Annotated in this window: 90 protein-coding genes and 1 pseudogene (2 of these 91 only partly in view); 64 read left to right on the top strand and 27 right to left on the bottom strand. The window is 47.4% G+C overall.

The window, feature by feature from the left end:
• From S2091_RS01925 to S2091_RS01880, 10 genes and pseudogenes are all read left to right on the top strand, one after another.
• Positions 1–8, top strand: a pseudogene (locus S2091_RS01925) (IS4 family transposase); it begins 1163 nt to the left of the window's first position.
• Between the two features lie 883 nt (positions 9–891).
• Entirely contained in the window at positions 892–3627 is a 2736-nt protein-coding gene (locus tag S2091_RS01920; RefSeq protein ID WP_105530069.1) for a TonB-dependent receptor, read from the top strand.
• 163 nt (positions 3628–3790) lie between these two features.
• Entirely contained in the window at positions 3791–5146 is a 1356-nt protein-coding gene (locus tag S2091_RS01915) for an MFS transporter (protein WP_243405279.1), read from the top strand.
• Positions 5147–5169: 23 nt separating this feature from the next.
• Positions 5170–7029, top strand: a complete 1860-nt coding sequence (locus tag S2091_RS01910; RefSeq protein WP_243405278.1) for a glycoside hydrolase family 13 protein — start codon at positions 5170–5172, stop codon at positions 7027–7029.
• Positions 7030–7094: 65 nt separating this feature from the next.
• Positions 7095–9515: a glycoside hydrolase family 31 protein gene (locus S2091_RS01905; protein WP_105530068.1), complete on the top strand. Its 2421-nt coding sequence runs from the start codon at positions 7095–7097 to the stop codon at positions 9513–9515.
• Between the two features lie 28 nt (positions 9516–9543).
• On the top strand, positions 9544–10551 hold the full coding sequence (locus S2091_RS01900) for a substrate-binding domain-containing protein (RefSeq protein WP_105530199.1): 1008 nt from the start codon (positions 9544–9546) through the stop codon (positions 10549–10551).
• 48 nt (positions 10552–10599) lie between these two features.
• Positions 10600–12282, top strand: coding sequence for an alpha-amylase family glycosyl hydrolase (locus S2091_RS01895; RefSeq protein ID WP_105530067.1), 1683 nt, complete (start codon positions 10600–10602; stop codon positions 12280–12282).
• 57 nt (positions 12283–12339) lie between these two features.
• On the top strand, positions 12340–15099 hold the full coding sequence (locus S2091_RS01890; RefSeq protein ID WP_243405277.1) for an alpha-1,6-glucosidase domain-containing protein: 2760 nt from the start codon (positions 12340–12342) through the stop codon (positions 15097–15099).
• A 72-nt stretch (positions 15100–15171) separates the two neighbouring features.
• Positions 15172–17100 (top strand): glucokinase, encoded by a 1929-nt coding sequence (locus S2091_RS01885; protein ID WP_105530066.1) that lies wholly within the window; start codon positions 15172–15174, stop codon positions 17098–17100.
• A 70-nt stretch (positions 17101–17170) separates the two neighbouring features.
• Positions 17171–18145 carry a glucokinase gene (locus S2091_RS01880; RefSeq protein ID WP_105530065.1) on the top strand — a complete coding sequence of 325 codons (975 nt, stop codon included), beginning with the start codon at positions 17171–17173 and terminating at the stop codon, positions 18143–18145.
• A 20-nt stretch (positions 18146–18165) separates the two neighbouring features.
• On the opposite strand, the gene S2091_RS01875 is transcribed toward S2091_RS01880, so the two are convergent.
• Positions 18166–19212 (bottom strand): GSU2403 family nucleotidyltransferase fold protein, encoded by a 1047-nt coding sequence (locus S2091_RS01875; RefSeq protein ID WP_105530064.1) that lies wholly within the window; start codon positions 19210–19212, stop codon positions 18166–18168.
• A gap of 609 nt (positions 19213–19821) precedes the next feature.
• On the bottom strand, positions 19822–20127 hold the full coding sequence (locus S2091_RS01870) for a hypothetical protein (protein ID WP_105530063.1): 306 nt from the start codon (positions 20125–20127) through the stop codon (positions 19822–19824).
• Between the two features lie 685 nt (positions 20128–20812).
• On the opposite strand from S2091_RS01870, the gene S2091_RS01865 reads away from it, so the two are divergent.
• From S2091_RS01865 to S2091_RS01830, 8 genes are all read left to right on the top strand, one after another.
• Positions 20813–23449, top strand: coding sequence for an EAL domain-containing protein (locus S2091_RS01865; protein WP_341476982.1), 2637 nt, complete (start codon positions 20813–20815; stop codon positions 23447–23449).
• Positions 23450–23533: 84 nt separating this feature from the next.
• A complete protein-coding gene (locus S2091_RS01860; protein WP_105530061.1) occupies positions 23534–24004 on the top strand; it encodes a chemotaxis protein CheW in 471 nt (156 codons plus the stop codon).
• A complete protein-coding gene (locus tag S2091_RS01855; RefSeq protein ID WP_105530060.1) occupies positions 24001–25515 on the top strand; it encodes a CheR family methyltransferase in 1515 nt (504 codons plus the stop codon). The genes S2091_RS01860 and S2091_RS01855 overlap by 4 nt, the downstream gene beginning before the upstream one ends.
• Positions 25512–26099 (top strand): chemotaxis protein CheW, encoded by a 588-nt coding sequence (locus S2091_RS01850; RefSeq protein ID WP_105530059.1) that lies wholly within the window; start codon positions 25512–25514, stop codon positions 26097–26099. The genes S2091_RS01855 and S2091_RS01850 overlap by 4 nt, the downstream gene beginning before the upstream one ends.
• Positions 26096–27565 carry a CHASE3 domain-containing protein gene (locus S2091_RS01845; protein ID WP_105530058.1) on the top strand — a complete coding sequence of 490 codons (1470 nt, stop codon included), beginning with the start codon at positions 26096–26098 and terminating at the stop codon, positions 27563–27565. The genes S2091_RS01850 and S2091_RS01845 overlap by 4 nt, the downstream gene beginning before the upstream one ends.
• A gap of 11 nt (positions 27566–27576) precedes the next feature.
• Positions 27577–29649: a hybrid sensor histidine kinase/response regulator gene (locus tag S2091_RS01840; protein WP_105530057.1), complete on the top strand. Its 2073-nt coding sequence runs from the start codon at positions 27577–27579 to the stop codon at positions 29647–29649.
• The gene (cheB, locus tag S2091_RS01835; protein WP_105530056.1) at positions 29646–30722 is read left to right on the top strand and encodes a chemotaxis-specific protein-glutamate methyltransferase CheB; all 1077 of its coding nucleotides are present in this window, start codon (positions 29646–29648) and stop codon (positions 30720–30722) included. Before S2091_RS01840 ends, cheB begins: the two co-directional genes overlap by 4 nt.
• Positions 30719–34276 carry a response regulator gene (locus S2091_RS01830; RefSeq protein WP_105530055.1) on the top strand — a complete coding sequence of 1186 codons (3558 nt, stop codon included), beginning with the start codon at positions 30719–30721 and terminating at the stop codon, positions 34274–34276. The genes cheB and S2091_RS01830 overlap by 4 nt, the downstream gene beginning before the upstream one ends.
• A 158-nt stretch (positions 34277–34434) precedes the next feature.
• Here S2091_RS01830 and S2091_RS01825 read toward each other — a convergent pair whose 3' ends face one another.
• From S2091_RS01825 to S2091_RS01800, 6 genes are all read right to left on the bottom strand, one after another.
• Positions 34435–35388 (bottom strand): alpha/beta hydrolase family protein, encoded by a 954-nt coding sequence (locus tag S2091_RS01825; protein WP_105530054.1) that lies wholly within the window; start codon positions 35386–35388, stop codon positions 34435–34437.
• A gap of 303 nt (positions 35389–35691) precedes the next feature.
• The gene (locus S2091_RS01820; RefSeq protein WP_105530053.1) at positions 35692–36288 is read right to left on the bottom strand and encodes a chalcone isomerase family protein; all 597 of its coding nucleotides are present in this window, start codon (positions 36286–36288) and stop codon (positions 35692–35694) included.
• Positions 36289–36409: 121 nt separating this feature from the next.
• Complete coding sequence (locus S2091_RS01815; protein WP_105530052.1) at positions 36410–38188, bottom strand: DUF1302 domain-containing protein; 1779 nt, start codon at positions 38186–38188, stop codon at positions 36410–36412.
• A gap of 442 nt (positions 38189–38630) precedes the next feature.
• Entirely contained in the window at positions 38631–40067 is a 1437-nt protein-coding gene (locus S2091_RS01810; protein WP_105530051.1) for a coniferyl aldehyde dehydrogenase, read from the bottom strand.
• Between the two features lie 182 nt (positions 40068–40249).
• Positions 40250–41485, bottom strand: coding sequence for a porin (locus S2091_RS01805; RefSeq protein WP_105530050.1), 1236 nt, complete (start codon positions 41483–41485; stop codon positions 40250–40252).
• Between the two features lie 228 nt (positions 41486–41713).
• Positions 41714–42670, bottom strand: a complete 957-nt coding sequence (locus tag S2091_RS01800; RefSeq protein ID WP_105530049.1) for a LysR family transcriptional regulator — start codon at positions 42668–42670, stop codon at positions 41714–41716.
• 162 nt (positions 42671–42832) lie between these two features.
• On the opposite strand from S2091_RS01800, the gene S2091_RS01795 reads away from it, so the two are divergent.
• Both S2091_RS01795 and S2091_RS01790 read left to right on the top strand, forming a co-directional pair.
• Positions 42833–44452, top strand: coding sequence for a GMC family oxidoreductase (locus tag S2091_RS01795; RefSeq protein ID WP_105530048.1), 1620 nt, complete (start codon positions 42833–42835; stop codon positions 44450–44452).
• 7 nt (positions 44453–44459) lie between these two features.
• Entirely contained in the window at positions 44460–46442 is a 1983-nt protein-coding gene (locus S2091_RS01790) for an alkyl/aryl-sulfatase (RefSeq protein WP_207769582.1), read from the top strand.
• 164 nt (positions 46443–46606) lie between these two features.
• On the opposite strand, the gene S2091_RS01785 is transcribed toward S2091_RS01790, so the two are convergent.
• Positions 46607–48727, bottom strand: a complete 2121-nt coding sequence (locus S2091_RS01785) for a carboxy terminal-processing peptidase (RefSeq protein ID WP_105530047.1) — start codon at positions 48725–48727, stop codon at positions 46607–46609.
• A 539-nt stretch (positions 48728–49266) separates the two neighbouring features.
• Between S2091_RS01785 and S2091_RS01780 the strand changes: the two genes are divergently transcribed.
• The 21 genes from S2091_RS01780 to S2091_RS01680 all read left to right on the top strand — a co-directional run bounded on the left by S2091_RS01780 (position 49267) and on the right by S2091_RS01680 (position 67997).
• Positions 49267–50034 (top strand): beta-ketoacyl synthase chain length factor, encoded by a 768-nt coding sequence (locus S2091_RS01780; protein ID WP_105530046.1) that lies wholly within the window; start codon positions 49267–49269, stop codon positions 50032–50034.
• Positions 49994–50800 carry a lysophospholipid acyltransferase family protein gene (locus S2091_RS01775; protein WP_243405291.1) on the top strand — a complete coding sequence of 269 codons (807 nt, stop codon included), beginning with the start codon at positions 49994–49996 and terminating at the stop codon, positions 50798–50800. Before S2091_RS01780 ends, S2091_RS01775 begins: the two co-directional genes overlap by 41 nt.
• Complete coding sequence (locus S2091_RS01770) at positions 50793–51047, top strand: phosphopantetheine-binding protein (RefSeq protein ID WP_105530044.1); 255 nt, start codon at positions 50793–50795, stop codon at positions 51045–51047. Before S2091_RS01775 ends, S2091_RS01770 begins: the two co-directional genes overlap by 8 nt.
• A 13-nt stretch (positions 51048–51060) precedes the next feature.
• Positions 51061–51333: an acyl carrier protein gene (locus S2091_RS01765; protein ID WP_243405276.1), complete on the top strand. Its 273-nt coding sequence runs from the start codon at positions 51061–51063 to the stop codon at positions 51331–51333.
• Positions 51334–51437: 104 nt separating this feature from the next.
• Complete coding sequence (locus S2091_RS01760; RefSeq protein ID WP_341476981.1) at positions 51438–51881, top strand: COG4648 family protein; 444 nt, start codon at positions 51438–51440, stop codon at positions 51879–51881.
• Positions 51874–53670, top strand: coding sequence for an ApeI family dehydratase (locus tag S2091_RS01755; protein ID WP_105530042.1), 1797 nt, complete (start codon positions 51874–51876; stop codon positions 53668–53670). Before S2091_RS01760 ends, S2091_RS01755 begins: the two co-directional genes overlap by 8 nt.
• Positions 53671–53678: 8 nt before the next feature.
• Positions 53679–54758: a class I SAM-dependent methyltransferase gene (locus S2091_RS01750; RefSeq protein WP_105530041.1), complete on the top strand. Its 1080-nt coding sequence runs from the start codon at positions 53679–53681 to the stop codon at positions 54756–54758.
• Positions 54751–55500: a glycosyltransferase family 2 protein gene (locus tag S2091_RS01745; protein WP_243405275.1), complete on the top strand. Its 750-nt coding sequence runs from the start codon at positions 54751–54753 to the stop codon at positions 55498–55500. Before S2091_RS01750 ends, S2091_RS01745 begins: the two co-directional genes overlap by 8 nt.
• Positions 55497–56480, top strand: coding sequence for an LpxL/LpxP family acyltransferase (locus S2091_RS01740; protein WP_105530039.1), 984 nt, complete (start codon positions 55497–55499; stop codon positions 56478–56480). The genes S2091_RS01745 and S2091_RS01740 overlap by 4 nt, the downstream gene beginning before the upstream one ends.
• Complete coding sequence (locus S2091_RS01735; RefSeq protein ID WP_105530038.1) at positions 56467–58023, top strand: HAL/PAL/TAL family ammonia-lyase; 1557 nt, start codon at positions 56467–56469, stop codon at positions 58021–58023. Before S2091_RS01740 ends, S2091_RS01735 begins: the two co-directional genes overlap by 14 nt.
• Positions 58016–58450 carry an acyl-CoA thioesterase gene (locus tag S2091_RS01730; protein WP_105530037.1) on the top strand — a complete coding sequence of 145 codons (435 nt, stop codon included), beginning with the start codon at positions 58016–58018 and terminating at the stop codon, positions 58448–58450. The genes S2091_RS01735 and S2091_RS01730 overlap by 8 nt, the downstream gene beginning before the upstream one ends.
• On the top strand, positions 58444–59058 hold the full coding sequence (locus S2091_RS01725; protein ID WP_105530036.1) for an outer membrane lipoprotein carrier protein LolA: 615 nt from the start codon (positions 58444–58446) through the stop codon (positions 59056–59058). The genes S2091_RS01730 and S2091_RS01725 overlap by 7 nt, the downstream gene beginning before the upstream one ends.
• Entirely contained in the window at positions 59058–61406 is a 2349-nt protein-coding gene (locus S2091_RS01720) for an MMPL family transporter (RefSeq protein WP_105530035.1), read from the top strand. The genes S2091_RS01725 and S2091_RS01720 overlap by 1 nt, the downstream gene beginning before the upstream one ends.
• Positions 61396–62661: an NAD(P)/FAD-dependent oxidoreductase gene (locus S2091_RS01715; protein ID WP_243405274.1), complete on the top strand. Its 1266-nt coding sequence runs from the start codon at positions 61396–61398 to the stop codon at positions 62659–62661. Before S2091_RS01720 ends, S2091_RS01715 begins: the two co-directional genes overlap by 11 nt.
• Positions 62646–63206, top strand: coding sequence for a DUF3261 domain-containing protein (locus S2091_RS01710; RefSeq protein ID WP_105530034.1), 561 nt, complete (start codon positions 62646–62648; stop codon positions 63204–63206). Before S2091_RS01715 ends, S2091_RS01710 begins: the two co-directional genes overlap by 16 nt.
• Before the next feature lie 29 nt (positions 63207–63235).
• Positions 63236–64438: a beta-ketoacyl-ACP synthase gene (locus S2091_RS01705; RefSeq protein WP_105530033.1), complete on the top strand. Its 1203-nt coding sequence runs from the start codon at positions 63236–63238 to the stop codon at positions 64436–64438.
• Positions 64438–64908: a hotdog family protein gene (locus tag S2091_RS01700; RefSeq protein ID WP_105530032.1), complete on the top strand. Its 471-nt coding sequence runs from the start codon at positions 64438–64440 to the stop codon at positions 64906–64908. The genes S2091_RS01705 and S2091_RS01700 overlap by 1 nt, the downstream gene beginning before the upstream one ends.
• 2 nt (positions 64909–64910) lie before the next feature.
• Complete coding sequence (locus S2091_RS01695) at positions 64911–65636, top strand: 3-ketoacyl-ACP reductase FabG2 (RefSeq protein ID WP_105530031.1); 726 nt, start codon at positions 64911–64913, stop codon at positions 65634–65636.
• Complete coding sequence (locus tag S2091_RS01690; protein ID WP_105530030.1) at positions 65633–66877, top strand: beta-ketoacyl-ACP synthase; 1245 nt, start codon at positions 65633–65635, stop codon at positions 66875–66877. The genes S2091_RS01695 and S2091_RS01690 overlap by 4 nt, the downstream gene beginning before the upstream one ends.
• Before the next feature lie 39 nt (positions 66878–66916).
• Complete coding sequence (locus S2091_RS01685; RefSeq protein WP_341476980.1) at positions 66917–67360, top strand: excinuclease ATPase subunit; 444 nt, start codon at positions 66917–66919, stop codon at positions 67358–67360.
• Positions 67296–67997: a 4'-phosphopantetheinyl transferase family protein gene (locus S2091_RS01680; protein ID WP_105530028.1), complete on the top strand. Its 702-nt coding sequence runs from the start codon at positions 67296–67298 to the stop codon at positions 67995–67997. Before S2091_RS01685 ends, S2091_RS01680 begins: the two co-directional genes overlap by 65 nt.
• Here the strand turns inward: S2091_RS01680 and S2091_RS01675 are convergent.
• Complete coding sequence (locus S2091_RS01675) at positions 67986–68855, bottom strand: polysaccharide deacetylase family protein (protein WP_243405273.1); 870 nt, start codon at positions 68853–68855, stop codon at positions 67986–67988. The genes S2091_RS01680 and S2091_RS01675 overlap by 12 nt on opposite strands.
• Positions 68856–69147: 292 nt before the next feature.
• Between S2091_RS01675 and pcaF the strand changes: the two genes are divergently transcribed.
• A complete protein-coding gene (pcaF, locus tag S2091_RS01670; RefSeq protein ID WP_105530027.1) occupies positions 69148–70350 on the top strand; it encodes a 3-oxoadipyl-CoA thiolase in 1203 nt (400 codons plus the stop codon).
• A 21-nt stretch (positions 70351–70371) separates the two neighbouring features.
• Here the strand turns inward: pcaF and S2091_RS01665 are convergent, their stop codons facing one another.
• From S2091_RS01665 to S2091_RS01655, 3 genes are all read right to left on the bottom strand, one after another.
• Positions 70372–71268, bottom strand: a complete 897-nt coding sequence (locus tag S2091_RS01665) for a 5'-nucleotidase (RefSeq protein ID WP_105530026.1) — start codon at positions 71266–71268, stop codon at positions 70372–70374.
• Positions 71269–71318: 50 nt separating this feature from the next.
• Positions 71319–72131 carry a TOBE domain-containing protein gene (locus tag S2091_RS01660; RefSeq protein WP_105530025.1) on the bottom strand — a complete coding sequence of 271 codons (813 nt, stop codon included), beginning with the start codon at positions 72129–72131 and terminating at the stop codon, positions 71319–71321.
• A 111-nt stretch (positions 72132–72242) separates the two neighbouring features.
• Positions 72243–73535, bottom strand: coding sequence for a porin (locus S2091_RS01655; protein ID WP_165794882.1), 1293 nt, complete (start codon positions 73533–73535; stop codon positions 72243–72245).
• 709 nt (positions 73536–74244) lie between these two features.
• Here S2091_RS01655 and S2091_RS01650 point away from each other — a divergent pair.
• The 5 genes from S2091_RS01650 (at position 74245) to S2091_RS01635 (ending at position 77360) form a co-directional block, all read left to right on the top strand.
• On the top strand, positions 74245–74733 hold the full coding sequence (locus tag S2091_RS01650; protein WP_243405272.1) for a VOC family protein: 489 nt from the start codon (positions 74245–74247) through the stop codon (positions 74731–74733).
• A gap of 469 nt (positions 74734–75202) precedes the next feature.
• Positions 75203–75379 carry a hypothetical protein gene (locus S2091_RS23925; RefSeq protein WP_165794881.1) on the top strand — a complete coding sequence of 59 codons (177 nt, stop codon included), beginning with the start codon at positions 75203–75205 and terminating at the stop codon, positions 75377–75379.
• A 441-nt stretch (positions 75380–75820) separates the two neighbouring features.
• Complete coding sequence (locus S2091_RS01645) at positions 75821–76207, top strand: GFA family protein (protein WP_207769581.1); 387 nt, start codon at positions 75821–75823, stop codon at positions 76205–76207.
• 107 nt (positions 76208–76314) lie between these two features.
• Complete coding sequence (locus S2091_RS01640; protein WP_105530023.1) at positions 76315–76572, top strand: hypothetical protein; 258 nt, start codon at positions 76315–76317, stop codon at positions 76570–76572.
• A 77-nt stretch (positions 76573–76649) separates the two neighbouring features.
• Positions 76650–77360, top strand: a complete 711-nt coding sequence (locus S2091_RS01635) for an SEL1-like repeat protein (RefSeq protein WP_133166839.1) — start codon at positions 76650–76652, stop codon at positions 77358–77360.
• Between the two features lie 298 nt (positions 77361–77658).
• On the opposite strand, the gene S2091_RS01630 is transcribed toward S2091_RS01635, so the two are convergent.
• The 4 genes from S2091_RS01630 to S2091_RS01615 all read right to left on the bottom strand — a co-directional run bounded on the left by S2091_RS01630 (position 77659) and on the right by S2091_RS01615 (position 83284).
• Entirely contained in the window at positions 77659–78600 is a 942-nt protein-coding gene (locus tag S2091_RS01630; protein WP_243405271.1) for a hypothetical protein, read from the bottom strand.
• A 275-nt stretch (positions 78601–78875) separates the two neighbouring features.
• Entirely contained in the window at positions 78876–80486 is a 1611-nt protein-coding gene (locus S2091_RS01625) for a hypothetical protein (RefSeq protein WP_105530021.1), read from the bottom strand.
• Positions 80487–81338: 852 nt separating this feature from the next.
• Positions 81339–82586 (bottom strand): MFS transporter, encoded by a 1248-nt coding sequence (locus S2091_RS01620; RefSeq protein WP_105530020.1) that lies wholly within the window; start codon positions 82584–82586, stop codon positions 81339–81341.
• 26 nt (positions 82587–82612) lie between these two features.
• Positions 82613–83284, bottom strand: a complete 672-nt coding sequence (locus S2091_RS01615) for a PadR family transcriptional regulator (RefSeq protein WP_105530019.1) — start codon at positions 83282–83284, stop codon at positions 82613–82615.
• A gap of 268 nt (positions 83285–83552) precedes the next feature.
• Here S2091_RS01615 and S2091_RS24210 point away from each other — a divergent pair, with 268 nt between their 5' ends.
• The 3 genes from S2091_RS24210 (at position 83553) to S2091_RS01600 (ending at position 86602) form a co-directional block, all read left to right on the top strand.
• Complete coding sequence (locus S2091_RS24210) at positions 83553–85175, top strand: choice-of-anchor Q domain-containing protein (protein ID WP_105530018.1); 1623 nt, start codon at positions 83553–83555, stop codon at positions 85173–85175.
• A gap of 175 nt (positions 85176–85350) precedes the next feature.
• Entirely contained in the window at positions 85351–86031 is a 681-nt protein-coding gene (locus S2091_RS01605; protein WP_165794880.1) for a DUF2987 domain-containing protein, read from the top strand.
• 46 nt (positions 86032–86077) lie between these two features.
• Positions 86078–86602, top strand: a complete 525-nt coding sequence (locus S2091_RS01600; RefSeq protein WP_105530016.1) for an NADPH-dependent FMN reductase — start codon at positions 86078–86080, stop codon at positions 86600–86602.
• Positions 86603–86624: 22 nt separating this feature from the next.
• Here the strand turns inward: S2091_RS01600 and S2091_RS01595 are convergent, their stop codons facing one another.
• Together S2091_RS01595 and S2091_RS01590 are read right to left on the bottom strand one after the other, a co-directional pair.
• Positions 86625–87890, bottom strand: a complete 1266-nt coding sequence (locus S2091_RS01595; protein WP_165794879.1) for an HD-GYP domain-containing protein — start codon at positions 87888–87890, stop codon at positions 86625–86627.
• Between the two features lie 412 nt (positions 87891–88302).
• The gene (locus S2091_RS01590) at positions 88303–89091 is read right to left on the bottom strand and encodes a type 2 periplasmic-binding domain-containing protein (RefSeq protein WP_105530014.1); all 789 of its coding nucleotides are present in this window, start codon (positions 89089–89091) and stop codon (positions 88303–88305) included.
• 359 nt (positions 89092–89450) lie between these two features.
• On the opposite strand from S2091_RS01590, the gene S2091_RS01585 reads away from it, so the two are divergent.
• Positions 89451–89906, top strand: coding sequence for a MarR family winged helix-turn-helix transcriptional regulator (locus tag S2091_RS01585; RefSeq protein ID WP_105530013.1), 456 nt, complete (start codon positions 89451–89453; stop codon positions 89904–89906).
• Between the two features lie 48 nt (positions 89907–89954).
• On the opposite strand, the gene S2091_RS01580 is transcribed toward S2091_RS01585, so the two are convergent.
• The 5 genes from S2091_RS01580 to S2091_RS01560 form a co-directional block, all read right to left on the bottom strand.
• Positions 89955–92135 (bottom strand): TonB-dependent receptor domain-containing protein, encoded by a 2181-nt coding sequence (locus S2091_RS01580; RefSeq protein ID WP_243405270.1) that lies wholly within the window; start codon positions 92133–92135, stop codon positions 89955–89957.
• A 103-nt stretch (positions 92136–92238) separates the two neighbouring features.
• Positions 92239–92583 (bottom strand): hypothetical protein, encoded by a 345-nt coding sequence (locus S2091_RS01575; RefSeq protein WP_105530012.1) that lies wholly within the window; start codon positions 92581–92583, stop codon positions 92239–92241.
• A 110-nt stretch (positions 92584–92693) separates the two neighbouring features.
• Positions 92694–93989: an acetyl-CoA hydrolase/transferase family protein gene (locus S2091_RS01570; RefSeq protein ID WP_105530011.1), complete on the bottom strand. Its 1296-nt coding sequence runs from the start codon at positions 93987–93989 to the stop codon at positions 92694–92696.
• A 45-nt stretch (positions 93990–94034) separates the two neighbouring features.
• Entirely contained in the window at positions 94035–94949 is a 915-nt protein-coding gene (locus S2091_RS01565) for a type 2 periplasmic-binding domain-containing protein (RefSeq protein ID WP_207769580.1), read from the bottom strand.
• Between the two features lie 4 nt (positions 94950–94953).
• Positions 94954–96804 (bottom strand): ATP-binding response regulator, encoded by a 1851-nt coding sequence (locus S2091_RS01560; protein ID WP_165794878.1) that lies wholly within the window; start codon positions 96802–96804, stop codon positions 94954–94956.
• Positions 96805–97087: 283 nt separating this feature from the next.
• Here S2091_RS01560 and S2091_RS01555 point away from each other — a divergent pair, with 283 nt between their 5' ends.
• The 3 genes from S2091_RS01555 (at position 97088) to S2091_RS01545 (ending at position 101846) form a co-directional block, all read left to right on the top strand.
• Positions 97088–97720 carry a response regulator gene (locus S2091_RS01555; RefSeq protein ID WP_105530009.1) on the top strand — a complete coding sequence of 211 codons (633 nt, stop codon included), beginning with the start codon at positions 97088–97090 and terminating at the stop codon, positions 97718–97720.
• A 47-nt stretch (positions 97721–97767) separates the two neighbouring features.
• Complete coding sequence (locus tag S2091_RS01550) at positions 97768–100464, top strand: TonB-dependent receptor (protein WP_105530008.1); 2697 nt, start codon at positions 97768–97770, stop codon at positions 100462–100464.
• A gap of 119 nt (positions 100465–100583) precedes the next feature.
• The gene (locus S2091_RS01545; RefSeq protein ID WP_165794877.1) at positions 100584–101846 is read left to right on the top strand and encodes a histidine-type phosphatase; all 1263 of its coding nucleotides are present in this window, start codon (positions 100584–100586) and stop codon (positions 101844–101846) included.
• A 55-nt stretch (positions 101847–101901) separates the two neighbouring features.
• Here S2091_RS01545 and S2091_RS01540 read toward each other — a convergent pair whose 3' ends face one another.
• Both S2091_RS01540 and S2091_RS01535 read right to left on the bottom strand, forming a co-directional pair.
• A complete protein-coding gene (locus S2091_RS01540; RefSeq protein ID WP_105530188.1) occupies positions 101902–102990 on the bottom strand; it encodes a threonine aldolase family protein in 1089 nt (362 codons plus the stop codon).
• Positions 102991–103050: 60 nt separating this feature from the next.
• Positions 103051–103986, bottom strand: a complete 936-nt coding sequence (locus S2091_RS01535) for a LysR substrate-binding domain-containing protein (RefSeq protein WP_105530006.1) — start codon at positions 103984–103986, stop codon at positions 103051–103053.
• A gap of 114 nt (positions 103987–104100) precedes the next feature.
• Between S2091_RS01535 and S2091_RS01530 the strand changes: the two genes are divergently transcribed.
• The 4 genes from S2091_RS01530 (at position 104101) to sbcB (ending at position 108712) form a co-directional block, all read left to right on the top strand.
• Positions 104101–105327, top strand: a complete 1227-nt coding sequence (locus tag S2091_RS01530; protein ID WP_105530005.1) for an MFS transporter — start codon at positions 104101–104103, stop codon at positions 105325–105327.
• Between the two features lie 127 nt (positions 105328–105454).
• A complete protein-coding gene (locus tag S2091_RS01525) occupies positions 105455–106207 on the top strand; it encodes a lysoplasmalogenase family protein (protein WP_105530004.1) in 753 nt (250 codons plus the stop codon).
• Between the two features lie 31 nt (positions 106208–106238).
• Positions 106239–107258: a heat-inducible transcriptional repressor HrcA gene (gene hrcA, locus S2091_RS01520; protein ID WP_105530003.1), complete on the top strand. Its 1020-nt coding sequence runs from the start codon at positions 106239–106241 to the stop codon at positions 107256–107258.
• 20 nt (positions 107259–107278) lie between these two features.
• Positions 107279–108712 carry an exodeoxyribonuclease I gene (sbcB, locus tag S2091_RS01515; RefSeq protein WP_105530002.1) on the top strand — a complete coding sequence of 478 codons (1434 nt, stop codon included), beginning with the start codon at positions 107279–107281 and terminating at the stop codon, positions 108710–108712.
• A 35-nt stretch (positions 108713–108747) separates the two neighbouring features.
• On the opposite strand, the gene fur is transcribed toward sbcB, so the two are convergent.
• Complete coding sequence (fur, locus tag S2091_RS01510) at positions 108748–109173, bottom strand: ferric iron uptake transcriptional regulator (RefSeq protein WP_105530001.1); 426 nt, start codon at positions 109171–109173, stop codon at positions 108748–108750.
• 115 nt (positions 109174–109288) lie between these two features.
• On the opposite strand from fur, the gene S2091_RS01505 reads away from it, so the two are divergent.
• The 6 genes from S2091_RS01505 to S2091_RS01480 all read left to right on the top strand — a co-directional run.
• Complete coding sequence (locus S2091_RS01505) at positions 109289–109858, top strand: outer membrane protein assembly factor BamE (protein ID WP_243405269.1); 570 nt, start codon at positions 109289–109291, stop codon at positions 109856–109858.
• Positions 109851–110660: a 4-hydroxy-tetrahydrodipicolinate reductase gene (gene dapB, locus S2091_RS01500; protein ID WP_105529999.1), complete on the top strand. Its 810-nt coding sequence runs from the start codon at positions 109851–109853 to the stop codon at positions 110658–110660. Before S2091_RS01505 ends, dapB begins: the two co-directional genes overlap by 8 nt.
• 67 nt (positions 110661–110727) lie before the next feature.
• Entirely contained in the window at positions 110728–113358 is a 2631-nt protein-coding gene (gene leuS, locus S2091_RS01495) for a leucine--tRNA ligase (protein WP_105529998.1), read from the top strand.
• Between the two features lie 15 nt (positions 113359–113373).
• On the top strand, positions 113374–113880 hold the full coding sequence (locus S2091_RS01490) for an LPS-assembly lipoprotein LptE (protein ID WP_243405268.1): 507 nt from the start codon (positions 113374–113376) through the stop codon (positions 113878–113880).
• 2 nt (positions 113881–113882) lie between these two features.
• The gene (gene holA / locus S2091_RS01485) at positions 113883–114911 is read left to right on the top strand and encodes a DNA polymerase III subunit delta (protein WP_105529997.1); all 1029 of its coding nucleotides are present in this window, start codon (positions 113883–113885) and stop codon (positions 114909–114911) included.
• Positions 114912–114919: 8 nt separating this feature from the next.
• Positions 114920–115343, top strand: partial view of a glutamate-5-semialdehyde dehydrogenase gene (locus tag S2091_RS01480; RefSeq protein WP_207769579.1) — the start only. The gene runs 842 nt beyond the window's last position; only the first 424 of its 1266 coding nucleotides appear in the window; the start codon lies at positions 114920–114922; its stop codon lies beyond the right edge, outside the window.

Below are 115343 nucleotides of genomic sequence, written 5' to 3'. Positions count from 1 at the left end.
ATTTTTAACCGGACACTACTGCTCCGTTTCAATATTTTAAGCCCGCTGTAGTGCATGCGATATGGAGTCGAATTAACCTCCAGTATTTTAAATTTTCGTGTTAGCTGCCCTGTGCACAGTACAGAGCAGCAATTTTTTCTGGCATATGCGGTTTTGGGGGGGGCGAGCGAATAAGTTACATAAGAATTTAATAAATCGAATCGATTATTTTGCGCATTTTTGCCTGAAATTTAAGTAGGGCACACTTCCTGGGTCAGTCTAGCCCTAGACGGTTGTGCAATCCGGTTTTGTTTTTGTTTTCGTTGAACCAAAGAGGTGCTAATGCTGCAGGTAAAATTCACGCACTAATCAACCTCACGCTGTAAAGCGATAAGCCGCTTTTGGCGCAGTTCTGTAAGGATTTACTTCATGCCACACTTCTAATAGAGTTAAATCGTCATTCCTTGCTTTTCATTTCGCTCATTTTCACTTTCACTGTTAATTCGAATGAAGTAACAGTACCCCTTCCTTCCATCGTTTAGTTTGTAGATTAAAAAATAAGCAGACTAGTCAGAATTTATTAATCGAGATTGGTTTTAAAAGCGCTTTGGATTTTTTGATAATTTAATTTAAAGCGCTTTGGTAAAAATTTAATAATCAACATGTACGACATAATAATATGTAGTTTTACTACTATAAATTAATGGTTAATTTGATGAAAGCAAACAACATATATAGGAATATTTTACTTATTTTTTATAATTTAATGTTTTTCTTTGATTTTTTATTGACCTGTAGTTTAGTTTTAATACAAAATTGTTTCGATCAAGTAATTTCAAGGAAGAAAAACTTGATACGTTAAAGCGCCATACAAAAAAATGTATCGCCATAAAAAAAATTCAGGAGACATGCATGAAAATTTTTACGACCAAACGCTCTCAGGTGTCAGGCTTGAATAGTGTGATTTTTAAAATAAGCCCAATTGCGGCAGGTTGCGCCATTTTATTGTCCACCGCCGGATCTGTTTATGCGCAACAGGCAGATAAAGATCAACAAGCGGATGCAAGCGCAAATACGGTGGTTGTTACCGGTATTCGTAGCGGTATTGAAAACGCAATTTCGGTGAAACGGGATTCGACTTCTATCGTTGAGGCGATTTCCGCAGAAGATATTGGTCAGTTGCCTGATCAGAGTATTGCTGAATCGATTGCACGCTTACCAGGTGTAGCTGCGCAGCGCGTTGCTGGCCGGGCGCAAACAATCAGTATCCGCGGTTTGTCACCAGATTTTGCGTCGACGACGTTAAATGGTCGTGAGCAAGCCACTACGGGTGATAACCGTGCTGCTGAATTCGATCAATATCCTGCTGAATTGTTTGGCGGTGTCGTTATTTACAAGACACCAGATGCCGCCCTGATCGATCAGGGTCTGTCCGGTACGATCGATATGCAGACATTTGATCCCCTGGCCTTTCCGGGGCGCACAGTTTCCATGAATGTGCGCGGTGAAAAAAATTCGCTTGGTCCTATCGCCAATTCTTCAGATAAAGGCAATCGCTTCAGTATCAACTACATTGACCAGTTTGCTGATCGTACTATTGGTATCCAGATTGGCGTTGCACATCTTCAATCGCCGCGTAATGATCATGAAACCGGTTTGTATGAGCCATGGTCTGTAAATCAATTGCCGGGCACTCCGGCTAATACCTCCGAAATGAATGGTATTAAATCCCTGGCTACCAGTGGCACGACAAAACGTGACGGTCTGGTCAGTACTCTGGAATGGAAGCCAAATAAAGATTTCACCAGTAAGGTCGATTTGTTCTACTCGAAATTCAGCGAAATCACCACGGCCAATCAATGGGAAGAGAATCTGAGCTGGGGCGGTGGGAATAACCCGTCTCCTGTTTTTACGTCCGCCAATGCGTCCAATGGTGTACTGAATGGCGGCACGCTTAGTGGCGTGTATCCGTTGGTGCGTGGCGAATACAATGACAGAGAGGACAACATTAAGTCTCTGGGTTGGGGTAACACGATGAAATTCGACGGCTGGAAATTGCTGGCTGATCTGAATTATTCGAAAGCAGTACGTAATGAAAACTATCATGAGATGAACACGCAGTTGATTACTGCAACGGGTGGCCCGGTACTGGATACGAGCAACGTCAACTGGGCAACAGGTGGTTTCCCGACGATGAACGGCGGACTGAACTACAGTAATCCGAACACGCTGTATTTGAACAACACGATATACGGTGAAGGTTCAGGGCATGCTCCGCATACCGATGACACAGTCAAAGGTTTTAAGTTGGTTGCTACCATCAATGCACCTAAATCGATCGGTGATTGGGTGTCAGATTTTAATGTTGGCGCGGACTATACCGATCACATAAAAAATCATAGCAATCTACAAGGAAATCAGAATCTGATTGCCCCGAATGGTGTGGTTATATCTCCTGGTCTGCTGTATTCCCCGGTAAATTTGGGCTTCTCTGGTACTGGAACGATTCCTTCGTTTAATGTTCCTGGAATTATGGCGCAATACTTTCAGCCATTCAATCCGGATCCTAATGCCCCTCAGAATGTCGCTGCAGAATGGAGTGTGACGGAAAAAATCGCGACCACTTTTGTGAAGGCGAATCTGGATCATCAGCTCAGTTCATCGATCAACCTGAGAGGTAATATCGGTTTGCAGGTGCAGGGCACCAAACAGTCATCAACCGGCGAGGTTGGATTTAATAATGAAGTAACACCAACTACGGTTGGTAAATCCTACACCGATGTTTTACCTCAAATGAATCTGGTGTTTGAATTACCTGATAACGAAGTGATCCGTTTTGCGGCAGGTAAGCAGGTAATGCGCCCACGTCTTGATGATTTGAACTCCGGCTTTAATTTTAGCGTGGCCACATCGACCCAGATTCCTAGCGGAAATGGCGGTAATCCGCAACTTAATCCTTGGCGTGCTAATTCAGTAGATCTGGCTTTTGAGAAATACTTTGGTAAGAAAGCCTATGTTTCTGCTGCAATGTATTACAAAAAGTTGACCAGCTATATTTACGATGAATCAAACCTGTATAATTTTTCTCAGTGGACTCCAGGCACCATTGCGATTACGAACACCGGTTTCTATTCTTCGCAATACAACGGGCAGGGCGGAAGTATCGAAGGTCTGGAGCTGACAAGTTCCTTGCCATTGGATATGTTGACGCCGTCCTTGAAGGGTTTTGGCTTGCAGGCTAGCACTGGCTTAAATAACAGTGCTATTACTGTCAAATCCAGTACATTTGACGTGGGCTCTGCTATCCCGTTGCCAGGTATGTCGAAGCACGTAGCAAGTTTGACTGCTTACTATGAAATGAGCGGCTTCTCTGCTCGTATCGGTGCGCGTTATCGTTCTGAGTTTGTAGGGGATATTGAAAACTTTTCCGGTAATCGTAACCTGCGCTTCATCGCGCCGGAAACCATCGTGGATGCTCAGATCGAATATACCTTCCAAGAAGGTACGTATAAAGACCTCGGCTTATTCCTGCAGTTGGGTAACCTGACAAATGCAGCATATAAAACGTATCAAGGCACACCAAATCAACCACTGGAATATGAGAAGTACGGTAGTACTCTGTTGGCTGGTTTGAATTATAAGTTCTAGGCTTAGATTCAATTCGCGTTTAAAACCTGCCATTCCGGGATGGCAGGTTTTTTTGGTGCATTCAGTTAAAAATGCCTGAAGTACTGTGAAGTCGCCCCACAATAGTCAGCTTATTTTTCGATAGCGGCAATGTAGGGAAGGAATAAATTCTTAGATTGATGATATGCAAACCAAATTAAAAATGCCGCTGAACGACGATATCGCAAACTACGCAAAAAAACCAATGCTCTCGTTTTGGCAAATTTGGAATATGAGTTTTGGATTTTTAGGAATTCAATTTGGATTTGCCCTGCAAAATTCTAACGTCAGCCGCATATTTGAAACGCTGGGTGCCAAAATTGATGATCTTCCGATTCTGTGGATTGCCGCACCATGCACTGGTTTACTGATACAACCGTTAATTGGATTTTTAAGTGATCGTACCTGGAATCGTTTCGGGCGCAGACGTCCGTATTTTTTAATTGGTGCCATATTAGCTTCTCTGGCACTGATCGCAATGCCGAATTCAAAAGCACTATGGGTAGCTACTGTCATACTTTGGATACTTGATTCCTCGATCAATATTTCGATGGAGCCATTCCGTGCCTTTGTCGGTGACATGCTGCCGCAAAAGCAGTTGACCAACGGATTTGCGTTTCAAAGTTTTTTTATCGGTATTGGCGCAGTGGTGGCATCCGCGCTGCCGTATATGCTGTCCAACTGGTTTCATGTGGAAAATAGTGCATTACCTGGGCACTTGCCGGATTCTGTCGTGTACTCATTTTATCTGGGTGCGATTGCCTTTTTATCTGCGGTAGTCTGGACAGTGATTAAAACCAAAGAGTATTCGCCGCAAGAATTGCGCCAACAAGATCCGGAAGCATGGAAGAATATTGATAGCGAAAAACAGCCATCTTGGCTTTCGATCTTCAGCGACTTCCGTCATATGCCCAAAACCATGGTGCAGCTGGCCTTTGTGCAGTTCTTCACCTGGTTTGCCTTGTTTGCGATGTGGATTTATACCACCTCGGCAGTCACCAAGCATATTTATCACTCCGTTGACCCAAGTACCGCGCTCTACAATGACGGCGCAAACTGGGTGGGTGTTTGTTTTGCCGTCTACAACGGATTTTCTGCCATTTTTGCATTTGCCCTGCCTTGGCTGGCCAAGCGCACCAGCAGAAAAATGACACATGCAATCAGCCTGATCGTCGGCGGATGCAGTTTAATCTCAATTTATTTCGTTACCACTCCGGAAATGCTGATCGTTTCCATGATGGGCATAGGCATGGCCTGGGCCAGCATACTTTCCATGCCCTATGCCATTCTGGCCGGCGCTTTGCCTGCTAATAAAATGGGATTGTATATGGGCACGTTCAATTTCTTTATTGTGATCCCACAAATTCTGGCCGCCAGCATATTAGGATTTTTTACTAAAAATCTGTTTCATGGCGAAGCCGTTCTCACCTTGGCTTTAGGTGGTTTTTCCATGCTGGTAGCTGCAGCACTGGTGATGAATGTGCAGGATAAAAACGGTTAGTGTTGAGCTAAAGGTTGCCTACCATGATGAAAAAAATAGTCTTCAATTTCACTATGCTGATCACGTTGGTGATGTCAGCCGGCGCGTTCGCCTCGACGAACAATATTGAACGGATAGAACCGGGCTCCTGGTGGGTCGGCATGAAAAGCGACCGCTTGCAATTGATGGTGCATGGCGACAATATCGCCGCCTATACGGTTGATGTAACTTATCCCGGTGTGCGCATTGACTCTGTCGCTACAGTTAAAAATCGAAATTATGTATTCATTAACTTAATCATCCAGCCTGACGCCGTAGCCGGTAGCGTTGACTTGCTGTTTAAAAATGGAGGTAAATTAATTACTTACCCTTATCCCTTACTTGCAAGGGTTAAAAATTCGGCAAATCGAAAAGGCTTTAGCAATTCGGATGTGATACTCAATCTTGTTCCCGATCGTTTTGCCAACGGTGATCCCCGCAACGATAACGTGGTTGGATTTACCGATAGGTTAAACCGTAGCAGCAATGAAGCAGGGCGACATGGCGGTGACATCCAGGGGATTATTGATCACTTGGACTATATAGCGGCAATGGGTTATACCGCGATTTGGCCGACACCATTGATCGAGAACAATCAAAAAAACTACTCCTATCACGGCTACGCCGCAACAGACACTTACAAAATTGATGCCCGCTTTGGAACGAACGAGGATTTCAAGCGCATGGTGGCACTTGCCAAGCAGAAGGGCATAGGAGTGATACAGGATATTGTGTTGAATCACATCGGTTCCGAGCATTGGTGGATGAAAGATATGCCGATGCAGGATTGGTTGAGCTTTGACGGAAAATTTGTAGCGACCAAGCACGCACACTCGACAGTGAGCGACCCTTACGCTTCCAAAGAGGACCAAAAGAATTTTACTGCTGGATGGTTTACTGAAAACATGCCGGACATGAATCAACAAAATCCCTTTGTCGCGACTTATCAAATTCAAAACTCGATTTGGTGGGTTGAATATGCCGGGCTATCTGGAATTCGTGTCGATACGTATGGCTATTCAGATACAGCCTTCCTGTCGGAATGGTCGCATCGGCTAACAGATGAATATCCTAATCTGAATATTGTCGGTGAAGAATGGAGCCTTAATCCTGCGATCGTTTCATATTGGCAAAAAGGGAAAATCCATGCAAACGGCTACGTATCTTATTTGCCGAGCCTGATGGATTTTCCGCTGAATAATGCTTTGCGCAATGCACTGGTCGAGGATGAATCTATGGAGTCTGGCCTGAGCAATTTATATAAAGAATTAGCGAATGATAGTCAATATCCCAACCCAAGCAACCTGGTTTTGTTTGAGGGAAATCATGATGTCAGCCGTTTATATTCGGTGCTTAACGACGATGTCGACTTAGTCAAAATGGCATTGGCTTACGTGCTGACGGCGCCACGGATTCCGCAACTTTATTACGGAACCGAAATTCTCATGAAGAGTAAAAAAGAAAGAGACGATGGCGCGGCGCGACAGGATTTTCCTGGAGGATGGGCAGGCGATAAAGTCAACGCATTTAATGGCGTGGGTCTGACAGATGAGCAGAAAAATCTGCAAAACTATTTAAAAAAATTACTTAATTGGAGAAAGACCCAATCGGCAATACACAGTGGAAAATTACTCCATTACACGCCAGATCAGGGCACTTATACCTATTTCAGGTTTGATCAACATAAGATCATTATGGTGGTGTTGAATAAAAATAAAATAAGCACTGAATTGGCAACCAAGCGTTTTAGCGAAATTCTGGGTACGCATACCAATGCGGTTGATGTTCTCTCAGGGAAAAATATCACCATCGAAAAATCGGTAACGGTGCCTGCACGATCCGCTTTGATACTGGAAGTGGAATAACGAAAAATAAATCGTAGTGGCATCTATAAAAAGAAGTTCCTATTTTTAGAATCGATACAGATAGCATGAACATAAAAGTATATATAAAAATTGCCGTTTTATTGTTGATTACGCCGCTGGCAATCGCGCAAAATAGCCATCGTCAATTGGATAGCTTTGTCGTTAATAATGGTGTTCTGGAACTTTCTACCAATGACGGAAAGTATCTGATCAAGCCCTATTCCGACAACATTGTTGAAACCTCGTTTATTCCAACAGGCGAAGTTTTTAATCCAAACTCACACGCCGTTATCATGAATCCCATGACTCCCACGGTGATTAAAGCAAAGCTAACGGCCACGCCAACAGCTATTGAATTCGCCACATCAGGCATCGTAGTTAAGGTGGATAAATCACCTTTCATGATCAGCTATTCGTATCATGGCAAACAACTTACTTCTGAAAAAGAAGGCTATATTAAAGATGAGCGCGGTGAAACTTTAAGCTTTAATCTCGATAATAACGAAGCCTTGTATGGCGCGGGTGCACGTGCACTTGGCATGAATCGGCGCGGTAATCGTCTACCCTTGTATAACAAGGCGCACTACGGCTATGAAGATCACTCAACGCAAATGAATTTTTCTATCCCGTTGGTTTTTTCTTCAAAAATGTACGGCATCCATTTTGATAATGCCCCCATCGGTTATCTGGATTTAGATAGCAAGCACGAGAATACGCTCACCTATGAGACGATCAGCGGTCGAAAAACGTATCAGCTTATTGCCGGAAATGATTGGGCGCAACTCGTTGATAACTACACCAAACTGACTGGAAGGCAGCCATTGCCGCCACGTTGGGCATTTGGAAATTTCTCCAGCCGATTTGGTTATCATTCTGAAGCAGAAGCGCGTGCCACCGTCGATAAATTCATTACCGAAAAAATCCCTCTGGATGCCATAATTTTTGATCTGTACTGGTTTGGTAAAGAGATAAAAGGCACGATGGGAAATCTGGAATTTGATGCCGACAATTTTCCGACACCCAAGAAAATGATCGATGATTTTTCCTATCTTGGCGTCAAAACGATTTTAATTACGGAGCCATTCATTCTTACTACATCAAAAAAATGGGATGAAGCGCTACAAAAAAATATTCTTGCTACCGATGAACATGGTCAAGCATTTACCTACGACTTTTATTTTGGACATACCGGATTGATCGATATTTTTAATCCGGCAGGAAAAGCCTGGTTTTGGTCTTTCTATAAACAATTTACCAAATTGGGTGTTGCCGGGTGGTGGGGCGATTTAGGTGAGCCAGAAGTGCATCCAACGGGTTTGCTTCATCAAACTGGGTCCGCCGATGAAATGCACAATATTTATGGTCACAATTGGGCTAAATTAATTGCCGATGGCTATCAGAAGGATTTTCCTGAACAGAGACCCTTTATTCTTATGCGTTCAGGTTATTCAGGATCGCAACGGTTTGGGATGATTCCTTGGTCGGGTGATGTCAATAGGACTTGGGGCGGCTTGCAATCACAACCGGAAATAGCTCTGCAAATGGGGTTGCAAGGCATGGCCTATATGCATTCGGATTTAGGCGGTTTTGCTGGCGCTAATCTGGACGATGAATTGTATTCACGCTGGTTGCAGTACGGTGTTTTTCAACCCATTTTTAGACCGCATGCGCAAGAAGAAGTCGCCGCTGAACCCGTTTTCAGAGAACAAAAAGCCAAGCAGTTAGCGAAGGCCGCCATTGAATTACGCTATCAATTATTACCCTACAATTACACGTTGGCGTTTGAAAACAATCAACAAGGGTTGCCGCTCATGCGACCATTATTCTATGAGGAACCTCAACATCGCGCTTTGTATGACGTTGCAAACAGTTATTTGTGGGGCCATGAATTTTTGGTTAAGCCCGTTTTGGACGCCGGTATTACCGCTACGTCCGTTTATTTTCCGCGTAGCGCTAATTGGTTCGATTTTTATACCGGACAACGGTATCTGGCGGGTACAACTCAGGCGGTAGCTGTGACTCAGGATCATATTCCCGTGTTTGTCCGGGCAGGTGCGTTTATCCCCATGATTGATGTTATTCAAAACACTGAACATTATTCAATCAAGGCATTCAATTTACATTATTTCGACGATACATCTGTTCCTCGCAGTACAGGAAAACTATACGACGACGACGGTAAAACACCCAATGCGTTTGAAAAAGATGCTTATTCATTGCTGCAATTTAACAGTGAGCGTACACCCCATCAATTGAGTATTACGTTGAGCGAGAAAAATGGCGTTCACTATCAGCCTGTCAATAGAACGGTCACCTTAATTGTTCATAATATTTACGTAAAACCAGGCAAGGTTCTTTTGCAATCGAATCTTAAAAAACATGCGGTCAATTACTCGTGGGATGAAAAGTGCAAGACGCTTTTCGTTTCAGTTCCTTTGAATCAAAAATCGCCAGCCAAACTTGTGATCAGTTTGTCCGGTAACTAAGCCTTTTTAGAATGTCGCCATTGTGTCTATAAATCTGAAAAATCTCGCTAAGAATCTCGGTATTTCTGAAACTACGGTGAGCCGTGCTCTTAATGGTTATCCAGAAGTCAGTGAACGCACCAGAGAACGCGTCTTAGCTGCCGCGCAATTAGCCGGATATCGCCCCAATCCTGTTGCACGCAGTTTAGCCTCAGGACGCACCAATGTGATCGGCATCATACATCCGCTGCCGAACGATCTTGCCGATCCGATGTTTATGCAAATTGTTGGTGGTATGACGCAAGCACTGGAAGAACGTCAGATGGATTTAATCATTGCACCTGTATCGCAGATGAACGAGCTACGTGCCTATCAGCATATGGTGCAAGAGCGCAGGGTGGATGGCTTAATTGTGGCACGGACCCGTTTGTATGATGAACGGGTTGCCTACCTGGCCAATCAGGGCTTGCCCTTTGTTGCGCATGGACGTACCCGTGTCAACGAGCCGCATGCCTGGTTTGATTACGATAATGAAGCAGGTATGAGCATGGCGGTGCAGCACCTGCTTTCTTATGGGCATTCGCGGATCGGGCTGATCAGCGCACCGCTTGAAATGAATTTTGCACGTCAGCGCTTTGATAGTTTTAAATTCAGTTTACAAACTGCGGGTATCAGCGCCGATCCTAGTCACCTTATTGATGGTGCAAATGATAGACGTAGCGGTTATTTAGCCATGCAGCGCCTGTTGCAAAATCCGTCAGTACCAACGGCGGTCATCGTTGATAACCACATGTCCGGGGTTGGTGCAATTCGTGCCATGTTAGATGCCAATATCGACATCGGTAAAAATATGTCGATTATTGTATGGGGGCGCATGGAAGATTCTCTGGCCGGTTATAACGTAACTACTATTGAACAGCCCAACCCTGATAAGGCGGGTATCAAAATGGTTGAAATGCTGCTTGCACTGCAAAGCGGAACGCCTCCATCGGAACTACAAGAATTATGGCAACCGATATTGATTGCCGGTGAAACGGTGAGTCAGATTAAAACCTAAGCAAGTTTTTATTTTCGCCAAATCTTTTTTTATGTTTGTGAGTTAGTCATGTCAGATTCGTTTAATTCAGTAATTAATTCTAACTCCGTTGAGCAAGCCAACAGCGCTAACGATTGGTGGCGTGAAGCGGTTATTTATCAGGTGTATCCACGCAGTTTTTTTGACACCGATGGCGATGGTGTCGGTGATCTGGCCGGTATAACCGCCAAGCTGGATTATATTGCCGGACTCGGTGTTGATATTGTGTGGATATCGCCATTTTTCACTTCGCCGATGCGCGATTTTGGCTATGACGTCGCAGATTATTGTAATGTCGATCCACTGTTTGGTTCGCTCGCCGATTTTGATTTGTTGATCGCGCGCGCACATCAGTTTGGTTTGAAAATTATGATAGATCAAGTGCTCTCGCATAGTTCGGATCAACATCCCTGGTTTATTGAAAGTCGCCAGAGCCGTGATAATCCAAAATCGGACTGGTATGTGTGGACTGATCCTCAGCCAGATGGCACACCTCCGAATAACTGGTTATCTATTTTTGGTGGTTCTGCCTGGCAATGGGACAGTCGTCGCCGCCAATATTACTTCCATAATTTTTTGACCAGTCAACCTGATTTAAATTTTCATCAACCCCAAGTTCAACAAGCGCATTTGGATAATATGCAATTTTGGTTGGAACGCGGCGTGGATGGTTTTCGGATTGATGCCTGTATTTTCCATTTTCACGACGAACAGTTACGTAATAATCCGCCCGCAAAAATACAAAATACGGTGAGTGTTGCCGCATCCAATCCGTATGGTTTGCAAGCGCATATTTATGACAATACCCGTCCGGAAAATCTGCAATTTTTTAAACGCGTTCGTACCTTGTTAAATAAATATAATGCGATCTCGATTGGCGAAATCGGTTCCGATGAAGCGCTCAGTACGATGGCGGCATATACGGCAGATGGCGACAAGCTGCATATGGCGTACTCATTTAATTTATTGACCAGTGATAATACAACCCAGCATATTAGTGCTCAAGTCGATGAGTTTCAGGCCAAGGCGAATGCATCGCCATTGCCGGGTTGGGCCTCTTGGTCAATTGGTAATCATGACGTGAACCGCGTCATGTCACGATGGGGTGATGCCACGACGACGACGGAATTTGCCAAGGTGTTACTGGCGATGCAATTGGTACTAAAAGGAACGCCTTGCCTGTATCAAGGTGATGAATTGGCGCTTACGGAAGCTGATCTTCCATACGAAGTATTGCAAGATCCGGTCGGGCTTACCTTTTGGCCGGAAATGAAAGGGCGTGATGGTTGTCGGACTCCCATTCCTTGGGACGGCGCACAGAAGAACGCAGGCTTTAGCAGTGGATGCGCCTGGCTACCAGTACCGCCAGAACATGCCGCTGCAGCCGTTGCGCAGCAGTCGCTAGATCCAGCGTCACCGTTAAATTTTGCGCGCCATTTTATTCATTGGCGTAAAACAATTAAACAACTGACGCGTGGCGACATATTTTTTTATGACTCGCCAGAACCACTATTGGCCTTGCGACGCGATTTGGACGGCATGCCAAGTGTCATTGTGGTGTTAAATCTCGGCTCACAAAAAATAAATTTCAACTTACCGGATTGCTCAACTTACCAAGCACTTGAAGGTCATGGTTTTGTTGGCTCGATGGTGGATGGTGAAATTAGTTTGCCTGCTTATGGCGCTTGGTTTGGCGTGCAAAAACAAGCTTGATCAACTAGGTAGTGATGAGTTTAACTTGCGAATTGAACTTGCTTAAGGGGAGCTAAAGTGGTTTTTGAAATAGTGCAATCCATCTATTCAAAATTGAGCTATTTTGCGTTGATGTCTGGTTTTTTTCTATGTTCAACCCTGGCAGCAGCTTCACAACCTGCAACAATAGACGATTGCAATGGTGATGATTTTCAAACCAGTTTGCAAGCACAGCATCACGCCGAACCTAATACGAAAGATGCTCGCGCAATCTGGCTAAACCAACGATTGATTAAATGGCCCGGCTTAAACGCATCGGCTAATTTTCGTCTGTATTATTCTGCCAGCTCGAATTTACATGTCGTTGAGGGAACTCATATGCAAGGTGCTGACGGCGTTTTAGCACTCGAGCCAACAAGTTCTCCATTGCCCACTGCATTAGCTACGCGCTTCAACTTTGTGGCCGATGGGATTATCTTAAAGCTTCATGCAACAGACAGTAAAAAAGTAGCTCAACTACTTCAGCAGCAACTCATTTTGGTACAGGAAAATTCGCTTGGCGAGGTAATCGATTCTACCCGCATACAAATCGCTGGAGCCTTGGATGACTTATATACGTCAGCCCAATACATAGACGATTTTGGTGCGACTGTTATCGACAGGGGCGATTCTCACGCTACTCAGTTCAAGCTCTGGGCTCCAACAGCGCAACGCGTATCGCTTTGTTTGTATGAGAATGGACAAGGGGGCGCAGAACAAATAGCCGCAATGCAGAGAGTTTCCGCGACTGGACATTGGCAATACACAATACCAAAAAATTTAACCGGGCATTATTATAAATACGTTGTGGATGTCGTTGTGCCGGGCATCGGCCTGGTGCGCAATCGCGTCACAGATCCCTATTCTATTAGCCTTACTACCGATTCCAAACGCAGCTACATCACTCAGGTTGATGCACCTCAAACTGTGCCAAATGGATGGCGTCAGTCACGGGCACCTCAAAGCATACGCAAGCAAACAGACATGACAATTTATGAATTGCATGTACGTGATTTTTCGATCAACGATCAATCGGTCAGTGCCGCACATCGAGGTAAATATTTGGCTTTTACCGAGCTTGGTTCTAACGGCATGCAGCACTTGGCTACCTTGGTCAAGGCAAGTTTGACGGACGTACATTTACTGCCGGTGTTCGATTTTGCCAGCGTACAAGAAACCGGTTGTGATCATCTTGCGATTAATTCGCAGGATGACGTTGTTGATCCAGTTAATAAGACCGTTTCAACCGCATGTTTTAACTGGGGTTACGATCCTTTTCATTACAATGCACCTGAGGGAAGTTATGCAACGGATCCGGCTGATGGTGCCACCCGTATGCTTGAATTTCGTCAAATGGTGATGGCCTTGCACCGGATTGGATTAAGGGTAGGTATGGATGTTGTCTATAACCATACCTATGCAGCAGGGCAGCAACCAAAATCGGTGTTGGATCGCATTGTGCCTGGCTACTATCATCGATTAAATGCGCTTGGCGCCATCGAACAGTCGACCTGTTGCGACAATACGGCGACCGAAAATCGGATGATGTCCAAGTTAATGATCGATTCCGTGGTGTCATGGGCCCGCAATTACCAGATTGATTCGTTTCGGTTTGATTTAATGGCCCATCAACCACGCTCCGTGATGGAGGCACTGCAAAAAAAATTAAAGTCCAGCATCAATCACCCTATCCAATTGATCGGCGAGGGTTGGAATTTTGGTGAAGTTGCGGATGGGGCGCGCTTTGTACAGGCATCGCAACTTTCTCTGAATGGCAGCGGCATTGCTACGTTTAACGACCGCCTCCGTGACGCTGTGCGTGGTGGCAGTGCCTCCGATTCCGGCGCAGATTTAGTGAATCGTAAGGGCTATATCAACGGCCTTGCAGACCAGGGAAATTCCTCAGCCGGGTTGTTGCAGGTGGCGGATTTGGTGCGTGTCGGGCTTGCTGGTTCGTTGCGTGATTATCAGCTGCTGACTTACGATGGTCAGAAAAAATCACTGAAGGAAATTAACTATAACGGTCAACCTGCCGGCTACGTCAGTCAACCAACTGAAGTGGTTAATTATGTTGAAAATCACGACAACCAAACTCTCTTCGACATTAATGCCTACAAACTGCCCACCGACACCACTAGAATAGATCGCGTGCGGGTGCAAATGCTGGGCGCTGCCATTACTGCATTCAGTCAGGGAGTCGCCTATTTTCATGCCGGTATTGATGTGCTGCGCTCCAAATCTATGGATAGCAATAGTTTTAATTCGGGTGACTGGTTTAATCGCTTGGATTGGACCTATCAGGATAATTATTTTGCCACTGGTTTACCACCGAAACCCGATAATGAAAAAAATTACCCTTTGATCAAAGAGCGGCTTGAAAATCCCTTAATCAAACCGACCGGTAACGAAATCGGGATGGCGCGCGCCATGTTTAGTGATTTACTCAAGATACGCGCTAGCTCAACTTTATTTAGGCTAGGTACTGCCGAGGATATAGAGCAACGCTTACGCTTTGAGAATGTGGGGCCACTGCAAAACGGATCGCTGATCGTTGCTCATTTGGATGGTAAAAATTATCCCGGCGCAAATTATCAATCAATCCTCTATTTCATCAACGTTGCCAGCACTGAACAGACTATCCGCCTTGCCAGTGAAAAGGGGCAGGCGTACGTTTTACATCCTGTTCAGAGTAACGTTGCGGCGGCAGATAAAAGAGTAGCCAAGGAAGCTGCTTATGATGCACTGACAGGGCAATTTACGATACCAGCGCGTAGTTCTGTCGTTTTTGTGGTGCCCTAAATTAAATGCTCGTTTTAAATACGAAATGACATTTAAAATAGAACGATTACACCAATTAAACCTAGCCCAATTATGATTCCTTTCGATAATCCAAGATTGATAGCAGATATCGGTGCGACTTACGCACGCTTTGCGCTTGAAACCAGCCGGGGTGAATTCGCTCAAATCACGTCATTGCCATGTGCCGATTATCCCGATTTTTATTCGGCAATAACCAACTACATGAGCACGCTGAAACCGATTCAAATTCTGCATGCGGCAATTGCGGTTGCGAACCCAGTTGTGGGCGATAGCGTCATCATGACCAACTATCACTGGCAGTTTTCGATTGAAAGTATGCGGATTCAACTTGGCTTGGAAACGCTCGTTATCGTCAACGACTTTACGGCATTGGCGATGGCGGTGCCGCGCTTGGGGGCGCAAGATATCCGAAAAATTGGCGGTGGTGTGGCAATAGATCACACTAAACAAAGCGTGATCGGTATTTTGGGACCAGGTAGCGGTTTGGGCGTTTCAGGTTTGATTCCGGCTGGTGACGGTTGGGTTTCGTTAGGTTCCGAAGGCGGGCATAGCAGTTTTTCACCTAGAAATGAACGTGAAATTGCGGTGCTGCGTTACGCGTGGAAATCATTTGATCATGTTTCATTCGAACGGCTTTTGTCTGGGCCGGGAATGGAATTGATGTATCGCGCCTTAGCCGACTACGCTAATGTCCCCGGCAAAAATTTAACTGCGGCTGAAATTACCGATTGCGCACTCAATAATACCGATTCAGTGTGTGTTGAAACGCTGGAGTTGTTTTGTAGTTTGCTCGGTACCGCCGCCGCCAATCTTGCTGTAACGCTTGGCGCTCTGGGAGGAATATATATCGGCGGCGGCATTATTCCGCGACTTGGCAGTTATTTTGAACAATCGCCGTTTCGCGCCCGTTTTGAACAAAAAGGTCGGTTTAGTAGCTATTTGCAGGCAATTCCTACGTTTGTCATTACCGCAGAACATGCAACTTTTATCGGAATCTCCGAGATTCTTGAAGCGCAGCTGCGTAATCTACAGGCCAAGCCCGGCTCGGCAATTTTGGGTCAGATACGCCGCGCACGTCCTGATTTGTCGCCAGCTGAGTTACGCGTAGCTGAATATGTGTTGGCGCATCCACGTACGGTACTTAACGCGCCAATCATCGACATTGCCAAAACAGCGCAGGTTAGTCAGCCGACGGTTATTCGCTTTTGCCGATCACTTGGCTGTGAAGGATTATCTGATTTTAAATTGCGACTTGCGTCGGGCTTAACAAGCACGATTCCATTAACGCATACGCAAGTCACGCGCGAAGATTCGATGCTGGAGCTCGCCGCCAAAGTGTTGGGTAATACCGCGTCGGCTATTTTGCAGGTGCGCAACCAGATTAATCGCGATATGGTCGACCGCGCGATTGAAATGCTCAATCATGCCAACCGGGTTGAATTTTTTTCGGTTGGACACTATGGTGTCATCGCACAAGATGCACAGTTTAAATTTTTGCGGCTTGGAGTTTCCAGTGGTGCGTACACAGATCAAAAATTACAATTATTAGCCGCCGGCGTACTCAAGCAGGACGATGTCGTTGTCATCATTAGCAGCAGTGGGCGAATTCAAGAACTCGTGGACGTGGCAGAAAAAGCCCGCGAACGTGGCGCCTCTATTATTGCGATCACATCAAGCCACTCGCCCTTGGCGCGTAAAGCAGATGTCGCACTGATTATTGATCACGTGGAAGATATTTCCACCCACCTGCCCATGGTGAGCCGCATTTTACATTTATTGATGATCGACATTTTGGCGGTGGGCGTCGCGATGCGACGTAAGTCAGAAAATATGCAATTGCTGAATACAGAAAGCGACGAACTTATCGATGTGTCTAAAAAAACGATCATCAATCCGGCGTCTGAAAAATTGTCGACAGATGATATTCCGGGCGTGAGTTTATCTTCGCCCTTATCGAATCTGACTTCGCATAGCCGTTAACAAACCAAATACAAATTTAACTTAGCCAACTTGGTTAGCCTTATCAACCTGAAAAAAACTCCATCATCACATGACTTATCCTCACTTATTGGCTGATATCGGCGGCACAAATGCACGCTTTGCTGTAGAAACTGCACCTGGAAAATTAGAAGCAATCTTAATACTCCCCTGCGCAAATTACGCCACACTCTCTGACGCGATAAAAAGCTACCTGGCTACTCCTTTGGCAATTGAGGCAGGCGCAAGCCAGGTTCGTAAGGTTGGGATTGCGATAGCTAATCCGGTTCATGGCGATTTGATTCAAATGACGAATCACCATTGGTCATTTTCGATTCAATCAGTAAAAAATGAATTTAATTTTTCAACGCTATTAGTGATCAATGATTTTAAAGCCTTGGCCATGGCGCTTCCTTTTTTGGATCAAACGCAAAAATATCAGGTAGGTGCAGGGAGGGCGCAAGAAGGTGGTGTGATTGGATTGCTGGGTGCAGGAACCGGCTTGGGCGTGTCAGGTTTAATTCCAAGTAAAAGCGGTTGGGTGGCACTAGATAGCGAGGGCGGGCATACCTCGTTTGCGCCGACTAATGCGCGTGAAATCGCCATTTTGCAATTTGCGTTACAAACCTATAAGCATGTTTCAAGCGAGCGATTAATGTCCGGGGCTGGTTTGCAATTGATTTACCGTGCTTTGGCTGATCTTCACAAAGTAACCGCCGATGATATCGACCCACCGGAAATTATGCGACGCGGTTTGGAGAATGAATGCCCAATTTGTAGCGAAGTCTTAACCACTTTTTGTGAATTATTAGGAACAATGGCAAGTAATTTAGCGATTACTTTAGGTTCCAAAGGGGGGATTTATATTGGGGGAGGAATAGTCCCACGTTTAGGAAGTTATTTTAATCAATCACACTTTCGTCAGCGGTTTGAACAAAAAGGCCGTTTCGCTAATTACCTCGAACAAATACCGACTTTCGTCATTACGGAACCTTACCCCGCGTTCATTGGTATTTCGGCGATGTTGGGACAAATTTCCCAGGAATAAGCGGCCTTTATGTAGAGCGATTACCCGTCAATCAATCGTCTTAAAACGTCGCCATATTGCTCAGAATGCGACTGCACGATGGGCAAGGCTTTTTCAGCCCCTTTTAACATCAAGCCCTTCCCTGAATCTGGGAAGGCGTTTAACGCATCTTCAATATCTCCGGGATATTTGTCTTCCATGGCGCAAATAACGGTCGCCGCTTGCAGAATATCTTTACCACTTTTTGCTGGCTGGTTAATGCGGGATAGCGATGAAAATAATTTGTGGATGGCAAATCGAGCAGGGTTGGGTGTGTAAACTGGTACAGCATAATTCTTACTAAGAATGACGGACTCTAATCTGCCATCGACCAAGTAATCCAAGTGAGGAACAGCTTGAGCATAGGCTTCAAACTCAGGAACTAATATTGGTGCCCCGATATCAGATCCATTCACAAGTAAATCTACTAAGAGCTTTTCTCTGCCTGGTAGCTTGTAAGTTTCAGATTTATCACCAGACCTCAACCCGGTCTTAGCTTTAATAAATGGCAGTCCTGAAGTCTGAAGTATGTCAAGCAAGCTCATTTGCGGTGTGGTGGCGAGACTCAATGGATTTGATCTAACTGTATCGATGTCTTCCGTTAAATAACTCGGCGCCTTCACTCCAAGCTTATTTAGAATCGCACCATATGCGTGACTTCCAATCAAAGTGAGTCCGCCGGAAAAAAGTCCATGGTTATGTAATGCAGCCAATGTGGCCCCAGCCTTGTCTTCAATAACGGCAAAACCAAGTTTGCGGAGCTCTCTTACGCTTTGGACAACCATATCTGCGCTGCTTATTCTGTCCTGTACATTTTTGAGAGCGAGTTCCCCTTCAGGTGTTCCAGATGGCCCGCCAATATATTTTTCTGACTGATTGCCACTCGCATCGTAAAAACGATGGTAAAAAAAAGTGTCTGTTCCTCTCAATCGCTCTTCAATACGTCCCGGCGTTCCAATATAGATTATTTCTTGCGTTTGCGCCCACTGAAAAAGATTTTCGAACTCGGTATGGTACGTCGCCTGAAAAGCAGAATAGAGTTGCTTCATTTGTAACTCCTAAATTGCCACATAAAATTAAAAAATATGTGGCAAGAATAATCTATTCGATGAGGTTTTGCCACATAAAATTAAAAAATATGTGGCAAGAATTTAAATAAATTAAATTGGAGAAAGAACCAAATCGGAGGCAGCATATGTTTTTGTATATCCACGATACCTGACCGAAGTTCCGCACGTTGGACATGTTTATGGACTGGTTTGAGGTGGAAGCGGTCGAATGGGTGTTGGATTTAGGTGGTTATCCGATGCGCAATGAGGATGAGGAATAGAGTTTTGACGTCTTGAAGCAATAGCCATCAAGTTAACATTGCAGTGCGATGATCTCTAACAATTTGCGCATGATTATTAGTGACCAGTGGAATGCATTGAGTTGATCTTTCGACTTGTTTAATCAGGCTATTGAATGACCGCAACTAACTGAAGATGTGTGATGCATCAACCTGATTAAATATTCATTTATTCAATCTGTTTGATGCATCAATCCATCCAGCTACGCCAGAATAAAAAGCAACGCCAACGTAAAAGCAACTGCAAGCTCACGTCTTAGCGAATTCATGGAAACCAACACTAAGTGAACCTAGGTTTTAATTTACATCACTATTTGGCATGGAAAGTGTGACTGCTGTCCGTCTTCAGATCATCAAGCGTCTTATAAGCGTCGGTGATTCTTTCGTCAATGAATTTGAGCCGTTCCGTCGCGTGACAAAATCCTGCTCGGAATAAGATGGGTGCAATGCGCTCATTGGAAAAATCTGTCAGGGCAAGATGATCGAGTACTTCAAAAATAGCCGAAAAATCTCTGACGATGTCACGAGCCTGTGTATAGGCGTCAATCGTGTCGACGGCGAGGTGAGTGATAAGTGGACGAAGTTGTTGTGTGTGTTGCTGATCGATGCTGGTCATGATAACGGTAATTTAATCATTTGCTCGTCGAGCGCCAGCTCAGTCGCAAAATATTAAAATCCAACGTTTGAAAAAACGAGCCTTAAAAGATATATGCCTTAAAGATATCGCATGTCGTAAAAATTGTAATTATTTGCCAATTAAATCCAACCAACATTTAACAAAATCCGATGCAAATGCCCTATTTAGGGCATAGCAATATTCCGATGCCTGTATAGACTCTAAGAAACTTTACAGGACTGTGCACAGCTAGAGTATTCAAAAAATCTAGCTAATTTAATCTTTAAACTGTGTTTGCATAATTGGCATGTGATTACTGGGTAATTTTTATATAAGGATGAAATATCAGCAACACCATTGCACTGCATCATGATTTGATAAATTTGATGAACAGGTGCTTCCCTTTATTAAATCAGCTACTAGAATGGATAAAGCGATCTGGCTCGGCGGGTGAATTTCTGTTCAGGGTCACTATGCGGTGTTTTTTGTCGATTGGAAATTGCTTGGGCGGCCTGAATAAGGCAATAGCACTATGTTAAGCATTTAAAGACGGATTGTACTAATGATCACTTCCTATTCGCGCGATGAGCTGCTGAGGCAACTCAAGAGTTTCGATTTTCGGGGCGCGAAAACCTTAGTTTGCCAATTTGCATCCTCAATGGCAATTAATTTGAGGGAGTAATTTATAAATACCATCACGATTCTCATCATCGACGATGAGCCAAGTAATTTGGCGACCTTAAAGCAAATCCTCGGGAATGACTATTCTCTGGTTTTCGCACGTAACGGCACTGAAGGTTTGGCTGCTGTAAAAAAACATCTACCGGCATTAATCCTCCTGGATGTTCAAATGCCAGACATGGATGGCTACACCGTTTGCAAGATGATCAAGGCTGACCCGCTCACCGAGAATACGCCAGTGATCTTCATTTCCGCTCTAAGTGATGTTGGTGACGAAACCACCGGATTTTTGTGTGGTGGTGTTGATTACATCATCAAGCCGGTTTCGCCCGCTATTGTGCGCGCACGCGTGGCAACCCATTTGTCATTGGTGCGCGCCACGACGCTTGAACTTTACGTTAAACAGCTTGAAATTGAACGCACCAAGACAGCACGTTTAAGCCGCATATTGGCGGTGTTGAGTGGAACTAATTCGGCGATTGTACGTATTCGTGAATCACATGCATTGATGGAGGAAGCATGCCGCATTGCGGTTGATCACGGCGGATTTGGTATCGCATGGATAGGTTTGGCGCAGGATAATGCGGCGTTGAGTATTGCTGCCAGCCAGGGCATTGAGTCGGATCAGTTGATCGCCACATTGCAACCGTCAGTAGGCAAGTCACCCGACAGTATAGAGATTTCTAGCCAGGTTCTGAAAACAGGCCAGACCTGTATCTTTAATGACGTCCGAAGCGCGACTTCAACCAGCGCAACATGCCGCGACGCGTTAAGCCGGGGCTACCTTTCCCTCATTGCTCTGCCGCTGACTGGCAACAACAAAATTGCTGGCGTCGTGGTTCTTTATGCGCGTGAGTTAAATTGTTTTGATGAAGAGGAAATCAAGCTGTTGAGCGAATTAGCAGGCGATATTTCATTCGCCTTGCAAGCGATTGAAAACGGGAAACGGGCTAGTTTTCTTGCCTACTACGATGAGCTGACCGGATTGCCGAATACGACGCTGTTCCTGGATCGACTCGATCAATTGATCCAATCTGCATGGTTCGAGAAAAGCAAAGTTTTTGTCATTATTCTCAACCTGAATCGATTCAAAGAATTGAACGACACATATGGACGCCATATCGGCGATAAAGTGCTCATCACCGTAGCCCAATATCTCGACGAAGGATCGTTGCATTCCTGTAGTGCTGCACGCATCGGCGCAGATAATTTTGCGTTACTAGGCGTCGAAGCAAACAGCGGCGATGTCACCAAATTGTGCGATCAGATTCTGATCATGTTAGCCAAGCCATTCAATATTGATGGGAAAAGCTTTACCGTATCGCCGCGACTCGGGATTGCGATTTACCCGACTGATGCTGAAAATACGGAAGCATTATTCAAGAACGCGGAAACGGCACTTAAGCAAGCCAAATTTACCAAGTCGTTGTATTCGTATTATTCGCCGGAACATAACGCAAAAATCGCCGAAAAAATCGAACTGGAGAACATGCTCAAACTCGCTTTGGATAACAATCAGTTTGTGATGTATTACCAGCCCAAGGTGGATTTAGATACGGGCAAAATCGTCGGCGCGGAAGCCTTAATTCGTTGGAAACACCCTGAGCGCGGTATGGTGCCTCCCGTCGAATTTATTCCGTTAGCGGAAGAAACCGGGCTGATTGTTCCAATCGGTACTTGGGTAATTCAGGCGGTATGTGCCCAGCAGGCCACATGGAAACGTGACCGAATTCCTATTGTGCCAGTCGCCTTGAATTTGTCGGCACTGCAATTCAGGCAAGGTAACGTTTTACAGATTGTGCGGGATGCCTTGTCCGAATATAAGCTGGAACCGAATGAGCTGGAATTGGAACTGACCGAGTCATTGGTTATGCAAAATTTGCAGGAGGCGGAAACAATCATGCGCTCGTTTCATCAGCATGGATTACATCTGTCTCTGGATGACTTCGGCACAGGCTATTCTTCACTTGCGTACTTGAAGCGTTTCCCTTTTGATACCGTAAAGATAGATCGCGCCTTCGTGACCGACATCACCCGCAATCCGGAAGATGCGGCCATCGCCTTGGCGATCATCGCCATGGCTCACAATTTACACATGAATGTTGTCGCCGAAGGAGTTGAGACCGAGGCACAGCTCAAATTTTTGCGTGCCAGACACTGCGATCAGATCCAAGGCTATTTCTTCAGCCCTCCAGTAACGGCAGATGAGTTCGGGATGATGCTGCACACCAGAAAGCATATTGAGCCATCGGTGGATACCCAGGATCAGACTCTGCTGTTGGTTGATAGCGACTCCTTCATCCTTTCCGCGTTGACACGTACTTTGCGCGGGCAGGGGTATCGCATTTTAACGGCGTTGGGCGGGCGCGAAGCGCTGGAAGTTTTAGCGACCAATCCAGTCCAAGTTATTTTGTGTGAACAACTGATGTCCGAGATGACGGGCGCTGAATTTTTTTCAATTACTGCAAAGTTGTACCCGGATACCATGCGCATTATTTTAACTGGCTATACGGAATTGCAATCTGTGCTGGAAGCGATTAATAGCGGTGAAATTTATCGCTTTTTGACCAAGCCGTGGGATGACGAACTGATCAGGCAAAATATTCTGGATGCATTCAGAAGGTATAGGCCAATGGCGTAGATAGGTAAAGCGCATGAAGATGAACAGCGACGAACGGAAAACGTAGACCATTTAATTACTCTGCAAGTAAATTCGGAGGTAACAATGACCAGTAGCATTGCTTTATTTAGTCCATTTTTGATTTGCCGCAGCGGCGTGCAGTCATGCGGATTTCCGCTAGAGCACGTTGCGGAAACGATGCGTGCGCTTCCTGTTGAAGTTTTTCCTGACATGCTGCCGTTTATGTTCGGCGTGTCGATCATACGTGGCGTGGCGGTGCCGGTGGTGAATTTAGCTGGGTTGTTGGGTGGGGCAACTGACACGGGAGTAACACGCTATGTGACAGTACGGCTTGGCAATCGTCTGGTTGCCTTTGCGGTCGGTAGCGTGGTCGGCGTGAGCCAGCTTGCGGCTGATGTAATTGATGGTCTTCCGCCGCTGTTAGGTGAAGCCGATAGGAGTATTGTGGCGGCGATCGGGACGTTGGATTCCAACTTATTTCTGGTGCTGGAGGCATCGCGTGTTATTCCGGAATCCGTTTGGCAGGTTCTGGATGCGCGAGGAATGTCGACATGATGCTACTTCCCAGTGCACAGGAAATCTCGCGCTTTCGCACCAAAATTGTTGAACTGATGGGGCTAAATTTTGACGAATCAAAATTCGACATACTTGCCAAGGTTTTGCATAGTCGCATGCTTGCCAATGGCATGGAGCATACCCCATACATTGATAGTCTTGACACTCGTTCGAGCGAGGAAATACGCCTGTTGGCACGTGAACTCACGGTAACGGAGACGTATTTTCTACGTAACATCGATCAATTCAATGCGTTCGCCGAAGTCGCACTGCCAGAACGTCTTGCCGTGCATGACGGTAATCGCAATATCGAGGTATTGTCGGCTGGCTGCGCCTCTGGTGAAGAGCCGTATTCCTTGGCGATTACCGTACGCGAGCATTGTTCCTATGCGGCGGATCGTATCTCAATCACTGCATTTGACTTGAATCCGGCAATGCTGCAAAAAGCCGCGCAGGCACGCTATTCAAATTGGTCATTGCGCGATCTGTCCGACGAATTGAAGAAACGCTGGTTCAAGGTTGGTGGCGATGCCTTTAACCTGAACGATGCGATTCGAAAATCGGTAGTTTTCGAGTCGCGTAATTTGACCCAAGACGGCGCCGACTTCTGGTCGCCAGCGCGATTCGATGTTGTGTTTTGCCGCAACGTGCTGATGTACTTCAGTAATGATCAGGCACAGGCTGCCGTGGATCGTATTGCGCGGGCCATGGCACCAGGCGGATACTTGTTCCTTGGTCACGCAGAAACCTTGCGCGGTATTTCAAACGATTTTCATCTTCGTCACTCCCATGACACTTTTTATTACCAGCGAAAAGAGCACATTGTTTCATCGCATGTTCGGCTTCCTCAATTGCAACCTAGGGTTCGCTGGAAACCGGCGGCATCGTTATCCGCTGACACTAGCTGGATAGAGGCGATTCAACGCGCCTCAGATCGCATTCAGGCATTGACTCCTGCTGTAGAGGTGGCGATGTTTGATAACGCAATTTATGTCGGCGATCGCCCGATGCCCGATTTGCATCGTGTACTCGAAAGTTTGCACAGCGAACGCTATGATCGTTCGCTAGATCAGATTGGCAATTTGCCGGTTCAGCATGCGCATGATCCTGATGTATTACTGCTAAAGGCTGTTTCGCTTATTCATAGCGGCGCACTGGCGGAAGCAGAAGTGGTATGTGAAGAATTGCTGAAGTGTGATGAGTTCAATGCGGGCGCACATTACGTGCTGGCGCTGTGCCGGGAAGGCGCTGGAGATCTTGATGGTGCTGTTGAACACGACCAGACTGCTACTTACCTTGATCCTAAGTTTGCGATGCCACGGCTGCACCTAGGATTGGTGTCGCGCCGCCAGGGCGAACATGACAGTGCACGCAAGGATTTGGGGCTGGCTTTGTTATTGTTGCAGCACGAGGATGCATCGCGGGTATTGCTGTTTGGTGGTGGATTCAAGCGCGAGGCGTTATTAGCCTTGTGTCGTGCAGAACTAGCGGCTCTGGGAGAAAATAAATGAATCAAGCTTATCGCTCAAATTCACCGTCAAAGAGTGCAGATGCGCTCGCCATGCGCCGCGAGTTTGATCTTGGATTTGCGCAGGCACCGCATGTGCAAAAAGAGGCTCTTCTGAACTTTTTGGGTATTCGCCTCGGAGACGATGCGTTTGCAATTCGAGTAAGCGACATCGCCGGACTGCATGCCGATCGCCGTATCATGCCGATGCCATCGCCCGTTCCAGCCTTACTTGGCGTGGCCGGATTCCGTGGCTTGATTGCACCAGTCTATGATCTTGCCGCGCTACTTGGTTATAAGTGCAAAACACCTCCGCGCTGGTTGATATTGATACGCTTGGGTGAACCGGTGGCGCTGGCTTTTGAGCACTTCGAAGTCCACTTCTCTGCGGAGCCGGGCAGCATCATTTCAGCACCCCAGTTAGCCGTGTCAATACCAGATAATGCTCGCGTTCATCGGTACGATGCCGTGCGTGCCGACGACGCAATCCGACCAATTATTCATTTGCAATCACTGCTTGCACCAATACTTGAGCCGAAACAGCGGTCATTGAATTTGTCCCTTCAACAAAGGAGAAAAGAATCATGAATAGAAACTGGACTTTTGGAAGAAAAGTTGCATTCGGTTTTACCGTGTCTTCCATTTTTTTGATTATTGTCGGCATCGTCGGATATTGGAGTACGTATGCATTGATCGACACCAGTTATTCGGTGACTCATACACATAAAGTCATCGAACAAATATCAACATACCTCAGCAATATGAAGGATGCCGAAACCGGGCAGCGAGGTTATTTGCTGACGGGAGATCTGGCTTATCTTGAACCATACACAACGGCGGTTGCTGCAGCTCCGAAATTGCTCAATGAATTGCGTTCCTTGACCGTAGATAGTTCCAACCAGCAAAGGTTGGTTGATCAAATGGAGTCGCTGACTGCCTCCAAGTTTGATGAGTTGGGTCGCACCATTATGTTGAAAAAAGCCGGCCGTTCCGACGACGTGTTGAAACTTGTGCTCACCAATGAGGGAAAAATATACATGGACAATCTGCGTAAGGTGTCCGAGCAGTTGAGTCAGGAGGAACGTAATTTACTGGAAAAACGCGCTGCCGAGGCGGAATCAACCGTGAACACCGCTAAGGTAACTATTCTTGTCGGTACCTTGATCTGTCTGGTGTTTGTCGTAATCACTGCTTTTATGATTACCCGATCACTGGCGACGCAACTTGGTGCCGCAGTCGGCCATGTGCAGAGTTCATCGACGGAATTGCAGGCAGCGGCAACCCAGCAGGCATCCGGTGCCAAAGAGCAGGCCAGTGCCATGAATGAGATCAGCACCACCATCAGTGAATTGGGTGTGACATCGCGCCAGATTGCAGAGAGTGCGCAACGTGTAGCGCAGATCGCTGAACAGACCGCCGGCGCGGCACGTGCCGGCGAAGGCACTGTGGACAAAGGACAGGACGCCATTTCTGGCGTTCGGCGGCAGATTGATCAGGTGGTTAATCACATGTTGGATTTGGGGCGAAAATCGCAAGAAATTGGCGCGGTGCTTGATATTGTGTCCGAGCTGGCTGAGCAGACCAATATTCTCGCCATCAACGCAACCATTGAGGCGACCGGAGCAGGTGAAGCGGGCAAGCGCTTCTCCGTTGTGGCAGAAGAAATCCGCAAACTGGCGGACCGCGTGGCAAATTCGACCAAGGGTATTCGCACGCAAGTAGAAGATGTACGTAGTGCTGTGAATACGACCGTGATGGCAACCGAGAGTGGCGCAAAAGCGGTTGATGCCGGAGCACGCCAATTCACCGAAGTAGCGGTCGCATTTAAGCAAATTGCGAGCCTGGTTGGTACCACTACCGAAGCTGCGCGTGAAATCGAGCTTTCGACCAAACAACAGGCAACTGCCGCAGAGCAGGTGCGTATTGCTGTAACCGACGTCGCCCAGGCGACTCAGGAGACTGAAACAAGTTCATCGCAAACTCTGCAAACCGCCACGCAACTGGCTGGCTTGGCGCTTGATTTGCGGCGCTTGATTCAGCCGCAAGCTATTTAGTGACGTGAACTATGACTAAAGATCCCTACCGTTATTTTAGAATTGAGGCGAGCGAGTTGTTGGACCAGCTCGCCAAGAACGTGCTCGACCTGGAAAAAGGCAGCTTCGGCGCTGAGTTGGTCATGCGGCTGTTACGTCTGGCGCATACCTTGAAAGGAGCAGCCCGCGTCGTGAAGCAATCGGAGATTGCCGATCTTGCGCATGGGCTGGAAGATACGCTGACACCGTATCGTGACGGAGCGCAAGCTTTTCCGCGTGAGCACGTTGACAGCGTTCTTGCGGCGCTCGATGCGATTGCCGCAAGGCTTGCGCAGCTCCCAACGCCCAATAATCCTGACGCGTCAGCGTCGGCGTTGGTGCCGGATAGCGCCGCAATACCTGCGATTTCTGCGGTACGTGTAGTGCGTGCCGACTTGATCGAAGTCGATATGTTGCTGGAGGGTTTGGGCGAGATTGGTAATGAATTGGGCGGCGTGCGACGGGCGATTGACTCGATGGAACGTATCCGCAATCTGGCTTCGCAAATTTCCGTGCAGCATGCAATACCTCAAGCTAAATTGAATGCCGCATCGGAAGAAATGTGCTCTTTGCTGGCTACGCTTGAACGTAATATGTCGGCGGGAATTCTGCGTATTGACCGTGAATTGCGCGAGGCACGTGACGCCGCCGAGCGATTGAGATTGGTACCGATCGCCAGTATTTTTAATACACTGGAACGCACAGCGCGCGACGCTGCCAATATTACCGGCAAGCAGGTGGAATTTCAGGCCAGCGGCGGCGATGTACGCATTGAAGGAACCATTTTGGATACGGTGCAAAGTGCGCTGATTCAATTGGTACGCAATGCCGTGGCGCACGGTATTGAGATGAAAGCCCTACGCAGCGCGCTTGGCAAGCCAGCCATCGGTCGAATTACCCTGGAAGTTGAACGACGTGGTTATCGCGCCTGGTTCCGTTGTAAAGACGACGGCGCGGGTGTAGATCTTGATGCGGTGCGGCGTGCGTTATACAAGAAAGGAATCTCACCGATCGATACGGAAAAATTGGATGCCGGCGCATTGATGGCATTGCTGCTTAAAGGCGGTATTTCGACGACCAGTGTTGTTACAGAAATCTCCGGCCGCGGTATTGGTCTTGATCTGGTACGTGAAGCCATGCAGGGGTTAGATGGTGAAGTCGTTGCGCGGACCGAATCGGGACATGGCACCGCTATTGAATTATCGGTGCCGCTGTCACTGGCGGCGCTTGATGTGTTGATTGTGGAGAATGTTGGGTATGTCGCCGCATTACCACTTGATTCGGTGCGTTGCACGTTGCGTATTGCGTCTGAAGAAATAGTGCATGCGCCGGATGGCGAATTTGTTCTGTATGAAGGAAAGCAAATTCCATTTGCACCGTTGTACCTTGGCAACCCACAAAAAGCTGTACGCTCGAAATCGAATTTTGCTTCGCGTGCTCTGACAGCTGTTGTGGTGGCAACGGGCGACGCACTATTTGCGGTGGCCGTTGAGCGCTTATGCGGGATGGATACCGTTGTATTACGTGCGCTACCGCCTTCATGTCCGGCAGACCCCATAGTGTTGGGCGTGTACCTTGACGAGGAAGGTAATCCACGGATGGTATTGAACCCTGATACGTTGGTTGCGCAGCGCGGGTCTGGCAATGCTAATACCGAAGGCGATTCTTTGCCCCGGAGCGGCTCGTCGCAGATGTCTTCTGCGCCGATTTTGATCATCGACGATTCCCTCACCACGCGCATGCTGGAGTGCAGCATATTGGAGTCGGCTGGATTCGTCGTGGAAATGGCTGCATGTGCCGAAGACGGGTTGGACATGGCGCGGCGTGGCAGCTATGCCTTATTTTTGGTTGATGTCGAAATGCCGGGTATGGATGGTTTTAGTTTTGTCAAACACACGCAGGCCGATCCCTTGTTGCGCGAAGTGCCAAGCATACTCGTGACTTCATGTAATTCCGCTGAGGATCGACGGCGAGGCAAGGAATGTGGAGCCCGCGCTTATATCGTCAAGGGCGAATTCGACCAGGTCGAATTTCTTGAACGTGTTACCGAGTTGGTGCAACGATGAGCCGGCTGCGTGTTCTCGTGGTGGAAGATTCATTGACTGTGCGCAAACGCCTGTGCGAGGTGCTCAGCATGGATCCGGACATCATTTTGGTGGGTGAGGCAGAGGATGGTAAACAGGGTATTGAGCTATGTATGGCGTTGCGGCCTGATGTCATTTCACTGGATATGATGTTGCCGGTGATGAGCGGGCTGGCAGCAACCGAATACATCATGGCTTACTGCCCGACACCTATCCTGATAGTTTCTTCGTCATTTAACCGTGGCGAGATATTCAAGACCTATGAAGCCTTGGCTGCCGGTGCTGTCGAATTGATGGAAAAACCAACGGATCAAGATGGTGAGGGAGAGTGGGAGCGGCGTTACATTGCGATGCTTAAACTGGTGGCACGCGTTAAGGTGGTGACGCATTTACGCGGGCGGAAGGGGGCTCTTCAAGAGCCAGCTCCTGCACTAGCTCCAGTTCCAGTTTTTATTCCAACTCTCGCTAGTCAGCCACGGATGCCGTGCGCGATGCGATTAGTTGCGATTGGCGCATCTACCGGAGGGCCTAGCGCGTTAGTTAATGTTTTACGTGCATTACCAGCGGATTTTCCTTTGCCGGTATTAATCGTGATCCATATCAGCGAACCGTTTGAAACGGCGTTTGCAGAGTGGCTAGATGCGCAGACTCCCCATAAGGTTCGCATCGCGTCGGAAGGGCAGTTATTGAATAAGCCCGGTGTTTTTATCGCCCCGGCAGAGCATCATCTGATCGTGCGTGACCGCAGGTTGCATATTACCAATGACCCGGAGCGCTATTCATGTCGGCCATCGGTCGATGTACTGTTTGAATCGGTCGCACTTGATTATGGAGCAAGCGCGGTGGCCTGCCTGTTGACAGGCATGGGGCAAGATGGTGCGCGTGGCCTGCTTGCGTTGCACCAGGCTGGAGGAATCACCATCGCACAAGATGAAGCGTCTTGTGTGGTGTATGGAATGCCACGCGAAGCAGCATTGCTGGGCGCTGCACAACGCGTGTTGCCGTTGTCTGAAATCGGACCGGCGTTGGCGACGTTGGGGAGGATCGCGCCATGAGTAAAGTAATCATGATTGTGGATGACAGCCTGACCGTGCGTGCCGATCTGGAAGAAGCATTTACTGCAGAAGGTTTGCCGACCATCTGCTGCGCGAGTGCTGCGCAAGCACGTGCGACGTTTGGAACGCAAGAGATTGGCCTGGTGGTCTTGGATGTGTTGTTGCCGGACGGTGATGGCATTGATCTATTAAGGGAATTTCGTGCAACCCCGGCTGGCGCTGATATTCCGGTTCTGATGTTGTCGAGCGAGGCAGAGGTCAAGGATCGTATCCGTGGCCTTTTGACCGGATCAAGCGAATATATCGGCAAGCCATATGACCGGGATCATGTGATGGCGCGTGCGCGTGAGTTGCTAGGAACGAAGCGGCCGGAGAGAAAACGCGAGCAAGTCGGAGAGAAAGCGTTGGTGTTGGTGATTGACGACAGCGCGACCTTTCGCGAACGCTTCGGTGATTTGTTGCGTGAACAAGGGTTTGATGTGCTGTGCGCCGAGTCAGGTGAAGAAGGGTTGCGCAGCGCCGCGATAAATCGCCCTGCCGCCATTGTCATTGACGGTGTCTTGCCTGGTATCGATGGACCAACGGTGGTGCGGAAGTTACGCCTGGACGCCGCTTTGCGCCACACGCCATGCATTATGCTGACCGGCTCTGAGTCCTTCGACGCCGAACTGCGTGCGCTTGACTCGGGGGCAGATGCCTTTGTGCGCAAAGAAGAAGATTTGGAAATGATACTGGCCCGTGTCACAGCGGTCTTGCGCAATGTCGGCAAGGTCGAGGCCAGGCATGAAACTGTCAGCCTGCAAGGCCCGAAGCGGATCCTGGCAGTTGATGACAGTTTGACCTATTTACATGAGCTTAACGACACGTTAAATGGAGAGGGTTATGACGTGATTTTGGCGCACTCCGGAGAGGAGGCGCTTGATATGCTGGCAGTGCAGACCGTTGATTGTATTTTGCTTGACCGTCTCATGCCGGGTATTGACGGCACCGAGACCTGTCGCCGGATCAAAGCATCTGCTACGACGCGTGATATTCCTCTCATCATGTTGACCGCGATGGAAGACCGTGAAGCAATGATCGAAGGGTTGAGTACCGGCGCCGATGATTATGTGTTGAAATCGAGTGAAATGGATGTGTTGAAGGCACGCGTGCGTGCGCAACTACGCCGCAAACAATTTGAAGAGGAGAGTCGGCGCATTCGTCTGGAATTGATGAGCAAGGAACTCGAAGCAACAGAGGCGCGCGCAGCACGTTCGTTGGCGGAAAGTCGGGCCGAATTGTTGGCCGTGCTGGAGCGAAAAAATCAGGATTTGGAAACGGCGGTTGATCTATTGCGTCAGGGGCAGCAAGAAATTGAGGAGCGGAATCAGCAATTGCAGGAGGCAAACCGTCTCAAGTCGGAATTCGTGTCGAACATGAGCCATGAAATTCGTACCCCAATGAATGCCATACTAGGCTTCGCTTATTTGCTCGATCAACGCCAACTGGATGGGGATTCAGCGGATCTCGTCAGGAAGATACGTAACGCAGGGCGCACGCTGCAATCAATCATCAACGACATTCTCGACTTTTCCAAGATCGAAGCGGGGCGGTTGGAAATCGAACGGGCTCCATTGCGTATCAACGATATTTTCGACAATTTGTCGGACATCATGGCTGCCAATGCAGGGCACAAAGATCTTGAACTGGTCATTTCTCCGCCACCGGATATCGGTGGTCAGCTATATGGCGATGCGTTGCGGATAGAGCAGGTCCTGATTAATTTGACTGGCAATGCGATCAAATTTTCCGAACATGGCGCAATTCGAGTTGGCATCAATCTGTTGGAGAAAACCGACAAGGTGGCAACGATGCGCTTTTCAGTCACCGATTCCGGTATCGGCATCCCCGTTGAACAACAATCCCAGATTTTTGCGGCTTTCTCCCAAGCCGACGCGTCGACAACGCGACGCTTCGGCGGTACCGGATTGGGGCTGACCATTTGTCGGCATTTGGTTAAAAATATGGGCGGTGAAATCGGCGTGGTCAGCGAGCCGGGAAAAGGCAGCGAGTTCTGGTTTACGGTTCCGTTTGAGTGGAGCTCGATGACGGAGTTTGCGCCGCCTGAAATGCTCACCCTTGACGTGCTGATTGTCGACGACAATGAAATTGCGCTGAATAATTTGAGACTCATCGCCAGGTCAATCGGCTGGAATGTCACCAAAGCCGAATCGGGCGAGATTGCTCTTCAGAAGATACGTGCCAAGCATGAACTTAACGCGAACTACAACGTGCTTCTGGTCGATTGGAAAATGCCGGGAATGGATGGGCTGACAACGGCACTGAAGATGCGCGAAGAGTTCAGCGATGAGCCAACGGCGATTGTGCTAATGGTGGCGGCTTTTTCACGCGACGAATTGCTGCGCCAACCGGATGTCGATGCCGTAGACGGCATTTTATGTAAGCCTGTCACTAGTTCCACGCTCTACAACTCCGTCGCAGAGGCGCTGCGCCGCATTGCCGGGGGGCTTTCTAAATCTGAGGAACGCAATATAAAACGCATACCCGGTGTGCGCATATTGATCGTTGACGACAGTGAAATCAATCGCGAAGTAGCGATGCGGATTGTCACGACGGACGGTGCCATTGTGAGTCTTGCAAATAACGGCAAAGACGCACTCGAATGGTTATGTAGCAGTCAGAATGTGGTCGACATTGTGTTAATGGATGTGCAGATGCCGGTGATGGACGGCTACGAGGCCACGCGCCAATTGCGCTCATTGCCGCAATTTGCCGACCTACCGATCGTTGCGCTGACGGCCGGTGCATTTAAAGCGCAGCAGGATGACGCGCTCACGGCGGGCATGAACGCATTTGTGAGCAAGCCATTCAACGTTGAAGAGTTGGTCACCACAATACAGCGGTTGACCTATTGCCAACCGCTGCTGAAAGGAGCTGCGCAGCGCGGGTCAGGTACTGCCACGGACTTCGGGAATCTTCCCGGCATTGAAGTGGAAAAGGGCTTGAGTGTCTGGCGCGATGTGGCGATGTATCGCAAATTTTTGGTCAAATTTTGTAGTGACTTTGCCGACTCCAGCGATTTGCTCGACAGTTATTTTGCTAGCGGCAATCATGAAACTGCTCAGGCACTCTTGCATAAGCTCAAAGGAGCCGCAGGCAATATGGCACTGTTCGATGTTGCCCGGTTGGCTGCTGAGGTTGAAGCGATTGAACTTTCTACCGGCTTGAGCGATGGATTGAGGCAGCTGCGATCGGCTTTGGCCATTGCTTTTTCCTCTGTTGCAAAGTTCGCCGCGCAAGCGGAAGAAGAGGCGACTAGTGACTTGGTGGCTGCCAACGTTAAACCGTTACACCAAATACTGCCGGAATTGCTACAGGCGCTTGACAGTGACGCACCAGATAATGCAAACCGGCTTGTCGCATCCATGAAAGCCCTATTAATCCCTGATTTTATCGCTCAATTGGAGGCACGGATCGATAGCTTTGATTTCCGCGGTGCGGAGGCGTTGGTGCGTCGTTTGATTGATAACCCGCAGCTTGGGGTAAGGGAATAGATGGGAAAATATCTGTTTTATGAAGGTAATTTCATTTCCTAAATTTAAATTTGCGCATGGATTTTGTAGAAGGCTGGGTAGAAAACCCAGCATCATCGGCTGAAATGCTGGGTTTTCTACCCAGTATCTACGGCGCTTGTCAACTATCGGCAATGGGCTTAATTTGATTTTTCTGCGGATGCAACTTTAACCTGAGGAATTGTTTTCAACCAATGTAATATTGCTCTAGTGAGAGCAATATGCTTATCGGAGAAGCCATGGTCGGTATTAAATATTGTGGCAGTTACATGGGATCGTTTTGAAAATAAATCAGAAAGCGAAGCAACATTATCCACCTGTTTAGAGCTTTCTTTTGATGCCCATGCGAGGAACACGTATTTTCCAGCCAACCCTTCTGAGTAGTGCGCTGGGTCCCAGTCATCCATGTGGGGCATAATCTCATCAGTAATTTGTTTGCCAGTTGCTGATGGAACTAATTTTGAAGTTAGTCCTTCATCCCACTCGGCTTTATCTTGTGGTGTCATTTCTTTAAAGGCACGTAAGTCGGTTCCATCCATATGTATAACCGCTCTGATTTTTGCGTTTTCAGCTGCCAATCTCAAAACAATCGGACCTCCAAAACTGTAACCAAAAAGAATAATGTTGTTCGGATCAATTCCCATCGTTTTTTCTGAATTATCTGAGCGTAAAAATTCAAGCGCAGATTGCAAATCTTCATAAGCGTGTTGTTCTGAAAAAACACCCCCCATTGAATAAGTGCCGCGATAATTAAAAAACATGACGTTATAGCCTGCACGCCGCAATACGCGCGCAATGTCATTACTTCCCGTTGAATCGGGAAAACCCCGTGCGTATAGTACGGTTGGATGAGTTCCCTTGCCCTGTGTTGAATAGACTTGCCCATACAATGAAACCCCAAAACTATCAAACACCACTTCTTTAGATTTGGGTGGAAATGCTTTGTCGGCCACAAATTCATCGTCAGCCACTGGATCATAATGATGATTGCCAGATGCCAAGGCGGCTACAGGTGCTGTGAAAAGTCCGATCAACGCGCCAATGATCAGAGATCGAACAATAAGCTCCAGCTTATATCTAAAAAAATTGTACATATTTATCCGATGCAGTTTGTAAAATGTAGATGACGAAAATAGTTAATCACCTAGTTGGTTGAGTCGCATTTGGTAAAATAAAGCAAGAATTTGACTGCCACGCACATTAGCATCCTTTGCAATCGCCAATAAAGTAATTTGCATAGCGCAATGTACTCACGTTGTTTCCAAACCATAATTATGATTAATTTTGTATTATTGACACAGCTTCTACCCTAAAGAAGACGGTCACAACCATCCGTTTTAGGGCAACCAAACAAACTACACAGCGCAATTCCTAATTGAAGTGGTTATTTGACCATATTAATGGCCGCTTAATAACGCCCGTTTGAGACTGGAGTCGAGAGGGTGATCGCCCAACCAAATTTTCAGAAATAGGGAATAAAATAATTGATCGTTAATCGATTCGCCGAGTTGTTTATCATTGATGGCAAATACGATTCCTTTGTTTGGTATCCAATCGATAGTAACAATATCGCCTTTTTGAAAATCCGAAATAATCGAGAATAATTGCCCAAATTTAGCCATAGAAGAAAAAACTTTTTCGCGTTCTTCTCTGGTTGCATTATTACGAATGCCGGTAATAAATCCTTCCGCAAAATAATCCGAAGAGCTAGATTTCATCAACACCAGACACAGTCGTTTTGAACCGGATAAAGCGATGACGTCATCCACAGTGGTTTTTTTCTCGTGCAGATAAAGTGAAGCTACCGCATATTTGGTAGAAAATTTAGTGCGAATTCCAGCCCCATTTAGTACCAATTCCTGATTAGAAATTGTGACGGATTCCGGAACTTTAATTCCAAAAACATCAACAGCAAACGCGTGATTTGAAAATATAAATGGACATAGCAATAGCGTAATAGATAACGCGAAGTTACCGTAAAATTTAGTAAACATGATTTACCTCAGAAATGATTGATTGCAGATTCAATGTTATTACCTTCAATTCCTACTAAATTGGAATGGCAACAACATTGAATTCATGCTTGATTTTGGCCGTAGAGAAAAACGATTTTTCTTAAAATTTGTAACCCACATTAATACCAAGAGTACTACGGTCACTCATGGGATTGAAATCGCCACCCCAGGTTGGTATCCAGACCAGATCGATGTTGATTGATTTGTGATAAATAGTTTTCAAGTCTATGACGGCAAATTTTCTACCTTGACTAAATACGCCATCATCCGACCAGCCGCGCACATCCTGGGCAAATGAAATCTTCGGATCAAAATCAACGCCAGCAACCAATTGAGGGTAGTCAAAATTGAGGCGCAATTTATAACCCCATGATGACCGGGTATCGTATCCCGCATTGCTGCATTCCATCTGTGTCAGTGAAGACTGACATGCTGCACCACCTATTGGAGCACTGCCAAAGAACATAGGGCGCCCGAACCGCATAACCGACTGATCAGGTAAATCTGGCGCCACTTTTACCGCAAATTCACCAATCAATGTCACGACATCAGCCGCCATTAAATGAGAAAACGTTTGAGTTGCGGATAAATTAAACTGCACGGCTTTCATTTTTTCGTAACCGTTAAACAGTTGGCCCGCTTGGGTTGAATTCGCCAAGCCACGCAATGGAGTTGACGCCGTATTGCTGACGAATGCATTGAGAAGATCAATGGTGTTGTAATGATAGGGCTGGTCCGGACGATACGTTAATTCCGCTAAAATATTTCCTTCGCTGCGTTCAATGTCGTAGGTTAAACCCACCATTCGAATGTCGCCGGGATATTCCAGCGCATATTGTGGATTGCCGTTGTTTGGATTAGAAGGCAAAAATGGAATTGCATTGGTGGACTTGTATGTGCCATAAAAAAACTGTCGGGAATCAAATTGGGCCAGATATAAGCCAACCGTACTGTCCAGCGATGGAATATCTTGACGTATGCCGATACCGCCTTGCGCTGCATTGCCCGGTTTAATATCTCCAGCACGTGTAACATAAAAACCCTTGCTTATGGCTTCTGGTGCGGTTATTGCATTTGCGACGATTATCTGATTACAGCCATTTGAAACAAAATCCACTTGCGAATAAAATGTGCCACAACCCAGGGCGGCATTACTTTGAAAACGCGTTTGCACAATCATGTCGATTGAGGTTGACGGAGTTACAGAATACACGGCACGTAGTGCGGGAATAGGAATTACCGTCTCTTCAGGTAATGCGCCTGGTCTTACCAGAGCATTGTTGTCACGCACCAGCAAATCGTTCAGGCCACAGCCAATTTGAAAATCCCGGCCCCAATTCCAGCTTTGTTCACCGATTTTCCATTCGACCTTACCCTCGCCGATTTCATTTTCACCATATAAATACATGCTGGTTAATTCGGCACCATTGAATTTGGCCTCACTTGAAAAACCTTTATCGCTCAATGGAGTGCCGTTTGCGTAACCATTGGGTAGATTGCCCCAAAGTACATTCTGATTTTCCAAGGCAAAATCATTCCATGCCTTGATACCCATATGCGCCCCGTAGTTCTGATTGACATAGTCCAGATCCAGGTAGCCTTTTAATATTGTTGAGGTTTGTGACCAACGTTTGTAATTCAGATCTCCATCGTCCCCATTGCCGCCATTGGGAGAAATTCCACTTAGTCCAATTGCTTTTGCGTTGGCTGGAGATAGGAGCGATGGATTAGGATTTTCAGTTCGCAGTGCGGTACCGGCAACTACAGTTGCATTGACGGTGAGCGTGCCGTCGGCAATTTCTATATCAGTTGCATAAACTTGGTCAGTCATGATGGCGATTGCACTGGCTACAAACAGCGATATTTTGCGATGATTCATTTTTTCTTGCCTTTAGAAGATGATTCGTCAACCGAGCGTGTTGATTATTTTTATTGATAGGGAGCATGCGCGTGTGTGCCTGACATCCCAGAGTTGCAATCTTCGGGGGAATTGGATTGGCATGTCCAATGCATAGTATTTTGTATTTCTATAAAAAATACTCATGAAAGTAGGCCAGTTCAGAGGGAAGCGACCACGTTGCGTCGACTGATTCAATCACATTCGGATGAGTGGGTAATTTCAAAAGGTGTGGTGTTTTAGATGAAGGAGAACACCTATTGATTTATGCTTGCGTAGGTTTGCAGCAGTTCAATAAAGCGCGCTTCGCTGCTGACCAGGTCGCGTGGGCGCAATAGGTCATCGCAAGGCGGGAAGCGAATGCAGCATGACAGCGTATTCCACTGCATTCCCAAGTAATCTGATGTGATTATTTTGCGCGGAATTACCCGAATAACTTGATTAATAATTTAATGAACGTATTGGCGCCGTTATTGTAGGGCGGCATCATCAGCAATTTAATCGCAGAAAAAAATCCTTGATAATAGATAGGACGAAGCTTGGAGAAAGTCACAAAGCCCTCGTGACCATGATAGTGGCCCATGCCGCTCGCTCCCACCCCACCAAAGGGAATATCATGCTGCGCCACATGCAGTAACGCAGTGTTCACAGAAACCCCGCCAGACATAACGTGAGTGATGTAAAAATCCTGTAATTGCTTGTCGTTCGTGAATGGATAGAGTGCCAATGGACGATCATGCGCATTGATGTAGTCGACCACTTCTTGCGCATTCCGGTAAGTTTTAATAGGCAGCAGCGGCCCGAAAATTTCACGCTGCATGATCTGCATGTTATCGCTAACATCAAACACCAGCGTGAGCGGAAATTTGCGCATTGCCGGATCTGGGTTTGATCCTTCAAAAAGATTCACACTACGCGCACCTTTCTTAATTGCCTCGTTCAACGTTTCTTGCAAACGATGATACGAGCGCTGATCGATGATGGATGTGTAGTCATTATGGTTAATGTCCGGATAGCGTTTGGCGATAATCTGCTGCGCTTCAGTGATGAACGCTGCTTCGCTGCCTTCTGGAATAAAAACATAATCAATATTGGTGCAAATTTGCCCTGCATTAAACGCTTTTGCCCACAGAATTTGGCCAACTGCGCTTGCGATAGGAAAGTCAACGCCGACAACGGCGGGTGATTTGCCACCTAACTCCAGCGTGACTGGTGTTAAATTGCGTGCCGCATTAGCCATCACGGCACGACCAGTCTGGCCAGATCCGGTAAAGAACAAATGATCAAATGGTATGGAAGAAAAAGCGGGGCCGCGACCGCCTCCATCTTCGAAAAACTGTAATTTATCAGCTGAAAAATAAAGCGGCGCTATTTTAATCAACAGGCGCGCCAGATTATTGGAATTTTCCGACATTTTCAGCATGGCTCGATTGCCCGCTGCGAATATGGCGGCAAGAGGCGCAAACGATAAATTTAAGGGAAAGTTCCATGGAACGATGACCCCGACAACGCCAAGCGGTTGCGGGATAACAGCGGCCCGTGAAGTGGGGTAAAGCATGAAATCGATCTTGCGTCGTTGCGGCCGCATCCACTTTTTTAAGTGTTTCATGTTGTCTTTGATTTCTTGCAGCACCACGAAGAATTCGGCAAACAAGGTTTCAAACGTGGATCGATTTCCGTAGTCTGCGTTGATTGCTGCGATTATTTCATCTTTGTTTTCATTCAGCATGCGCGCCAGTTGCTGAAGATCTGAACGTCGGCTGTCATAGCTTGGCACCGGATCTTTTAAATAAGCGGCGCGCTGTTTTTGAAAACAGTCAGAGAATTCGGTAGGAATTTCACTATTTAGTCTTGCATTCATCGTTCTGGAACTTTCAATAAGAGTAGGGCTTACGCAAATAACATAGAACATAGGGCGATTGGTATTTTGTAGGAGCACCCCTAAGCAAACCTGCTCAAATCGCATTTATTTACGCTTGTTTTGGAGAGCTGCTGAAAATCCGGTCAGAGATTCAAATCCCGGATTTTCAGACAGTGTCAGACTCAGAACTTATGGCGAATTCCGAGCATGAAGGCGGTGGACGTGATCCCATCTGAGACCGCTCCCTTGCCCCCGGCCGTGACTGGCACGCCATATTCAGGTGCCATATTCATGTTGCTGCCGACGTTATTAACACTTGCGGCATCGGCGTAAAACTTGGTCCTCGCGGATAAGGCATAGTCGGCACCGATAACAAACATCGCGGCGTGGTTGCCTGAATTTGCCTGGTCCTTCAAATCGTAATAACCGGAGGTCAGCTTCAGCGCTGTCGTTACTTTGTAGCCGAGACCCACGCTGTACATGTCCAAATTACCCGATGTTTGCGCTCCACCTAATAGAGCTGGATTCATCCCAGCGCCGGTATCGGACGGGTTGCTGCCTTTGAAATAACCCGCGGCAACCGAGACTGCGCCGTTGGTATACATTCCACCCACTTGCACGAGCCGGTTAGTGTTGGTGCCATCCGGAGTGGCGGCGGCCTTTATACCGTCGTCGTTGCCGTTGTAAATCAGACCGTCGAACTTCCAGTTTTCACTGGTATAGGTCAGCGTTGCGGCTGACTGACGCAAAGCCGCTGAATTGCCGGCCACGCCGCCCATTGTCACTTCGATGGATGCGGCAAATCCGTTCAAAACCGGACTGGAATAGACGATAGCATTGTCGTTGTATAACGCGCCAAGCGAGGCGTTTGAACTTGCACCGGAGAAGCTGCCAGTGGCACTGTTCAACCCCACCACAGCGGTTAAACCGCTGCCAAAAAATGTGCCGCCCCGTACATCGGTACTGGCGAATGCATCGAAGATTGGTGAAATTACCCGACCGGCTTTCAGCGCTCCGAAATTGCCAGAAATGCCGACATTGGCCTGCTGATTGAATAGCGAAGTGCTACCCGAACTGTTTGGGCCACCCGCCGTGCCGTTTGCGGCGTTCAAATTACCTTGCAATACAAAATTGGCTTTGAGTCCGCCTCCCAGATCTTCACCACCTTTGATGCCCCAGTAACTGAGGGTCACGCCACCGTCCTTCATTTCGGTTAAATGGCCTTTATCGCTTGGATTGGGCAGATAGCCTAGCGCCGGATTGGATGTATTCGATTCGGACAATATGCCCAGGTCGAGCACACCGAACAATTCGACCGAGCTTTGCGCCGCCGCCGTCATGCTGATTGCTGACAGGCTGGCAAGCGCCATCCATTTCAAATACTTCTTACTCTGCTGTGTTTTTTTGCTTTGTCTCATTTTGTTCCCCTGTTGATTATTTTCATTGGCAGGGAGCAAGCACCTGTGTACCTGTCATCCCTGCGCTTTTATCTTCGGGGAAAGTAGATCAGTATGTCCAATGCATATTAATTTGCATTTTAATGAGTCAAAGTTATGGAGGGCAGCGAAGCTTGGTTAGAGCGGCAACATTGCTCCAGCTGGTGGCGTTGGCATTGGGCGTGTGGGTAAATTGGTGATGGCGAAGCTTTAGGCGCTGTCGGACATTAACTGGCGGATGGTCGCAAAGATCTGTTTGTCGTGCTGGTGCAACAGTTCGATAAAGCGGGCTTCGCTGCTGGTCAGGTCGCGGCGTCCGCGATAGGCCAGTGCTAAACGAAAATCGATACCGATGTCAAAAGGTGGAAGCGAGTGAAGCCGCCCTGAGCGCAGTTCCTGTTCAATGGCAAATATTGGAAACATAGCTACGGCGTCGGAATGTAATATAACGTCGAGCAGGATACGCCACGAATCACACTCAATGGTCGCCAGATCGCGGGCTTGCTCTGCCAGATCCGGCACAGTTTTCAACAAATTGTGTTTAAAATTTTCGGCCAATGCTGGGGGCATTTTAGGGGCCGCCAAAGGGAACGACAACATCTCGCGCAACCCGACTTTTTTCCTTGATTGCAGCGGATGTCCGTCGCGGCAAACCATCGCCATAGGATGCGGTGACAAGGTTTCGATCTCGAACTGATCGCGATCCGTCAGCAAGGATTTCTCCATCACAATGATGTCGAGGTCGCCATTCAGTACTCTTTCCGGCATCTCATGGTACGGCGCCACGGTTACCCGCACTTTGATATTCGGATGGTGCTGGTTCAATAGTCCGATTGCGGGCCCAATCAGGCCGGCTGCGGCAAACATCCCGACGCCGATACGCAACTCGCCCATCTCCAGCCCTTGGATCATGCTGATATGGCGCTGCAATTCACGCTCTGCCTTATTCAGCCGACAGGCATGCTCTAACAACAACTCACCGACTTCAGTCAGCACCAGCCCGCCGCGCTGACGGTTAATTACTTTGGCGCCGACGCTGCGCTCCAACGCCTGGATGCTGCGGGTCAGTGCGGGTTGAGTTAAATGAATCGCTTCGCTTGCGCGTCCGAATCCACCATTTTCAATCACGGCTTGCAGATGGGTTAGCTGGCGTGGGTCAAGTTTCATGAGTTTGAATTATGGAATGTAGGCATAAGATGCATTAGACAGCATGCCATCAGATCCTGCAATATATTAAATCCAGGCAACTTCTATCCGGTCGATTGCATATAAAGCATGAGCCGGAATCGAACTTAATTAAAAAATAAAACAATCAGGAGACTTAATAATATGGGCGATCAGGAATTTGATTACGTTATTGTCGGCGCCGGATCGGCCGGGTGCGTAATCGCGTCACGACTGACAGAAAATCCGGATATCACGGTCTGTCTGCTCGAAGCTGGTGGTTCTGATTCCAGCGTGCTGATTCACGCTCCGGCTGGGGTTGTTGCCATGGTTCCAACCAAAATCAATAATTACGCTTATGAAACCGTGCCGCAACCAGGCATGAATGGCAGAAAAGGGTACCAGCCACGCGGCAAAACACTAGGCGGGTCTAGCTCGATTAACGCCATGCTGTACGTTAGGGGCAATCGCTGGGATTATGACCATTGGGCTGAATTGGGTAACCCGGATTGGGGTTATGACGATGTGCTGCCTTATTTTAAACGTGCTGAGAACAATGAGCAGTTCGATGATGCATTTCATGGGCAAGGTGGTCCGCTTAACGTGACCTATCCGCGCTATGAAAGCGACGTGTCCGCGATGTTTCTGCGCGCTGCCCAGGAAAGCGGCGTGGTACTGAATCCGGATTACAACGGCGCCTCGCAGGAAGGCGCTTTTCTGTATCAGGTGACTCATAAAAACGGGGAACGCTGCAGTGCTGCAAAGGGGTATCTGACACCGAATCTGCAGCGCCCGAATTTGAAAATTATTACCAATGCGGTTAGTGCCAAAATTGACGTTATTGGACGCCGTGCAACCGGTGTGCAGTTTTATCAGGGTAATGAACTGAAAGCAGTCAAGGCGCGTCGCGAAGTTATTGTGAGCGCCGGTTCTTTCGGTACACCGCAGTTGCTGCAGTTGTCGGGCATAGGTAACGCCGAACAATTGAGCGCAATGGGAATCACACCCGTCGTCAATCTGCCAGGTGTCGGACAAAATCTGCAAGATCATATCGATTATGTGCAAAGCTGGATTGCCCCAAGCAATAGTGCAACATTCGGTGCATCGCTGCGCGGTATTAAAAATGTCGCGAGCGCAATTGGCCAGTGGCGCCGGGAGCGACGCGGCATGATTACCAGTACTTTTGCATCAGCCGGTGCATTTTTGAAATCGTCGCCGGAAATTGCGCTGCCTGATTTGCAATTGGTCTTTGTGCTGGCTCTGGTCGATGACCATGCGCGCAAGCCGCATTTAAGTCATGGAATTTCCTGTCATGTCGATGTGTTGCGTCCCTACAGCCGGGGTAGCGTTAACTTGCGTAGTACCGATCCGCGCATGGCGCCATTGATTGACCCTTGCTTTTTAAGTGACGAACGTGATCTGCAGTTGTTGGTCAGGGGTGGACAGATTCAGCAACGCATTATGGAATCTGCTCATCTGGCACCGGTGCGTCAGAAGATGTTGTATCCGGTCGATGTTGCCGACCTTAAGGAGATAGAGAAGGATGTCCGCAATCGCGCAGACACTCAATACCATCCGGTGGGCACTTGCAAGATGGGACCGATAAACGATCCGATGGCTGTGGTGGATGCGCAGCTGCGCGTGCACGGCATGGAATGTCTGCGCGTAGTCGACGCGTCGATTATGCCCACCATTGTGGGTGGCAATACTAACGCACCGACCATCATGATCGGCGAAAAAGCCGCCGCCATGATAGCCGCCAGCCGATCAACCAAAACCTATTAAAGATAATATGAAATCAATTTCAGTTTCAGTTTCGATTGCCGCAATAGTGGTGGCGGGGGCAGTCGCCACGTCGATGTACTTTACCAAACACACTGAGCGATTGGTTAGCACGGCTGACGCCACAGTGAGCACGGTGCAATATAACGCAGGATTTGCAAAGGATCTGAAGCTGGATGATCCGGTCGATTTTGAAGCGGCAAGTCGAGGTCTGATTGCTCGCCCAACCGGCAAGATTCTCAGTGCAAACGGCACTGTTCTGCATGATTTTGATGCCTATAAATTTATCGACGGCCCCGCACCCTCAACCGTCAATCCGAGCCTGTGGCGTCATGCCAGGCTGAATGCCGAAATGGGCCTGTTCAAGGTTACGGACGGCATATATCAGGTGCGTGGATTCGATATCGCTAACATGACGATTATCGAAGGCAAAAGTGGTTGGATTATTGTCGACACGCTGACCGCGCGTGAAAGCGCTGCTGCCGCACTGGCATTTGCGCGTCAGAAGCTTGGCGACAAACCAGTCAGTGCAATCATCTTTAGCCACAGCCATATTGATCATTTCGGCGGCGTGTTGGGCGTGATCAGCGCCGACGAAGTCAGGCAGCGTAATATTCCAGTGATTGCGCCAAAGGGATTTATGGAGGAAGCAACCAGCGAAAATGTATTGGTTGGTACGGCGATGGGACGTCGTTCAGCGTACCAGTTTGGCCGGAATTTACCGCCGAATGCCAAGGGACTGGTGGATACCGGCCTTGGGAAAGATGTGGTTTACGGTACGTTCGGAATTATGCAGCCGACCAAATTGATATCGCAATCGTCAGAAGAGCTGACAGTCGATGGCGTGCGCTTTGTGTTTCACAATGTGCCTGGAGCCGAAGCTCCGGCCGAACTGACGTTTTCGATTCCTGAGTACAAAGCCTACTGTGGAGCCGAACTCGTCAATCAAACCATGCACAACCTTCTGCCGATACGCGGTGCAAAAGTGCGTGATGCGTTGGGCTGGTCTGACTACATGGATCAGGCTATCGATCAAGTGAGCGGAATAGAAGTCATGTTCAGCCAACATACCTGGCCGGTATGGGGTAACGCGCAAATCGTCAACATGCTCAAACTGCATCGTGACACTTACAAGTATATGCATGACCAGACAGTTCGCCTGATCAACTCCGGTTACACACCGCTTGAAATCGCCGATATGATCAAGCTGCCGCAATCACTGGCCAGCCAGTTCGGCGTTCGCGGTTATTACGGTGATCTGCGACACAACGTCAAGGCAATCTACCAGTTTTACCTTGGTGCCTATGACGGTAATCCTGCCGAGCTGAATCCGTTAGCACCGGCCGAATCTTCCAAACATTATCTTGAATTGATGGGCGGCGCCGACAAGGTGCTCGCGGCCGCAAAATCTGCCTATGATAAGGGTGAATACCGTTGGACCGCCGAGCTGTTGAACCACGCAGTACTGGCCGACCCTGGCAACAAGTCTGTCAGTGAGCTTCTGGCAAAAACCTATGAACAAATGGGTTACCAGGCCGAATCCGCGACCTGGCGCAATAGTTATCTGACCGCAGCCGGGGAGCTGAGAAACGGGCCGCCGAAAAAAGGCGTGAACCGCGCTGACTTCGTAGAGTTGTTGATGCAAACGCCAACTGAGCGATTTCTGGAGGCGATGGCAGCAGCACTGAATGGCCCCGATGCCGAAGGCAAAAATTACAAACTTAATCTGGTGTTAACGGATGCTAAAGAATCGTATGTTCTGTGGATAGAAAATGCAGTGTTACATTATCGGAAAGCACCAACTGCAAATGACGCTAATGCGACATTAACGCTGACCAAGCCGTTGTTCGTAAAAATGATGGTTGGTACCTTGGGCATTAAAGACGTCATTATGAGCGACGACCTGAAAGTTGATGGTAGTAAGATTGAGCTGATTCGCTTCCTTGCGCTAATTGAAAAACAACCCGGCACATTTGGAATCGTCATCCGGTAGCCGAATTAACTGTTCCGATCAACAGCCATCCAAATGCACCTGAAATGGATTTGGATTGGCTGTTAAATATATCTATCGAAGCGTTGCGTTGGGCGTTGGGAAGATAAATAAATTTATAACAAGTGGCCAACTCGATGGGATCGGTACAGTTTTTCCCTGTTACGTTAACGTTTCGCTCTTAATAAGGAAGCCTCATCGTCGATAATATGCGCGGCTTCTTTAAGCAATACATCCTTGTCGGCGCTATCCTTTTTATCGGCATCTTTGTCGTTGGTGAAATTACGTTCGGTTGCCAGCAAGCCGTCATCCTGACGTGTTGATGCGTCGGTTCCAGCGGCATCCTTTTCGCTTGAATTGCCACTTTTGGTTTTTGCCAGCTCATTTTTCCGTAGTTTTACCTTGGCCTTTTGCGCTTCACGTTCTTTACGGCGTTCATCTTCATTGAGCGAGATGAGATTCTTTTTGCGTTGCGTTTTAAACTCGGTAATGTCTTCCTGCAGATCCTGGAAGGCTTTGTCTTTGCTGACCCGCGCATTGTGATCCGCAATTAGTGTCGGCACGATATGTACTAAATCGCTCGATGACTTGTAGTCGGTAGCAGGTATTTTTCCCCATGGCAGGGCATTGTCGAAGCTGGATTCGCCAAAATTTTCCGCATCAGTGAACATCGGCAAAATGATATCCGGCGTCACGCCGCGCAACTGGATGGCATCGCCATTAATCCGGAACCATTTGGTGACAGTCATCTTGAGTTCGCCAAAATCAGGCTTGTCGTTCTTCACGAGTCGATCCAGATTCACCACGGCCTGCGTCGATCCTTTTCCAAAACTTGTTTCACCGATTACGATTCCACGACCGTAATCCTGGATCGCCGCTGCGAAAATTTCAGAGGCAGATGCCGACGCACGATTGATCAGCACACCAAACGGCCCTTTCCATACTGGCGTTCCTGCGGCGCTGATCTTGTCTACTTTTACGCGATCTTTTGAATCAAGCTGTTGCATGACCGGACCTTTTTCTACAAATAGCCCTGTCAACTCAATGGCTTCCTCAACTGAGCCGCCACCGTTATTGCGTAAGTCCAGCAGCACGCCGTCTACCTGCTCTTTTTTGAATTCCTCAAGGATGAGCGACACATCTCTGGCGGCACTTTTGAAATCATTATCGCCATTTTTTTGTGCAAAAAAATCCCGATAAAATCCTGGCAGGGAGATTACGCCGATGTGACGTGTTGTTGCGCCGTCTTGCACGTCGATGATCGATTTCTTTGCGGACTGATTTTCCAACGTAATTTTTTTCCGGATCAGAGTAACGAGCTGATGCGTGCCGTCAGGGCCTGCTTCGGCCGGTAGCACGTCAAGGCGCACCACTGAATCTTCCGCTCCCCGTATCAGGGCCACCGCATCGAAAATACTCATGCCCATGACGTCGCTGGTTGGACCTTTTTCGCCTTGCCCGACAGCCAGAATACGGTCTCCAGCTTTCAACTTACCGGATAGTTCGGCCGGGCTACCTGGTACCAGATGCCTGATCGTGATGTATTCATCCTTGTATTGAAGTTCGGCACCGATACCGGTCAGCGACAGCTTCATCGAAATGTCAAAACTCTCCGCAGCGCGCACTCCGAAATAATTGGTGTGCGGGTCATTAGCCGTTGCATACGCGTCCATAAAAATCTGAAATACGTCGTCGCCCTTGATCCTTAAAATACTCTTCAGCGAATTGTCATAGCGCTTGTCCAGAATATCGACGATGCCTTTGTCGTCCTTACCGGCGAGTTTGAGGCGCAGCCAATCATTTTTTGCGCGCTTGCGCCACAGGTCATTCATTTCTTCTTTAGATTTTGGCCATGTCGCGTACTTCCGGTCGGGCTGAAGGCTTTCCTTTTCCTTAAAGTTAAATCCATGTGCCAGCAAGGAGCGGGAATAATTGAGATGTTCCGCAATGCGTTGTTGGCGGAGATTGAAAATGGCGAAAGGAATACTCAGATCTTCGTTGAGCAGGGCAAGGCCAAATTGGGGCCGCGCATTCGCAAATTGATCAATGTCGGATTGTAAAAATATTAGCTTTTCTCCGTCCAGCTCTTTTATATAGTTATCGAAAATGGCTGAAGATAATTTTTCGTCAAATGGCAAATGTTCGTAATTTTCTTGAGCAAGAACTCTGGCGGCAAAATGCGCTGCTCTGGCTTGTTGCGGTAATGGGCTAAGTGCACCATTTTCTTGCGTCGCATTGAGCGTCGTTGAAAATAACGCGAGCAATATCCACAGTATTTTGTTTTTCATTTCGATTCCGGCAAATTTTTTAAATTGAGAAATGGACGCTCATATTCACGACTCGTAGCGGGCCTGTGCGTATTTAATCATTCCAAACAGGGTTGGCAAGAGCAGCATATTAGAACAAAACGCGTCAATGTTGCCAAGATATATCGGTATTTGGGCTGCGCTATATCTATCATTGATCTGTCATTGCCAGATTTGACAGGAAGTTGACGAGGGGCAATACGAACGGATGGCTTGCAAATTCTATAGTGTTTATTTCCCTATCCATTTGATTAAATAATTGCATTTTTTAATCAAAATAACGCTAAATGTATTGCTTTTGGGTTGCACAAAACACCGCGTTTCAAACCAGCAGCGTGAAGTCTCAAATTCAATGGCTTTATCTGTAATTTCTGTTGCGTAGTTGAGCCTTAATTCCAATATTCTCGAACAGCAATAAGATATAATTCGGTCGCATTATTGTGATGTAAGCCATATTATTAGTTGCTTTATTAATATTTTATTGACATGTTGGGCCTTCGCTTCAATTTAAGCCAGAAATTATGCAGACCAATAAGGTTCAATTTTCAGTAGCAGCTCATGCCGCATGGGCTCCGAATTTAGTCACAAATCAGGAGTGGAATGACTGGGCTGAAGCGCCTTTTGTTATTCAAGCTGGTGCTGAGCCAAGTGTCTTGAAAATGCCTTCCATGTTGCGTAGACGCGCTGGTTTTTTAGGCAAAATGGCGCTGGAAGTGGCTTATCAATGTCTGGATGGCCGCACTAGTGACCAACATACTATCCCAACAGTTTTTTGCTCGCGCCATGGTGATGTATCACGCGCGATGGAGCTGTTAGCAAACGTCGTACAAAACGAGCCGCTTTCACCTACCAGCTTCGGCTTGGCGGTGCATAATGCTAGTGCTGGTTTATTTTCTATTGCACGCAGTGATCAAGCTAATCATATTGCCTTAGCGGCCGGACAGTGCACGATTGAACATGGGGTAATTGAAGCGTGCAGTTTGCTGGCGGACGGCGCTCCCTCAGTATTGTTGGTGGTATTTGACAATTGTTTGCCTTCGCTCTTGTCGCAATTTGAAGATTGCGAAGAGCAACCTCATGCTTGGGCTTGGCTGATGGTGCCAGCAGTGTCTGCAGTGTCAGCAGAGCGCAATGTGATTCAATTAAGTTGGAAAGCTGTTGAGCCGAATCTACCTGAGCAAAATGCGATGCCAGCCAGTTTAGAAGTATTGAAATTTTATCTGCGCGGCGACCCGGTGTTTGAGCGCACTGCCGAAAGGCGACTTTGGAGCTGGAGTCGAAGTGCTTGAGCGCGCCTTCTATGGTTGGCGTTTGTTGGCAACAGGATTTTGCTTTGCGGTTTTTGGAATTGGCGGCCTATTTTTACGTGTTTTGGTTTGTCCTTTGTTGAATCTGTTGGTATGGAACCGAGCTTACCGGACCGCACTCGCAAGAACAATGATACGCGTGGCTTTTCGATTTTTTGTCGGTTTGATGCAGGGTCTAGGTGTGCTGCGTTATGAAATTATTGGGCGTCAGCGATTGGATCGCTCTGGTTTATTAATTTTAGCAAATCATCCCACTTTAATTGACACCGTATTTTTAATGGCTTTTGTTAAACGTGCCGATTGCATAGTAAAAGCCGATTTACAAACGAATCTATTCACCCGCGGGGCAGTCATCGCAGCGGGCTATATTTTTAATAATCATGGCAGTGAACTCGTCAATGATTGTATTAACTCGCTAGAGTGCGGCAGTAATTTAATCGTATTTCCGGAAGGGACGCGCACTCCTTCGGACGGTCAGATTTGCTTAAAAAGAGGCGCGGCTAATATTGCCGTTCGCGCAAAATGTAATGTAACGCCAGTAGTAATTACTTGTTATCCGAAGACATTGAGTAAAGGCGAAAAATGGTGGCAAATACCGCTACGCCCAGCCACTTTTCGGATTGAAGTGAAAGATGATATTGAGATTGACCAATTTACAAACAATGCCGTGAGTGACGTCATGTCGGCACGGCACCTGACAACCTATTTACAGACCTATTTTGCTGAGGAAATCCAACGTCATGCTTGAACTAGAAGTTAAAAATTTAATTATTGAAGTGCTGCAACTTGAAGACATCAGTGCAGCCGATATCGATTCCGATGCACCTCTTTTTGTTGAAGGTTTAGGACTTGATTCCATCGATGCATTGGAATTAGGTGTGGCACTGCAAAAGCGCTACGGAATTACGCTATCAGCAGACTCAGAAGATACACGCCGCCATTTTGCATCGGTACGCGCTTTAACTGAGCTGATAGAACACGCTAGAAAAAAATAAAGAAGGAATGATCATGATAATGATTAGTGAAATGAGCAAAGATGAGTTGTATGTGTGGGTAGTTGATCTGCTTGCGCAAATGTTCGAGTTAGATAAATCGAGCTTAACGCCGCAGTCCAATTTATATGCGGATCTTGATATTGACAGCATTGACGCAGTTGATCTGGCTGTCAAATTGAAACAGTTGACGGGTAAGCGTTTAGCGCCTGAAGTGTTTAAAGAAATTCGCACTATTGAGGATGTGGTTAATTCACTCTCAGAACTTACTCCGGAGCAGTTAGCATAAATCGTTTACTAACCGTATTAACGGTACTCATTACTCTCTGTTACCCGCTGGCGATTTGGTTAGGCCACGGGAAAATAGAACCACGCTGGCTGGCAGGGTTGTTATTGCTGGCTGCTGCAACGCGTCTATCCTCTTTTAAAATTAGTAAATTGGCGCGCTATTCGGTTGCTGTTGTGATCTTGTTAGCGGGTATAGCGGTTTGGTGGAATGCGCTGTTGCCATTAAAGCTTTATCCGGTTCTGGTTAATGCGGTTTTGTTGGCAACGTTTTCTTATAGTTTGGTTTTTCCACCTTCGATGGTTGAGTTCTTCGCCCGTATGAGCGAGCCCGATTTGCCGTTAGTTGCGGTTGCTTATACGCGCCGTGTTACGCAAATTTGGTGTGTGTTTTTTATCGTGAATGGTGCCATTGCGCTGGTTACGGCGATTTGGGCATCGGAAGCAATTTGGTCGCTTTATACAGGTGTAATTTCTTATGGTTTGATGGGAGTGCTGTTTGGTGGCGAGTTTTTATATCGACTACGTTTTAAGCGTTTGAACCATGTCTGATTCGATGCTTAATTTACTTCAGCGCATGGCAGCAAATACATCCACTTCAACAATTGGCTGGCGAAATGGGGCGGTTGTTAGCAGTGATGACTTTATAGCACGGGTAGCAAGCTGGCAGACGTTATTAAGCCCCTTATCCGGTCAAAATTTTGCACTGTATTTAGAGGACAGTATTGAGTTTGCTGCGGCTTTGCTTGGTGCCTGGCATGCAGGAAAAACTATTTGGCTCACCGCCGACACACTTGCATCGAGTAACAATGCACTGAAGCTATCCGTGGATGGATTTTTAGGTGAGTTCCCAGCGGATTGCGCGCCGCTTTTACTTAACGCTATGCCTAGCACTACTCCAGACTCTACTGCAGAGACAGCGCTTGACTATGCTGCGCTTGATGCGCAATTTGTCGGCTTGGTAGTCCATACATCAGGCACAACGGGAGCCGCACAGGCCATCCCTAAAAAACTGTCGCAGCTAGCGATTGAAGTCGCCACTCTTGAGCAATTGTTTGATGCCAGACTGGCAGACGCCGAGATAATCTCAACCGTTACGCATCAACATATTTACGGCTTACTCTTTAAAGTATTGTGGCCGCTAGTCAGTGGACGCGCAATTCATGCGCGCACTGTGATGTTCCCTGAAGAGTTGGCACAGCTGATGTCGACGCGCTCATGTGCGTTGATTTCAAGTCCCGCGCACCTGAAGCGTTTACCTATGCATTTGTCTTGGTCCGGTGCCAATAGTCATTTGCATGCGGTGTTTTCTTCCGGTGGCGCATTACCAGCCGATGTTGCACAGTCATCTGCCGCTCTGCTTGGGAAAATGCCGATTGAAATTTATGGCAGTTCAGAAACTGGCGGTATCGCGTGGCGTCAACGGCGGACTGAACAAGATGATGTACAAGATAACTCATGGCAGATGTTGCCTAATGTTGAATGGCGTACTTCGAGTGATGAGTGCTTGTTAGAAGTGCGCTCTCCGCACTTATTAAGCGATGCGTGGCATACGCTTGCTGATCGTGCTCAAGCGCATAAAAATGGTGGATTTATTCTTCAAGGGCGCGCTGACCGGATAGTTAAAATCGAAGAAAAACGTATCTCATTGGATGCGATCGAGCAGAAGTTGGCCACGTCGCCACTGGTTGCAGAAGTAAAAGTAATCGTGTTGAGTGAACAGTTGAATTCGAACCAACGTCAGCACCTTGCGGCGGTAGTCGTTATTTCTGAGCTGGGAAAAAATCTGCTGCTAAGCGCAGGGAAGCTGGCCGTTAACCGTCAGTTAAAAGATCTTCTGGTCGGGATTGTTGAGCCCGTTGCAATACCGCGAAAATGGCGTTATGTGGATAGTTTCCCCATTAATTTGCAAGGAAAAACACCACATGCCATGTTGCAGGCCTTGTTTGAGAATGAGGCTAAAGCCCCTGAGCAGGCGGTGCTTACGCCGCATTATAAAATACGCCATAGCGATGTAAATAGTGTTGAGTTTGATGTTATCTGGCCGCCAAACCTGCTGTATTTTTCAGGTCACTTTCCTGAAGCGCCGGTATTGCCAGGAGTAGTTCAGGTTGACTGGGCCATCAAAATTGGGCGACAAACTTTTGATTTACCTACGCAGTTTCGCGCCATTCATGCGCTTAAATTTCAGCACGTAATCTTGCCGGATAGCCCAGTTAATCTGAAGCTCGATTTCGACCAGCAAAAGGGCTGTTTAAGTTTTTCATATTTCACATCGACCTGGCAACATTCCAGCGGTCGAATTTTATTTGCTGATGCAATTCACGATGACACTCAATAAGCGGCACTATGCTCAATAAAAATTTTTCACCTAAAAACCAAAGCGCATTTTCTGCCCGATTTGAAGCGCAAAAAATTGCTTTTGGCCCGGTAGTTTTTCAGTGCGTCCACTATGCGTGGAAACGCGGCATGTTGCAGGCCTTATCTGATGCTGGGCAAAGTGGGTTGAGTGTGGCGGAATTGTCAGCAACTAAATGCTGGACTGACTATGCGTTAAAGGTCGTGCTGGAAACATGTTTATCCGCCGGTGTGGTTTATCTTCAAGATGGAAACTACGTGCTGGATAAAACTGGTTACTGCATCCTCACCGACAAAATCACCCAGATTAACTTCGATTTTAATCAGGATGTTTGCTATGAAGGTTTGGCAAAATTGGCCGAATCGCTAGATAAAGAACAACCGATTGGACTGAACGTATTAGGCCCGTGGCCAACCATCTATGAAGGTTTGTCCGAGTTGCCTGAACCAGCTAAAGCAAGTTGGTTCGCCTTTGATCACCATTATTCCGATACGTCTTTCCCTACTATTTTGGCCGATATTTTTGCAACTGCGCCTAAGCATGTCATGGATATCGGTGCCAATACTGGCAAATTCAGTTGCGCCGCGCTTGCCTACAATTCGGCAGTTCAATTACATCTGGTCGATTTGCCGATTCAGTTAGCCGTCGCCGAAAAATCGTTGCAAGATGCAGGCGTGCGTGAGCGGGCGCATTTACATCCGACTGATTTGCTCAATGCGGAACAACCGCTTAAATCGGGTATGGACGTTATCTGGATGAGCCAGTTCCTGAGCTGTTTTAGTGAGGCCGTCATTGCTACTATTTTGCAGCGTGCCGTAGCAGCTCTTGGACCAAAAGGGCAGCTCATTATTATGGATACGTTCTGGGATCGTCAGCGCTACGATATCGCTTCTTACTGCTTAATCAATACCTCGCCTTACTTTACCTCGATGGCGAGTGGCAATAGCAAAATATATGAGAGTACTGATTACATACGCTTGGCTGAATTAGCCGGTTTGGAATTATTAACGGTGCGCGATGACATTGGCTACTGCCATTCATTGCTTCGATTTGGAGTGGCAAGTGCTTAAGTTTTGCGTTGTGATCCCGGTCTATGATCACGAGCACGCGATTGGTGCCGTGGTCGCTGCCGTGCTCGCACATAAAGTGCCCTGTATTTTGGTGGATGATGGAAGTTCAGCCGGTTGTGCACAAAAGCTTGATTCGTTGCTTGCAGAAGTAGCGGACCCGTCACAATTAAAGTTATTACGGCTCAACGTTAATTCAGGAAAAGGTGCGGCGGTATTAGCTGGTTTTACCTATGCAGCTTCTGAAGGCTATACCCATGTTTTGCAGGTTGATGCAGACGGACAGCACTGCACGGCAGATATTCCTCAATTTTTGGCCGCAGCGGCTAAGCAGCCGGAAGCGATTATTGCTGGCTGCCCTGTTTTTGACGAATCTGTGCCGAAAATTCGACTTTATGCGCGTTATCTGACGCATATCTGGGTTTGGATAAATACGCTGTCGTTCGATATTAAAGATTCCATGTGCGGCTTTCGTGCGTATCCGGTTGCAGCTGTGATGGAGCTAATTGCCCATCAAAAAATCGGTGCGCGGATGAATTTTGATACTGATATTTTGGTGCGTTTGTATTGGCAAGGGCTAGATGTCGTTAACTTGCCAACCCGTGTTACGTATCCGAGTGACGGAGTTTCGCATTTCCGCGTTTGGTTCGACAATGTGCTGATTACACGAATGCATATCATTTTATTTTTTGGCATGTTGTTGCGTATTCCACGCTTATTAGTTAGAAAGATGAATCGGCGATGAAACCGGGCGAGGATAAAGCTCCAGCGACTCAAACCGCTCATTGGGCAGCGATCAACGAAGTCAGCTTTCTAGCGGGAATTCGGCTGATGTTCTGGATATGTAAAGTATTTGGACGCTGGCCGTTCCGGTTGATTTTGTACCCGGTTTTATTGTGGTACGTATTGGTAAGCTCGTCAGCACGCCGAGCTTCACGCGAGTATTTGAAGCGCGTAAACCAGATTGCGCCGATAGGTACAAGTATTTTTAAAGTGATACAGCACTTTGCAGCTTTTGCTGAAATGATGCTCGATAAAATGTTGTTATGGAGCGGGCTATTTGATACGTCATCGGTGCAGTATTTCGGTGTTGAACAAATGGAACAACTGATAGCGGAAAAACGCGGCGCGATATTGATCTGTTCCCATTTGGGAAATCTGGATTTATGCCGGGTTTTGTCGAGTAAACGCAATAACTTAAAACTGACTGTTTTGGTGCATACCAAGCATGCACAAGTATTTAATAACATGCTGGGATCGATCAACCCAAACAGCCAGCTTAATTTGATGCAGGTATCAGAAATGACACCTGCAACTGCCATGCTTTTGGCGGAGAAGGTAGCGCAGGGCGAATTTATTGTTATTGCCGGTGACAGAGTTCCCGTGGCAGAAAATCCGCGCGTGGCAGTAACTACATTTTTGGGACAGCCAGCCGCTTTTCCGATCGGCCCTTATGTGTTGGCGAGTATTTTGCAATGTCCGATTTATATGTTGTTTTCAATGCGGCGCGAAAGTGGTACCGAAACGCACTCAGAAATTCACTTTGAATTATTGCGTGATGCAGTGCGATTACCACGCAAAGGGCGCGAACAGGCATTGACCGAATTAGTAGCAGCATATGTAGCGCGACTTGAAGCACACTGTTTAAGTGCTCCGCTGCAATGGTTTAATTTTTACGATTATTGGCACTTACCTCAATTGGATATTTCTGATGCAACACGCTGAACCAACAAAAAACCATAGCACGATTAGTTTTGATCAATCACGTTTGCAGATTGAAGATATTGTTTCCATCGCTAATAAAACAGCATCTGCTGCACTGTCACCTGATCCGTTGTTTCGCGCCGCTATAACGCGCGGAGCGGATTTTCTTGATCGCTTGCTGGCAGAAGACGGCACTATTTATGGCGTTACAACGGGCTATGGTGATTCATGTACGGTGGAAATTCCACCTGAATTAATCGCCGAGTTACCGCATCATTTATATACCTACCATGGCTGCGGATTAGGTGAATACTTTACGCCAGCACAAACACGCGCTGTCATGGCCGTGCGATTAGCCTCCTTATGCAAAGGATATTCAGGCGTATCGGTTGGCCTATTAGAGCAAATTACGAGTTTGCTGAAAGAAGATATCTTGCCGTTGATTCCTTCCGAAGGCTCAGTTGGCGCGAGTGGCGACCTCACGCCATTGTCCTATTTGGCAGCAGTTTTGTGCGGTGAGCGCGAAGTGTGGCGCGACGGTCAGCATGTGCCGGCAGCGCAGGCATTAAGCGAAGCAGGCATTACTCCTTTACGCCTGCGTCCAAAAGAAGGTTTGGCCATTATGAACGGCACTGCGGTCATGACGGCACTTGCTTGTCTTGCTTATGACCGTGCTGAATATTTAACTAAGTTGACGACCCGCATTACCGCAATGGCGTCATTCGCGTTGGATGGCAATGCAAAGCATTTTGATGAAACCTTGTTTTCAGTCAAGCCGCACGCCGGTATGCAAAAAGTGGCGAGCTGGTTGCGTCAAGATTTGCAGTGTGAGCAAACAGAACGCAATGGCAAACGCTTGCAAGATCGTTATTCGATCCGCTGCGCTCCACATGTGATCGGTGTGCTGGCTGATGCCTTACCGTTTTTCCGTCAGTCGATTGAAAACGAATTGAATAGCGCCAACGATAATCCGATTATTGATGCCGAAGGCGAGCACGTTTTACATGGCGGTCATTTTTACGGCGGGCATATTGCTTTCGCAATGGATGGTATGAAAAACGCGGTTGCCAATTTAGCGGATCTGTTAGATCGGCAAATGGCGTTATTGGTGGATAGCCGCTATAACCACGATTTGCCCTCCAATTTATCTGGCGCAGTCGGCCCGCGTGCGGCGATTAATCATGGTTTAAAAGCGTTGCAAATCAGTGCCTCGGCCTGGACTGCGGAAGCGCTCAAGCTAACTATGCCAGCGTCGGTGTTCTCCCGGTCAACGGAATGCCATAACCAGGACAAAGTCAGCATGGGCACAATCGCTGCGCGTGATTGTTTGCGAGTCTTGGAATTAACCGAACAGGTAGTTGCTGCGTTGCTGATCACCGTGCGACAAGGTGTTTGGTTGCGTTGTCGTCATACGCCAGCCGTAATGCCTGAAGAATCGTTGCAGCAGATGATGGCGTTGTTAAGTGCCGACATTCCAGAGATTATTGAAGATCGTCGTTTGGAACCGGATTTGCGTTTAATGCTGGAACGGATTCGACATCAAAATTGGACACTCTATGCGTAGGCAAGCTGAATCAAGCCGCTGGTGGGCTGAAACAGAAATTAAAGTGCAATTTTTTGACCTGGATCCGATGCAGATCGTCTGGCATGGTAACTACGTCAAATACCTTGAAATTGTGCGTTGTGAATTGCTGAATAAAATCGGCTACAACTATTCTGAAATGCTGGCCTCCGGTTTTTCCTGGCCGATTATCGATATGCAGTTGCGCTATGTCGGTGCAGCTGTCTTTAATCAACGGTTGAAATTGCGGGCTGAAATTGTAGAGTGGGAAAGCCGCTTAAAAATTAATTACTTGATCAGTGATGCCGCAACGGGAAAGCGTTTAACCCGTGCCAGCACGACCCAAGTGGCAGTCAATATCGCAAGCGGCGAAATGTGTTTTGTGTCGCCGCCAGCGTTACTTACTAAGTTAGGAGTTGATCCATGTTGAAACAACTATGTACACTTTTTTGCTGGGCGGCGCTTGCGTCTAACGCCTCGGTTGCCGCGCCTAGTCCGGTAGTCACCAAGATTCAATCTATGTTGGCAAAACCGTCCGTGCTGTGTGGCCGCTTTGATCAAACCAAGCAATTAAACGGTATGAAAAAACCGTTGGCGTCGAATGGCCGTTTTTGTGTGGTCGCAGGCAAGGGCGTGGTATGGCGTACCTTACAACCGTTTCCGAATACGCTACGTTTAACGCGCGATGAAATCGTGAATTACCAAGGCGACCGGGTTGCGATGCGGCTGGATGCAAAACAAGAACCGACAGTACGCATGATTAATAGCGTGCTGTTTTCATTATTGGCGGGCGATTTAGCGCAGCTCGACACGCTGTTTGAAGTGGATGGAAACGCTGACGCTGCGACTTGGCACGTGGCTTTAAAAGCGCGTGAGCCCGCCTTAGCCAAAGCAATTGGCGCTATTAGCCTGGACGGCGGTGCTTACGTTAAAACCATCAACATCAATGAAGCTAGCGGCGACCATACCACCATCGTATTTTCAGCAATACAGACCGGCGACACGGCAATGCAGCCTGAAGAAGCGGCGTTATTCTGATGAGCCGTCGTAATAGTATTGCGCTGTGTTGGGCGCTAGTCGTTTGTTTGTTATTGGGCCATAACGCTTACCTGTGGTTGGGCAAGCGGATAGTTCCTGATACGGACATTATGGCGTTGCTGCCGGTGCAAAAACGTGATCCTGTTTTGCAGCAATCGTTTACGCACATGGTCGATGCAGCACAACAGCGCGTGATTGTTTTGCTGGGTGCTAAAGATTGGACAGACGCGAAACGGGCAGCTGATGCGTATAGCGCTGTGCTGTCGACCAAAGCAGAATTACTAACTACGACGCAGCTGACAGATCAAACTCAAAATGACTGGCTGGCCAAATTTCAGGAACATAGCCTGATCTTATTAAGCTCAGAACAAGAATCCCAGCTAAAAACGCAATCGCCACAATTTTGGCTTGATTCGGCTTTACGTAATTTATATAGCCCCTTTTCCGGCCCCAAGCTGGGAGCATGGCGCGACGATCCGTTCGGCCTGTTTACTGGCTGGGTGCAGGAACGAGCGCAGGAAACGCCAGTTCGCCCGCGCGACGGCTATTTGTTTGTGGCTAACGCAGAACGACAATATGTTTTGCTGTCGCTCACACTTAAAGACTCCGTATTTGCGATGGGTGTTCAGCAGTCAGTGATGGCTTTACTTAAGCAGGCAAATGAAGCTGCGCATAAGACCGCCCCCGATGCTGAAATCATTACTGCGGGTGTGATATTACATGCCGCTGCTGCCGGTGAGCAGGCGAGTAATGAAGTATTTACAATCGGTCTGGGTTCGATGCTCGGTATTATTTTACTGATGTGGGTTACTTTTCATTCGCTTAAACCTATTTTGCTCATTCTGTTATCCATCGCAATCGGCTGTCTTGGTTCACTGTCAATTTGCTGGATTTTATTTGAGCGGATACATTTATTGACCCTGGTTTTTGGAGCTAGCTTGATTGGCGTTGCTCAGGATTATGGTATTTATTTTCTCTGCAATCGGCTCAGTGCTGACGCTAAACTCAGCTCGGAGGCTTTGCTAAAACGGCTATTGCCGTCACTTTCATTAACCTTATTGGCAGCAGTGATTGGCTATATGGGACTGGCATTTACCCCGTTTCCAGGGCTGCGTTACATGGCGGTATTTTCTGCATTAGGTCTGGTATTTGCATGGCTGACAGTGATTTGCTGGTTCCCACTGCTTATTAGCGGCGGCACCTTAAAAAGTGGTGCATTAGTGCGAGCTTATGGCAATACGCTGACACGCTGGCCGCGCTTGAAGGCGAATAAAATCACGATATTTATCGGGCTGATTTTTGTTTTATTTGCCGCCTTTGGTGTTGCGCGCTTAGGTGTCAATGATGATATTCGTTTGCTGCAAAATCCTCCGCAACACTTAATTGCCGATCAAATTAAATTAAGTAAATTATTGGATGCACCAACGCCCGTGCAGTTTTATTTGGTGCGCGGTGCAACCCAGGAAATTGTTTTGCAACGTGAGGAAGCATTAAAGAAGCAGCTGGATCCATTGATTGTGCAACATAAAATTACGGGTTATCAAGCTCTATCTAATTGGGTGCCATCGGCGCAAACACAAAGCGTTCGCAAGGCCTTATTGGAAGAGAAACTGCTTAATGAAGGCGGCGCATTAACCCAGTTGGCACAACAGCTAGGCGAAGATGCTGACTGGGTTGCTGCTACGCGTACACATTTGCTGAATTCTGGAAAATTGCTCACGCTGGACGAGTTTTTAAAAACGCCAGCCAGTGAGCCTTGGCGGCATTTGTGGTTGGGTAAAGTCACTGACGACTACGCTAGCATCGTTGCCTTGCGGGGGTTGTCGAATGTTAATTTACCGCTGATACAACACGCTGGTGATGGACTGGATGGCGTGCAGTGGGTAGATAAAGTGGCGGAAATTTCTTCTGTGCTAGGTCAATATCGCCACTACATGGGCTGGGTGGTGATGTGCTCATACCTTGTGGTGTTCGGGTTGCTTTTTGTGCGCTATCGTCGTGACACATGGCGGGTAATTGCGCCTGCTGCCATCGCCAGCATCGCGACGCTGGCGATACTTGGATTTTTTAATCAGCACTTGCAGCTGTTCCATGTTTTGCCATTAATGTTATTGCTTGGAATCGGCGTTGATTACGGCATATTCATGCAGGAAAAAGCCAGTGTGCATCATGCTACGGCGTGGCTGGCGATTGGTTTGTCTGCTGCAAATACCTTACTTTCATTTGGTTTGCTGGGGCTGAGTAAAACTCCCGCTTTGCAATCTTTCGGCTTAACGATGCTAATTGGAATTGCATTGGTGTGGCTTATTGTTCCTTTTTTTAGAAAAGAAAATCTTCATGGCGATTGAAAATGAAATTGACAATGAGTCCAAGGAACAAATGGAATCCGTTGAAATACTGATCATCGGCGCAGGGCCAGCTGGCTCAGTGGCTGCGGCGTTGTTGCGTCAACAAGGGCGTGAAGTGCTGGTGTTGGAGCGTGAGCAATTTCCTCGGTTCTCAATCGGTGAAAGCTTACTGCCGCAAAGCATGGAATACCTTGAGCAAGCGGGAATGTTACGTGCCGTTGTGGAAGCTGGTTTCCAGTTTAAAAATGGCGCAGCCTTTGTGCGCAATGGTCAATACACGGATTTTGATTTCCGCGATAAACATACCATCGGCTGGGGTACTACTTATCAAGTGCAACGCGGTACATTCGATCATATTTTAGCCAAAGAAGCCGAACGTTTTGGCGCGCAAATTCGTTATCGTCATGAAGTGACGATGATTGACCTTGTGCAGGAAAAACCGGTAGTCACGGTTAAAGATCCCGACGGAAAGATTACGCAAATTGAAGCAGGTTTTATACTCGATGCCAGCGGTTTTGGGCGTATTTTGCCGCGCCTTTTAAAGTTGGAATCACCGTCCAACTTCCCGGTGCGCGGCGCAATTTTTACGCATATTGAAGATCGCATTTCTGGGGAGTTTGACCGTAATAAAATCAGGGTGACGGTTCATCCCAAGCATTGCGATGTGTGGTTTTGGACGATTCCTTTTGCTGCCGGGCGTTGTTCCTTAGGTGTGGTTGCGGAAACCAGTTTTCTTGATCGTTACCAAGGAACTGAAGTTGAGCGTCTGCAAGCGATTATTTCAGAAGATGAGTCATTGAAAACCTTGCTGGAAAATGCCGTGTGGGATACGCCGGCGCGTCATATCGTCGGCTATTCAGCAAACGTTGCTTCGTTGTCCGGCAAAGGCTATGCCTTGCTTGGCAATGCGGGTGAATTTCTTGATCCGGTGTTTTCATCGGGCGTCACCATTGCATTCAAATCGGCTAGTTTGGCGGCAGCTTTATTGCAGCGCCAATTTGCCGGTGAAGAAGTTGATTGGCAAGCTGAGTATGGAATTCCACTCAAAAAAGGCGTTGATACTTTCCGGGCTTTTGTTGAATCGTGGTACGCAGGCGGTTTTCAGCAGATTATTTTTCATGAAGAACATCAACCTGAAATTCGCCGCATGATTGCATCGATCTTGGCTGGTTATGCCTGGGATTTAACTAACCCTATGGTGAAGGAAACAGCACGTCGCCTGGCTGCTCTGGAGGCATTATGCACATCAGAATGATGCGCGTTTGGGGTTTAAATTGTTGTCTGGTTTTATTGTTGACCGCCTGTGCGAGCCAACCGCCGCTCCCGGCACGTCTGGACTTGAAATTGGCGCCCGCAGAATTAGGCGAATCGATTTCATTGCAGCAGCATTTAATAGTGGAACGCAACGGAAGAATTGATGATCTGGATGCGGCACTGGAAGTTGATGCCACGCAGTTGCAATTAGTTGGAATAGCGTTTGGGCAGCGGGTATTGAGTTTGAACTACGACGGTAAACAAGTCAGCTCATGGCGTCATGTCATGCTGCCAAAACAGGTGCGGGCAGAAGATATTTTGGAAGATATTCAACTCACCTTATGGCCAATTGAATCGATTCGCAAAGCCTTGCCAAGCGGCTGGACTATTGAAGATAACGGGTTGCGACGTACGTTAATGATGGGCGGCGAGGTAGTTTGTATCATCAATTACAGTGCTATGCCGCGCTGGAGTGGTACGGTTAAGTTGGAAAATTTGCGTTATCACTATTCATTGATTATTCAGTCAGTATCTAACAATCCTTGATAACAATAGAAAATAATACGGAACACAGCATGTTGTATCTAAACGAATGTGGAATTGTCTGTGCATTGGGAAATACGCATAGTGCGATTAAACAGCAACTTCTTGATCTTGCCCAAAGTGGCGTGAAACCGACCGAAGCATGGTCGGCCGGCCGCTGCCTGGCACTTGGGCGTGTAGATGCGCAGGTAGACGCTGAGTTGCCGTCTATGGACGCTTGGCCAACTGCGCAGCTCAGTCGTAATAACCAGATGGCGTTAGCCGCTTTGGCGCAAATACGCCCGGCAGTGGATGCGGTCATTGCACGCTTTGGATCGGATCGGATTGGTGTGGTGATCGGCACCAGCACGTCAGGCATTGCCGGTACGGAAAGCGCCTTGCGTCAATTTGTGGTTGACGGCACTTTCCCTGCCGACTTCCATTATGGGCAGCAAGAAATGGGTTCGCCTGCCAGCATGTTGGCAACGGAGTTAGGCGTTACCGGCCCCGCTTATGCACATTCAAGCGCCTGTTCTTCCAGCGCTAAAGCGCTTGCCAGTGCCGCACGCTTAATCAATATGGGTTTGTGTGACGCGGTATTGTGTGGCGGCGTTGATACGCTTTGCGCATTTACCGTGGCTGGGTTTTCTGCTCTTGAATCGGTCAGTGTTGAGCAATGTAATCCACTCAGCGCAAACCGGAATGGGATCAATATTGGTGAAGGCGCGGCGTTGTTTTTGATGACGCGCGAACCCAATTTAGGTGCGACTTCAGTAGCATTGTGTGGTTGGGCCGAGACTTCGGATGGTTATCATATATCCGCGCCTGATCCGGCCGGTGGTGGCGCGCGTTTATCGATGAATCAGGCATTGCAACGCGCAAAGTTACAGCCATCACAGATTGATTATATTAATATGCATGGCACGGCGACGCGTCAAAACGATGCGATGGAAGCCAAGGTGATTCATGAGTTATTTGGCCCTGATGTTGCAGTAAGTTCAACCAAGTCATTTACCGGACACACTTTAGGTGCCGCGGCCGCGATTGAAGCGGCATTGTGCTGGCTGGCGATGCAGGATGATAATGCCGATGGCAAGTTACCGCCGCATTTGTGGGATGGCGTTCAAGACCCGACTTTACCCGTATTAAATGTGGCTGCACCTGGTGCTCGGCTAGGCAGGCCGATAAAATGGGCGCTTAGTAATTCATTCGCGTTTGGCGGATCGAATGCGACGTTAATATTGGGACGAATCTGATGAGCTTTCCCGAAATTCGAAGCTTAATCCCGCACAAAGACCCGATGGTGTTGCTTGACAGGGTGATTGCGGTCGATGCAGAGTCCTTGTGTGCAGAGCTGACCATTACGCCTGAAAGCAGGTTCTTTGATGGGGCGGGAGTCGGTGCCTGGATTGGTATCGAATACATGGCGCAAGCGATTGCCGCATTTGCCGGATATTCCGCACAGCAGCGCGAAGAGGCAGTGAAGGTCGGTTTTTTACTTGGCTCACGCCGTTATGAATGCAGCTGTTCCAGTTTTTTATTGGGCAGCGTATTGCAAGTGCAGGTGCAGCGGGTATTACAAAATGAAAATGGTTTGGGCGCATTTGAATGCACAATTAGTGATGCGAACGACCCGAATGCTGACGCACTGGCAACGGCAACCGTGACGGTTTTTCAGCCTGACAATGCTAGTGATTTTTTACAGAATAGTTCAAATGAAAGTTAGTTATGAATAAGAGTGTGTTGGTCACCGGATCGTCACGAGGTATTGGAAAAGCGATTGCGCTGCGCTTGGCGGCGGATGGCTATGACATTGTTATCCATTGCCGCAGTATGCGCGATGAGGCAGATCAGGTCGCTCAAACGATTGCGGCGATGGGGCGCGCCTGCCGGGTTTTACAGTTTGATATTAGTGACCGTGATACCACCGCCACTACGTTATTAGCCGATGTTGAACAGCACGGCTGTTATTACGGTGTGGTGTGCAATGCCGGTGTGGCGCGTGACAATGCTTTCCCTGCGATGTCGGGAGAAGATTGGGACATCGTTTTGCAGACTAATTTAGACGGTTTTTATAATGTGTTAAACCCGCTTATTATGCCGATGGTACGTCGTAAAAAGCCTGCCCGTATCGTCACTTTGGCGTCGGTTTCCGGCTTAATAGGTAACCGCGGTCAGGTAAACTACAGCGCTGCCAAGGCGGGAATTATCGGTGCTACTAAGGCATTGGCCATTGAGTTGGCTAGCCGTGCTATTACCGTTAACTGTGTAGCGCCGGGCTTGATCGATACCGATATGGTGAGCGGTGTCCCTATGGAAGAAGCGTTAAAAATGATCCCTGCGCGCCGCATTGGTAAGCCGGAAGAAGTCGCCGCTGTGGTGAGTTTTTTAATGAATGACGATGCCGCCTATGTGACTCGCCAGGTTATTTCAGTGAACGGAGGCATGGCATGACGCTTCAGAAAAACCACCGGGTGGTAGTCACCGGCATGGCCGGTATTAGTCCAATCGGTAATGATTGGAAAACGATACGCGAGCGACTTGGTCGTTACCAAAACGCCATCGTCAATATGCCGGAATGGGCCGATTACGAGGGCTTGAATACGCAATTGGGCGCACCGGCAGTACCGTTTGAATTATCTGAAAAATATAATCGTAAAGCTATTCGCAGTATGGGGCGGATAGCATTAATGGCGACTCGCGCCAGCGAATTAGCCTTGCTTGATGCGGGTTTGTTAGATTCGCCGCTGATAAAAAGTGGGCAAATGGGCGTTTCATTCGGCTCATCAGCAGGTACGCCAAGCGCGATTGGCGACTTTGGCCGCATGATGGAAGAGCGCACCACCAAAGGCATCAACGCTACCACCTATATCAAAATGATGGCGCATACCGCGCCGGTAAACATTGGCGTGTTCTTCGGTTTAACCGGGCGAGTAATTACCACTTCAAGTGCCTGCACTTCAGGTAGCCAGGGAATCGGTTATGCCTATGAAGCCATCCGCAGCGGTCGTCAACTTGCCATGATCGCCGGCGGTGCAGAAGAGTTATGCGCAACCGAAGCCGCAGTGTTTGATACCTTATTTGCGACCAGCGTTAAAAATGACGCAGCCAGCACAACACCGCGTCCGTTTGATACTAATCGCGATGGTTTAGTAATAGGCGAGGGTGCAGGTAGTTTAATTTTGGAAGAGTTTGAACATGCGCAGGCACGTGGTGCCACGATCTACGCTGAACTGGTCGGCTTTGCGACTAATAGCGACGGTTGCCATGTAACCCAACCAAATTCTGAAACAATGAAAATTGCCATGCAATTAGCGTTAGCTGATGCAGGATTGCAAGCGTCGGATATTGGCTATGTGAATGCGCATGGAACTGGCACAGAGCAAGGTGATATTGCAGAGTCGCACGCAACAGCCCAGGTGTTCGGTAAACATACGCCGATCAGTTCCTTAAAAAGTTATATGGGCCACACGCTTGGCGCGTGCGGTGCTTTAGAAGCGTGGATCAGTATTGAGATGATGCGTGAAGGCTGGTTTGCGCCTACCGTTAATCTTGAAAATGTTGATCCACGGTGTGCTGAACTGGACTATATTGTCGGCTCTGGTAGAGAATTACAGTGTGACTATGTGATGAGTAATAACTTTGCGTTTGGAGGAATCAATACGTCATTGATTTTTAAAAAAGTGCAAAATTGAATGATTTCAACGAAGTAGATTTTTTAAATAAAGGAAGAAATGATGAAAAAGATTTTGGCAATAATGTTGGTTACTAGTGCAGTAGCAATGTCAGCACAAGCTTCAGACACCAAAGTGATGTTACCGATTGCCGGTGCAATGGCTGCGAATGATGCTCAGGCGCGCCTTGGTGATTCAGTTAAATTTTATTTTGCTGGTCAAACTACACCTGCAATCATTAAAACACTAGGCAGTGATAAGGTCAGTCTGAAAACTAATGCTGTTGGTAAGTCAGATGAAAAATCCTGTAACTGGGTATTTTTATCCGACATGATTTCACTGCAAAAACGTGCTGTTGAACTTGGCGCAAATGCCGTCGTAAACATCACCAACAACTACAACAACGTTGAAAACCCAAGCGCTACTGAGTTTGAATGTCATGTTGGTACTATCATGTCTGGCGTTGCATTTAAGGCTGATTTTGTCAGAATCGGCGACAAATAAAATAGCCGGCATCGCAACGGTATGGCTGATTGATAGCCGTACCGTTACTGATGAGCAGCTAGCTCCTTTGCTCTCTTGGTTGAGTATCTCGGAAATTGAGCGGTACAAACGGTTTATGCGGCCATTGCGCCAACGTCAGTTTTTAATCGGGCGGCTTCTATTGCGTTGTGTTTTAGCTCGGACGCTAAACATCGCCGTCAACAGTATTGTGCTCACTGAGCAAGCTAATAACGCACCGTTATTGCACATACCTAATTTGACCAACACCCCAGAATTTAGCTTGTCGCATACTGGCAACTGGATTGCCTGCGCAGTTAGTTTGTCGACCCAATTAGGGCTTGATATTGAAGAGTTAAATACCAGCCGTGATTTACATGCATTAAGCCAGCAGGCTTTTAGTGCAGATGAAAACGCGTGGCTAGCTTTGCAAGCTGATGACAGCAAAGTAGCTGCATTTTATCAACTTTGGAGTCGCAAGGAAGCGCACTACAAGCTTACGCAAAGCCATGCTTTACCGCACAATGATTACTGTTATACGTTACCGCATCCGGCCATTTCTATTGTGCTGTGCACGGAGTTTGAACTTGGCGAATTACCCAAACTTGAAACGGTTGATTGGGTAAAATTATTGCCATAGCCAATTCCATATTCCGGGTAGTGGCGGCTTGATTGATGTGTCATGCATGGCGCTAGTTAATGCGGCGCGCTCTAGTTCATCGCGATTAGTATAAAAAGGGATGGTCGTGGTCGGCATCTCTAATTCGGCGGCAACCTGCACCAAAATTTCTAAGTACACTTCAACGTGGTTCGATGTGTAGGTATTCACATCATGAAAAGTGACGACTATCGGTGTGCAGCCATCGACGACTGGTAACTTGCCAGCTAGCCATTTTGCGCGTAGCTCACCCAGTTGTTTGAGCATATTGCTGTGTTTATGGAAGCTGAAATTTACTCCCCAAATTTTTCCGTCATTGGCACTTAAATCAGTCAGTAAAACTTGCATGCCGTGGCGTTGATACGCTGCGAATGTGCGTTTGTCGTAATTCCAAAAAGGCGGGCGTACTAATTTTGGCGCAACGCCAGTAATTTCCGTTAAATCGGCAATGCCGTCTTGCAGTGATTGTTCAAATTCTGGCTCACTTAAAAAGCGGTGATTGGAATGATGTGGTGTCGCGGTATGAAATCCTAGCAGATGACCTTCATTCCATTCGCGCTGCATCAGTTTTCTTCCGATTGCAGTGCCGCCACCAGTGACTGCGCGTGTCTGGGTAAAAAAAAGTGCCTTAATGCCAGCTTGAACATGATTGTTCGCCAGCACCTCGAGAACCTGTTCGGTTGAATTGTTATATTTATTGCCGCTTGGGCCGTCGTCAAAACTGAGCAGGAAGCGGATCGGCGCAGGTGTGGCAGGTGCTGCAGACTCGGCAAGTTCAGCAGATGCAGGATTGGCCAGGCATGCGGTACTGAAACAGCAAGTAATCGTTAAAAAAAACAAAAACTTGGTGAAGCACAGTTGATACGGCGGCGGGCACAATAGTTTGCGAAAAGTAAAGGTTCTAAATTGAATTAACACAGAAGGGAAAAAGTACGATTGAAGTAGCCGACATTGTACTGCCTCAGCTGGCTATTTCGCGTTCCGTTCGTGAAATAGCGTAAGTGAGTTATTTTTACAATCAAGGCAACCTCGATATTGAACTCGGGTACTTCATTATTTCGCGGTGACGCTGAATTGACCGATCAGATCATTGACGTTATTCTTTACTGTTTTCATTTTTTCAAGAACACACATGAACCAAGCCTATATTTGCGATGCACTTCGTACCCCGATCGGCCGTTATGGTGGCGCTTTAAAAGAGTTGCGTGCGGATGATCTTGCTGCCATTCCACTGCGTGCGCTAATGGCCCGCCATCCTCAAATGGATTGGGCCGCCGTACAGGATGTGATTTTGGGTTGCGCCAATCAGGCCGGTGAAGATAACCGGAATGTGGCGCGCATGTCGGCTTTGCTGGCTGGCTTTCCGTTGGAAGTCGCTGGCTCAACGATTAATCGCTTATGTGGTTCTGGTATGGATGCGGTGGGCACTTGCGCGCGCGCAATTCGTTCTGGTGACACGGAGTTGATGATCGCCGGAGGCGTTGAATCGATGACGCGTGCGCCGTTTGTCATGAGTAAAGCCGATAGCGCATTTTCACGCAAGGCTGAAATTTTTGATACGACGATGGGCTGGCGTTTCGTCAATCAACTGATGCAGGCGCAATACGGCATCGATTCAATGCCGCAGACCGCAGAAAACGTCGCAGCTGAATATGGCATTAGTCGTGAAGATCAGGATTTATTTGCCGTCGCTAGTCAGAACAAAGCAGCGGCAGCGCAACTAAGTGGTCTATTTGCGCAAGAAATTACCCCAGTCATTATTGATCAGAAAAAAGGCCAGCCGATTGTTGTGCATCAGGATGAACATCCGCGCGCGACTAGCATGGAAGCTCTGGGTAAATTAAAAGGTGTCGTTCATTCTAATGGCAGTGTGACTGCTGGAAATGCGTCGGGCATTAATGATGGCGCATGTGCGTTATTGCTGGCGAGTGAAAACGCTGTAAAACAGCATGGGCTGGTGCCGCGGGCACGCATAGTCGGTATGGCTGTTGCTGGTGTCGCGCCACGGTTGATGGGCATCGGCCCGGTACCAGCAACCCAAAAATTGTTAGCGCAATTGGGAATGACGCTGGATCAGATGGATGTGATTGAATTGAATGAAGCCTTTGCCGCGCAAGGCTTGGCTGTGCTGCGTTTGCTGGGCTTGCAGGACAATGATCCACGGGTAAATCCCAACGGTGGTGCAATCGCGCTGGGACACCCGCTAGGCATGAGCGGGGCACGACTAGTGACAACCGCGATGTATCAGTTGCAGCGCACCGGTGGGCGATATGCGTTGTGTACGATGTGTATCGGCGTTGGTCAGGGTATAGCCATTGTGATCGAACGTGTCTAATTAATGACGTTAACTTAAAAGTTAGCCAAGTACGCGCCCGGTTTGTACCAAGGGCGCGGCTAGTTGGCAATGACCGTGCTGGTCATCAAAAAACATATGCGGTTGAAAAGCGGCTAACACGGCCGATTTTTCTACCCCGCCCATAAAAAAAGTCTCATCAATCAGTACATCCCAGGCACGCAAAGTGCGAATGACCCGTTCATGCGCAGGAGATGCTCGCGCGGTGACTAAGGCGGTGCGGATCGGTGAGCTTTGTCCGTCAGGCGCTTTGAAGTGGGTTTGAATAAACGCCAGTGCTTTTAAGACGGGTGCAAATGGGCCGGCAACTAAGGGGTTGCGTGCATTTTCACGTTCATGCTGCTCGAATGCTTCTACGCCGTGTTCCTGATAAATGCGTTCAGACGCGTCGGAGAAAATCACCGCATCACCGTCAAAAGCAATCCGGATTTGATCTAACTCTTGTGTGATCTTGTCCGGCTTTTGATAAAGCAACGCCGCCGCCACGCCCGAGCTGGCTGCGGCTCTCACGTCTTCTTCATGCTTAGATAAAAACAGGCTGATGTTAAATGCCTTTAAATACGGTGCCAACATGGAGCCGCCGGTTAATGCAGCGCGAGTAATGTCAAGATCATAGTGTTTGATGGAGTTAAAAATGCGCAGCGATGTTTCAGACGAATTGCGCGACATAATCACGACTTCAACCAGACGTTTATCGGGCGTGAGGGCGTTGAGTTTTAATAAGGCGCGTACCAATGCAAAACCTGCTCCGGGTTTTAAAATGGTATTTTCGTGTTCAAGTTGATGCTGCCGATAATTGGCTAAACCTTGTTGCTGAAAAATGTCTTCTTCCGTTTCCAGATCAAATAGTGCACGCGAAGAAACGCCGATAACGAGTAGGTTTTCAAGGGAGACAGGCATGATATTGACCGGTAAGTACGAAGAAGATGATTATCCTAGATCCGCACACTTTATGCTGGAATTCCCAGAATCACGCTGGAGGCCTTGAATATTCCCGTGGCATGGACGCCGACAGTTAGCCCAAGTGTATTGCAGCTTTCATTGGTGATGATGGCTGAAATTGAACCGCCACCAGTCAATTCAATCAGCACGTCGGTGTTGACCGCGCCGGAGATTAAGCGTGCAACGACGCCGCTTAAGCGATTGCGGGCAGAAAATTTTGCACCTTCGCAGTCCGTCATCACAATAATGGACGAGGCCTTCATTAAGGCAAACGCTTCAACGCCGACCTGCAGGCCGAGCTCTTCGGTGCTTTCGTGGGTGATGATGGCGACTATTTTGTGTCCACCGGCAATCTGCAATTCAATCTCGTCATTGACGGAGCCGTGTTTGATGGCGCTTACTTTTCCTAAAAACTGGTTACGCGCACTGGTTTTCATATTCATTCTCCTGATTAGTAATAAATCGTCCGCGATGCCTAGCGATTGCTGGCTGAGCTGATCAATAAACCGCCGATGTTCCAGTTCAATGATTTTAAAGTTTTGCACTAACTGTGTTCCGCGTTGGGTTAGGCGTGTACCGCCACCGCCTTTGCCGCCGCTGACGCGCTCCACCAACGGCTCACCCGCCAGCGTATTCATTTTGTCGATAGCATCCCACGCAGCCTTGTAACTCATTTTGATTTCTTTAGCTGCCTGTGTAATTGAGCCGCATTCGGCAATTTTAGCCAGCAGAGCGACGCGGCTCTGGTCACCAAAATTTTCCCCGCCGACCGTCATCCACACGGAGCTGTCCAGCTTGATGGCGTTATCTTTGGTTTCCATAGTGTGTCTGCAAAAGTTTCAAATAAGGTGCTTAGCATACTGATGAAAATGAAAAAAGGCCATGATGAAAATTCATCATGGCCTCTTCAAACTCAGCTAGCTAAAGCAGAATTAAAATCTTACGCGCAAACCGGTGCCGAAAATGGCGTTACGTGTTGCCAGTGTTGGCGGGCTTTGCTGTACTAAATACTCGCCGCTATAGTGGGCCAGCATTAAGCCGGCGTAGAGGTCGGTGTGTTTGGTAAAGCTGTAGTCAGCCATCATTGATAAGGCTTGTATTGTGTATTGGTCGTTGTGGTTATTTGCTGCGTTATTTATGTTGTAATAACCCGCATCCAAGGTAAATTTATCGGTGAATTGATAACCCTCACCGATCCATGCGGTAGTGACGACGGCACTGCCCCAAGTAGGATCGAAGGCTTTTGCCGTTACCAGACCAGCTATCGACATGCCGTAATAGTTAGTGATTTGGGTGTTCCAGTTATTGGAACTGGAAGGCGTGCTTTGGCTAGTACGTTCGATCCCTGCTCTCACGGTAGATTGTGGCGTTACTTCAAACTTAGCGGTCAGCATGTAGCCGGAAGTGTCTGATACACGTAAGCCGACATCATTGGTAAACAGTTTGAATGACAGTGCCGGGGTATTTTTAGCCTGTGAAGCGGTTGCTTCCAAGCTGAATGAACCACTTTTATAGGACAACATACCTTCTAAGACGGAACCGACATCATCTGCTTCTGAGCTATTGGTGTTAGCGATTTTGTATTGCAAACCAAAGCCGACATCGCCGATTTTGTTTTCATATTTCAGGCTGTTATCTAAACGTGAATTTTCAGTCAGTCCCAAACCGCCGCCGGTTGCGCCTGAAAAACCGATTAATGAATATAAGCCTGAACCGTGCAATGGATCGAATTCAGATGTTTGATCAAAGGAGAACGCGGTGGTTCTGCCAAGCTCAATAGAACCCCAAGTAGCATCGCCCAAACCAACATAAGCCGCGCGAGAAAATAGCTGGCCATTGATTGCAGCTGCACCGCTAATGGTAGATAGCGAATTGGCGTTGTTTAAAACAGTTTGTCCATTGTTGGCGATTTGTCCGCTGCCAAGATTCATGGCGGATTCTAATTTGAAGAAGGTCTTCATACCGCCACCCAAATCTTCATTGCCTTGAATACCCCAGCGTGACATCGATGCGCCACCGGAAACTAGTGCGTTCACACTGCTCTGGTTTTGTGCCGTTACGTTATAAGGATTCAGACTAAACGCGAATTGGTCGTTAGCCGGTAAAGAGTGCTCAATGTGGGCAAAGCCTTCATCTAAAATTCCGTATAACTGCACGGTAGTGTCAGCGTGAGCGAAGGTAGTTGCCATCGACATGACAGCCAGTGCTAGTAATGATTTTTTCATTATTAAATCCATTTAATTAATCAATTCTGATTGCGGAAACAGCAGGTAGGAAACAGAGTAAGTAAATCCATACCTTGAACAATATGCATTGCTGTTTTTCAATAAACCGTAATATACACATTTATATTACGACTCAGAATAGTTTCTAAAAATAAATTAAAAATGTGAGGTGATTCACTTTAAAGTGCCTCGTTTTTAGGCGTTTATGCAACGGTTTTGGTTTGTCGGTGCGTAGTTTGTAAATCACGATTGGCCGTGATTGAAATAAACCGGAATTGGCGAATGTAGTTAAAAGAGGAGCGGATATGTGGGTTAATTTGTAGTAATCGTGACTTTAAAAAACTGAATCTGTCAGATTAAATAACAACTGTTGACTTGCTAATAAGGAATGTTATTAAGTCTTCGTACGACTGAAATGTGTAGGTCAGGAGTCAGATAACGAATTTTGGCGAAGGTTTGGAATCGGCATATATCGATATAAACGCGCCAGTCACCAATTCCCCCAATTTCCTATTTATAACGCTCAAAATGCCCTATCTAGGGCATAGCAATTGCATTCAATACTCTATAAAATCTTTCGTTAATGTAAATAAGTAACTAATTAGTGGCGGTTGGGCTAATGCTGGCACCAGCCTAATTGAGACACGAATTGGCACGTAGCTGACGATCAGATTAAGACCTGAATTTGCACATTTAAAAGGAGTCAATAGTGAAAAAAATCGCAATTTCCATTTTGTTCCCGGCCCTGTTTCTAAGCTTGTCGGGTCCATCCTGGTCCTCTGATGTTACAAGTGAATCTGCGCCTGTCGAGACAGCCGGACACATCACTGGCGTTGGCGGCGTGTTCTTCAAGGCGAAAGATCCGAAGGCCCTTGCGGCGTGGTATCGCGACGTGCTTGGCATGCCGCTGGAAGTCTGGGGTGGTGCGGCGCTGCGCTATGACGCGCCCAAGCATCCGTCGGCGCTGATCTGGAACGCGTTTCCTGCCTCGACGAAATACTTCGCGCCATCGACCAGTCAATTCATGATCAACTACGCAGTCGACGACATGGATGCATTGATTTCCCGGCTGCTTGCGAAAGGCGTCACAGTCCTAAAGCGCACCGATGACGACCCGAATGGCCGCTTCGCGTGGATTCTGGATCCAGAAGACAACAAGATTGAATTGTGGGAGCCGAAACGCACCGCGCCGCCCTGATTGAAACAAAGTTGAATTGCCTCATTAGAATGAACTTAAGAATTACAGTATTCATAGTGACAGACGTTTCACGGCGCAATGTCGATATCTGACTGGCCCTGGAAAATTGTGGAAAGCTGACTTAATTGAGAACAATGAATGCAAATTGAAATAAAGAGGATTTCAACTTTAATGGTAGAAATGGGACATGATTACCGTACTACTTCTGTAAGTACTGGACTAGAGTGCCTTCACTCGGATTGATTTGAAGGATTATGTGTACTAGTCCTGACTCTATGCGACAGATACCGTTAGATTGAATTTTAAAAATTAACTCCGTTGTAAGAACCAATGTTTAATCGATGGACGACCGCAATGAACGGGTTGGAAGCCAGTTGGTGGTTTTGGCTAAAGCTCGGAATCGGCACGTTGCCGCCAAATTGAATTGGCCTGAATTTTTAGTTTTAAAACACTACAGTAGGAGTTAAGTATGAGTACATATTTACCAGCATTAATTTGGCTGCTTTCGGCTTTTGCGTGCATGTTCATTGCCAAGCGCCGCCATGTTAAGCCAACTGCTATCTGGGCAATGGTAGTGACTGTATTGGGTCCTATAGCAATTCCCTTAGTATTTTTTGCAAAGCCTGAGAAATATGCTCGAACCTAACACTCGGTAACGGCACAATCCAGAGAGTCAAATAATCTTCTAAATATGCAAATGGATTCTGGATTGAATATATCGGAGTGAAGCGAAATGAAAATCAGAACAAATTCAGCGGGCGTTACATTTAAACCGATTCCTATGAAGTGTGAAGCACATAAAGGACTGGATTCAGGTGACTAAAGTAAATAGTGAGCAATTGAACATTGGACAATTTAGTGAACAGTCATTTGCTAATTTGGCGAGTGCGATAAATTGGATTGATCTCCACATGGAAGACGAACACTACCTAAAGTGATAGGGCTACCGGCGATTGCTCAAATCGGCACAAAAGGGACGGTCGGGTAGGTGTCAGATCTGGCATCGGTACATAGGTGACAGTTTGCTAGTTCCAAAATTGTATAAAGCGAATATTTTTAGAAAATTTCATTGACTCAGGAGTGCGGAATGGCTGAAGAAATGTTAAACACCTTAACCCTGCAAGGTTCTTGCCACTGTGGCGCTGTGACTCTGACTTTACCATCGATGCCGGAGACAGCAACAAAATGCAATTGCTCACTGTGTCGGCGACTTGGCGTTCTGTGTGCCTACTATCCATTTGGAACCGTACGTATCGAAGGTCACCCGGAGCATACAGTCGACTATGTCTGGGGTGATAAGAGTTTAAGGACAGTTCGATGCAAAATTTGCGGTTGCGCGACGCATTGGGAACCTATCGATGGAGAGTTGGGATCAAGGCATGGCGTGAATCTGAATAATTTTGACCCACGCCTTCAGGAATTGGTGAAGGTTCGTCACTTCGACGGAGCTGATACATGGACGTTTATTGATTGATGAGGATTGTTGGTTGTTGGTCTATTTCTACGCATTGCTGTTAGATTACAATCTGCCAGGTTCTGGTACTTTGGAGACTGTCGCGATTAAACTCAAATAAGTTAAAAATGGAAAACAAAGAAACAATCCCGTTCCACCAAAAGTCTTACGTTTGTATTCATGTATTTGAAAATGTGAGACCGGTATTGTTGGTCAGCCGGGAACATGGCGATTGGTGTTTTTTGTGCGGTGACGATCATCCAGAGGATGCTTCGATCTATCGAGCGGTTGGGATAGGTCATGTGTTGTCGCGACACCCGGATTTAGCTGAGGTTATGGATTTACTGCCTGATGAAGAGGCCGAACGCAGCAAGGTATGTGTATAAGAACTAGTGACGACCCCTCAAATCAAGCGTTAAACATCGTGCAATCGACAAAAGCATGGAGTCCAAGGTTTTCTAACGTGACTAGTGCATCACAGCCAGTTGAAGCAAAAACGACATCTAGTGATGAAGGAGAAATTTTCGGTCTAAATTTAGACGGTAAAACAGTTGCCCAATACGTGAGGGAGTATTATGGCGCGGCCGACAAGGGAGATCCCAAAGCAGCGTTTAAGATATATCAAGCGGAATTGATTTGTGATGGGTTAAAAAGCAACGAACGAGCGCAAAGTACAAAAGGAGAAGGATGGTTGAACGGAGCAGATATGCGAAAGGCTCAAAAGCTTTGTGATGGTTTTAACGGAAATCGCAATGAACTTTTGAAATACATCGCTCAAGCGGCAAAGGGTGGTGTTGCAGATGCTCAGGCTCTTTTCATAAACACCCCGCCTGATTGGGTACTTGACGGACCACTGATTCCCGATACGACGAACCCCCATGTTAAAGAATGGTACGAGCAAGCAATTGGCTATCTAAATCAGGCCGCCACACAAGGCAATCAAATGGCCATGTTAGATCTGGCGCGCATTTACAAAAATGGTGACGGAGTGCAGAAAAATCTACAGATGGCTGCGACTTTTGAGATTGCCTACTTTCAAATTCACAAATTGCCACTTTCAAATCCCCTTGTAGCCAATATTACAAATCAGCTGACACCCGATCAAGTGCGCGAAGCAACATCCGCAGCGCAGGTTTATGTTGCAGCCAGCGATAACGCCAACAATAATCAGTGAGTCGATTCGACGAATTGAAGTTTGAATGGCAGCAATGTAGAAGGTCGACCGTCTCCAATGGGCGGCGGATTCAACCGGTCGATGCAAAACTCAATTTTCTTAAAATTGTGCAGATACTATTGTCTGCATTTGAAGTAAAGCCATTGCCAGAAGTTTTCGTGCAAAGGTTTTTATTTATTGAATTTTTTCAAAAATTTGATTTCATGGAAATGTGAAGCTAATCGCTGGTCAAAAATACAGTTTCAAACTTAATCATAACAATTCGATCCTCAGCTGCAATTGGCTTAACTCTATACGCTTATTTTTTATTGATTGTCGGCATTGAATCAAACGGATCATACCAAAGTTCGCGCCGCGACAACGGCGTTTCGGGAGGGAGTAGTGGATTGGGTATGTTTAATACAGTACGTTTAGCAAATGCAGCTTGTGTAATCTGATCGCTTTTAAATTGAAAAAATAGCTTAACTAAAGAACCGTCACGCAACATCATTTCCATCCCAGTTTCAATTCGTTTTGCAAATTGTTCGCCTTGTGGATTACGTCGTACGAAAAAATAGCGTGGTAAAGGATAATGTAGCACCAAGGTAGGTTCAATAGACATCGTTGGATGATTTTCGTGTTGCATACTATATTCACTAAACGCTTCATCTATGCTCCGTGAAAATACATCAAAGCGCGCATGCGTCAGCATCGAAAATAATCCATCGTAATTTGTTCCTTCAATCACCGTAAAGCCGGCAGAGGTTAGAATCCGGACATCTACCCAATCCTTGCCCTGGCCAAAACGAAATTTGCGTAAATCGTCCAAATTGCGTACAGAAGCGAAGCGTGGAAGATCTGCGCTACGAACTAAAAATACACGATAACTAAGAATGCCACGATCGACCGGAATGCGGATCGGAATGAATTGTTTTTCAAGTTCGATCGACGTTGCTCGAACAAAAATATTGATGGAGCCAGTTGGAATTTGCATTTCATAATCCACGCGCTTTTGTACCATTCCACGTTCACTCGCTTCCTGAATGGTGTAAGGCCCAAATGTTTCGAGGGTTTCGTCCATTGCAGCCCTCAGTACAGCCCAATCATATCGATAACGGGGGTCTGAAATTGATTCGGCGGCTGGATGAATAATGAGCGTCTCTGCACGTACAGTAAAGGCCGCAAGTGCCAGTAACGTCACCATCATGATGGTGAATCTGCTTCGCCCGCGTTGATTAATAATGCATTTATTAAAACCCATTCCATCACCTCGTGCAACTTATAGGTTTGTGAAAACGATGCATATCAAATTTCCCATCAGAACCTGATTTGTGAAGGTTTAGAATACGTTTCTTGGAACCACTGCCAATGATGTTAAGGCTACGCGCAAAATGCCAAGTTTGCGACTTGGTTGCGAATTCTTTAATCCTTAGAACTTCGTTGAAGTCAGCATCACACTTAATAAAATTTACTGCAAAAGTACTGGGCGCAATTTAAAATAATTCGAGGCCGGATGCCTGCAAATAAACAGGTTAATCAGTAGGGGTAAAATCGAATGGTTAAGTCAACAGCGACGTTGTGGGCAGAAGGAGCAAAATCGTTGATGTCGGAAAACAGCGACTTCTTTAACCAGGTAATTTGCGGCATGAAGTCAACGTGTCCGAACGACCCATTATAGAAGCGCCAGATGGCACCGACCTCTACATCGGCCACGGCTTTCACGCTGCCATTGCATACGCCATTGAGTATTGCACAACCAGAATTGAGGAAGTTCGGGTTACCCCATCCATAGTCGGTTCCCGACACACCGGCGCTATGCGAATGCTCGGTACCTGCGTAGGCAATCAAATCAAGTTCACGGCTGGGGTGAGCCAGCACACCAATCCAGCCTTGCATCTCCTTAACAACAGTTGGTTTTCCCGTGGCGTCGAAGGTAACGTCGGCAATCCCATTTCCGGCATAGCCACCAAGACTACCGTAACCGATGCCTCCAGTAATATCTAGTTTCCCAGGCCACAGCTTGATAAAGCTGTCAACTCCTCCTCCAAAGCCATGCGTGGTTCCCGTACCAGTGAGATTCGTGGTTCCGTTCATGTCACGGTAGCTGCGCACTATACCGAAAGTTTCATAAAAAGTGCTCGGATCAGGCTGCCACGTTGCCTTCATTAATACATCCGGCACTGTGCTCAGGCTGAGGTTTTGAGTCGCATTGTTATTGAATTGATTATTGGCCGCTGATGACAGTGTCGTTCCTGTATATACGGGACTGGCACCGGCAATATTACCTGCCCAGGAAACAATCTGACTATCAAGTGAAACAGCCAATGCCGTATTATAAAAAGTTTTGATCAAACGAAATTCCAATGGCCTGGGTGAGTTAACCCCAGCGGGGCCAATGTCATCGAGTTGGCCAACGTTAATAATTGGTAAGGACGGAAGCATCGTCCACGCTTTATCGGCGCTTGGCGAACCGTCACTTCGGACTTGGTTGCCATAAGGTGTTGTCAACGCATAGGTTTGACCTGCGACGAAGTGCCAGCCAGTTGCGGCATTATCAACTTCAACAAAGGCATGGCGCAAACGCGGCGCCCATCCATTGTTGTTCTGGGTGGTATTTGATCCAATCGACTGAAAATCCACTTCAAGGCGCCCGCTGAGTTTGACATCATCAACCTCTGCTGATTTCATATTTAGTGCGAAATATGAATTACGTGCATCCGCTCGTAACTCGTGGACACCATAAGCAATTGACTTCGGGAATGGCGTGCCGAAATTGGTACTGGATGCCGAAGCAAGTTCATTATGATCACGCCAGGTCATCGTGCCCTGTAACCAACCGCTAAATGACAAATTCGTGTGCCCGAGCGGTATTTGCCCATTCGCCAATTTGTCCGTAACGAGTGTTTCCTTTGTCAGTGCCTGTTGTGCAGTTTGCTTGGCAGTTTCGACTCCATCAGCGTTCTTGTGTACCAGCTCTTCGAGCTGCTTCAGTCGTGCTTTGATCTGTTCGATTTCCTGCAATAACTCGGCGTTTGTTCTTGAATCGTCTGCAGCAATGGCTTCTGGTATTGGCGCTAGCATAATTCCCAAGATTAAATAAAGCTTGCTCACCACTTTAAAAAAATGAGCGCTTGTCTGCTTTAACATAATGATCTCATCCACTGCAAAAAATGAACTAATTGGAACTGCGGAGCGGGCTATCAATGTTATTCACGGTAAAACCGAAAGTGATTTTTCTAAATTTATTATTTTTTAGAGTGAAACCCGCGAATTCTCGATATCTATTTATTGCCAATTATCGATCGGATCAATTGCAGTGCAATTATTGAAATTAGCTAATAGATAATTTTAATAATTAACATAGTAGACTTTCATCGTAGATCATGATTTTTAGCTGTACAAGAAAACTTAAAAAGATTAAAGATTGTCCAGCGCTAGTCTTGAACTTACTCCTGAAAAGGAGGCTCTTTGTGACAAACCGCCATTTCAGACTGAAATGGCGAGTGCCTGATGTAAGTTTCATCGTAGTCATTAATTAAAAATTACTATTTTGTAATTTTTAATTTAATGTCTCTTACCTGTGAATGGCCACAATGCGAAGTTCAGGTGCCAATAAGTATGTTTGGGTGTCGAGCGCTTCGTGGCACATAGCTGACTGTCGCAGCAATGATTCAATTTTTATAGCCACGATCAAAGTGCTCAATCTACAAAATAATTAATCGCAATTTGAATGGTTGATTTCGAGAACCCTAACTGACCGGTAAGGGCTGCGGACACTAGATTCAATCACTATCAACGTAACGTTGGCGGTTAACCACTAGCAAGCCGTCCTTGGAATTGCGAATAATATTCGCAATTCCAAACTGATTTTTCGTGAATTTGAATATCGATCAATTCTGCCAGGAAATGTAAAAATTAGTCGAAATCAGCACAGCTAATAGCACATAGCCTAACTGGAATAAATTCAATCTGAAACATCCCAAAATACCCTTATCCCCCTCACTCCACCGACAACTTTGTAGCGATCGATGATTGCTCAGGCTCTTTAGCTGGTTGTACTTGCCCGACCCAAATCAATGTGAATACGACCATGCCAACCGATAGCCAACCGTTGGTTCCGTAACCGGCGATTTGGCCGTTGGCGGTTGTTGCCAATAACATGCCGCCAATCCAGGCACCGCAACCGGTTCCGAGTGATTGAATAGCGCTGTTAATACTGAGGAATGCGCCGCGTTGTGCTGGTTTAGGAATGGTGGTTAATAGTGCTTGCATCGGTATCATGCGCGATGAAGCCAAGACCATAAACACGGCGAAAAACGCGACCAGGACCATAAATGGCAGCGTTGGTAAATGCGTGATAAACAGAATCGGCAACATAGAAAGCACGGCGGTTAAGCGGAACAAGTTATGTTTGCCGAAGCGGTCTGCCATGCGGCCAACGAAGCGCGAGGTGAAGAACGTTGCTGCGCCGCCAGCCATGTAAATCCAGGATAGCTGCTGCGGAGCGACATTGAGGTTGGCAACGATGACCGGTGAGATAAATGGAATGATGAGCATGTGTGAGGTCATCATAATGAACGTCAACATGTAAGCGCGTAGGTGACGTGGTTCGCGGATCAGGTTAATTAAATCAGGCAGGGTGCGTGACAGTGGGGCCGGTTTTTTTGCCAAATGCCCGGTCAGCGTAGGCACTAGCTTGGCACCAATCAGCCAGATAATCAGCGACAAAACTACGAGCAGGTAGAAGGGGGAAGACCAGCCGAATTTAGCGCCCAGTACAATCCCCGCCGGAACACCTGCCACAGCGGCTAGCGAAAATGAAGTCATGATGATACCCGTGGCCGCACCGCGCCGGTTTTGTGGAATAACATCGCCAAGAATCGCCATGATGATGGAAGACAGCACGCCGCCCGTTAAACCTGCGAAGGCGCGTGCGATTAACAGCATGGAAAACGTCGGCGCTGACGCACAGGCCAGATTGGATAGCGCGAACAGTGCGTACACGACGAGTAATAATTTGCGCCGGTCAAACCGATCGATATAGGTTGCTGCAAACAAGCTGGACAATCCCGAGCACCACGCGTAAGCAGACACGGCGGTGGCAAACGCCGCAGGGCCAATGGCGAACTTGTGCATGATCTGCGGTCCGAGCGGCATCATGACCATAAAGTCCATGATGATGGTGAATTGAGTTAAGGCCAGCAACCAGAGGAGACCGCGTTCGCGGCCGGGGGGTAATTGATACATTGTTATTCCCTTTGTTTTTTTTTAAATTATTCGCCTGAAATTTCTCGCGCTGCCTGCACCAGCACGGCGGCGATCCGACGTTGTTCAGTTGCTGGCGCGTCGCTACGTTGGAGCAAGGCACTCTTTAAAGCGCGTCTGGCTTCAACCAATTCCGGTAACCATCCGTTGTTTTCATCGGCAACTTCGGCACCAGCTTCACCTGAATAAGCGCGCCGGATTGAATCCATTTTGCGCGCAATATGGGTGATTCTAGCCAGCATCATATCCACGCGTTCCTGGTTCGCGGCTAAGTATTCTTTGCCCTCATCAGCCAGTGCGTAGCATTTACGATTGCCATCCAGCGTAACGGTGACATGCCCTAGTTCTTCCATATAAGTCAGCGCCGGATAGACCATTCCCGGGCTTGGTGTGTAAAAGCCATTGGAACGCGCTTCCAGCGCTTTGATCAGTTCATAGCCGTGCGCAGGCTTGTCTGCCAGTAGCGCTAGCAGTAGTAATTGCAAGTCTTGTGAACTGAATTTGCGACTGCGGTTGAAGCCGTCGCCCCCACCTTCGCCGCCAAAATCTCCGCCAAAACCATTGCGCCCGCCGCGTCCGCCTTCATGGCGTCCCATGGCATGTTGGGCTAAATGGTCTGAATGGCGGTCATGGCCGTGGTGACTAAAATGATGGCCGTGCTGTTCATGATGATGACGCATAAGTATCTCCAGATATGTTTTAAGATGTATCGTAAGATATATTTAAATTTTCTGCGTGTCAATAAAAATAAATAGAATAATGTTGCAGCTTGTTGAAAATGCAAATGATTGATATCCGTCGCCAATAGTTTGATAGCCGTAATGTGACGGCGCTGTCAGTTCGCTATTAGCTAACCTCATCTGCGAATAAACTTTTATAGACACAGAGAAATGTTACGATCCGGTACTAATGCGCTGTCTACTTCAGTATCAAACACATGGAACTACTATGAAAAATGGAATTTTTGCAATCTGCCTGTTGACATTGGCTCTGGCAGGATGCGGTGGCGGTGGCTCCTCTTCCTCGGGTGGGTCTACAACACCTACTTCACCTATCACTCCGCCGATAGTTCCACCCGTAACGCCGCCTATTACACCTCCGACTATTCCACCAATAACACCACCTGTGACACCGGTCGGTACTCCGTATTATGTCGCGCCGACCGGTTCCGACAGTAATCCGGGTACCTTGGCGCTTCCTTGGAAGACCTTGCAAAAAGCAGTGAGCACTGTCGGCCCGGGTTCGGTGATTAATGCGCGTGCCGGAACCTATACAGAACAGGTGATCTTTACCACTGCCAATTCGGGCAGTGCCAGTGGCGGGTATATCACCTTGCAAAATTATCCTGGCGAAAAGGCGATTATTGACGGTACTAGTATTGTGCTGTCAGCGAATAGCGCCAATATGGCACTGGTGAATTTGACGGACGTAAGTTATGTCCGGGTAATCGGTTTTGAGATTTGCAACTTGACGACCAATTCGGCAGCTATTGTTCCGGCTGGAATCTTCGTTTCGGGTAGCGGTAGCAATATCGAGTTACGCAACAATTACGTACACAATATTGTAACGACGGTGAATAGCGCATCAGGTAATGCGTTTGGGATTGGTATCTACGGTACTGAAGCGCCAGCCTCGATTAATGGCTTGATTCTTGATGGTAATGAGGTTGCATTTCTTAAGACCGGCTCCAGTGAATCCGTGTCGGTGAACGGCAATGTAGAAAATTTTCAGGTAACGAATAACGTGGTGCATGATAACGATAATATCGGGATTGATTTTATCGGCTTCGAAGGCACTTCCCCCAACCCCGCTTATGATCAGGCTCGTAATGGCGAGGTTAGCGGGAACGTGGTTTATAACATTTCGTCGTACGTTAATTCTGCGTATCCAAGCGGATCTTATGGCGCGGACGGTTTGTATGTCGATGGTGGAACCAATATTGTGATGGAGCGTAATATTGTGTATCAAACGGATATCGGCATTGAGGTTGCGAGTGAACATGCCGGGCATCTGGGAAGCTTTGTGACGTTGCGCAGTAACCTGATTTACAAAAACAATCTGACCGGTATTTCATTGGGTGGCACATCTGCAACCGCCAACGGTGGCACGGATTCCTGCGGTATTTTTAATAACACCCTGTATCAAAACGATACCACTGGATCCGGTACTGGTGAAATTGCATTGCAAAACCATTTAACTAATATCCAGTTCGCCAATAACGTGGTCATCAGTAGTACTCAGGGCATTTTTATCAGTGGCGTTTCCAGCGCCCTGCCAGCGATGAACGGTGATTTGTATTTTTCAGGTGGCGCTACGGGAACCTGGCAATGGAAGGGCGCGACTTACAACAGTCTGGCGGCCTTTACGACAGCTAGCGGTAACGAGAAGAATGGCCTTGCCGCTGACCCCGTATTAATTAGCCCGACCGCTGGTAATTTTAAATTAGGTGCCGGCTCACCCGCAATTAATGCTGGTATCGCTTTAACTGCGACGCAAGTTGGCAGCCTGGATTTAGCGGGAAACCCACGTGTGCAAAGCACCGGCATTGATATTGGCGCTTACGAGCACTAGTACTGGGTACCCGGTGATTAAATGCTAGTGAAGGATATGGCGAAATTCACCGCAGTTATATATGATCTCAAAAATGCAAATTTGAAACTGCTTATTGAGTCTATCGCAACAAGGGTACCGTTGTACTGATAGTTTTGCTATGCAGCATTCTTTTATTCTTATTCACTACGCGAGCATGATGAAAAAATTGTTAATAACGGCATTAACCTTGTTGATCGTAACCACATTGCCAGCGCACGCAGAAGAGCGTGAATGGGTATCTTATAAAAAATTGGTGGAAGCCACTTACCTCGACAAGTTCTACCGCGTCGAACAGAGTCAACGTGATCATCTCCGGCTGCTGATTCAGGTCATGCCTGAAAACAAGTTTATTACGCCGTCGACTATCGTGTTGACTGTGGCGCATTCCGGCGGCAAAGAGCGCTTGCCGATCAGTGCTGAAGGCTATATGGATATTGTGCCGAACGCTGAATGGATTAAGGAAGATGCAAAGATTTATACGAGTCTGCCAAAAACGGAAAAATCCGGTATAGCCGCTATATTCGCGTCGAAGACACCGGAAGCCCTCCAGTTGAATTATGCGGAACTGATGGCCAGCGTGCCGCAGTGGAATGCCTTGATCAAAGAACAGGCCGGTGTGCTGCGTTTTATGCTGCCTAAATTCAATGCCATTCTTTTGCACTTCCCTAAAGCAGCGCAACAAACCATTCAAGTGATCGCTAAGGACGGAACCAAAACTTACATGACGGACAGCAAGGGTGAACTCAAATTGAAATTAGACGAAGCGCTGCAGAAGGAAAATCCGAAAGTAATGTTGTCGGAAAAACCGAGCTGGGTTGAAGTAGACGAGATTTGATCGTGATCAGGAAACCCTTTATCCATCGCTATTAACGTTGAGTTTGATGAAAATTCTGGCCATTTCCGGCAGCCTTCGGGCCGCTTCTGTAAACTCTATGCTGCTGCGCGCTGTCGCTCGTTTAGCCCCCGCCGATATTCATGTCGTGCTGTATCAGGGGCTTGGTGATTTGCCGCTGTTTAATCCTGATATTGAGGCGAGTGATCCGGCACCTGTCGCTGACCTGCGCGCACAAATTCTATCTGCCGACGCGCTACTTATTGCCAGTCCTGAATATGCACATGGCATGACAGGTGTGATGAAAAATGCGCTGGACTGGATGGTCGGTAACGAGACGTTTGTTCATAAACCAGTGGCCTTGCTCAATGCAGCACCAAGAGCTGAGTATGCACAGGCAGCGTTAAGAGAAACGGTGAGCGTAATGTCTGCGCGTATCATCGAAGCAGCGTCGATCACCGTGCCTATTGCAGGCTCAAAATTCAGTGAAAATGATATAGTTTTTCATCCCGAAATTTCCAACTCATTGCAAGCCGCACTTGCTGCAATGCGGGCTGCGGTTGATTTGACATGAGATGAGCGCAAGTCAGCATACCCTAGCGTTTCGGAGCCTGGGTATTCTGCGTATCAAAATAATACGTCATGTGTTTGCGCGGACTTAAATAGGCATATACCGCGGGCGCGAGTACTGCTGGCCGCAGGCTGGCGCTAACTTCCAGTTCAGATTCTTTGTTGAGATCCAAAATAATGGCTTCATTTTTTGGCACGCTCGGGTCATAAATCAGCACGCAAGGGCGCAATGGTTTACCGGCGTTCACTGACACCACCATACCAAATGTACCATCCGATAATTTGACCACGGTGCCGGGCGGATAAACGCCCATGCAGCGGATGAAAATGTTCAGTGGAATGGGGTCAAACAATTTGCGTTGATGCGCAAACATATGTACCAGCGCTTCGTAAGGGGTGAGCGAATCCGCCGGGTTGGGGCGATTGCAATGATTGTCGTACGTATTAATGACGCAAACGATGCGTGCCAGCAGGGATATTTTGTCAGCAATTAGATGGCCGGGGTAGCCGCTGCCATCGGCATATTCATGGTGCTGCATAATTATATCGATCGCCCCTTTGGGTAGGCCGATTTTTTCAGCGATGGCCACACCGTAATTACAATGCAGTTGCAGCAGATTTTGCTCTGCTTTAGTCAATTCAAATTTATTGTGAACGATCCGATCCGGAATCTCAACTTTGCCCGTATCGTGAAACAGGCAACCCATGCCGAGTATCTTGATATCTGCTGGCGGTAATGCCATTTCTTTGGCGACCATCATGGCTAAAATTGAGACATTTAGCGAGTGATAATAAGCCTCTTCACCGGCAATTTTGTCATTCATCAAATGGATGGCAATATCTCTTTCTGCCAGCAGCGAGTCCAGCATTTGCTGAATGAGCTGATCCGCATCTTCATAGGCAGCTTCCGGCCGCGAAAATAAATTGCGCGAAATATTCTTAAGAGTATTTGCTGCCTTCAGGTATTCCTTCTCGCATCGGGCTATTGCTTCTCGTTCAGCCATCAGCCTTTCTACCCGTTCCTTCTTGGCTTGTATCATCGCTAATTCTTCGGCGCTGGGTTGTTCAACTACCGGTGCGGCAGCGGGCGCAACAACGGGAGGAGGTGGCAAAGGCCGAGCTTCACAACGCGCTGGTTCGATGCGTATAGTCTTCAAGCCTAATTTACGGATTGAGGCAATTTGTTCAGCGTTTTTTATTCTGAAGCTATTGCGCGCAAAGGAATGCTCCAGCCAGCCGATATCGAGATGCACGTACAGACCAACGCATAATTGGTCTACCGATATTGTCATTGTTTTCACTTCGCTATTCATATGCGCTTTTTTTGCACTCTTGATAGTTCAATATTAGCAGCGTGTGTCAGAAAGAGAAGGTGCGATGCGTAGATATACAAAACTAAGCTATTCCAGAACTGGGAGCTACTGAGCTTTTCAATTGTGTTTATGGATTCTTTTATGGGCTAAAAAGTGTCAATAAAGGTGACCTAAGGGGAGAGAATATATTCCTGTTTTTTTATTAAATAATTTAACGTATTTGATCCCTTCCCCTTCGATAGTATATTTTGCTAACCGTGTATTTTAAAGAGAGTAATTGATTAATTAAATGGCAATATACGGGTATGCTGAAATATAAGTTTAGAATTAAAAATGGGTAATTTCATTCGTCAAATACTCTGTTCTCCAGATGTGCGCTTTAATGATTGTTTTAGTGATTACTTATCGGCTGTAAACCATATTTTTTTAATATTGCTAACCAAACTGGATCACTGTTCATTTTCCGCATTACCAGATCAACATCATTCCTCTCCACTTCCATCCCTTGTTGAAACATGACATGACGTGTGTACTCGGAAAGACTTTGTTTTGAAAACCATAACTTGTCCGACAGGCTTGGATCCTCAACCATCATTAACCTGATGCTGGATTCAGGCATGGTGACCACGTCGAGATGTGAGGCCAGTAACATGTTGATTAGCGACTGAAGCCCGCTACTATTGCGTTCAACTTTGATCTTGCCAGCCGCAATATCTTTTGTCAGTTGTGGGAATGTATGGCCAAGCATGGCTCCGAAATGAACCCCGAACAGCGATGCTGGACCGTTAAACTCAAAGGGATGATTTTTGCGTGAAATGAGTTCTTGCCGATCTTTGAATAAAGGAGCTGTCCATAGATAGGGGCCATTGTCTACGCCGTTGTAAATAAACGATGGGATGAAAAGAACACAGGCTTTGTCTCCACGCCGCATCATCTTATCCACTTGCGTGCGCGGTAAAAACTGCAGGTGAATCTGGTATTTCTCGGACAATGCCATGTTCAAGTAGGCCGCAAAATCAGCGGCTAAACCCGCGTTGCTGACTGGATCGGTCAAATAGGGCGGGGATTCATAAAAACTCAATGCTTCAATCTTTTCTGCCGCAATTGTGTTGCCACAGGAAATCAAAAGTGCCCATATTGCAATGATAATTAGTCGGACTGGTTTTAAATTGTTGTTCATGCAATAGCAATCTGAATGATCATCGTTTGGTTACTTGCTTAAGCTGAATACGTTCACGTCTTGGTTATTAAAAAATAGAGCATTGTTGAACGGTATTCAAGCAGATCGCCAATTGGTTGTCGTGCCGGATGCTAAAAAAACAGTGGGATAGGAAAGTACAGCTGGTTTTTATTGAGTTTGAATCGTGACGTAATCCTTGCGGCTGATTTGTAAATAAATTGACATATATTTGCTTAAGCAAGCATAATTCAAATTAAAATCAATCAATAGGGTGTTGTGATTGCCATGTTTTATTTCATGGAAAATCTGTATGAAGCACCTGATCAAGTCGAATTAGCACTATCTAACCAGGAAATATGATGAGCAATACCGAATCCCCTAGCGCAGCGCTGGATTTCTGCCTGCGCCTGACCCGCGCCACCACCACGATTAACCGCCGTTTAGATAACGCGCTCGGCAATTTACACGGTTTAAGTTTTAGCGACTTTACGTTGCTGCTGAATTTGAGTCGGGCACCGGGTGAACGGATGCGTCGAGTTGATCTGGCTGAACGGCTGGGGCTTACCGTGTCGGGAATTACCCGTGCCTTAATCCCGCTTGAAAAAATTGGCCTGGTTACGCGTCAGTCTGATGAACGCGATGCACGGGTGGGTTATGCGGTGTTATCCAAAACCGGTAAAAAATTGCTGGCGCATGCGTTAATCAGCGCTGAAGCGATTAGCCAGGAAGCGGTGCAAACGGCCAGCCCCGAGCAACTGGATGCTTTTTCCTTGGTGCTGGGGCAGTTGGCCGGGATGAATTTGACCAACAGTTAAGCATGCTTTTATTAGTAAATTTGTCCCATCAGGGACAAATTTACCGTCTTAAAACAACACCCGTACTCCCACCGTTAAATTCCGCCCCATCAATGGTGCTGCATCCTTGATAAACGAGGTGTTGGAATACGCCAGCACATTCGTCAGGTTATTGGCTTTGGCATATAACGTGTAATGCTGCGCGTGAATTTTTCCACTGTAGGCCAATTCCAGATTCAGCATCGAATAACCGGGTGTGGGCGACTCAAAATTAGCAACCTTGTTTTGCTGTGCTACCCGAACCCATTCAAGCTGGCCAGACCACGGGCCACTACTTAGATCTGCCCTTGTACCAAATCGAGCGGATGGGATTCTGGGCAGATTACCATTACCATCTTGCGCCGACTGCAACTGAGCGCGCACAACATCGCCAAATAGGGTGACACCTAAATGCGGTGTGAATTGACGCCGCACCTGTCCTTCCATACCAACAAAACTGGCATCCTGTTGGGTGTACTGCAGCAGTTGCAAATCCTTGTATACATCCAACGTGCGTCCGTAAATATAATTATTGATCCGGTTATAAAACAGCGCTGCCGAAAACGTGGTCGGGCCTTCTGTTTTACGCAAGGTAATATCGATATTTTGCGAAGTCTCCGGTTTCAGATCGGCGTCGCCAAGCTCATATGTATTTGTAGCCAAATGCAGACCGTCAGCATACAGCTCTTCGGCCGTGGGTAAGCGCTGGGCTCGGGTCATTGTCATGCCCAGCGCATAGCCGGGAGTAAACGCCCAGTTCGCACCCAAAGATGCGGATGTGCCGTGATGGCTTCTGGTCATGGCAGGAACTTCCAACTCGGTGCGTTGCCATTCCTGACGTAAAGCGCCTTCAAAGCGCCAGTCATGCCAGCGATATTCTTCCAGCAAATACATGCCGTGTTTGGCGGTGATTGTCGGCGCCACATAAGCTTCTTCACCGACCGCGCTGAAGTCGCGCCGGGAGGTCTGAACCCCCAAAACTCCACGGAAATCGGCAAACGGTTTGTGCTCGATATCCATGCGTAAATCATGCGCCTGATTTTTAAACGTGGTGGCAACCAGATCACCTTCAATTTCCCGATGCTGATAATCGGTGAGCCCGCCACGTAAACTGATTTTGGCAATACCGGCCAATGGCTCCCGGTATTCGCCGCGCAAATCCCAGCGCTTGCTGGTGAGCTTAACAAACGGAGCAGCATGCTCATGTTCGTCCCCATGTTCGTGATCATGGTTGTGATCATGGTCGTGGTCATGGCCATGGCTATAACCATGTTCGTGCGCGCCGCAATGCAACTGCGTGCCATGTACATGACAACCCCCGTAACTATGGCTGTGGCCTGGCAAACCATAGTTGTTATTTTGCTGAGTATAGGCAACACCCAAATAACCCTGTGCTCCAATCCAGGACATACCAACGCTGCCGGTATCTGACTTGTTATAGCTGTCATTGACTTTGCTGCCTTGTGACCAATCGCTGCCGACCCGATAGTCGCCGGAATTGCGCTTAAGCCCTTCCACATGAAAAGCCATATTGCCGCTACCGGCGCTCAATTCAACTGCACCCGCCGTTTCATTGGCGGCGCTGTTGGCGCGCACATTAATCGTGCCTTCTATATTGTTATCTGGAATTTTAGTGGGAATTTTATTATCCAGCACATTCACCGCACCACCTGCCACGCCGCCGCCATATGCCAGTGCCGATGGGCCGCGAATGACTTCAATTTGCTGTGCCAGCAAAGGCTCCAGCGCTACCGCGTGATCAGGGCTAATCGTTGACGCATCCTGCACTTCGGAGCCGTCAGTCAGCACCTTGACCCGCGCACCATCCATGCCGCGGATCACCGGGCGGCTCGCTCCTACACCAAAATGGCTAGCCGTTATACCCAGCTCACTGCTCAAGGTTTCCCCTAGCGTTGCTTCGGAACGCAGCAGCAATTTCCGCCCTTTTAATACGCTGACCGGATTTGCCACATCATTGCGATCCGACGCGATGCCGGTGATGACGATAGTCGTTACGACGTCCGACTCTTCGGCAATCTCTTCCTCCCGTTCTTGTGCCAAATCCTGCATCAATTCCTGAGCCATTACCGGCGCTCCCGCCAAAGCCATCGCTACGGACCAGCTTAAAACGGTTAATCGATTCGGTGTAGCAGCTGGTAAGCGGATTACATCTTTTGAAACATCATTTAAAAAAATCATTTTACGCATCATTATTTCCCATCAAAAAACAGATAACAGAACACCTTCCAGCGAGAATTACCTTGCCAGAAAAATCATAGGAGATGCAATACCGTCACACCGACGGCATCGATTATTAATTTGCAGGATGGAAAACAGGCGGGCCGCAACCAGGCGGCAAAATGAAGGGGGAAATATAAAGAACCGCAATTACACGGGCAATGAGCGGTGCCGGATACAACAATATCGTCACAAGCTGCTGTAGCTTTACTTCCGGGGTGCTGTGACTGACTTTATGCACCACAGCATTGCAGACAGGACAGTCCTGCGTATCCAATACCGTTTGATGATGATGGTTTAGCGCAGCAGAAAGCAGCAAGGCAAACGCGAATGCCGTAACAACAGCCACCAGATTGCGCCAGCTCATCGACTTACGCGATAAGCTGGACTGCAAAATAACATTGGGGCTGAAGCGTGACATGAATAGTGGACAGTATTGAAAGTGGAACAGTACCTGACAGGAATACGCCACTCAAGTTCCAATACAGCGCCAAAAAATGTTGCGAATTATGCTAATTAGCTGCTAACAGATCACCAACGATTAACTGCAGCCCTCAACTCTTCGCGGAAGTTAGGATGTGCAATGGCAATTAATTCCTGAGCACGTTGTTTGGCCGATTTGCCGCGTAATTGCGCCACGCCAAATTCAGTCACGACATAATTCACATCGTTTTTGGAAGTTGAAATATGTGTACCGTTGGCAAGCGTTGGAACGATGCGGGAAATGGTATCGTTTTTAGCGGTGGAGGGCAGCACGATGAATGATTTACCGCCGCGTGAGCGATTCGCTGCGCGCACAAAGTCAGATTGTCCGCCGGTGCCGGAATACGGTACATTGCCTAAACTTTCCGATCCGCACTGGCCTAACAAATCAATTTGCAAGCTGGCATTAATCGTCATTAAGTTGTCGTTTAATCCGGCAATGTTGGGGTCATTGGTGTAGCTCACCGGATGCATTTCCAACATGGGGTTTTGATGCATAAAGCGGTATAGTTTTTGCGAACCCAATGCAAACGTGGCGAGCATTTTTCCGTTGTGGAAATTCTTTTTTCTGTTAGTAACCGCGCCGGATTCAATCAGCGACAAAATACCATCGCCGATCATTTCAGTGTGTATACCTAAATCCTTTTTTTCCGCGAGTTGAATCACCACCGCGTCGGGGATTGCACCATAGCCAATTTGCAGGGTTGCGCCGTCATTAATCATGTCGGCCACGTATTTCCCGATGGCGGCCTGTACTGAGCCAATGACGGGCAAGCCGACTTCTACAATAGGTTCGTGGCTTTCTACCAGCGCGCTAACTTGCGAAATATGTACATGACATTGGCCGTGCGTAAACGGTACGTTGGGATTCACTTCCAGCACAACAGCGCGCGCTTTGGCGACGGCTGCCATGGTGTAGTCGGTACCTAAACTGAGCGCAAAAAAACCGTGTTCATCCATCGGCGACGCCATTGAAAAAACCACGTCGGCAGGCGTTTGTCCGCTCGTGATCAAACCGGGGATTTCGCCGAAATAATTAGGAATAAAATCAATCCAGCCGGCCTGCCCGCCAGCACGTGAAGCCGGGCCGTAAAACAAGGCAACGTGCCGTACATGTTTTGTGGTTTCAGGATCAAGGTAGCCGTACTTACGCACCGCCAAAATTTGCACTACTTTGACGTCATGAAAACGCAGGCGCTGTTCTGATAGCGCGGTTAATAAAGTGGGTGGTTCGCCGACACCAGTAGGAACGATGATGGAATCACCGTCGCGCACATGCGTTAACGCATCGCTGGCATTGACTAGCTTGCTTTGATAAATAGTGGATACGGACGGAGTTTGCATGGTGGAAGTCTCCATTTAATTGTTAGCATAGACTCTGAATAAAATTTATTCATTATGGATGTTGCCATGCTGAGACTGGTTAAGTACAGCACTTTTTATAAGGGAGGGGAAAAACCAGTAGCGCGCATCCAGTGGGGTTTTTTTAGGTAATTGCGGGTTCTCCAATTGAATAATCCGTCGCTTATTCAAATTGGCACTACGGATTGCCGCACCGTTGTATTTCATGAAAATGCGATTAAAAGAACCGTCCGTTATCATGCGTTCCAAACCAAGTGAAATTCTATCGGCGAGCTTTTTATTGTTTTTGTTCACAAAAAAATAATAAGGCCAGGGATAATAAATCATCAGGTTTTTTTCAATTTCCAACTCCGGGAAACTGGCTTTGCGAAGCTCAAATTCGCTGAATATTTCAGTAATCCCGCGTGGAAATAAATAAAATCGATCATGCGCAGTCATCGAAAATAAGGCGTCATAGTTAGCTGTTTCTACCGGAATGACATTGGCCTGATATACGCTCACGTCGCCCCATCCTATTCCTTGCCCAATGCTGAATTTTCTCAGATCAGCCACTGTTTTAATAGTATCGATTGCAGCTTTATTTTTTGAATTAATCAGCGCTATGCGTAAGCCTAGTAATCCTTTGCGCAATGGAACGCGGATAGGAATAAATTGGGTTTCCATTGCTTCGGAGGTTGGGCTCCAGACTACGTTGACCAGTTCATTGTTCTGTAATTCCGTCAACGCTCTCGCCTCATTCATTTTTAGTTTAGATGGTGTGAGCGTGTATTCTCCGTACTCAGGAATGGTTTTTTCTAACGACATGGTCAGTAGCTCGATCAGGTCTCTGTGCCTGCTATCGATGTTGGATACTGACGATGGATAAATTACCTCGGTTTGGCTGCATGCCATTTCACAAATGAAGAAGGCTAGCAGCGGCAACAGGCGCCCTATTTTTAGCATCGGATTAAACATGAGTCAGAAGGACGTTGTCGGTTGTCTGATCAGGTAAGTTTGAATCTTTACTACCAGTAAAATGGGGAGTTGCGCTGGGAAAAAGTAACTGGGTTAAAGCGATTTTTAATTCATTGTCACGTAGCGGCTTATGCAGGACCGGCAGCCCGGTTGCCTTGAGCTGCACTATGCGCGTTGGTGATGTGTCCGCGGTAATGAGCATGGCAGGAATATCGGCATTAAATTCTTCACAAATTATGGCGACAGCATTGGCACCATTTTCTTTACTGCGCAGTCGATAATCACAAATCATTGCGTTCGGTAACTGGGCTTCTTGCATCAGCAATTTAATGGCAGAATTAATTCCTTCAGCGATAATAACGTGGCAACCCCATTGCTCCAGAAGTCCACGGGTCGCTTCTAAAATAGCCGCGTCGTCATCGATGACAAGTACAGTACAGCCATCAAAATTGGTATTGCCATTGAAAGGGCGCGCCGGGGGATGTTCGATGCCGGTATTTTGCGCCAGATTGAATGTCACCGAAAACATGGAGCCCATGCCTTCCGAGGAAGAAAGTTTCAGCGGTGCGGATAATAATTTGCTTAATTGATCGACGATTGATAAGCCAAGACCTAGCCCCGGTTGACCAATGTCTGGAAACCCGGCTTTATAAAATTCGCCAAATATTTTTTCTTGCTGATCGCTGGCGATACCGATACCTGTGTCGTAGACGGCGAGCTCAAGCGTGTTGCCCGGCCTTCTGCGGCAGCCAACCAGAATTTTCCCCGATGCTGTATAGCGAATCGAGTTGCTGACCAGATTGCGCAAAATTCGCTCTACCATTAACGGGTCGCTACGTATCCAGGCCGAGTTCGGAACCACGTCCAGACGCAATCCTTTGGCATTGGCTTCCAGAGTGCATTCATGTCGAATGCGGTTGAGAACCGTCATGATGGGGAAGTCGGAAATCTGCGGTTCAATTAAGCCGGCGTCAAATTTTGCTACATCGAGTAGTGACACAAACATTTCATCTATTGACTCGGTACATCTTAAAACGTTAGCCAAAGGCCGTTGCGCTTGTAGCGGTAAATCCAGGTTTTTTAGTGTACCGAGAAACAAATGCAAGGCATGAATCGGTTGCCGCAGGTCGTGGCTGGCGGCTGCCAAAAAACGTGATTTGGCCCTATTTGCCACCTCGGCAGCTTCCTTTTGCGCACTCAAGCGCGCCAGTAAAACGGTTTGCTGCTCCGCAATTGCGCGTTCTTGGCGAAAGCGATTGATGGCATCAACTAGCGTATCGAGCTCATCCCGACGCCGATTGTTACGATGTAATGAAATGGTGGACGCTGAACCAACTTCTAGTGTATTGGCGGTTTCAATTTCATGCGCTAATGACTTGAGATGGCGCGTTAATAGCTGATGCACAATAATGAACAGGATCGCTGCCAACACACCGACCTTGGTTAATTCGGACGCAATTACTGCCAATACGTTGTTAGCCATCACGGCGCGTAATTCTGCATACGATTCGGTAATACGTAACGAGCCGATTTTTTTTGAATCGTCGGGCGCCATCAAATCGATAGCCCAAATTTTGTCCGCTTGTTCCGCACTCCCTGTATTTTCAAGCCGGGAAAATGTAGCAACGACCTTATCACCATCGAACACTTCCGCCCGAATGATGGAGCCGGATAAAGCCAGCCCTTTCAGCGACGCTTTTAACGCCGCATTATCAAATTCCCACAAGTCATGCGCAATGACCGACGCATTATCGTTGACGTCCTTGTGTGCGTCCATATCGGCTGAGTTAAACATCCGGTTACGTTCGTGCAAGACAGTCAATGCTGACACGAGAGAGAACATGATGAGGGCAACCGAGATGACTGAGAAAAGTATCTTTTGATTGAGGCTGGAATAGCGCAAAAGCGGCATTGAACGTGGATTTCGCAGAGTTGGATTCTCTAGAAATAACATACAAATATGACGTAAATATGAAATAAAAAAGAAAGCCTACCTATACGTCAGTACAGATTTCAGCACGGTTTCAATGCGCTAATATTGCGCCGCATCTAGTTTCTTATGGGCAAATTTAACCATAAGAGCGGGTGAATTATTTAATCAAATTGCAGAAAGTTGACCGTTCCGTATGACTCATTACACGCTGATTGTAGAAGACCATCCGCTTTATCGTGAAGGGTTGGGCGATACCTTGAGCCTGGTGTTGACCGACACGGTGGTGCTGAAAGCGTGCAGCGCTGAGGAGGGTTTGTTAATGACAGATCATCTTCACGATGTTCGTCTGATCTGTATTGATCTGGGTTTGCCGAAGATTCAGGGGATTGATGCGGTATCCATTTTCAGAACCAAGTTCCCCAGAGCGGTGCTGATTGTTATTTCCGGCAATGAGCAAACTGAATTACAGCAACTGGCGATTGAGCGTGGTGCCAACACGTTTATTCCCAAATCTGCTTCGCCGAATGAAATAGCGGTGTTAGTGCATCGCGCCATGGCAGGTGAATGGTTAACCCCCAACTTTGATCTGGCAGTTTCAAGAACGGTTAGCCCTGGTCAGCTAAAGCCCTTTTTGACCATACGTCAAAGTGAAGTGCTGGAGTTACTGGCGATGGGGATGAGTAACAAGCAGATTGCGCGGCAGCTTGAGGTTGCCGAGGTCACCGTGAAATTACATGTCACTGGAATTTTCCGCGCATTTGGTGCCAATTGCCGTTCTCAGGCACTGCTGGTGGCACGTAAATCCGGTCTATTGCCAGATTCATAGAATCTTTAGTCGTAAATTTAAGAAATTAATTTAACAAGGATATTTAAGTGAAACCAATCGATATGCAACGAATTCAGCCGGTAAGTTTTAAGTTGACGCCTCTGGCGAAAAGTATTTTATTATTGTGTAGCGCGCTTTGTGCGAATACGGCTTTAGTGCAACCAGCTTGGGCGGCAGCGGATGAAACTCCACTGGTTGCAGAGGCAAGCCCAGCTGATGCTGGCGACACAAAACCAGTTTCTGCGATTGAAGAGATCACGATTCTAGGTCAGCGTGCAACTGCCTATAACGCGATTAAAGCGCAAAAAGAAGCACCGAATTTGATCAATGTACTGACCTCCGATGAAATCCGTAAATTACCGGATGTAAACGTCGCTGAAGCCGTGGCTCGCCTGCCGGGTATTTCATTAGAAACCGATACCGGCGAAGGACGCTTCATTAATATTCGCGGTCTGGATTCTGATTTAAACAGCACCACATTTGCCGGCCTGCGTTTGCCGCCGTCGAACCCGGCTTCACCGCAAAACGGAGGCCGCGCGGTAGCACTTGATGCGATTCCGAACGGGCTGGTTGGCTCGATCACAGTCACTAAAAGTAACTTACCAGAACAAGATGCTGAAGCACTAGGCGGAACGATTGAAATTACGCCAAAAACGGCACCAGCCGATGGCAAGCCATTTTTTGATGGGCATATCGGTTCTGGCTACGAAGGATTACGCGGTACGGCGATCACGGATGTGTCTGCCACCGTCGGTGGCCGCTTTGGCGGTTCTGGAGAACACACCAACGGCATTTCCAGTTACTCGGACCATCCATTTTCTGCCGTATTTACGGCGGCTTACTATCACGATAAGCGCGGCATTGACGACGTTGAACAGTCTTACATTGACGACGGCGTACATCCATCGAACTCATTAGCAGATATTGATATGCGTCGCTATCAGTACGACCGTCAACGGCACGGTGTTGGCCTGGATTTAGGTGCTCAACCAGACGCAAATAGTACTTATTATATTCGTGCATTTGATGCTGGCTATACAGAAGCCAAGCAAAATAATCACCTGCAAATCACCATGGATGGCAATCCGGTTACCGCACCTGGCGGTGGATTTACCGACGGTGTAAGCGCGAATGGCTTTGATAAATTTTTGACCGATGAAAAAGAGAAAATCGACAATCAGGTTTTCATGGTTGGCGGTCAAAATAAATTTGGTGGCAACGTGCTGGATTATCGCCTGGGTTATACCAAGGGTTCCTATAATCAGTTCTATGACTATAAAGCTGACTTTAATTACACGCCGTCTGCTGGAAGCATTACTTACAATAATACCGGGGCAGGTAATACCTCGCTATTTAATGTCAGCGGTGCCAATTACCTCAATCCGGGTAACTACACGTTGGGCAGTTTTAAAAATCAAACGGAAGATATTACCGACCATGAATGGTCGTTTGCCAGCAATTTAAAAATGCCGGTAAGCTGGGGTTCATTTGATGATGAAAATATTAAATTTGGTCTGGACGCACGGGTAAGAACCCGTAACGCAGAAGAGCAGCCATATAGCTATAAAGGTATCCCAAATCTGCCTTTAACTAGCGTGGCAACGGGCGGCGATACAACTTTTTATAATGGTATATATCAAATCGGGCCGCTGATACCAGCCGGTGAGTTGAATACGCAATTGGCAAGCTATCAAATCATTAAAGCTAGTGACATGTTGAACGCACAACTGGCTTACCAGCACGACACAGAAAATGTTAATTCCTTGTATTGGCAATATCAGATGACAGCGGGCAAGCTTGGCGTTATTGCCGGTGTGCGTGTTGAAAATACCAATGCACAATATGATGCAATTTCTCAAGGTGTGGATGCGGGTGGCAATAACGTTGTGGAGCCGAGCAGCATGGCACGCCACTACACTAATGCTTTCCCAAGTGCCCAAGCACGGTACGAGCTTGATCCGGCCACTTTATTGCGCGCTTCATTTTCATCCACCATTGCACGGCCGGGCTTTAATCAAATTAACCCATCGGTACAGGTAAGCTCGGCGGACAATACCGTTAGCGTAGGTAACCCAAACCTGAAGCCGACCACGGCTAATTCATTTGATTTGTCGTACGAAAAATATCTTCCGCATTCAGGAATTTTTTCGGTCGGACTATTTGATAAAGAAATCAAAAACTACATCGTGGCAACAACCTATAACCAGATGTTCCAAAACAGTGGTTTGTATGCAGGTTTGGCTGGCGAAGCATCGGTAACTTCTTTTACGAATACCAATTCTGGTTATGCACGTGGTTTGGAATTTAACTATCAACAGAAGTTTAAAGAATTGCCTGATTTTTGGAGTGGTTTTGGCGTGAACTTGAATTATACGTTTGTTGATTCTGGTACCGATATCCATCCTGGATTCACATCCATGCTGCCATCAACCTCACGTAACAATGCCAATGCGATGTTGTTCTATGAGCGTGATGGTCTGGATCTGCGTTTAGGCGTTAATTATGTATCAGCTGATTTGTGGGCAATCGGTGGTAACGCAACGACACCGGATACGTTCTCTGATGCGCGTTTACAAGTTGATTTCGGCGGGTCTTATGTCATTAATGAAAAAATATCGCTCTATTTTTCAGCAAAAAATATCAGCAATACGCCGCTTAAGTTTTATGAAGGTTCACCTGATCGCCCTATTCAGCGTGAATTTTATGGGCCAACCTTTTTGGCTGGCTTGAACTTTAGTTATTAAAAATTAAGCGTTGTTGGTGAAATCTATTTTGGCGGAATGGAAAAATTGTTCCGTCAAAATAGAGTGCAATCCAAGCTCAACAGACTTGGATCTACAACTACTTGCCAGGAATGAGTTTTATGAGATTTAAATCCAAATTCAGCAGCGTTGCCTTATTTACTTTATTAGTTACGTTCATTATTCCTAGTTACGCTCAAGAGGCTGAGCTAACACTGGAACGTGCGGTTCTTGTGATGCGTCATGGTGTGCGTCCACCTACCAAATCCGCTAAAGCGATGGCAGCCTGGTCGGATTCTTCCTGGCCGGATGATGCCGCCTGGGGTGCTGCACCAGGTGAATTAACTCCGCATGGTGCAGAGTCGATTCGTAAGCTTGGTGTCGATTTACGTCATTTTTATGCCAGTGCTGGCTTGTTGCCTGAACAAGGCTCCATTTCCGAAAAAACGTTACTCTGGGCTGATGGAGCTGATCAACGCACGCGTGCAACAGCGCATTTTTTAGCTCAAGGTCTAACCACCGATCAAACCAATGCACCTGCTGTTGCATGGTCAGCAAACGCTACTGATCCGCTATTTGATGCATTGAGTGCCGGAGTGTGCAAGCTTGACCCGATTGCGGCGCAAAAAGCTGTGTTGGAAAATGGCCCCATTGATACGCCAAAAACAAATGCTGCCCTAGCGAATTTGCAGAAAGTGATGGCACCGCTGGCATGTAATAAAGGGCCAGGCATGTGTCTGGCTGAACCAAGCAAACTCAGCACCAGTGCAACCGAAGTTAAACTGCTTGGGCCATTAGCTACTGGCGCAACCGTCGCTGAAATACTTTTATTGGAATATGAAAACGGGCTGCCACTATCGCAAGTCGGCTGGGGAAGAGTTAGTCGCGATGATATTGCTAGCTTGCTGTTAATTCATGAGCATGCATCGAACTTAACTCGCCGTACTCCGTATATCGCATTGCGTCGCGCTGATTCCTTAGTACGCTTTATTCTGGCGGCGTTATCTGAAAACAGCGTCAGTTCTACTATTCCAAAGATAGCGGAACAGAACCGGCTTATTGTGTTGGCAGGGCATGATACTAATTTGTCCAATCTTGCTGGCGTGTTTAATTTGAACTGGCATTTACCTGATCAGCCCGATGTCACCGCGCCTGGCACCGCGATTGCGTTTGAACGCTGGCGTGATAATAAAACCGGCCAGGCTCTGTTGCGCATGCGTTTGTTTTATCAGGGTATGGAGCAAGTGCGTGAATTGCAGGGCGAACCGCTGCGGCAAATTCCGTTGATGCCAGCTGCTTGTCAGGCTAAGGGGAAACACTGCGAACTTGCCGATGTAGTGCAGGAAGTGATGAAAACATTGCCTACCGATTGCCAACGTAAATAATGATAGATGCTCAGGTTGATGCAATATCAGCCTGAGCATCTTAATTTCTAAAACGTCAGAACGCCGCGTGCAGCAAAGTCAGCGCCGCTAAAACCTGAGTATCAGTCAGAGCCAGCATCTGGTCGCCCACAGTCCATTCCACATAACTTTGATCTGCCAGCGCGGTTGTTGCTGCCCGGTTAAATAGCCAGATGCCATGTTGCTGTGCTATTTGATTACGGATTTCAATGGCACGTTCGCGGCTTACCGGTAAATACAAATGAAACATATTGCATTGCGGTGTCGCCGGGTTTATTTTCAGTTTCGGAAAATTTTTAATTAATTCAACCAGTTCACGGGTTCTGGAAAAACAGGCAGGCAGATCGGCCAGACGCTGCTCAAACTGCATCGCGGCGGCAACCACATAGGGCGTTCGACGGAACACGCTGCCGCCCTGGCGGTGCATCCACACTTTAGCTTTAGCGACAAATTCCTTGGTACCTAATAACATCGCACCGCCTAAACCGCCGATGCCTTTGTAAAAAGAGACATAGATAGTATCAAAGCCGTGTGTAATTTCTGTAAAAGGCCGCCCATAACCCGCCTGCGCTTCCCACAAACGCGCACCGTCCATGTGCAGATGAATATTTTGTTCGCGGCAGTAATTTTTGATCGCATCTAGCTCATCCCAGCTCGGCAATTGTCCGCCAATTTCGCGCATTGGCAGTTCGTATAACACGCAGCCAATTTTATCTTTGACCGCTTGTAAATCCGCACAATTCCAGGTGCGATACGGGTCACCGCATTGCTGCACTTTAAAATGATCCAGTAATTGATAGTTACTGTTTTCATGTTTCAAGATATGCGCAGTTGGGTGTAAGGCGACGAGCGAACTGCCGCGTTCAGCACAAGCGAGCCGTAATGCCAGTGTCTGCGTCATGGTGCCCGTGATGCAAAATACCCCAGCTTCAAAACCCAGCAATGTAGCGATTTTTTGTTCAAAAGTTTGAACGAATTCGCCTTCGCCGTAAGTGTCGTGTTCAATCTGATGTGTGGCGCAGTAAGCCGACATGGCCGCGAATTCAGCGGCGGGGTCATGCTGCCGATGACCGCCTAACAGTGTGTGGCATTGCTTGCGTAATTGATTGAGTTCAGCTTCGGTCATGGTGTGATCCATTCTATTTTTGATACGGATTAAAGTTTGAATAGTGGGCTAGCTTAGCCATCAAGTATCGGGTTTGTCGAGAATTGAATGCAGCCAGCTACGTAGTAAGGCGATTGCTTCAGTTTTATTGGCGTTGCGCGGCCAAACCGCAAAATAAGCACCGCGTGCTGGCGCATTTATATTGTATGGACTGGTTTCATCAAATAGTCGTACTAAGCGCCCATTTGCAAGGTAACTGCCGACCAAACAGGAGCGCGCTAATGCAATGCCTTGATGCGCGGCAGCTGCCTCCAGTAAGTGAATCGGGTCGTCATACAGCGGGCCGGATTGAGGTTCCCGACCCCGAATTCCGGCTGCTTTAAACCATACTTCCCAACCGCTGTGATGGGCATAGCGCAGTAGCGGCAGCGGCGGCAGTGTGTTCGGGCTGGCCGCCAGGGTAGCGGGAGTAAGGTGCGGGTGTTTGGCTAAAAATTCCGGGCTACAAACCGGAAAGGTGACTTCATCGAGGAGCAATTCATATTCCAGCTCAGAACTGGTTTTGCGCCCGTACCAGACGGCGATATCCGCCTCATCAAAATCAAGCTCATTAAGTTCATGCGTGGTACGCAGACTAATTTCCAGTTGCGGATGCTGGGCGTGGAACTCGTATAGTCTGGGTACCAGCCACACGCCAGCAAACGAAGGCGGGGTAGCTAAACGCAGGGTCTGTGTTTGGCGCTTGGATTCCTGACGGGTCAGGCGTAAGGCGCGGTCCAGGTCTTCCAGAGCCAGTCTTACTTGTTCGGATAACAGCTTTCCAGCACCCGTGAGCACCATTTGCCGACCCTGACGTTGAAATAATTTGCGCCCGGTGCTTTGTTCCAGTGCACGAATCTGGTGGCTGATCGCGCTGTGAGTAATATTCAACTCTTCGCCGGCTCGGGTGAAATTTTCCAGACGCGCAGCTGCTTCAAATGCTCGTAAAGTCTGGGTTGGTGGCAAGCGTTCAAACATGGGCTTTGATTTAATCGGTTAGTTTTACTCAACTATAAGGATAAAACACTTCGTTGGTCTTTGCACCTTCTGGCAGGTATTATCGACGCTTCTTTTCCTCATTGGTGCTTTACTATGAAGACGGCATTACGTGTTTTTATCATATTTTCACTCGGATACTTCGTTTCTTATCTAGTACGCGGGATTAATTTGCCCTTGGCTCCGCTGCTTAGTAGTGAGCTTGGTTTGTCGCCTGCGCAGTTAGGTTTGCTGACTAGTTTGTACTTTTTTGCTTTTGCCGCTTGCCAGTTACCGCTCGGCGTCATGTTGGATCGTTTCGGGCCGCGCCGCGTGTTGATGCCATTATTGGTGCTGGCCGCGTTGGGTGCTTTGGTTTCTGCCTATGCCGAGGGTTTTAGCGGCTTGTTGATGGGACGTTTGTTATTGGGCGTTGGTACTTCTGCTTGCATGATGGCGGGACTGAAAGCGATTATCAGCTGGTTTGATGCCCGACATTTACCGTTAATGAACGGTGCGTTATATGCCATCGGCGGACTTGGTGCTGTCGCCGTAGGTGTGCCGGTTGAATGGGCGTTGAGTGTGACGAGTTGGCGAGTGTTGTTCGTCACGGTGGCAATGCTGATCGGCTTGATCGTTTTAGCCTTGTTTTGGCTGGTGCCGGAGCGCTCTGAAGCACAGGCGGTTAGTCCGATTGGTTCGCAGTGGCGCGGTATTGCAGAGGTATTTCGTAGCCCGGTCTTTGTACGGATTGCGCCCTTGGCTATGGTCAGCCAAGGGGTATTTCTTGGCGTGCAGGGGTTATGGGCCGGGCCTTACTTGCGTGATGTGACGCAATTGTCGCCAGGAGCCGCGGCGAATATGGTGACTATTATGGGTCTTGCAATGGTGGTTGGTGCCGTCGGTTTTGGTTGGTTGGGTCGCCGTTTGCATAGTCATGGCATTGCATTGCAAAGTACGGCAGTTGTCGGAATGCTGGCGTTTATGTTGGCCCAGTTACTGATTGTGCTGGAAGTGCCATTGCCAGTTTGGTTGTTGTGGAGTTTTTACGGTTTTTCGGGTACGGCAGGCGTGTTGTGCTATGCATCGCTGGCTCAAGAGTTCCCCGCGCAGTTGGCTGGCCGTGTCAGTACTTTATTAACCCTGGCCTTATTTATTGGTGCCTTTATTGTTCAATATGGGTTTGGTTTATTGCTGAATATCTGGCCGCACGGTGATGTTTTTAACGCAGCGTTAGCGCATCGGGCTAATTGGATTCTTGCCTTGGGCGTACAAGCATGTGCACTGCTTTGGTTTTATCGTGGTAAAGCTGATCGGCTCATGCTCAATCATGTTAAAGCCTGAAATATTTCGCAATAAATGCTTCGCCATAAAAATTTATGCATAAATAAAGAGCAACTATATTACACTGCAGAAATATAGTAGCTCTAGATAGATTTTGGTGAAGTTCAATTTCAGTGGAATAATAAAAATGAAACAACAAAGTATGAGTAAGTGCGTACCGAATAAAATCACTATTGTTCTTAATTTATTATTTCTGCTCGATGCTATTTGGCAAATTTGGGCATTGGCCACGCATCATACTGATCAAACTTTAATTTCTAAATTTCTGCTTTGTTTTATCCTGGCACTTTTATTGTCGCAACAGCTGGCCAATAAATTGCCATTAAAAATTCTGGCGGCGGTTTTATTCTGTTTGGCAGGAGACATCTTATTGCAGCCGCTGGATCTCAATTACGCTGACATGACTGGTACACGCCCAATTAATTTTGTATTAGGCGTGCTATGTTTTTGTGCGGCCTATGGCAATTTGGCGCGTTACTACCTTGCATTGAATCCGGATTGGCGAGAGGATATCAAAGCGCAACCGTTGCCGTTAGTTGCAAATATTCTGATTACGCTGGCGGTGCTGATCTGGATAACGCTGAACAATCAAGCTCCGGCGTATTTGCTGCTGGTGTTGTGGTTATATAGCCCGATCGTGGTGGGTGCCGCGACTTTGGCCGTGTATACACGCAGCAAACTACAGTTTTTGCCTTATCTGGCATTAGTTCTCGGTAGTAATGTAATTGTTTTTTCAGACACAATTATCGGCCTGACTGCGTTTGTAGGCGTCACTATGCCGTGGTTTAGTAATCCGATCTGGATACTCAGTACTTATATTCTCGGCATTTTTTTAGTCTTTAACGCCATACTTTGCATAGAAAAAACGGCAAATGTGTGAATCGCTGCGGTGAATACATTAAAATACCAGCATGCAACTAGATAATCGTGCCCAAACTCTACTTAAGGCCTTAGTAGAACGTTATATCGCTGACGGACAGCCGGTAGGGTCGCGCGCGCTGTCAAAAATTTCTGGCTTGGATTTATCTCCGGCAACAATACGCAATGTGATGGCAGATTTGGAAGAAATGGGCTTTGTTTCCAGCCCGCATACTTCTGCCGGACGAATCCCAACGCCGCGTGGTTATCGCGTATTTGTCGATACTTTACTGACTGTGCAACACGGCGACATTGCTTCGCTAGAGTCAAAAATGCAGGCTCTGAATGGACACAATCCGCAGCAAAAAATTATCACCAATGCAGCGCAAATGTTATCTTCCCTGTCGCACTTTGCTGGCGTGGTAATGACACCGCGCAGCGAATCGGTATTTCAGCAAATCGAATTTTTACGCTTATCTGAAAAGCGCATTTTATTAGTAATCGTAGCGCCCAATGGCGACGTGCAAAACCGCCTGTTGTTGACGGAAGTGGATTACACACCGGCGCAATTAATTCAGGCTGGAAATTACATCAATCATCATTTCGCAGGATTGGCGCTCACTGAAGTGCGTCAGCGTTTGCAGGGCGAATTGAGTCAGTTGCAGAATGAATTAAGCACGCTGATGAAAGCCGCCGTACAAGCGGGCAGTGATGCGATGGAAGATTCCGGTGATGAAGTCGTTATTTCCGGCGAACGCAATTTATTAAAAGTTAATGAACTCTCGTCCAATATGAGTTCTTTGCGCCAATTATTTGATTTATTTGAACAAAAGACCGGCCTGATAAATTTATTGGATATGTCTTCCAGAGCCAGCGGCGTGCAGATTTTTATCGGCGGCGAATCACAACTCGTGCCGATGGACGATATGAGCGTCGTAACCTCCACTTATCAGGTCAATGGCAAAGTGGTCGGTACGCTGGGCGTGATCGGCCCGACCCGCATGGCGTATGAACGGGTAATTCCAATAGTCGACATTACCGCTAAATTACTATCTAATGCGTTGAGTTATTGAAAAACAATTTAGGTTAACGCATGCAAGCACATACTTTTCTCTGGCACGACTACGAAACATTCGGTGCCAACACCCGGCGTGACCGGCCCGCACAATTTGCAGCGATACGCACCGATGCTGATCTGAATGAGGTTGGCGAACCGATGATGTGGTATTGCCTGCCAGCTCCCGATTTTTTGCCGGAACCGCAAGCCTGCCTGATCACTGGTATTACCCCGCAAATGTGTTTGGAGCGCGGCATTCCCGAGTACCAGTTTGCCCAACAGATTAATCAGCAATTTTCCGAACCCGGCACCATCGGCGTGGGTTATAACACCATCCGTTTTGATGATGAAATCACTCGCTTTATGTTGTGGCGGAATTTGCTGGAGCCGTATGCGCGTGAATGGCAAAACCAGTGTGGTCGTTGGGATATTTTAGACATGTTGCGCACTACCTATGCGTTGCGTCCTGAAGGAATTAATTGGCCGCGCAATGATGAAGGTAAAGTCAGTTTTAAATTAGAACATCTGTGTGCAGCGAACGGTATTGCGCATGAATCAGCGCATGATGCTTTGTCGGACGTGCGCGCGACTATCGCCCTGGCAAAGTTGGTGCGAAAAGTACAGCCCAAGTTGTTTGATTTTTGCTTTTCTTTGCATAAAAAAGATAAAGTCGCAGCGGAAATTGGCTTGCCTGAACAGCGTCCTTTTCTACATGTTACCGGCATGATCCCGGTTGAAAATGGTTGCCTGTGCATCGCTTGGCCGTTGGCGCCGCATCCAACTAATAAGAATGAAGTGATTAGCTGGAATTTGGCGTATGACCCGCGTGAATTGCTGGGCATGAATGCCGAAGCAATTCGCCTGCGGATGTTTTCTAAAGCCGATGCCTTGCCTGAAGGTGTTACGCGCTTGCCGATTAAAGGTATTCATTTAAATAAATCTCCGATCGTCATTGGCAATCTGAAAACCTTGCAGCCTGCCATGGCAGAGCAATGGGGGATTTCTGTGGAACTCGCCATGCAGCACGCTGAATATGCGCTGGCTTTGCCGGACTTAAATGCCGTTTGGCAGCAGGTTTTTAAGCGTGAAAATAACGAGGCCCAGGACGTAGATCAAGATTTATATAATGGTTTTATTGGGAATACAGATCGACGCAGTTTGCAAAGCTTAGTAACTTATTCTGGCGAAAAACTGGCAAGAACTGTGACTGAATTTCAAGATGCGCGTCTGGATGAATTACTGTTCCGGTATCGTGCCCGTAATTTCCCAGAAACATTGTCTGAGCAAGAAGCGGAACGCTGGGATACATTACGCGCTAGCCGTTTTTTTGACGGAAGCGCGAATGCCTTAACGGTGGATGCTTATTTTGCGGAGATAGATCGTTTGTCTGAACAAGCTAGCGAGCAGGATGAAGAAATTCTGGCTAGCCTGTATGATTACGCAGAGCAAATTGTGCCGGTGCAGAATTAAGTCGAATCATTAGTCCGAAGAATAAAGCGTAATAATTACGCTTTATTCGGGCAATTCGGCTTAATGCAATTACCGTAAATCGCCAGGGAATGTTCGGTAATGGTAAAGCCGCGTTCGGTTGCAATCATTTGTTGGCGTTGTTCAATTTCAGCATCGTAAAACTCTTCAACTTTGCCGCAATTAATGCAAACCAGGTGATCGTGATGCGAACCTTCGTTGAGTTCAAACACGGCTTTGCCGGTTTCAAAATGATTACGATGGATGATTTCGGCTTGTTCAAACTGGGTTAGAACCCGATAAACGGTCGCCAGACCGACATCCATATTGTCATTTAAGAGAATTTTATAGACATCTTCAGCTGAAAGATGTCTGACGCTGCTGTTTTGGAAGATTTCCAAAATTTTTAAACGTGGCAGGGTGGCTTTAAGGCCGCTGGATTTGAGATTAGGGGGATTGGTCATTTTTTTTCTTCAATCTTGAATATCTGCTTTATCATATAGTGTTTTCGTCCTGTTGCTCAATGAATTAAGGCTATTTATGCGAATGTTGCAAAATTGTAATACAAAATATTATCTAATGCTGAGCATGTTTGTATTGATATCTGGTTGTGCTAGTCAAAATCCGCCTGTTCAAGATAGCTCAATTGCGGCCAGCCAAACTACTGCGCCCGCTACACCAGCAGCAGCGGCTCCAGTCGCAACTTCGGGCAGTTCAGAATCATCTGACCCAGATCATTTAAGCACCAAAACAGTTGCACCTGTCGGCTTTGAAAAATTCATGGGAATTTTCACACCATATCGCATCACAATTCAACAGGGTAATTTTGTGTCGCAAGAAATGGTGGCGCAAGTAAAAGAAGGTATGACGCGCGAACAAGTACGTTTCTTGCTCGGCACCGCGCTACTGACAGATATGTTCCACGCCGATCGTTGGGATTACATATTTCGTTTGTTAAAACCTTCCGGCGAATTGATTACTTCACGCGTTACCGTGACCTTTAGTAAAAGTCTGGTCTCCAAAATTGAGCGTGGCGAATTGCCGAATGAGCAGGAATACCTGACGCGCATTACCAATGCGGCGATTGTTGATACGATTGAACATACTGATCGTAAAGCTGACAAACCAAAACCTAAAAAAGATGAATAATTTGTTGAAAATAGCCATTGCCGGTGCCTCAGGTCGTATGGGGCATATGCTGATTGAAGCGGTCAATGCCGCTGATGATACTCAATTGGCAGGCGCTTTAGATGTGGCAAGTAGTCCAGCTATCGGACAAGATGCGGCAGCATTTTCTGGAAAGTTATCCGGCGTAGCAATCAGCGCCGATTTGTCGGCAGGCTTGGCCGATGCTGACTACCTGATTGACTTTACCCGTCCTGAAGGCACCTTAAAGTACCTGGAATATTGCGCTGAACACGGCATTAAAATGATCATCGGCACTACCGGTTTTGATGATGCCGGTAAAGCGGCAATTGCTGAGGCGGCTAAAAAAACCGCCATCGTGTTTGCGCCGAATATGAGTGTTGGCGTAACGGTGACAATGAAGCTGTTAGAGCTGGCAGCAAAAAGCTTTGCCGAAGGCTACGACATTGAAATCATCGAAGCGCATCATCGCCATAAAGTCGACGCGCCATCGGGCACCGCTTTAAAAATGGGCGAAGTCATCGCCAGTGCAATCGGACGCGACTTGAATGAAGTTGCCGTGTATGCGCGTGAAGGCGAGACCGGTGAACGTGATCCTTCTTCAATTGGTTTTGCCACCATACGCGGCGGTGATATTGTCGGCGACCATACGGTGCTGTTTGCCGGAATCGGTGAGCGGGTTGAAATTAGCCACAAATCATCCTCGCGCGTTACTTACGCCAATGGCAGTCTGCGCGCCGCACGGTTTTTACAAGACAAGCAACACGGTCTTTTTGATATGAATGATGTGATTGGCTTGCGTTAATTTATCGCCTCTCTATATCAATTCATTAAATACTTATTACCTCTGATTTTTAGATAGCCAAATCCCCATGCAAGAAAAATACAGCCCATCTGATGTAGAGCAGCAAGCTCAAGCCCATTGGCAACATATCGACGCGTACCGCACGCAAGAAAACGACCCACGTTTCCCTAAGGGTAAATACTATGCTTGCTCGATGCTGCCTTACCCTTCCGGTAAATTGCATATGGGCCACGTGCGCAACTACACCATTAACGACATGCTGTCGCGTCAACTGCGGATGAAGGGTTTTAATGTCTTAATGCCGATGGGTTGGGATGCTTTTGGTTTGCCGGCAGAAAATGCCGCTATCGCGTACAACAAATCACCAGCTGAATGGACATACGCCAATATCGCCGACATGAAATCGCAAATGCAACCGCTGGGTTTGGCATTTGACTGGACTCGTGAAGTCGCTACTTGCGATCCTGATTACTATCGCTGGAATCAATGGTTTTTCCTGAAGTTGTTAGACAAAGGCGTTGCCTACAAAAAAACCCAGGTTGTGAATTGGGACCCGATTGATCAAACCGTTTTGGCCAACGAACAAGTTGTCGATGGTCGCGGCTGGCGTTCCGGCGCTTTAGTAGAAAAGCGCGAAATTCCTGGCTACTACTTTGGCATTACACAATACGCAGAAGAACTGTTGTCCAGCATTGATGATTTAGATGGCTGGCCAGAACAGGTTCGCACCATGCAGCGCAACTGGATTGGTAAAAGCGAAGGTGTGCGCTTTGCCTTCCCGCATCAGATTAAAGATGAGGCCGGTGAGCTGATACAAGACGGGAAAATGTATGTGTTTACTACCCGCGCCGACACAATTATGGGCGTCACTTTTTGTGCAGTGGCAGCAGAACATCCGCTGGCAACCTTGGCTGCAAAAAACAATCCAGCATTAGCCGCCTTCATTGAAGTCTGCAAAACCGGTGGCACCACCGAAGCAGAAATGGCGACCAAAGAAAAAGAAGGAATGCCAACCGGTTTGTTTGTGACGCATCCGGTCACTGGCAAACAGGTCGAAGTCTGGGTCGGTAATTATGTGTTGATGACTTATGGCGACGGCGCGGTAATGGGTGTGCCGGCGCACGACGAGCGTGATTTTGCTTTTGCTAAAAAATATAGTATCGCCATTGAACAGGTTATTGCCGCTGATGGTTGCAGCTTTAGCCTGGATGGCTGGCAAGAATGGTATGGCGACAAGCAGCGCGCTGTTACCGTTAATTCCGGTAAATACGACGGCTTGAATCATGCCGCAGCAGTGCAGGCGGTAGCCGCTGATCTGGTAGCGCAAGGTTTGGGCGAAAAGAAAACCACTTGGCGGTTGCGTGACTGGGGCATTAGCCGTCAACGTTATTGGGGTACGCCGATTCCAATTATTCATTGCGATGCATGCGGTGCTGTGCCTGTACCTGAAAAAGATTTACCGGTTATTTTGCCGACCGATTGTATTCCTGATGGCTCAGGTAATCCGTTAAAACATCGTGCCGACTTTTTAAATGTCGCTTGCCCAACCTGTGGTGCAGCAGCCCAGCGTGAAACCGACACCATGGATACCTTCGTGGATTCCAGCTGGTACTACATGCGTTATACCTGCCCTGATGCGACAAGCATGGTGGACAGCCGTAATGATTACTGGATGGCGATGGACCAGTATATCGGCGGGGTAGAGCACGCGGTGATGCATTTGTTGTACGCACGTTTCTGGACCAAAGCGATGCGCGACCTTGGCTTGGTCAAGTTTGACGAGCCATTTAAAAATTTATTCACGCAAGGGATGTTGCTGAATGAATCGTTTTACCGTGAAGATGCAACAGGCAAAAAAACCTGGTACTACCCAAATGAAATTGAAGTGGCGTATGACGAAAAAGGTCGGCCAGTTTCTGCCAGTTTAAAGAGTGATGGCATAGCGGTACAGATGGGCGGCATTGAGAAAATGTCCAAGTCGAAAAATAATGTGGTCGAGCCAAAAGATATCATCAGCCGTTTTGGTGCAGATACGGCACGGTTATTTACCATGTTTGCCGGCCCGCCAGATCAAAGCGCCGCCTGGAGCGATACCGGTGTGGAAGGCGCAGCGCGCTATTTGCGTCGCTTGTGGGCTAATGCGCATAAACATTTGGATACAGTACGCGGTGCGGGCAAGATTGATCCAACTGCAGATTATGCAGAACCAGTAAAGGCTTTGCGTCGTGAAGTACATCTGACATTAAAGCAGATTGATTACGATTACGACAAACTGCAATACAACACGGTCGTTTCTGGTGCGATGAAGTTACTCAATGCGATTGAGGCATTTAAAGCCGAAGGTAATGGACATGCTGCAGTGCTTAAAGAAGCATTCAGCATTTTGTTGCGTTCTCTGTATCCAGTTTGCCCGCATATCTGCCATGCGCTTTGGCAAAACATGGGAATGGATGCGTCTATTGAAATCATCAATGCTCCCTGGCCGCAATTGGATGAAGCCGCTTTGATTCAAAATGAAATTGAATACATGGTGCAGGTCAACGGTAAATTGCGCGGTGCGATTAAAGTGGCGCGGGACGCGGATAAAGCCAGCATTGAAGCGACTGCCTTGAGCCACGAGCACGTACAAAAATTCTTAACTGGTACACCTAAAAAAGTGATCGTTGTGCCAGGCAAGCTTATTAATATTGTGGTGTAACGAATGAGACTAAACATGATGTCCTTTATAAATCGCTGGTGGCTGGTGAGTGCAATGCTGGCTTCGGTCTTGCTGATATCCGCCTGTGGATTCCATTTGCGTGGAGCTAGTGAATTTCCGTTCAAGACAATTTACGTGCAAGGTTCGGAAACGACACCGCTAGGCGTATCGTTGCGACGTAATTTAAAAGGTCAGGAAAACACTGCATTGGTCGATAATGAAAAAGACGCCGATGTGGTTTTGGATATATTGTCTGAGCGGCCAGAGAAAGTTATTTTGTCACTGACCGTACAGGGCTTGGTGCGCGAATACACGCTCAATAGTTATCTGACGTTCCAAGTTCGTAATAGCGATGGCAAACTATTTTTGCCGCCAACCACCATCGTTTTACATCGCGTGATTAGCTATAACGAAAATGTAATTTTATCTAAAGCTGCTGAAGAAGCCATGCTCTACAAAGACATGCAAGGCGATTTAATTCAGCAAGTCGTACGTCGGCTTTCTGTGTTGAAAATGGATTAGTTGTGCAATTGCGTTTAGATGCACTAGATGCACAGCTCGCTAAATCTCTCGCCCCATTATATGTGGTGAGTAGCGACGAGCATCTATTGGCTCAACAGGCCTTGGATAAAATTCGCGCTAAGGCGCGTGCCGAAGGCTTTGCTGAGCGTGAAATTTTAACGGTGGAACGCAGCTTTAAATGGGGCGCGTTATTAGCTGCGAATCAAAGTCAGTCTTTATTCGGTGATAAAAAAATCATTGACCTGCGCATCCCTACCGGCAAGCCGGGTAAAGATGGTGCTGCAGCGTTGACGGATTATGTAACTCAGCTCAAAAATAATCCCAACCCAGACAATATTACGATTATTAGCCTGCCCAAATTAGATTGGGCCAGTCAAAAATCGGCTTGGGTGACGCGCTTGCAAGACGCGGCGGTATATTTGGATATTCCCTTGGTTGAACGTGCTCAATTATCCGGCTGGATTGCACGTGGTTTAAAAGAACAAGGGCAAAGCACCGAACGTGAAGCGCTGGAATTTATTGCTGATCGCGTCGAAGGTAATTTACTTGCAGCGCATCAGGAAATCCAAAAACTGGGTTTGCTCTACCCAGCTGGCACATTGACTACTGTACAAATTCAAGAAGCGGTGCTGAATGTGGCGCGCTACGATGTATTTAAATTAAGCGAAGCTATTTTGCAGGGCGATATTGCACGCTTGGTTCGTATGCTGGATGGTTTAAAAGGCGAGGGCGAAGCCTTGCCCTTGGTGTTATGGGCGTTGGCGGAAGAATGCCGTACCTTGTTGAAATTGAAAATCGGCATGCAAGAAGGTAGGCCGTTATCTGCCATGTTTAAAGAGCAGCGGATTTGGGGTGGGCGCGAGCGATTAATGGAACCGGCCTTGCGGCGATTAAGTTTATCTACTTTGCAAAATGCCTTACAAAATGCGGCGCAAATTGACAAGTTGATTAAAGGTTTACGGGTTAAAAAATTATCGGGCGACGCCTGGGACGCCGTTTTACAATTATCGTTGTCGCTGGCGAGAGCATAAAATACATCATGGATATAGCAAATTACATGCAGCAAATTGGACAGCAAGCTAAAAGCGCAAGTCGCTTGATGGCACGAGCTTCCAGTGCGCAAAAAAATCAGGCGTTGCGCTTAATTGCTGCTGCCATTTTGCGTGAAGCGGTTGCTATACGTGCAGCAAATCACATCGACATGGAAGCTGCGCGCGCCACAGGTTTAGCGCCGGCAATGCTGGATAGGTTAAGCCTGTCAGAGCAGGCAATTAACAACATGGCAGAAGGTTTGCTACAGATAGCGGCATTGCCAGATCCTATTGGTGAAATCACTGATTTGAAATTCCGTCCAAGTGGAATTCAGGTCGGGCAAATGCGAGTGTCTTTAGGCGTGATCGGTATTATTTATGAAGCGCGTCCGAATGTGACGGTAGACGCAGCAGGTTTATGTATTAAGAGTG

This window comes from Solimicrobium silvestre, from assembly GCF_002976435.1.
GTDB classification, from domain to species: Bacteria; Pseudomonadota; Gammaproteobacteria; order Burkholderiales; family Burkholderiaceae_D; genus Solimicrobium; species Solimicrobium silvestre.
Note: the sequence above shows the minus strand (reverse complement) of the source record. Positions and strands in the feature narration are given on the sequence as shown.

What these genes read in the sequence shown, in the direction of transcription:
- S2091_RS01920 (WP_105530069.1), top strand. Translation starts at nt 892, where the DNA reads ATGAAAATTTTTACGACCAAACGCTCTCAGGTGTCAGGCTTGAATAGT.
- S2091_RS01915 (WP_243405279.1), top strand. Translation starts at nt 3,791, where the DNA reads ATGCAAACCAAATTAAAAATGCCGCTGAACGACGATATCGCAAACTAC.
- S2091_RS01910 (WP_243405278.1), top strand. Translation starts at nt 5,170, where the DNA reads ATGATGAAAAAAATAGTCTTCAATTTCACTATGCTGATCACGTTGGTG.
- S2091_RS01905 (WP_105530068.1), top strand. Translation starts at nt 7,095, where the DNA reads ATGAACATAAAAGTATATATAAAAATTGCCGTTTTATTGTTGATTACG.
- S2091_RS01895 (WP_105530067.1), top strand. Translation starts at nt 10,600, where the DNA reads ATGTCAGATTCGTTTAATTCAGTAATTAATTCTAACTCCGTTGAGCAA.
- S2091_RS01885 (WP_105530066.1), top strand. Translation starts at nt 15,172, where the DNA reads ATGATTCCTTTCGATAATCCAAGATTGATAGCAGATATCGGTGCGACT.
- S2091_RS01880 (WP_105530065.1), top strand. Translation starts at nt 17,171, where the DNA reads ATGACTTATCCTCACTTATTGGCTGATATCGGCGGCACAAATGCACGC.
- S2091_RS01875 (WP_105530064.1), bottom strand. Translation starts at nt 19,212, where the DNA reads ATGAAGCAACTCTATTCTGCTTTTCAGGCGACGTACCATACCGAGTTC.
- S2091_RS01870 (WP_105530063.1), bottom strand. Translation starts at nt 20,127, where the DNA reads ATGACCAGCATCGATCAGCAACACACACAACAACTTCGTCCACTTATC.
- S2091_RS01860 (WP_105530061.1), top strand. Translation starts at nt 23,534, where the DNA reads ATGACCAGTAGCATTGCTTTATTTAGTCCATTTTTGATTTGCCGCAGC.
- S2091_RS01855 (WP_105530060.1), top strand. Translation starts at nt 24,001, where the DNA reads ATGATGCTACTTCCCAGTGCACAGGAAATCTCGCGCTTTCGCACCAAA.
- S2091_RS01850 (WP_105530059.1), top strand. Translation starts at nt 25,512, where the DNA reads ATGAATCAAGCTTATCGCTCAAATTCACCGTCAAAGAGTGCAGATGCG.
- S2091_RS01845 (WP_105530058.1), top strand. Translation starts at nt 26,096, where the DNA reads ATGAATAGAAACTGGACTTTTGGAAGAAAAGTTGCATTCGGTTTTACC.
- S2091_RS01840 (WP_105530057.1), top strand. Translation starts at nt 27,577, where the DNA reads ATGACTAAAGATCCCTACCGTTATTTTAGAATTGAGGCGAGCGAGTTG.
- cheB (WP_105530056.1), top strand. Translation starts at nt 29,646, where the DNA reads ATGAGCCGGCTGCGTGTTCTCGTGGTGGAAGATTCATTGACTGTGCGC.
- S2091_RS01830 (WP_105530055.1), top strand. Translation starts at nt 30,719, where the DNA reads ATGAGTAAAGTAATCATGATTGTGGATGACAGCCTGACCGTGCGTGCC.
- S2091_RS01825 (WP_105530054.1), bottom strand. Translation starts at nt 35,388, where the DNA reads ATGTACAATTTTTTTAGATATAAGCTGGAGCTTATTGTTCGATCTCTG.
- S2091_RS01820 (WP_105530053.1), bottom strand. Translation starts at nt 36,288, where the DNA reads ATGTTTACTAAATTTTACGGTAACTTCGCGTTATCTATTACGCTATTG.
- S2091_RS01815 (WP_105530052.1), bottom strand. Translation starts at nt 38,188, where the DNA reads ATGAATCATCGCAAAATATCGCTGTTTGTAGCCAGTGCAATCGCCATC.
- S2091_RS01810 (WP_105530051.1), bottom strand. Translation starts at nt 40,067, where the DNA reads ATGAATGCAAGACTAAATAGTGAAATTCCTACCGAATTCTCTGACTGT.
- S2091_RS01805 (WP_105530050.1), bottom strand. Translation starts at nt 41,485, where the DNA reads ATGAGACAAAGCAAAAAAACACAGCAGAGTAAGAAGTATTTGAAATGG.
- S2091_RS01800 (WP_105530049.1), bottom strand. Translation starts at nt 42,670, where the DNA reads ATGAAACTTGACCCACGCCAGCTAACCCATCTGCAAGCCGTGATTGAA.
- S2091_RS01795 (WP_105530048.1), top strand. Translation starts at nt 42,833, where the DNA reads ATGGGCGATCAGGAATTTGATTACGTTATTGTCGGCGCCGGATCGGCC.
- S2091_RS01790 (WP_207769582.1), top strand. Translation starts at nt 44,460, where the DNA reads ATGAAATCAATTTCAGTTTCAGTTTCGATTGCCGCAATAGTGGTGGCG.
- S2091_RS01785 (WP_105530047.1), bottom strand. Translation starts at nt 48,727, where the DNA reads ATGAAAAACAAAATACTGTGGATATTGCTCGCGTTATTTTCAACGACG.
- S2091_RS01780 (WP_105530046.1), top strand. Translation starts at nt 49,267, where the DNA reads ATGCAGACCAATAAGGTTCAATTTTCAGTAGCAGCTCATGCCGCATGG.
- S2091_RS01770 (WP_105530044.1), top strand. Translation starts at nt 50,793, where the DNA reads ATGCTTGAACTAGAAGTTAAAAATTTAATTATTGAAGTGCTGCAACTT.
- S2091_RS01765 (WP_243405276.1), top strand. Translation starts at nt 51,061, where the DNA reads ATGATAATGATTAGTGAAATGAGCAAAGATGAGTTGTATGTGTGGGTA.
- S2091_RS01755 (WP_105530042.1), top strand. Translation starts at nt 51,874, where the DNA reads ATGTCTGATTCGATGCTTAATTTACTTCAGCGCATGGCAGCAAATACA.
- S2091_RS01750 (WP_105530041.1), top strand. Translation starts at nt 53,679, where the DNA reads ATGCTCAATAAAAATTTTTCACCTAAAAACCAAAGCGCATTTTCTGCC.
- S2091_RS01740 (WP_105530039.1), top strand. Translation starts at nt 55,497, where the DNA reads ATGAAACCGGGCGAGGATAAAGCTCCAGCGACTCAAACCGCTCATTGG.
- S2091_RS01735 (WP_105530038.1), top strand. Translation starts at nt 56,467, where the DNA reads ATGCAACACGCTGAACCAACAAAAAACCATAGCACGATTAGTTTTGAT.
- S2091_RS01730 (WP_105530037.1), top strand. Translation starts at nt 58,016, where the DNA reads ATGCGTAGGCAAGCTGAATCAAGCCGCTGGTGGGCTGAAACAGAAATT.
- S2091_RS01725 (WP_105530036.1), top strand. Translation starts at nt 58,444, where the DNA reads ATGTTGAAACAACTATGTACACTTTTTTGCTGGGCGGCGCTTGCGTCT.
- S2091_RS01720 (WP_105530035.1), top strand. Translation starts at nt 59,058, where the DNA reads ATGAGCCGTCGTAATAGTATTGCGCTGTGTTGGGCGCTAGTCGTTTGT.
- S2091_RS01715 (WP_243405274.1), top strand. Translation starts at nt 61,396, where the DNA reads ATGGCGATTGAAAATGAAATTGACAATGAGTCCAAGGAACAAATGGAA.
- S2091_RS01710 (WP_105530034.1), top strand. Translation starts at nt 62,646, where the DNA reads ATGCACATCAGAATGATGCGCGTTTGGGGTTTAAATTGTTGTCTGGTT.
- S2091_RS01705 (WP_105530033.1), top strand. Translation starts at nt 63,236, where the DNA reads ATGTTGTATCTAAACGAATGTGGAATTGTCTGTGCATTGGGAAATACG.
- S2091_RS01700 (WP_105530032.1), top strand. Translation starts at nt 64,438, where the DNA reads ATGAGCTTTCCCGAAATTCGAAGCTTAATCCCGCACAAAGACCCGATG.
- S2091_RS01695 (WP_105530031.1), top strand. Translation starts at nt 64,911, where the DNA reads ATGAATAAGAGTGTGTTGGTCACCGGATCGTCACGAGGTATTGGAAAA.
- S2091_RS01690 (WP_105530030.1), top strand. Translation starts at nt 65,633, where the DNA reads ATGACGCTTCAGAAAAACCACCGGGTGGTAGTCACCGGCATGGCCGGT.
- S2091_RS01685 (WP_341476980.1), top strand. Translation starts at nt 66,917, where the DNA reads ATGATGAAAAAGATTTTGGCAATAATGTTGGTTACTAGTGCAGTAGCA.
- S2091_RS01680 (WP_105530028.1), top strand. Translation starts at nt 67,296, where the DNA reads ATGTTGGTACTATCATGTCTGGCGTTGCATTTAAGGCTGATTTTGTCA.
- pcaF (WP_105530027.1), top strand. Translation starts at nt 69,148, where the DNA reads ATGAACCAAGCCTATATTTGCGATGCACTTCGTACCCCGATCGGCCGT.
- S2091_RS01665 (WP_105530026.1), bottom strand. Translation starts at nt 71,268, where the DNA reads ATGCCTGTCTCCCTTGAAAACCTACTCGTTATCGGCGTTTCTTCGCGT.
- S2091_RS01660 (WP_105530025.1), bottom strand. Translation starts at nt 72,131, where the DNA reads ATGGAAACCAAAGATAACGCCATCAAGCTGGACAGCTCCGTGTGGATG.
- S2091_RS01655 (WP_165794882.1), bottom strand. Translation starts at nt 73,535, where the DNA reads ATGAAAAAATCATTACTAGCACTGGCTGTCATGTCGATGGCAACTACC.
- S2091_RS23925 (WP_165794881.1), top strand. Translation starts at nt 75,203, where the DNA reads ATGAGTACATATTTACCAGCATTAATTTGGCTGCTTTCGGCTTTTGCG.
- S2091_RS01645 (WP_207769581.1), top strand. Translation starts at nt 75,821, where the DNA reads ATGGCTGAAGAAATGTTAAACACCTTAACCCTGCAAGGTTCTTGCCAC.
- S2091_RS01640 (WP_105530023.1), top strand. Translation starts at nt 76,315, where the DNA reads ATGGAAAACAAAGAAACAATCCCGTTCCACCAAAAGTCTTACGTTTGT.
- S2091_RS01630 (WP_243405271.1), bottom strand. Translation starts at nt 78,600, where the DNA reads ATGGGTTTTAATAAATGCATTATTAATCAACGCGGGCGAAGCAGATTC.
- S2091_RS01625 (WP_105530021.1), bottom strand. Translation starts at nt 80,486, where the DNA reads ATGTTAAAGCAGACAAGCGCTCATTTTTTTAAAGTGGTGAGCAAGCTT.
- S2091_RS01620 (WP_105530020.1), bottom strand. Translation starts at nt 82,586, where the DNA reads ATGTATCAATTACCCCCCGGCCGCGAACGCGGTCTCCTCTGGTTGCTG.
- S2091_RS01615 (WP_105530019.1), bottom strand. Translation starts at nt 83,284, where the DNA reads ATGCGTCATCATCATGAACAGCACGGCCATCATTTTAGTCACCACGGC.
- S2091_RS24210 (WP_105530018.1), top strand. Translation starts at nt 83,553, where the DNA reads ATGAAAAATGGAATTTTTGCAATCTGCCTGTTGACATTGGCTCTGGCA.
- S2091_RS01605 (WP_165794880.1), top strand. Translation starts at nt 85,351, where the DNA reads ATGATGAAAAAATTGTTAATAACGGCATTAACCTTGTTGATCGTAACC.
- S2091_RS01600 (WP_105530016.1), top strand. Translation starts at nt 86,078, where the DNA reads ATGAAAATTCTGGCCATTTCCGGCAGCCTTCGGGCCGCTTCTGTAAAC.
- S2091_RS01595 (WP_165794879.1), bottom strand. Translation starts at nt 87,890, where the DNA reads ATGACAATATCGGTAGACCAATTATGCGTTGGTCTGTACGTGCATCTC.
- S2091_RS01590 (WP_105530014.1), bottom strand. Translation starts at nt 89,091, where the DNA reads ATGAACAACAATTTAAAACCAGTCCGACTAATTATCATTGCAATATGG.
- S2091_RS01585 (WP_105530013.1), top strand. Translation starts at nt 89,451, where the DNA reads ATGAGCAATACCGAATCCCCTAGCGCAGCGCTGGATTTCTGCCTGCGC.
- S2091_RS01580 (WP_243405270.1), bottom strand. Translation starts at nt 92,135, where the DNA reads ATGATGCGTAAAATGATTTTTTTAAATGATGTTTCAAAAGATGTAATC.
- S2091_RS01575 (WP_105530012.1), bottom strand. Translation starts at nt 92,583, where the DNA reads ATGTCACGCTTCAGCCCCAATGTTATTTTGCAGTCCAGCTTATCGCGT.
- S2091_RS01570 (WP_105530011.1), bottom strand. Translation starts at nt 93,989, where the DNA reads ATGCAAACTCCGTCCGTATCCACTATTTATCAAAGCAAGCTAGTCAAT.
- S2091_RS01565 (WP_207769580.1), bottom strand. Translation starts at nt 94,949, where the DNA reads ATGCTAAAAATAGGGCGCCTGTTGCCGCTGCTAGCCTTCTTCATTTGT.
- S2091_RS01560 (WP_165794878.1), bottom strand. Translation starts at nt 96,804, where the DNA reads ATGTTCTCTCTCGTGTCAGCATTGACTGTCTTGCACGAACGTAACCGG.
- S2091_RS01555 (WP_105530009.1), top strand. Translation starts at nt 97,088, where the DNA reads ATGACTCATTACACGCTGATTGTAGAAGACCATCCGCTTTATCGTGAA.
- S2091_RS01545 (WP_165794877.1), top strand. Translation starts at nt 100,584, where the DNA reads ATGAGATTTAAATCCAAATTCAGCAGCGTTGCCTTATTTACTTTATTA.
- S2091_RS01540 (WP_105530188.1), bottom strand. Translation starts at nt 102,990, where the DNA reads ATGACCGAAGCTGAACTCAATCAATTACGCAAGCAATGCCACACACTG.
- S2091_RS01535 (WP_105530006.1), bottom strand. Translation starts at nt 103,986, where the DNA reads ATGTTTGAACGCTTGCCACCAACCCAGACTTTACGAGCATTTGAAGCA.
- S2091_RS01530 (WP_105530005.1), top strand. Translation starts at nt 104,101, where the DNA reads ATGAAGACGGCATTACGTGTTTTTATCATATTTTCACTCGGATACTTC.
- S2091_RS01525 (WP_105530004.1), top strand. Translation starts at nt 105,455, where the DNA reads ATGAAACAACAAAGTATGAGTAAGTGCGTACCGAATAAAATCACTATT.
- hrcA (WP_105530003.1), top strand. Translation starts at nt 106,239, where the DNA reads ATGCAACTAGATAATCGTGCCCAAACTCTACTTAAGGCCTTAGTAGAA.
- sbcB (WP_105530002.1), top strand. Translation starts at nt 107,279, where the DNA reads ATGCAAGCACATACTTTTCTCTGGCACGACTACGAAACATTCGGTGCC.
- fur (WP_105530001.1), bottom strand. Translation starts at nt 109,173, where the DNA reads ATGACCAATCCCCCTAATCTCAAATCCAGCGGCCTTAAAGCCACCCTG.
- S2091_RS01505 (WP_243405269.1), top strand. Translation starts at nt 109,289, where the DNA reads ATGCTGAGCATGTTTGTATTGATATCTGGTTGTGCTAGTCAAAATCCG.
- dapB (WP_105529999.1), top strand. Translation starts at nt 109,851, where the DNA reads ATGAATAATTTGTTGAAAATAGCCATTGCCGGTGCCTCAGGTCGTATG.
- leuS (WP_105529998.1), top strand. Translation starts at nt 110,728, where the DNA reads ATGCAAGAAAAATACAGCCCATCTGATGTAGAGCAGCAAGCTCAAGCC.
- S2091_RS01490 (WP_243405268.1), top strand. Translation starts at nt 113,374, where the DNA reads ATGATGTCCTTTATAAATCGCTGGTGGCTGGTGAGTGCAATGCTGGCT.